This window comes from Janthinobacterium glycogeni (assembly GCF_051380725.1).
GTDB lineage: Bacteria > Pseudomonadota > Gammaproteobacteria > Burkholderiales > Burkholderiaceae_D > Janthinobacterium.
The window spans coordinates 285,827-398,011 of the sequence record NZ_JBNYXP010000001.1; the positions used below are offsets into that span (position 1 = coordinate 285,827).

Here is a 112,185-nt window from a genome sequence, read left to right on the forward strand (position 1 = left end):
TCGCCCACGCGCATGGCTTCATCGATGGGCACGGCAAACGAAATGCCGTTATAGGCGCCGGACAGGGTGGCGATCTGCGAATTGATGCCGATCACTTCGCCGCGCATATTGATCAAGGGTCCGCCCGAGTTGCCGGGATTGACGGCCACATCGCTCTGGATCAGGGGCAGGTAGTCGCCCGTGTCGCGCGACTTGGCGGAAATGATGCCGGCCGTCACCGTGTTTTCCAGGTTGAACGGCGAACCGATGGCGATGACCCACTCGCCCACGCGGATCTTGTTCGAATCGCCGATGGTCAGACGCGGCAGGTTGCCGCCCTCGATTTTCAGCAGGGCCACGTCGGTGCGCGCATCGGCGCCGATCACCTTGGCCTTGAATTCGCGCTTGTCCGTCAGGGTCACGTAGACCTCGTCGGCGCCATCGACCACGTGGGCATTGCTCAGCACGTAGCCATCGGCCGAGATGATGAAGCCAGAACCCACGCCGCGCTGCACTTCCTGTTCCTGCGGTACGGCGCGGCGGCCGCCGCGCGGCGCCTGCTGGCGCGGCGTCGGCATGGCGCCGCCGAAGAAGCGGCGCAGAAATTCCTGCATTTCCTGCTCATCCTGACTGCCGGCGCCGGCGCCGCCCATTCTCAGGCGTTCGGTGGTGCGGATATTCACCACGGCCGGGCCCACGGCGTCGACCAGGTCCGAGAAATCAGGCAGTTTCACCGCCGGCACGGCGGCCTGCGCCTGTGGCGCCAGCCCCAGCATGGTGGGAGCCAGAAACACGCCAGCGGTACCGAACAATAAGGCGGAAAGCGTCTTTACTGAAAACGACTTGCTGGCGGCACACATGTTTTTTTTCATGGAAAGGTTCTCTTCGAATATATAAACGGATCAAAACGCGGATCAGGCGATTGCCTGCGTGCACGATCGGCCGTCATGACGGCATCCCGGGGGCAAACACATCCGGCAGCGCACATGGCAGCGCATATGGCAAACAATGCAACAATATATCGCAAAAGCAAGATATTGCCTGCACACAGTGTCAATCGTACCGAAGTCCAGTGTCAAGAGGGTGACGCGGGAGTTAAGCCTGGCATAAGATGGAAACGCGTTAGCTAGCGCTGCGCCAGCGGGCCCGCGTCCAGCGGCTCGGCCGCCCCCGGCGGCACGATGGAGGCGGACAGGGGCAGCAGCGGTTCCGCACGGGCAGGGTCCGACTCGGCGGCCAGGCGGCTGGCCAGGCGCGCATCGAACTGGGCGCTCAGTAGATGACCGCACTGCTCCGAGCGCAGCACGTCACCGATATGGCGATAGGCATTCCAGGCTTGCCGTCCCTCATCCGTGTCGAGGGCGGCAAATGCCAGTTCGAGTTCGCTCGCCGCCAGCTCGCCATCGGCCAGGGCGGAAATAGTCTCGTGCAATCGTGTGTGCGTATCCATGATGGGTCCTGCCATTTCAAGAAGATCGGTGCGAAAACCGGACGCAGCCATGCCAACCTCATACTCTTCAGATTACCAGCGCTTGTCAATTGGCATGTCCAGCAACGGTTTCAATTTTTCCGCAATCACTTCGCGCGCGCGAAAAATCCGGCTGCGCACGGTGCCGATGGGGCACGCCATGATCTCCGATATTTCTTCATAGCTCAGGCCCTCGATCTCGCGCAGCACGATGGCCGTGCGCAATTCGATGGGCAGCACATCCATGGCCGCATTGACGGTGGCCGCAATCTGCTTGCTGGCCAGCACCGATTCGGGTGTATTGTTGTCACGCAATTTATTGCCATCATCGAAGGACTCGGCCTGCTCGGCGTCGGCATCGCTGGACGTGGCGGCACGCCTCCCCTGCGTGACGAGATAATTCTTGGCCGTATTGATGCCGATGCGGTACAGCCAGGTATAAAAAGCGGCGTCGCCGCGAAAATGGCGCAGCGCCCGGTATGCCTTGATAAAGGTTTCCTGCACCACATCTTCGGCCTCCGCCGGGTCGTGCACCAGGCGCGACACGAGGCGCATCAAGCGGCGCTGGTATTTCGATACCAGCACATCGAATGCCCGTTTGTCGCCAGCCTGCACCCGCTCGACCAGTAACTGATCATACTCGCGCTCTGTCCTCACGCCCAATGTCCCTGGTGGCATGCAGCGTGGGCGCCTGTATGGATATAGAGTTGGCCCGCTGCAAGAAGTTCAGTGTTCGCCCCACTTTTATTCGCCCCCACTCCGCGCCGCAATGGCCCGGCACGCCACGGCCAGCGGGCGGAAGGCGGGGCAGCCGCCGCCGCGCTGCACCAGCACCTGCGTGCGCCGCCCCGCGGCATCGGCCAGGCACAGCACCAGCAGCGACGGCCACAGGGTCGAGCCCGGCAACAGGCGCAGTCCTGACGGCTGCGACGGCCCCGGGCCGGGCGGCTCCGCCACCCCGCCGGCATCTGCCCCTGGCGCGCCGCCATGCTCCAGATATACCGCCAGCCGCAACTGGCCGACCGGCGAAATATCAAGCGTCTGCGGCTTTCTGCGCCTGCGCAGCAAAGCGAGCAACGACACGCCGCCAGCCGTGCTCAGCAACGCACCGGGCCAGCCCAGCGCATAGCCGCCCACCAGTTGCTCAGGCACCGCCGCCGCACGCCACGCACCGCTCAGGGGCCAGGCGGCCAGCAAGGCGCACAGTCCCAGCGCCGCTTGCAACAGACGCAAACAGACAGGCGTGCGAATAACAGCCGCTACCGCGATTGACATACTTCATGGGAAAAAAAGGCGCGCCGGCAACATGCCGGGCAAATTCAGGCGCCAACGAACGTTGGCGCCGAATCAGCGCTCACTACGATTTGACCGTAGCGAGCGCTTGAAAGTTCCTGCTTATTTCGCTTTACCGAAAATCAGTGTGCCATTCGTGCCGCCGAAGCCGAACGAATTCTTCACTGCATAATCGATCTTCATATCCCGCGCCGTGTTGGCACAGAAATCGAGATCGCAAGCCGGATCCTGGTTGAAGATGTTGATGGTCGGTGGCGACACCTGATGGTGCAATGCCAGGACCGTAAACACCGCTTCCAGACCGCCCGCGCCGCCCAGCAAATGGCCCGTCATCGACTTGGTCGAGTTGACAACCAGATGCTTGGCGTGCTCGCCGAAGGTGCGTTTGATGCCCATCACTTCCGCCACGTCGCCTTGCGGGGTCGACGTGCCATGCGCGTTCAGGTACTGAATCTGATCCGCGTTCAAGCCGGCGTTGTTGAGGGCCGCGATCACCGATTTGCTGCCGCCGCTACCATCTTCCAGCGGCGAGGTCATGTGATAAGCATCTGCGCTCATCCCGAAACCATGCACTTCGGCATAGATCTTGGCACCACGGGCCACCGCGTGCTCGTAGTCTTCCAGCACCATGACGCCAGCGCCCTCGCCCAGCACGAAGCCGTCGCGGTCGGTATCCCACGGACGCGATGCCGTTGCCGGATCGTCGTTGCGGGTCGACAAGGCGCGTGCCGAGGCGAAACCGCCCAGGCCCAGCGGCGACACGGTCGATTCAGCGCCACCGGCGATCATGACGTCGGCATCGCCGTACTCGATCATGCGCGCTGCGGCACCGATGCTGTGCAAACCGGTGGTACACGCCGTCACGATCGCCAGGTTCGGGCCCTTCAGACCATATTTGATCGAAAGGTTGCCAGAGATCATGTTAATGATCGAGGCAGGCACGAAAAATGGCGAGATACGGCGCGGACCGCGCTTTTCGTACTCGGACTTGGTTTCCTCGATCAGCGGCAAGCCGCCGATACCGGAACCGATGATCACGCCGATGCGCTCGGCGTTTTCTTCGGTCACTTCCAGGCCGGAGTCCTGCATCGCCTGGATGCCGGCAGCCATGCCGTAATGGATAAAGGTATCCATGTGGCGTGCTTCCTTACCGGAGATGTACTCTTCGATATTGAAGCCTTTGACTTCACCGGCAAAATGCGTGGTGAATGGCTGTGCATCAAACTTGGTAATCGTGGCAATGCCGGATTTACCTTCAATGATTGCGCCCCACGCCTCGGCAATAGTATTGCCGACAGGTGAAACGCAGCCCAGGCCGGTGACAACAACACGACGGTTTTTAGAACGGCTCAAGCGATTCTCCTGAAGTCGGTCAGACAGGCTTAGGCCTTGACGTGTGCGGTGGCGTAGTCGATCGCCTGTTGCACGGTGGTGATTTTTTCAGCTTGTTCGTCAGGGATTTCCATTTCGAATTCGTCTTCCAGGGCCATGACCAGTTCCACGGTGTCCAGGGAATCGGCGCCGAGATCGTCGACGAAGGAGGATTCGATTTTGATGTCTGCTTCTGCAACGCCCAGTTGCTCAGCGACGATTTTCTTAACGCGTTGTTCGATATCCGACATGTTATGGCTCCAAAGTGTGTGTTACGGAAAGTGCGCGCATTTTATCAGGTTTGCGCGTCCGAATACTAATTTCGGTGTCTGCTGCTAATTCGACCGAAGCTGCTGCTAAAAGATGCGATTATAGACAAAAACGGCCGTTGAATCATGCCACAAACGCCCGCCCCGTCTAGCTTTCACATCAATTCATGTACATTCCACCGTTCACGTGCAGGGTGGTGCCCGTGATGTAGGCCGCTTGCGGCGAGGCCAAAAAGGCCACCGCCGCCGCCACGTCTTCCGGTTTGCCCAGGCGGGACAGGGGAATTTGCGTCAACAGGGCCGCGTGCTGCTCTTCGCTCAGGGCCTTGGTCATGTCGGTATCGATGAAGCCAGGGGCGATGCAGTTCACGGTAATGTTGCGGCTGCCGATTTCACGCGCCAGGGCGCGGCTCATGCCTTCCACGCCGGCCTTGGCCGCCGCGTAATTCATTTGCCCCGGATTGCCCGACGAAGCCACCACCGACGTGATATTAATGATACGCCCAGTTTTGGCTTTCATCATGCCGCGCAGTACGGCGCGCGACAGGCGGCCGACGGCCGACAGGTTGGTGGAAATCACGCTGTCCCACTCCTCATCCTTCATGCGCATGGCCAGCTGGTCTTGCGTGATGCCCGCATTGTTGACGAGGATGGACAGGCTGCCGTAGGTTTTCTGCACTTCATCGACGACGGCCGCACAGCGCGCCGCATCGGTCACGTTCAGGACCAGGCCCTTGCCCGTTACGCCTTCGGCAGCCAGGTAATCGGTGATCGCCTGCGCGCCGCTTTCCGAGGTAGCGGTGCCAACCACGGTAGCTCCCTGTTTGCCCAGTTCGGTGGCGATGGCGCGGCCGATGCCGCGCGAGGCGCCCGTGACCAGCACGACTTGATTTGCTAAATTCATGAGTATCCTTAAAAGCAAGTGCGGCAGGCAGGCTGCCGCGATCTGATGTTTATTGGAGCTGCGTCAAAATGCGTTCCAGCGAGGCCTGGTCGACGATGGCGTCGCCCACCAGCACGGGATCGATGCGCTTGGCCAGGCCCATCAGGACCTTGCCCGGGCCGCATTCGATCACTTGCGTGATGCCCTCAAGAGCCACTTTCTGCATCGTTTCCACCCAGCGCACGGGGCTGGCCGCCTGGCGCACGAGCGCATCCTTGATGCCGGCGACGTCGTTGACGATGGCCACGTCGACGTTGTTGATCAGGGCGATCTGCGGCGCGGCGAACGTCAGGCCGGCCATGTACTCGCGCAAGCGGTCCGATGCCGGCTTCAGCAGCGACGAGTGGAATGGCGCCGAGACGGGCAGCTTCATGGCGCGCTTGGCGCCCTTGGCCTTGGCCAGTTCGCAGGCGCGCTCGACGGCCGCCGTATGACCGGCGATGACCACTTGCGCCGGCGCATTGAAATTGACAGGCTCGACCACCAGGGCCGGGTTTTCCGCCGCCGCTTCCGCACAGGCGGCGCGCACGTCGTCGTCCGACAGGCCCAGCACGACGGCCATCGTGCCCTGCCCTACCGGTACGGCTTCCTGCATGGCTTGCGCGCGGAAACGCACGAGCGGCACGGCGTCCTTGAACGCAATGACGCCGGCGGCGACCAGCGCCGAATATTCACCGAGACTGTGACCGGCCACGACCGTCGGCACCGGGCCGCCCGCTGCCAGCCAGGCGCGATAGAAGGCCACGGCCGCCGTCAGCATCACCGGTTGCGTATTGGTGGTCAGGTCCAGCTCTTCCTTCGGACCTTCGGCGATCAGCTTGCCCAGGTCGAATTGCAAGGCGTCCGACGCTTCAGCCACGGTTTGCGCAACCACGGGGTTGCCAGCGAAACCGTCGAGCATCGCAATCGCTTGCGAGCCTTGGCCTGGGAAAACAAATGCAAATTGTGTCATGGTGACTCCGTTTTTTAATAGTGTTGCGGGATTACATGCGCGCCAGCACGGCGCCCCAGGTAAAGCCGCCGCCCACGCCTTCCATCATGACGTTGTCGCCCTTCTTGACCCGGCCGTCGCGCACGGCGATGTCGAGCGCCAGCGGAATCGAGGCGGCCGAAGTGTTGCCATGCTGGTCGACGGTGACGACCATCTTGTCCAGTGGTAAGCCGAGTTTCTTGGCCGTGCTGTTCATGATGCGGATGTTCGCCTGGTGCGGGATCAGCCAGTCGATCTGGTCCGAGGTCATGTTGGCGTGCTCCAGCGCTTCGTGCGCGACTTTTTCCAGCACGGACACGGCCAGCTTGAAGACGGCCGGGCCGTCCATGTACAGGAAGGCGCTGCCGGCCAGTGCGCCGCCGGCCAAGCTGCCGGGTACGCTGAGGATGTCCGAATGGCGGCCATCGGCGTGCAGCTTGGTGGCCAGGATGCCCGGCTCTTTCGATGCCGTCATGACGATGGCGCCGGCGCCGTCGCCGAACAGCACGCAGGTGCCGCGGTCGTCGAAATTGAGGATGCGCGAAAACACTTCGGCGCCGATCACCAGCACGTTCTTGTGCATACCCGATTGAATGAAGCTATCGGCCGTGGCCACCGCATACACGAAGCCGCTGCAGACGGCTTGCACGTCGACGGCGGCGCAGTTGTTCGTGATGCCCAGCTTGTTTTGCACGATGCAGGCGGTGCTGGGGAAGCTGCCGAAGAAATCGGGAGTCGAGCTGGCGACGATGATCAGGTCCAGGTCGTTGCCGTTCAGGCCGGCCATTTCCAGGGCCTTCTTGGCCGCTTCCACGCCCAGGTCCGAGGAATTTTGCGTCGGCGCCGCGTAATGGCGCGCCGAGATGCCGCTGCGCGAGACGATCCATTCATCCGACGTCTCGATGCCCTTGGCGGCGAGCTGTTCGGTCAGATCCTGGTTGGTGACGCGCTTCTCCGGCAGATAGCTGCCGGTACCGATAATTTTGCTGTAAGTTTTGCTAAAAACAGTCATGCAAATACCCGTCCACTAAATGGTAGAGCTTGTTGATGTAGGTTCGTCCGGTACTGGCGTGCGCGGCATCAGCTCGGCGATCATGCTGGCCAAGTGCGCTTGCACGTCATTTTTTGCCGCATCAAAAGCGCGGCGCAAGGCCCATTCGAAGGAATAGGCATCGGCGCTGCCATGGCTCTTGAAGACGAGGCCACGCAAGCCCAGCAGGCTGGCGCCGTTGTAACGCGAAGGATTCAAGCGGTTGCCGATGGCTTTCAGGGCCCCGCGGGCGATCAGCGCGCCCAGCATGGTAATCGGATTGCGCTTGAATTCGGAAGTGAGCACGTCTTTCATGAAGCGCGCCAGGCCTTCGATGGCTTTCAGGGTCACGTTGCCGACGAAACCGTCGCAGACGACGATATCGGTCGTGCCCTTGAAGATATCGTTGCCTTCCACGTTGCCGTAGAAGTTCAGCGCGCCACGCTCGTGGTCGGCCTGCAGCAGCTTCGAGGTGAGTTTCACCACTTCATTACCCTTGATATCTTCCGTGCCCACGTTCAGCAAGCCGATCGTCGGGCGTGCGATGCCTTCCATCGCGGACACGAGCACGGAGCCCATGATGGCGAACTGGTGCAAGTGATGCGGTTCGCAATCGACGTTCGCGCCCAGGTCCAGCATGTAGGTCGGGCCGTTCTTTTGATTCGGCAAGATGCTGCAGATGGCCGGGCGGTCGACGCCGGACATGGTTTTCAATACATAGCGCGACACGGCCATCAGGGCTGCCGTATTACCGGCGGAAACGGAGGCTTGCGCCACGCCGTTCTTGACCTGTTCGATGGCCACGCGCATGGAGGAATCCTTCTTGCGGCGCAGGGCCACTTCCAGGGGATCATCCATGGTAACTTGTTCGGAGGCATGCAATACCGACAGGCGCGGATGCGTGTCGGCTTTATGTTTTTTCAGTTCGGCACGAATCACGTCTTCCAATCCAACAAGGATCAGTTCGGCTTCAGGCTCATGTTTTACGAAGGAAATTGCTGCGGGGATAGTGACTGAGGGACCGTGATCTCCGCCCATACAGTCGATAGAAATTTTGATTGTCATTTGTGTTGATTCAATACCGCTGCGGGCGTGCGGCAAGATGTGAATCGGACTGGAGCATATGCAGGGCGCAGCATGTCATGCACCGCCTGGCAAGCTTGATTCAAAATGACGGGTGCGCAAGATGAATTGCAGCCGATAAAAAAGAAGAAGCGGCGCCACGCCGAATAACCACGCAACACCGCTTTCATCTTACCCAACAAAAACGTCGATTACTCGTCGTTTTTGGTCTTCAACACTTTACGGCCACGATAGAAGCCGTTAGGGCTGATATGGTGACGCATGTGTGTTTCGCCGGTAACTGGCTCGACGCTCAATTGCGGCGCGACCAGGAAGTCGTGCGAACGGTGCATGCCGCGCTTGGAAGGGGTTTTCTTGTTCTGTTGAACTGCCATGATGACTCCTAATACATAAGTTCTAAAATTTTAGCACAATCGATTAGCAAATACATGCGAATCGAGTATCCCAGCGGCAAAGACTACCCGAAAATAGCCCGGACCGACATCGTTTATTACAATTACATTTCACTACACTTGCCATACTCGATTACTACACGCGTTTGACACGTTCTTTGATGGGGGAAACCCCTTTACCACTTTATTCTGGCTTCAAGTCCTTCAGTGCCGCAAACGGCGACTTCTTTTCAGACTTGAGAGCATCGAGCTGCGCCGTATCGGGGCAGACGTCGTGTTTGGGTACCTGCGGCAGGGCCAGCAAGGCTTCATCTTCGATCAGGGCCGCGGCATCCATGCTGCGGCTGCCGACGATCACGTCGATCGATTCATCGTTGATGATTTCTTCGATCTCGTCCGCATGCTCGTCATCCTTGCCCAGCATCAGAGTGGTCGTCGAATCAATTGCGTAAGCATACGGAGTCAGGCAGCGCTGGCAAACCAGCTGAACGGTGCCGTTGACCGACAAGGTCAGTTGTGGGTAGCCCAGCTTGCTGGTGCCGCCGACGATCTTCCAGGCGATCTCGCCGGAACTATCTGCACAATCCTTGGTCAACCGGGTCATTTCAGCGACAGGAGTTACACCCTCGCGGCTCCCGCTGATACGACAAAAATCAAAGGCGTCGATCACAAAAGCATTCATTGGTAGAAAATTTCCCCGGAAAACCTGCGATAATAACAGGGTTTTTAGCACGGAGTCAAAGGCTAAGCATCTTTTTTGACGCAATCATTGCCATCAACATGACAACTTCATCAATACCGTCATGCCGCATGGAGCCTCAGTTGTGGGCTCTGCGCCCTGGAATTTGCGTGAAATTCCACTGACATCGACCTGCGCGGCCATGCCGGCCGCCATCCACTACCGAATGATACCAACTTCTGTCCCATTGCGCTTGATTCTTGCATCGAGTTCGACTTACCGCAAGGAATTGCTGGAACGCCTGCGCCTGCCTTTCGAGGTGGCCGTGCCCGATCTCGACGAACGCCCCCTGCACGGCGAAAGTCCCAGCGCCACAGCCTTGCGCCTGGCGCAAGCCAAGGCACAGGCCGTGCTCGACCGCTATCCTGGCAGCCTCGTCATCGGCTCCGACCAGGTCGCCACCCTGGACGGTGCGCAGATCGGCAAGCCGGGCAACCATGCGAACGCCCTGCTGCAACTGCAAACCATGCGCGGGCGCCAGACCGTGTTCCACACGGCGCTATGCCTGCTCGACGGGCGCCAGTCGCCCGCCGTGGCGCAAGTGGAAGATATCCAGACTCTCGTCACCGTGCGCGACTTGCCCGACGCGGAACTGGACGCCTACCTGCGCATCGAGCAGCCGTACGACTGCGCCGGCAGCGCCAAGAACGAAGGCCTGGGCATCGCCCTGCTCGAACGTATCGACAGCACCGACCCGACCGCCCTGACCGGCTTGCCCCTGATCGCCCTTAGCGGCATGCTGCGCAAGGCGGGCGTGGCGTTTTTCACCCTTTAATTTACCGACAATAAGAATATGACCGGCACCCTGTACCTGATCCCCAATCACCTCGGCCTGTCCGATGGCGCCATCGACCCGCTGGCCCGTATCATTCCCGAGCAAGTGCGGCAGATCACCTCGCAACTCGATTATTTCGTCGCGGAAAACGCCAAGACGGCGCGCGCCTTCCTGAAACTGATCGGCAACCAGCATCCGCTGGCCAAGCCGCTGCAGGAAATCACGATTTCCGAACTCAACGTCAATACCCCGGCGCAAGCGCTGGCCGGCTTGCTGGCGCCGCTGCTGGCGGGACGCGACGCGGGCCTCGTGTCGGAGGCGGGCGTGCCCGCCGTGGCCGACCCAGGCGCCGACCTGGTGCGTCTGGCGCATCAGCACGGCGTTAAAGTGCGTCCGCTGGTGGGCCCGTCGTCGATCCTGCTGGCCGTGATGGCCAGCGGCTTGAACGGCCAGAGCTTCGCCTTCAACGGCTACCTGCCTACCGATGCGGCCTTGCGCGCCAAGCGCATCAAGGAACTGGAAGTGCGTTCGCGCACGGAAAAGCAGACCCAGCTGTTCATCGAAACGCCGTACCGCAACGCCGCCATGCTCGAAGCGCTCGTGGCGCAATGCGCGCCGTCGACCCTGATCTGCGTTGCCACCGACCTGAGCCTGGACACGGAAAGCGTGCAAACGTGGAATGGCGGACAGTGGAAGAAACAATTGGCTGCCGGCAAGGCACCTGACTTCCACAAGAAACCGACCGTGTTCTTGTTATTGGGACAGTAAACGTAAACGACAAACGCCACAAACATATTTGCCGTGGCGTTTACTTTGCTCAACTACGATAGTTACGACACCTGACAAAACCGTAGCGAGCGGAAGGAAGAGGTGGCTAAGAAGCGCAACCGTACTAAGTACGGGGGCGCCGAGCCGGTGAGCATCGCAGGCCGCCTATACCGACGCGCAGTAGGTTTGGTCAGGTGTCCTCAGACTCTTCTGGTGCCGGTATTTTTCTGTCCGCCCTTGCCCGTTTCCAATACGAACTTCGCGCCATCGTCGCGGCCCAGCACCTTGACCAGGTAAGGCATGACTTCGCGCAGCATCGGCTCGAGCGTGTACGGCGGGTTCAAGATGAACATGCCGCTGCTGTGCAGGCCGAAGCCGTCCGGCGACGGGGTGTTCACCGTCAGGGTCACGTGCAGCCAGTCCGAGCTGGGCAATTGCTTGAGCTTGTCGGCGAACTGGCGCGATTCCATGCGCTGCAGCACCGGGTACCAGACGGCGTAGATGCCGGACGGGAAGCGCACGAGAGCGTCGGCCAGGGTATCCTTGACCTTGCGGTAATCCATCTTGTCTTCGTATGGCGGGTCGATCAGCACCAGCGCGCGGCGCGATGGCGGCGGCAGCAGGGCTTTCAGGCTCTGGAAGCCGTCAGCCTTGGTGATGATGACGCGCTTGCCGCGCACGGTGGGACGCTCGCCCTGGGCCAGCGCATGCGCCTCGACCTTGCGAAAGTTATCAGCCAGAATCTTGGCATCGGCAGGATGCAGCTCGAACAGGCGCAGACGGTCTTGCTCACGGCTGACCTTGTCGGCGCAGTACGGCGAACCCGGGTAGTAGCGCATCTTGCCGCTCGGATTCATTTCCTTGATCAGCTTCATGTACTCGGCCAGGGAGGCCGGCAAGTCCGTGCGGTCCCACAGGGGTGCGATACCCGTTTCGTATTCGGCGTTTTTCGAGGCGTAACCGCCGTCGAGCGCATACACGCCCGCGCCGGAGTGGGTATCGATATAACTATAGGCGGTATCTTTTTGATTCAGATATTGCAATAACTGAATCTGCACATAATGTTTCAACACATCGGCGTGATTACCCGCGTGAAAGGCGTGGCGGTAACTCAACATAAGCTGGCTAATTCCATAATAAAAATAAACAAAGGCGGGAGCGCTGACACCGGGCAGGGCATGAAAACAGACTGGAGGAGTCAGGCTGCGGGGCCAGGAAACAGCATGGACCAGCGTAATCAGCGCGCAATTATCAGCATTATCCACCAGAAAGGTGGGTTGCATCAAAAAACACGGCTAAACAAGCCCATGCATTCCCGGGACTGGTGTCGCCGGGCGCGGTAGAATACGCGCTGCGGGCGCCCGGCGCCCATCGCCCTACTGAATAGATACGACCATGCACAGCCTGACCCTCACGACCGACAACCGCGCCGACGTCGCGGCAGCCCTGACCGGCCCGCGCTGGACGGTGGCCTGCCTGTGCGCGCTGTGGTGCGGCACTTGCGGCAGCTACCGCGCCACGTTCGAGGAACTGGCCGCGCGCCACCCGGACACCAATTTCGTCTGGATCGACATCGAAGACCAGGCCGACGTGGTGGGCGACCTCGACATCGACAACTTTCCCACCCTGCTGATCCAGCACGAAGACAACGTGGCCTTCTTCGGCACCGTGCTGCCCGACGGCGGCCTGGCGCACCGCATGGTGCAGGCGCAGCAGGCGCTCAGCGCCGGAGAGCTGGCGGCGCTGGCCGGCAGCACGCAGGAACGGCGCGACTGGCAGCGCGACTGCAATCTGCGCACCCTGCTGGCCGCCACCCTGGCCGATTAAACATCACCCCAGGCGCAGCGGCAGGCTGCGCAGGCGTTTCCCCGTCAGACTGAACACGGCGTTGGCCACGGCCGGCGCGATCGGCGGCGTGCCCGGTTCGCCCACGCCTTCCGGATGTTCGGCGCTGGCGATGATGATGGTTTCCACCTCGGGCGTTTGCCCCATGCGCAGCACGGGATAGTCGTGGAAGTTGCCTTGCTCGACCTTCCCTTCCTGGAACGTGATCTCGCCGCCCAGCGCCGCCGACAGGCCGAACAGCACGGCCGACTCCATCTGCTGGGCGATGATGTTCGGATTGACGGCGATGCCGCAATCGATGGCGCACACGACGCGCTGCACGCGGATCTCGCCATTTTCCACCGATACCTGCGCCACTTGCGCGACGATACTGCCGAACGACTGGTGCAGGGCCACGCCATGCGCATGGCCGGGCGGAGCACTGCCCGCCCTGGCGACGGCCGCATCGAGCACGGCCAGGTGGCGCGGATGTTTCAGCAACATGGCGCGCCGGAAGGCAATGCCGTCCTGCCCCGCCGCATGCGCCAGTTCGTCGATAAAGCTTTCCTTGAAGAATGCATTATGCGAATGCCCGACGGAGCGCCAGTAGCCGACCGGCACGGGACTGTCGGCGATCACGTGGGCGATGCGCTGGTTGGCGATTTCATACGGCATGTCGAATTCGCCTTCCGCCGTGGTCTTGTCCGGCCCCGCGCCGGGCAAGCCGAAATTGCGCTGCAGGTACTGGTGCGTGATGGAGCCGCTGACGGATTTATTGTCCCAGGAAGCGATGCGGCCATGCTCGTCGAGACGGGCCGCAAAGCGGGCCAGCGCGGCGGGACGGTACATATCGTGCTTGGTGTCCTGTTCGCGCGTCCACACCAGCTGCACGGGCGCGCCATCGCACTGCAGCGCGATGGCCACGGCCTGCGCCACCATGTCCACTTCCAGGCGGCGGCCGAAACCGCCGCCGAGCAGCAGCACTTCGATGCTGACGTCCTGCGCATCGACGCCGGCCACTTTCGCCGCCACGTCGACGGCGATGCCGGGCGCCTGCGTCGAGACCCACAGCATCACCTTGCCATCCTTGACTTGCGCGGTGCAGTTGACGGGTTCCATGGCGGCGTGCGCGAGGAACGGCGCGCGGTACTCGGCGCTGACCCGCCGCATGTCCTGCACGGCCTTGCCCTCCACCTCGCCGCTGGCGTGATAGGCATAACCGGCTTCGCTATCCAACAGCCGGGCGAACTCGGCATACACGCCGGCGCTGGACAAGTTCGCCTGCGGGCCAGCCTTCCACTGCGTCGGCAAGGCGGCAGCCGCCTGCCTGGCGCGCCACCAGGTATCGGCCACCACGGCCGCGCAAGACACGCTGCGCTGGGCCAGCTGCGGCGTCAGATCCAGCACTTTCTTTACGCCGGGCATGGCCAGGATGGGCGCCGCATCGAATGCGGACAAGGTATCGCCCAGGCGCGGCGGCAGATGCAGGGCCGCGTACAGCATGCCGGGCGGACGCGCATCGATGCCGAAACGCGCGCTGCCGTTGACTTTGGACGGCGTGTCGCGGCGCGGCGCCGGCTGGCCGATCAGTTTGAAATCCCTGGGCGCCTTCAGCACGGGCGTGCCCGGATCGATGGCGGCGGCGCGCTGCGCCAGGCTGGCGTAGTTGGCGCGCCGGCCATCGGGGTGGACCACGTCGCCATTTTCCGTGCGGCATTGCGCGGCCGGCACCTGCCACTGCGCGGCGGCGGCTTGCAGCAGCATGGCGCGCGCGGACGCCCCCGCCTCGCGCATCGGGCCCCAGCCATCCTTCACGCTCGACGAGCCGCCCGTGACGATCACGCCCAGTTCGCGCGCCGCCTTGGCCACCGTCCACTGGGCCAGCGCTTTTACGCGGCCCTGGTCATCGGGATGGAAAGGCAGGCTGTCCTTGAGCATGGCGACATTGCCGAAGATTTTATCGTTCGGCGCCTGGATCAGTTTGACGCTGGCCAGCGGCACGTCGAGTTCCTCGGCCACCAGCATGGGCAAGGCCGTGTGCACGCCCTGGCCCATCTCGCTGCGCGGCATGGCCAGCAGCACCGTGCCGTCGGCTTGAATCGCCAGCCAGCCGTTCAAGGCCACGGCGCCATCGTGGAGCGGCAGCGGCGCGCTGCCGTGCAGGCGCTGGCGCGGCGGCAGCACGCCCCAGCCCAGTACCAGGGCGCCCACGCCGGCCACGCCGAGGCCAAGGCCGCCGAGCAGGAAACGGCGACGCGACGGGGAGGATTGTGCGGCCATGGCTATCCTTTATAGTAATGAGTGATCGATCCAGCGCTCCAGCATATCCTGTGCCAGCACCGGACGGCTATAAAAATAACCTTGCGCCAGCTTGCAGCCATGGCGCAGCAGGAAGGCGGCCTGCTCTTCCGTCTCCACGCCTTCGGCGATCACCGACAATTGCATGCTCTTGCCCAGCTGGATGATGGCAATCGCAATCGCTTCGTCGTTGACGTCCGTCGAGATATCCTTGATGAAGGAGCGGTCGATCTTCAAGGTCTGCACGGGCAGCTGTTTCAGATACGCGAGCGAGGAATAGCCGGTGCCGAAATCGTCGATGGCCAGGCCCACGCCAATGGCGTGCAAGTCGTTGATGAAACCGAGGGCGTCGCCCGTGTTCATGATGACGGACTCCGTCACTTCCAGCTGCAGCCGCTGCGGCTCGAGACCCGTTTCCTGCAAGATGGCGGCCACCATGCCGGCGATGCTGCCCCGTTCGAACTGCTTGACGGACAGGTTGACGGCCATCTTCGGCACGTGCAAGCCCTGCGCCTGCCAGCGCATCATCTGGCGGCACGCTTCGTCGAGCACCCATTTCCCCAACTGGTTGATGAAGCCGCTGTCTTCGGCCAGCGGGATGAAACGCGCGGGCGGCACCAGGCCCAGTTCCGGATGGTTCCAGCGCACCAGCGCCTCGACGCCGACCAGGCGGCCCGTGTCGATTTCCACCTGCGGCTGGTAATTGAGGAACATCTCGTTTTTCTCGATCGAGCGGCGCAGGAAGGTTTCCAGACGCAGCCGCTCGACGCCCTCGCCCGTCATCGACGGCGCATAGAAGCGGTAGCCGTTGCGCCCGCGCGCCTTGGCCTGGTACATGGCCACGTCGGCATTGCGGATCAGCATGTTCAAGTCCAGCGCATCGTCCGGATACAGGCTGATGCCCACGCTGCAGGTGACGAACAGTTCGTGGTCGGCCACCGTGAACGGCTGGTCGAACATGGTCATCAGCTTTTCCGCCACCTGCGTCGCGCCGTACTCGCCGTCGATACCCTCGAGCAGCACGATGAACTCGTCGCCGCCCAGGCGCGCCAGGGTATCGCCTTCGCGCAGGCGGGCCGCCAGCTGGCCGGCCACCTTCTGCAGCAATTCGTCGCCCACGTGGTGGCCCAGGGTGTCATTGACGTTCTTGAAGCGGTCCAGGTCGATGAACAGCACGGCCAGCTGCTCCTGGTCGCGCGCGGCGCGCAGCAGCGCGTGCTGCAGGCGATCGTGGAACAGCAGCCGGTTCGGCAGCGCCGTCAGCGGATCGTGGTGGGCCATGTGGTCGAGCTTTTCCTGCGACTCCTTGACCAGCGTGATATCGCTGAACACGCCCACGTAATGCGTGGTGCCGGCGCGCGCGTCGCGCACGGCGCTGATGGTCAGCCACTCCAGGTACAGCTCGCCGTTCTTGCGCTGGTGCCAGATCTCGCCGCGCCAGAAACCGCTGGCCTTCAATTCGTCCCACATGGCCTGGTAAAAGGCAGAGTCGTGGCGCGCCGAGCGTGTCAGCGAGGAATGCTGGCCCACCGCCTCGGCTTCGGTATAGCCGGTGATCTGCGTGAAGGCGGGATTGACGGTAACGATGATGCCGTCCGCATCGACCACCATCACGCCGTCGGCGATATGTTCGAGCACGGTGGCCGACAAACGCAGCTTTTCCTCGGCTTCCTTGCGCGCCGTGATATCGGCATACACCCAGATGCTGCCCTCGTTGGGGCGCAGCGGATCGAGCGCGCAGCCGCTCACCAGCGCCCAGAACAGGCTGCCGTCGCGGCGCTTGTACTGGCGCTCCTCGCTGAAATCGCCGCCCGCGGCCATTGCCGGATACTGGCGTTCGCCCGCTTCCTCGAAGTCATACGAGGTCATGAACACGATGGCGGTGGAACTGCCCGTCATCTCGGCATGGCCGTAGCCGAACAGTTCCTCGCAGCGGCGGTTGACGGAAATGATGCGGCGGTGACGCACGAACATCACGCCGAACATCACGTTGTCGAGGATGGCGCTCTGCTCCGTGAGCAGCGCTTCGATGCGCATCTCGTGGTGCTTGCGCTGGCTGATGTCGGCGATGATGCCGTCGACCCAGGTCACGCCCTGCTCGCCCGCCTGCGGCTGGCCATTCTCGGCCACCCAGCGCTCGATGCCGAACGCGTCGATGATGCGGTATTCCAGCGCATACGGCCGTTCGTCGGCCACCGCCTGGCGCACGGCGCGGCGATGCTCGCGGCGGTCTTCCGGACAGATCAGGTCGGCCCAGGCATGCGTGGTGCCGCGCATGAACTGGTGCGCCGAATAGCCGGCAATGTCTTCGATGGCGTCGCTGACGAAATCGATGGGCCCGTCGGGCCGGTAGCGGAAAACGGCGCCAGGCACCTGCGTGACGATGGTGCGGAAACGCTCTTCGCGCTGGCCCACATCCTCGAACAGCTGGCCGATGGCCGCGCGCATTTGCTCGAGCTGGGCCGTCAGGCGGCCCAGCTCGTCATTGCCGTGCGACGTCAGCGGCGTGTCGAAATCGCCGTGCGACAGGCGGTCGGAAAAGCGCGTCAGGCGGCGCAGGGGTTTGAGCAGGCGGCGGTTCAGGAACAGCACGATCAGCGCCATCGACACGGCCAGCTGCGCGCCCAGCACGAAAATATAGGACATCTGCTTTTCGCGCAGCTCCTGCTGGCTGCGCGCGTCGTCCATCTCGACGACGATATGACCGATGCGTTCGCCGCGCACGAGGATGTCGCGTTCGGCGCGGTACAGATTGCCCACAGGCCGCTGCGGCGCCTGCAGGCGGATGAATTCCGTGTCGCCCTGCCCCAGCACCTTCACCAGCAACACGGCGCGGTCGCGCATTACCGATTCGACCAGCGAATGGGCCGATTCCGCATTCATGTTCCACAGCGACTCCTGCATGCCCAGCGCCAGGATGTCGGCATTGCGCTGCAAGGCCTCGTTCAGGCTGGTGCGCGCCGACTGGCGTTCATGCACGCCGACCAGCACATAGCTGCCGAAAATGGCGGGCACGACCAGGCCGCCGAACACCACCAGCAGCAGGGCGCCATAGATCGACGAGCCGTACAGCACGCGCAGGCTGGCGCGCAGGCGCTGGTAAGGTGAATTAAACATGCGGCAACAGGGCAACAGGGATCAGGCGGGCGATCATCGAACTTTACAGGGGAATTCAGGTGACAAGGCGGGAAGAAACTTTTTCAAGAGCAATTATGCATGGAAAAAGCGGGAAAAGTCACCAATAAACACGTGTCGGCATCCAGGTCATGCTATATAGACAGGCTTGAAAAACCACACGTGGGCCGGCGCGCCCGGGCGGCGCCAGCAAAAAAGCGCGCGGCTTGCTATCATCGCGCCACTTTACCTAGAGGAACCACCATGACCTTCTCCATCTACTCCGCTTCGATCCCCGTCTTCAAACAGATCCTGGGCAGCCTGGCCGCCATCCTGGACAAGGCGGAAACGCACGCGCAAGACAAGAAAATCGACCCGAACGCCCTGCTGCAATTCCGCTTGTTCCCGGACATGCTGCCGTTCGTGCGCCAGATCCAGATCGCCACCGACTTCGCCAAGGGCTGCGGCGCGCGTCTGGCCGGCGTGGCCGTGCCACCGTATGAAGACAGCGAACAGAGCTTTGCAGAGCTGAAAGCGCGCATCGTGAAAACCATCGCCTTCCTGGAAAGCCTGCCGCAAGCGGACATCGACGGCAGCGAAACGCGCGCCATCACCACCGGCAGCGGCGAAAAGACCAAGCACTTCACGGGCCAGACCTATCTGCTCCACTACGCGCTGCCGCACTTCTTCTTCCACGCGACGACGGCGTACGACATCCTGCGCCACAATGGCATTGAAGTGGGCAAGAAGGATTTTATCGGCAGTTTCTGAGACGCATAAGCAAATCTACTGCGCGGCGCGCTTTGCGGCCTGCGATGCTCGCCGTACTAAAGTACGGCTGCGCTTCTTAGCCACAAATCATCGCCGCTCGCTACGATTTGCTTAAGCGTCGACGCTTTGGAGTAATACCGCTTGATATTGCTCTATTGCGTCGCTATTTAAGTATTCCGGCGCGGATACCCCTGCGCCAGGATGCGCACCCACACCACTTCCTTCTCCTCATCCGTCATCGACACCCAGTGGGCCACTTCCACCACGGTGCGGCCGCAGCCGCGGCAAATTTCATCGAAGGTCGTCGAGCACACGGCCACGCAGGGCGTGTCTGGACGCGGCGGCAATTCCTTGTCACCCATCAGGATACCTTCGGCAAGCCGAGCTTTTCCCAGCCTTCGGCGCCCAGCGCTTCCAGGGTAGCGATATTCTTGTCGAAGATTTCCGACGCTTCCGGGAACGCTTCGACGGCGCGCTCGATGCTGTCTTCGCGCAGCAGGTGCAGGGTCGGGTACGGCGAGCGGTTGGTGTAATTGCTGATGTCGTCCTCGAACGTCTCGGCAAACTGGTAGTTCGGGTGGAAACTGGCCACTTGCAGTTCGCCGGCCAGGTGCATGTCTTCCACGGCCGCGTCGGCCACATCGAGGAACTCGTTGTAGTCGAGGAAATCGTTCAGGGTGTAAGGGTGGATCAGCAGGGTCGTGTCGATCTGCTCGGGGTCCGTGTCGGCCAGGGTTTGCAGCTCGTCCATCAGCATCGCCAGCAGATCTTCCGGATTGCTCGATTCGCACACCACATAGCGGATTTGCTTCTTGACGTGCACGGCCTTGGCGAACGGGCACAGGTTCAGGCCGATCACGGCCTTTTCCAGCCAGGCAACAGTATTGGCGATGATGACGGCGTTGTCGTCGTCGTGGCGCGGCGGGGTGCTCATATACTTAACTCTCTATCAATAAGGCGGCCGGCAGCCGAATGGCCGGCCAAAACCAAATTGTACGCACTCTTTGCGCAGTCTCATACCGGACGACCGCCAAGCTTGCGCCAGCCTCGACGCCATGTATGCTATAACAGCGGCCGAATCGCACATCTGGCAAATTAAATTTGCAATAATTGCATTATTAGCGACTGGAAACATCGCTATTGACGCCTATGTGCTGTCATCATGCTGACATAATTCTTGACTCCGGCATGTGGATATACGTACACTCGCAGCTTGATCATGGGTCTGTCCGATGTTTCTCCGACGACAACAATGGAACACTATGCACGAAAACTCCTTTAAATCTACCGTCCTGGCGGCGTTGGTCCTGGCGCTTGCGCCCGCCCTCAGCCAGGCGTACGAAGCCGGTGTTGAGAGCGATAACGCGCCAGTCGCCGCCGCCGCACCCGCCCTGATCCCGATGACCGCCCAGGTCACGGCGAAACTCCCCACCCTCGACAACCGCCTGCAAAAGACCGACCGTCTGCTGAAAAACCTCAGCGACAATTCCGATCCGCTGCGCGAAGCCGACGTCTGGGGCCGCATCCGCAGCGGCTATGCGATTCCCGACATCAACAACCAGCTGGTGGCGAATCACGTCAACTGGTACGCCACCCGCCCCGACTACATCGCCCGCACCACGGCGCGCGCCTCGCGCTACATCTTCCACGTGGTGCAGGAACTGGAAAAGCGCGGCATGCCGACGGAACTGGCCTTGCTGCCGTTCATCGAGTCCGCCTTCAACCCGCAGGCATTCTCCAGCGCCAATGCGGCCGGCATGTGGCAATTCGTGCCCGCCACCGGGCGCGATTTCAACCTCAAGCAAAACATGTTCAAGGACGAGCGCCGCGGCGTGCTGGCCTCGACCGATGCGGCCCTGACATACCTGCAGCGCCTGTATGACATGTTTGGCGACTGGCAACTGGCCCTGGCCGCCTACAACTGGGGCGAAGGTTCGGTGCAGCGCGCCATCAAGAAAAACCAGGCGCTGGGCAAGCCGACCGACTTCGAAAGCCTGGCCGACCTGATGCCGGCCGAAACGCGCAACTACGTGCCGAAACTGCAAGCGGTGAAGAACATCATCGCCAATCCGGCCCAGTTCGGCCTGACCCTGCCCGTGGTCGACAACCAGCCCTATTTCACGGCCATCGACAAGACCAGCGACATCGACATCACCGTCGCCGCCCAGCTGGCCGAACTGTCGATGGATGAATTCAAGGCCTTGAATCCGCAATTTAACCGCCCCGTCATCATCGGCGGCGAAAAGACCAAGATTCTGCTGCCGCAGGAAAACGCCGCCAAGTTCACCACCAACCTGGCGCAATGGGGCCATGCCTTGTCGAGCTGGACCACGCACAAGATCACCAATGCGCGCGAACGCATCGAAACCCTGGCGTCGAAATTCGGCACCACGGCCGACGTGCTGCGCCAGGCCAACAATATCCCACAGCGCACCAGCCTGCGCGCCGGCTCCACCATCCTCGTGCCGAAAACCTCGGCCACGATGAACAGCGACATCACCCAGGAAATCGCCGACAGCGCCACCATGCTGCTGGAAGCGGACCGTCCTGAACGGGCCGCCAAAGCACTGCGCCGCGCCGCCAAGGGCGGCAAGGCACAAACGGCGCCAATCTCGCTGGTGAAGCCACGCATCCAGCGTGGCGGCGGCAACAGTCGCGCCAAGGCCCGTCACTGATCGCCTGATCTGTATAGCGCTACCTCACCGGCCGCCACAGCTTTGCTGTCGCGGCCGGTTGTACATCCGCCCCCCGCCCACCTACCCAGACAGGAGTCGTCATGGCTTTCTTGCAAGGCAAACAAATCCTCATCACGGGCTTGCTGTCGAACCGCTCCATCGCCTATGGCATCGCCAAGGCGTGCCACCGCGAAGGCGCCACGCTCGCCTTTACGTATGTGGGCGAGCGCTTCAAGGAGCGCATCACCGAGTTTGCGGCGGAATTCGGCAGCGAGCTGGTGTTCGACTGCGACGTGTCCAGCGATGAACAGATCAGCGCCGTCTTCCGCGAGCTGGCGCGCCACTGGGAACACCTCGACGGCCTCGTGCACGCCATCGGCTTCGCCCCGCGCGAGGCGATCGCCGGCGACTTCCTCGACGGCCTGTCGCGCGAGAGCTTCCGCATCGCCCACGACATTTCCGCCTACAGCTTTCCCGCCATGGCCAAGGCCGCCCTGCCCCTGCTGCATCCGGGCGCGTCGGTCCTGACCCTGACCTACCTGGGCGCCGTGCGCGCCGTACCCTACTACAACACCATGGGCCTGGCCAAGGCCTCGCTGGAAGCGTCCGTGCGCTACCTGGCCGAATCGCTGGGCCCGCGCGGCATCCGCGCCAACGGCATTTCCGCCGGCCCCATCAAGACCCTGGCCGCTTCCGGCATCAAGGATTTCAGCAAACTCCTGGGCTTTGTCGCCGAGCACGCCCCGCTGCGCCGCAACGTCACCATCGAAGAGGTAGGCAACACGGCCGCCTTCCTGCTGTCCGACCTGGCGTCGGGCATCACGGGCGAGATTACCTACGTCGATGGCGGCTTTTCGCAAGTGATGGCCGTCAATCCCGAAGTAGAATAATTGGCCCCTGGCCGACGCGGCGCAAGCGGCCCGGCAAATCAGCCTGGCCAGGGAAACGCGACAGGCGCCGCCGCTGCCCGCCGACAGCGTCGGCCATGCTCAATTAATCGGGCAAAATCTACGTACTCCTACTGATTTTACATAGGAAACATCATCAAAACGTGGTAGGACTCGCGTTTCTTCCCATTTAGCCCGTGCAAAACGGCGGCAAATACGGTATAGTGTCGTTGTGCGCTGCAATATGTTCCCTTGAAGCGATGGCAACACCGCAGTCACCGCACTACAAACTTAGCAGCTTCGCAAGCCTTAGCGCATCCACAGGATGCCGCTTATAAAGCCCTCCCGCCTTGTGTGTCGCACCTGACACCGTCCCGGCGCAAAGCTTTTGTGCCGAAATTTCTTTTTAGTTGAGTCATTTCGTTTTGGTTGGCGTTGCTATTTTGCGTTCTGCTTTTTGCAAGAACGCTGATTTTTACGAAAGAAAAGAATGACATTTGAATCCTTAGGCCTGCATCCGTCCATCATCGCCGCTCTGACCGAATCGGGCTACACCGCGCCAACCGCGGTACAGTCGCAAGCGATTCCAGCCGCGATCGAAGGCCGTGACCTGCTGGTCTCGTCGCAGACCGGTTCGGGCAAGACCGCAGCTTTCATGCTGCCGTCGCTGCACAAACTGGCCAGCGCCGAACAAAGCGCCGCCGGCAAGACGCCGAACCAGGAAATGCAAGCATCGCGCGCCCGCGGCGAGCGTCCACGCTTCAAGGCTGCCCAGCCAAAAATGCTGGTACTGACGCCAACGCGCGAACTGGCCCTGCAAGTGACCACCAACACCGACAAGTACAGCACCGGCATCCGCCGCATCAAGGCTGTGTCGATTCTGGGCGGCATGCCTTACCCTAAACAGATGCAATTGCTGGCCAAGAATCCTGAGATTCTGGTCGCCACCCCTGGCCGTCTGATCGATCACATGGACTCGGGCAAGATCGACTTCTCGCAACTGGAAATCCTGGTGCTGGACGAAGCCGACCGCATGCTGGACATGGGTTTCATCGACGACATCGAAAAAATCGTGGAAGCGACGCCGGAAGGCCGTCAAACTATGCTGTTCTCGGCAACCCTGGACGGCGTAGTCGGCAACATGGCGCGCCGCATCACGAAAAATCCGCTGGTCATCCAGGTGGCAAGCTCGAGCAACAAGCATGAAAACATCACCCAGCGCGTCCACTTCGTCGACGATCTGTCGCACAAGAATCGCCTGCTGGACCACCTGCTGCGCGACGAAACCCTGGACCAGGCTGTTGTGTTCACCGCCACCAAGCGTGACGCCGACACCATCGCCGACCGTCTGAACATCGCCGGTTTCTCGGCTGCCGCCTTGCACGGCGACATGCATCAGGGCGCGCGTAACCGCACCCTGGACGGCATGCGCCGCGGCCAGGTCAAGGTGCTGGTTGCCACCGACGTTGCCGCCCGCGGTATCGACGTGCCGACGATCACCCACGTATTCAACTACGATCTGCCGAAGTTCCCGGAAGACTACGTCCACCGCATCGGCCGTACCGGCCGCGCTGGCCGCAATGGCCTGGCCATCTCGCTGGTGAACCACGCTGAAGGCATGAACGTCAAGCGCATCGAACGCTTCACCAAGCAATTGATCCCGGTCAATGTCATCGAAGGTTTCGAGCCGAAGAAAACGGCATCGGCACCACGTTCGAGCGCCCGTCCAGGCGGCTGGAAACCAGGCGACAACCGTGGCGGCGCGAAGCCAGGTCAACGCACGTTCAGCAAGCCGGGCGCACCACGCAAGGACGGCGCACCGAGCACCGGCGGCGGCTACAAGGGTTCCAACCCGCGCAGCACCGACGGCGCACGCCGCAGCTACGGCGACCGTTAATCACGGCGCCATGCCGCCAGCAGGCGGCAGGCAATAAAAAAACGGCCACCAGATCGCTCTGGTGGCCGTTTTTTCATGCCCGGTGCCTTTACTTCTTCGACACTTTCTGGCGCGACAGCTTGCGCAGCTTGGCTTGCTCGAAGCGCGCGTGCTGCTCGGGCGTCTCGAGCACCAGCGGCGGCACGGCCACCGGCTTGCGGTTGGCGTCCACGGCCACCATCGTGAAATAGCAGCTGTTGGCGTGGCGTACCAGGCGCTGCTGGATGTTTTCCGTCACCACGCGGATACCCACTTCCATCGACGTCGTGCCCGTGTAATTGATCGAGGCGAGGAACGTCACCAGCTCACCCACGTGGATAGGCTGCAGGAACATCACCTGGTCCACCGACAAGGTGACCACGTAGCTGCCCGAATAGCGGCTGGCGCAGGCGTAGGCGACGCTGTCGAGGTATTTCAGGATGGTGCCGCCATGCACGTTGCCGGAAAAGTTGGCCATATCGGGCGTCATCAAGACCGTCATCGTCAGTTCGTGGGCCGACCAGTTCATCGCGCTGTCCAAAGTGCTCTCCAAGGGGGAAATAAAAAAAATGAGGGGGATGTGAAAACCGGCCCCAGGGGCCGGCGCAGACCTTACAGGCCCAGGGTATCGATGTCGGCCAGCGAGTCGCGGCCCTTGTCGGAAATGTCGTGGCCCTCGCCTTCGGCGCGCGCCACGATGTGGGCTTTCTTGCCCAGGAAGTAAGCCACGTCCGACTCCAGCTTGGTCAGCGGATCGGCGGCGACGGCGCGCAGCCCCATGATGCAGCGGCGCAGGAACAGCAGTTGTTGTGCTTTCTCGGTGATGGACAGACGGCCATCGCGTGCATAGCTGAGCAGCTTCAGGCCGGACAGGCGCTTGGCATTGCGGGCAACGCAAGCACTGGGGCGCTCGGTCTTGATGCCGCGTGCAACTTGCTCCAGCGCGTCATATTCATCGGTTGTTAATTTCTCGTTCTTCATTACTTTTCCATAAAAGGCCAGGTGTTCGGCCCCCATGGTACGCGCCCCGCTGCGCATCGGCAACAGGCAACGTGCATCTACCGCCGCCGGCCAGGCGGCCAGGCGGCGGAAACACGCGTGTGATGACCGTTATTTGTAGCTGCGCAGCAGCAGCCATGCCAGGCCGCAACCAGCAACGGCACCCGCCAGGGCCAGCGCCACGAGGTGTTTGCTGGTGATCACAGGCCGCCGGCCCAGGTAGATTTTGTTATGCAAGGAATTGCCCACGATGGTCTCCTGTACAAGAATTTTTATGATGTCTCATTATAAGAACAGAATCGTGACGGCCGCATGACACTCGACAGTTGGGGCTTGATTTGTATCCACTCGGCAACATTTATGCGCATTTTTGTTGTTTAAATGGCGTACCACCGGCGAGGCCCGCGTCTCCCATTTCTGACTGGAAATAAACACGGCGCGTGACTGCCCACCGCAGGCCATGGCGCGGCGCCACGGCACGAAAACCGGTCAATGCATTTTCACGGGCGGTGGCGGCGGCGTCGGCTCCTCGACCGGCACGGGGTCGATGTGCGGCGGCTGTTCCGGCGGCGGCATGAGGGGATCGCCTTCGGGCGGTGGCGGCATATCAGGTTCGGGCGTGCTGTGTGCGCGCAGCGGGGCAAAACGGAATTGTGACTGCATGGCGGCCTCCTTTACCCTACTCTAGCCGATGCGGCCAAATCCTGGCGCCCGCCAGCGGCACGCCGCAGGGGAACTAAACGATGTGGCGCCACTCTAACTTGGCAGGCATCCCCTACAGCACGAGTGCAAGCGACCCTATGGCGCGCAAGAAAATCCTCTTTATGGCCGAGGCAGTGACCCTGGCCCATGTTGGCCGCCCACTGAGCCTGGCCCAGGGCCTGGACGAGGAAGAGTACGAAGTGCACTTCGCCTGCGCCGATGGGTATGACTTTTGTTTCAAGCAAGCCCACTTCCGCCGCTGGCGCATCGACAGTATTTCATCATTGCAATTCCTGCAGGCGTTGGCGCACGGCAAGCCGGTCTATACGGAAAGCACCTTGCACGCGTACGTTGAAGATGACTTACGCCTGCTCAATGCCGCCCAGCCCGATCTCGTGATCGGCGACTTTCGCCTGTCGCTGTCCGTCAGCGCGCGCCTGCAGCGCATTCCCTACATTACCGTCAGCAACGCCTACTGGAGTCCCTACGTGCGCCAGCATTACACGGTGCCCAGTCTGCCCCTGACGGGCGTGCTGCCCATCTGGCTGGCCGATCCCCTGTTTCGCCTGATCCGCCCGCTGGCCTTCGCTTCGCATGCCGTCCCCCTGAACCGCGTGCGCCGGCGCCATGGCCTGCCATCGCTGGGCAGCGACCTGCGTCGCATCTATACGGATGCCGACCGCACCTTGTACGCCGATATTGAGCAGCTGTTCCCGCCGCACGGCATGCCACCCACGCACGACTACCTGGGCCCCATCATCTGGGCGCCGCCGCTCGACTTGCCGGACTGGTGGCAGCGACCTGAACTGAGCAGCGGGCGGCCGATCATCTATGTCACCCTGGGCAGTTCCGGCCAGGGGCAATTGCTGCCGCGCGTGCTGCGCGCGCTGGCGCCCCTGCCCGTCACCGTATTGGCGGCCACGGCCGGCACCATCCGCGTCGATGCCGTGCCGCCGAATGCCTATGTCGCGCCCTTTTTGCCGGGCGATGCAGCCGCCCGGCGCGCCAGCCTGGTGATCTGCAACGGCGGCAGCCCCACCAGTCAGCAGGCGCTGACGGCAGGCGTGCCCGTCATCGGCATCGCCGGCAACCTCGACCAATTCCTCAACATGCACGGCATCGCGGCCGCCGGCGCCGGCCTGCTGCTGCGCGCCGACCGCTTCCAGGAAACCGATTTGCGCCATGCCGCCACGCGCATGCTCGACGATGGCCGGGCCAGGCTGGCGGCGCGTCAGCTGGCCACGGCCATGCGCGTCTATGTGCCAGGGCAACGCTTGCTGTCCCATATGCACGCCCTGCTGGCCTCGTCGCCCCGTGGTGGCCTGCCTTGACGGGCGGCGTCGGTTTTTCTTACAGAGAGTCCGGCAAAGCTTGCATCGCGTCAATAAAAGCACGCCAAGCCCTTGATTTCAAAAGAACCTCATGCGTTGGCATGGAAGTCGCTAGGTACTGGCCATGAGCACCTGCCGACAGGACTCAAACAAGACTTCCAGACTCACTCAACCACGAGGTGAATACCATGAAACTCTCGAAACTGAAACTGCTCCCTGCCGCGGCCGCACTGACCATGCTGTGCGCCGCCGGTAGCGCACAAGCGGGCGCCTACGGCTATTCCTACAATAACATCTTCGGCCTGGTCATCGGCGTGCCAACGGGCCAGATCACCGTGGCCAACAGCACCACGATCTCGCGCAGCACGGCCACCCTGAATGGCGTAAGCGTCATCAACGGCGGCGCCGGTTCGCTCGATGCGCCACGCGCCAATGTCGGCGCCGTCACCAAGGGCGAGAACGACTTCACGCAGCAAGGCCCCTCGGGCAACTATTCGCGCGGCGATGCGCAGATCGTCAGCACGCAGTTCCCCTCGTTCCCGCCCGGCTCCACCTCCACCCAGGCCGTAAACGTGGCCGAGGCCCACTTGGACGGCCCTGCCGGCACAGCCGACGCTTCCGGGCGCAACGGCTCGACTACAGGCTTCTCGGTCGACTTCGTCGTCGGTTCGCCCACGGCGACGCTGAGCTTTGATTTCCTCGCCTCGCCCTTCATGCAGGTCTTCCTGCAAAGTACGGTGGGCGTCCTGTCCACCGCAACGGCCAACCTGGTGGTGACCTTCACCATCACCGACGCCAATGGCGCGACAGTCTTCAACTGGACGCCCGATGGCGCGATTGGCTCTGGCATCTTCGGCGGCACGGAGAACGCCGATGGCGCCAACTTGAACACCAGCCTGGCAACCAATTTCCTGACGCGCGGCAACCTGTTCACCTACGACCCTTCCGGCTGCGGCACGCCGTCCGGCACCGGCGTAGGAACGGGCTGCGGCAGCAACTTCAGCTCCGTCAGCAATGCTTTAACGGCCGGCAACTACACCTTGACCTTGAATGCGGTGGAAAGCGTGGATCTGGTGAAACAGGCGGCGACTCCCGAACCGGGCACCCTGGCCTTGCTGGGCCTGGGCCTCGCTGGCCTGGGCTATGCCCGCCGCCGCAAGGTTGCCGCCTGAACCAGGCAACAGGGGGATTCACAGGCGAGGGAGTTTCCTCGCCTTTTTTTATGCGGCAAGCCTGTCGGTTTTCCTTACAACGCAACCGACCAGGAAATGAGGATTTCATGACTACCTTTTTATGCACCCGACTGCCCATGATCGTGCTGGCCTTGCTGTTGCTGGCGGGCAGCGGCACTGCCAGCGCCGCTGCCTATGGCTATTCCTACACCAGCGTCTTTGGCCTGGTCATCAGCAATCCCACCGGCTCCACTACCTTGATCAGCAATATCGACCTGTCACGCACCACCGCCACCCTCAATGGCAGCGGCGTCATCCATGGCGGCAGCAACCAGATTGACGCCGCGCAAGCGACGCGCGGCGCCGTCAGCAAGGGACAGAATGACTTTACGCAGCAAGGCATGGGCAATGCCTCGTACGCACGGGCCGATGCGCAGATCATCAGTTCGCAGATCCCCCCGTTTCCGCCCGGCTCGACCAGCACACACACGGTGAATGCGGCGGAAACCTACCTGACGGGCGGCGGCAGCGCCGACGCCTTGGGCCGCAACGGTTCCAGCACGGCGATGGCCGTCAATTTCGTCGTCGGTGAGCCAGGCGCGACCCTCGAATTCCAGTTCCAGGCCCTGCCCTTCATGCAACTGTACCTCGATGCCCAGGCTGCCACGGGGTCGGCGGCCAGCACCAACTTGGTGCTCACCTTCAGCATCATCGATGAAAACGGCCAGATCGTCTTCAACTGGGCGCCCGACGGCATCATCGGTTCGGGCATTCTGGGCGGCACCGAGACAAGCGACGGCGCCAATCTGAACACGGGCTACGCGCAAACGCCATTGACCAGTGGCAGCATGTTCACGTATGACCCCACCGGCTGCGGCGCTCCCACAGGCACAGGCACCGGCACGGATTGCAGCGGCCAGTTCAGTGCCGTGACCAACAATCTTGTGGCAGGCAGCTACACGCTGGTGTTGAACATGCTCAACAGCTCCGAACTGCTTTACGTGCCGCCGGATACGCCGATACCGCTGCCGGGCACCTTGCCGCTGCTGGCGGCGGGCCTAGCCGCACTGGCCGCCCTGACGAGACGGCGCCGCCGCTGACACCGCCTCACTGCCCCGGGACAGGCGCGACGAGCAAGTCTGCCAGCGGCCGGCGCAAGGAGCGCGCACTGGCCGCCGGCCCTGCGCCTATGCGCCCGAGGAACACGGCCCGCTCGACCGCCGCCGCGCCCAGCACGGTCTGGCATTGCACGGCCAGCTCCTGCGCCATTTCCTGCATGCCATCGGTACGCGAAAAGGTGCGCCGTTCGCGCACATAGCGGGCAAAGATCAGCGGCGTCAGTTCCGGCTGCAATTGCAGCCCCAGCTGCGTGGCCGTCAGCCAGAAGCGCTGCATGGCGCGGCCGGCCGCCACGTAATCGTCGATATGGCGCGGTGGCGCATCGGCCAGCAGCACGAAATGCGCGGCGCAATACAGGCCCGGCAGCAAGTCCATCTGCAGCCGCGGCGCCAGCGTGCCTGCCAACCAGGTGTTGAAGAAATCCACGCGGCGCCAGCTGTGCATGACCCAGCGCATCAGCCGCGCCGTCATGGCGTCGACGCCGAGCGCCTGTTCAGGGATGCGGTCGGCACTGAAGCGCGCGCCCCATTCGATGACGTCGCGGTGCACCTTGTGCGCTTCGGGCATGGTCAGGCGCAGCTTCGCATTGTCAAACATCAGGCGCGCGCAGGCCAGGCGCGCACGCCCGCCTTCGAACCACTGCACGCCGTAGCCGGGCGGCAAGCTGGCCGCCAGCGTCGCCTTTTCGCTGGCGCGCAGGCTGCGCGTGCTGAGCCGGCGCCGCTGCACGCTGCGGCGCGGCAGGAAGGCCGCCAGCGGATCGGGCAGCATGCCTGGGCTGTCGATCAAACGCACATCAAAGGTAGGCAAGGTGTCGGGCATGGACAAACGCCGGCGCGCTTCCATGCGCAAGCCGTGACAGCTGGCCGCCAGGGCCATGCTTTCAAGCAAGGCGCCCAGCGACAGCTGGCTGGGGTGGCCGTCCAGGTCGTACACGCAATGGCTGCGCGTATCGAAGCCATGCACGACCACGTGCCGCTGGTCCACGACTTCAAAGCGCCACGGCTGCGTATTGTCGCCGCTGGGCGCCCAGCGCGCCTGCTCGAGGATGTTTTCCAGCACGGGATCGTTCAGCAATGCTTGCGCCATTTATGCCCCCTGTGCGGCGCGTCGCCGCCTGATGATGGCCATCGTCAGGCGCTGCAGCGGATGACGATGGCCGCCGGGACGCCAAGTATGCACGAGCTTGTTGCGGTAGGCGTCGAAATGCACGCCGTGCGGCGCCGCCATCACCTTGCCGCGTTTTAATAAAATTTTCAAGGCTTCCGTGGCGGCAGCACCCGCGCACAGCTGGCAGCCCATGATGGTCGATGGCCCGCGCCGCTCCTTCAGGTTGATGGCGGACGGATCGACCAGGTAAGGGGCATGCAGTCCGGCCGGCGCCAGCCCGACGAGGAAGCGCAGGGCCTTCTCTTCTTCGGGCAAGTCGCCCCAGCCAAAATACGCTTCGAACGTCATGCCGCCCGGCATGAAGCTGAGCACGGCTGTGCCCATGCCCAGCGGCGCGGCCGTGATGGCGGGAATACCCAGGCGGGCGCAGGCGGCAAACGTGGCCTGGCGCGCGGGAAAGGCGAAGAAATCCAGGCCGTCCACATACAGGTCGACGCCGGCAAAGAACTCGGCCAGGTTGCTGTCGTGTATGCCGTCGGGAAATTGCTTGATGTCCAGCTCGGGATTGATGTCACGCGCCATCTGCGCCAATACCGCCACCTTGGGCTGGCCCAGGGTGGAGACCATGGCGCCGGCCTGGCGGTTGAAGTTGGCGATATCGAAGGTGTCGAAATCGGCGATGTGAAAAGCGCCGATGCCCAGCCGCGCCAGGGTCAGCAAGTGCACGCCGCCCACGCCGCCCATGCCGGCGATGGCCACGCGCTTGCCGCGCAAGCTGTTTTGCTCCGCCTGCGTGACCCAGCCCAGGTTGCGGGCAAATGCCGCGTGATAGGAAAAACCGTCTGTCATGCTCACCTCTTCTGTGCATCCATTGCGGACGAAAAAGTTTGGACAGGTGAGCCGGGAATAAGTTCCCGCATGACAGAAAAAAAGCGGCTAGCGCGTCAGGCGCCGCTGCACCGCTGCGGGCGCCACGGCGCCCACCTTGAACACGCTGACGATCTGCGCCAGCCCGGCCGCCTGCTCGTTCATGGCCTGCGCCGCCGCCGACGCCTGCTCGACGAGGGCAGAGTTTTGCTGCGTCATGTTATCCATCTCGACGATGGCCTGGTTGATCTGCTCGATGCCGGCGCTCTGCTCGGCGCTGGCCGAGGAAATCTCGGCCACGATATCGGTCACGTGCTGCACGCTGGAGACGACTTTTTCCATCGTTTCGCCCGCCAGCGCCACCAGTTTTTCACCGGCGCCCACTTGCTCGGCGGAACTATCGATCAGTTGCTTGATTTCCTTGGCGGCACTGGCTGAGCGCTGTGCCAGGTTGCGCACCTCGCTGGCCACGACGGCGAAGCCACGGCCCTGCTCGCCCGCACGTGCCGCTTCCACGGCCGCATTCAGGGCCAGGATATTCGTCTGGAAGGCGATGCCGTCGATGACGGCGATGATGTCGCCGATCTTTTTCGACGAGGCATTGATGGCACCCATGGTGTCGACCACCTGGCTCACCACGCCGCCCGCCTGGCTCGCCACTTGCGAGGCAGAAATAGCCAGCTGGTTCGCCTGGCGCGCATTGTCCGCATTCTGGCGCACGGTCGAGGTCATTTCTTCCATGGTCGACGCCGTTTCTTCCAGCGATCCGGCCTGCTGCTCCGTGCGCGCCGACAAGTCGTGGTTGCCCGAGGCGATCTCGCCCGATGCCGTGGAAATCGATTCCGCATCGGTGCGCACCTGGCTCACCAGATGCGCCAGGTTGTCGCGCATGGCCTTGATGGCCATCAGCAAACTGGACGTATCGCCGGGACGCGTCTCGATGTGCGTGGTCAGATCGCCCTGGGCGATTTGCGCCACGATGGCCGCTGCATAGTCGGGTTCACCACCGAGCTGGGCCAGGATGCGGCGCAGCATCAACGCTGCCAGGGCGCCCACCACCAGCATCAGCGCGCCGCCGATGGCCAGCAGCACGCCCGCCTGGGCCCAGAATTTGTGGTTGATGTCATCGATATACGTGCCCGTGCCGATCAGCCAGTCCCACGGTGCAAATTTCACCACCGCATACATCTTCGCCACCGGGTCGGGCACGCCCGGACGCGTGCCATCCGCCTGCACGAGGCCGATGCGGCTGTTGGCCAGCGCGGCGCGATAGCGGTCGCCCGACTGCTTCATGTTCTTTTGCGGCGTGCCGATGCGCGACGCATTCGGATGCACGTACAGCAAGTCGGTGCTGAAATCGCGCACAAAATAATACATCTCGTCCTTGACGAAGCTGCCGATGGCCAGCTTGGCCTGCTGCTGGGCTTGCTCACGCGTGAGCTTGCCCGACTGTTCCAGCGCATACGCCTTTTCCACGGATGCGTTAGCCAGCTCCACCAGCACCGTCAATTGCTCGACGCGCTCGGCCATCATGGTCTGGCGCAGGGAATACAGGGAGAAAGAAGCGATGAGGACGATGCCCAGCAAGGTGCTGAAACACAGGAGGAGAATGCGCGAACGGAGTGTCATGGGTGCCTGGGTAGAAAATAAAGCGTGGAATTATAAACAATTTCCATAAGGAAATCTTTTCAGAAAAGCAAAGCGGGCGGCGCTACCAGGCTGATGCCCGGCAGGCACCGCCCGCTTTGTTATTACTCGCTCGTTAATGGAGCTTCACGCCAAGGCTTCCTTGGCCGCCTCTTCCGGTGTCAAGCCGTCGTAAAACTGGTCGGTAAACCACTCGACCTGCTCTTCGATATGGTCCTGCGCCTGCGCCACCGTGGCGCCGCCAGCCACGAGGAAGCCTTCGACCTCGATACACCAGTTGATCAATTCCAGGGTTTCCGGATCGAGTTCTTCTTTCTTAGCCATCGTATGTCCTTGCCTGTTAAATTGCGATATCACATCAATCAGCGCCAGTTTAACAGCTTCGCCACCTTGCCGCGCCTGCAGCTCAACAATGAAGATTACTTGGCTGCAATATTTTTACGTTCCGGATACAGCACCACCTGCACATAATTGTGCAGATCCAGGTAGCGCTGCGCCGCCAGTTTGACGGCTTGCGGCGTGATGGCGCGCACGCGCTGCTCGTAGCGCAGGATGTGCGCGGGGTCGCGTCCCTGCGTCACCGAACCCATCAACTGATTCATCCAGTAGTTGTTTTCCCGCAGGGATTTCTGCTGGCGCGTGATCCAGTTCAGCTTGACCTTTTCCAGGTCGGCCGCGGATGGCCCGTCCGCCTTCATCTTGCTGATTTCGGCAAAGGCGGCGGCGATCACCTTGTCCACGTTTTCCGGTCCCGTCGGCAAGTTCAAGGCCACCGAATAATGGCCGTACGGATGCTGGCCCATCGAGGTTTCAAAGCCGCCGCCATAGATCATGCTCATCTTTTCGCGCAGCACTTCGATGACTTTCAGGTTCAGCACCTCGCCCAGCGCCTGCAGGGTCAGCTTTTGCTCGTCCGAATACGCGACGTCGCCATTGAAGGTGATGGAAATCGTACTCTTGGGCTCGCTGCCCATATAGATATCCTTCTTGACGACGCCCGTCACCGGGCGCATGCCCACGTCGCGGTAGGCGTGCGCCACCTCGCCCACGGGCAAGGTGCCCAGGTAGCTGGCGATCAGCGGCTTGATCTTGTCGAGCTCGAAGCTGCCCGCAAAGATGAAGGTCATGTCGCGCGCGCTGGAAAAGCGCTGGCGGAAGATGTCCAGAGAACGGTCCAGGGCCACCTTGTCGAAATCGGCCACGCGGGGCACGCCGTCGACGCGCGGATGGTCGCCATACATGGCGTGCTGGACGGCGTCGTAAAACACGGCTTCCGGCTGCGCCATGCTGTTTTTCGCCAGGTCCTGCTGCTTGCCGATGAAGGACTGGTACAGGCCCGCATCCTTGCGCACGTCGTGGAAATACAGGTACACGAGCTGCAGCATGGCTTCCACGTCGGCGCTGCTGGCCGAGCCGCCAAAGCCTTCGCTCAGTTCGCCCAGCGAGGCGCCCACGTTGACCGTCTTGCCGGCCAACACTTTTTGCAAGTCCAGCGGCGCCAAATCCTTCAGCCCCATGCTGCCGACCACGGCGCTGGCGTAGCGGGCGTTGTAGATGTCGGCGTCGCCGAACAGCGACTGGCCGCCGAAGCGCGTCGAGCCCATCAGCACCTGGTCATTCTTGAAGTCCGTCGGTTTGAGCAGCACGCGCACGCCATTGCCCAGGGTCAGTTCCGTCACGCCGATGGCGCTGTTCAGTTTTTCCGCAACGATGCTGCCGCCGGCCGGCGGACCGTCCATCAGTTTACTGGCAAGCACTTTCTCCGTGCGCGGCTCGACCTTCTGCTGCTCGGCCTTCGCCACGGCGTCGAGCAATTGCTGCTGCGTCGGCACAGTCGAGGCCGCGTCGCCCGCTTTCGGTTCGCCCCCCATGAAGACCACCAGCTTCTTTTGCTGGTCGGGAATCACCTTGGCCACCGTCTCGTTGATTTCCTGCAGCGTTACCTGCGGCAAGAGTTCCTGCGCGTACAGCAGTTCATTGGCGATGCCGGGGACGGCTTCCTGCTCCAGGAAGTTGCGCGAATACTCGGCCACAAAACCGGCCGAGTCGGACTTGTCGCGCTCGCTGTACGCGCGCTCGTAATTGCGCAGCATGTTCTTGCGCGCGCGGTCCAGCTCATCCTGGCTGAAACCGAAGCGGCGCGCCCGCTCGTCTTCCTGCACCAGCGCATCGACGGCCGGCTGCAAGCCGCCCTTGCCCAGCAAGGCATATGCGCTGAACGATTCATAGCCGCGCACCAGCTTGCCCATGCTGCTGCCGCCCTGGATGAACGGAGGATTGGCCTGCTGCGTCAATTCCTGCATGCGCGCGCTGAGCATTTGCCCATACAGGTTTTCGATCATCTGGCGGCGGTAGTCGGCAATGGTGACGGGTTCCTGCGCGGCGCGGATCGGGTAGCGGATGAAGACGCTGTCGTCCGGCGCTTCCTTGTCCGTGATCACCAGCGCTTCCGTTTGCGAGCGCTGCGGCACTTCCGCATACAGGCGCGGACGCGGTTTCGCGGGGTTCTTCAGCTTGCCGAAATGCTGGCGGATCAGCTTTTCAGCCTGGCCCGGCTCCACGTCGCCGACCACCATCACGGCCATCAGGTCGGGACGGTACCAATCCTTGTAGAAACGCTTGATGGCTTCCGGCTTGAAGGTTTTCAGCACGGATTCCTTGCCGATCGGCATGCGTTCCGCGTAGCGCGAACCATTCAGCAGCTTCGGATACAGCACCTTGTTCATGCGGTCGCTGGCGCCCTTGCCCAGGCGCGCCTCTTCCAGCACGATGCCGCGCTCGCTGTTGATGTCGGCCGGATTGAATTTCAAGCCATGCGCCCAGTCTTCCAGCACGAGAAAACCCTTTTCCAGGTTTTCCTTCTTGTTCGTCGGAATCGGCAGCACGTACACGGTTTCATCGAAACTCGTGTAGGCATTCAAGTCGGCGCCGAACTTCACGCCGATCGATTGCAAATAGGAAATCAGCTCATTGCGCTTGAAATGCGTGGAGCCATTGAAGGCCATGTGCTCCGTGAAATGGGCGAGGCCCTGCTGGTCATCGTCTTCCAGAATGGAGCCGGCTTTGACCACCAGGCGCAGTTCCACTTTCTGCGCAGGGCGGGCATTTTTCTTGATGTAGTAGGTCAAGCCGTTCGGCAATTTTCCGACGGTCACTTCTGGTGCCAGCGGCAGGGGATCGCTCAAACGGATTTCCGCCTGTGCCAGGCAGGCGCACGCCAGCAAGACGGCGCCCGGGATCAGGCGTAATTTACTCAGCTTCATGTATTCTCAACGGTAAGATTCAGTAGGCATACCTTACACTGAAATCGTGTTTCCGCCATTAAAAACAACTTAGGAAAAATTGCTTTTCCCAGGCAACTTTGCCGAATGACAAACTCAACAGCACCCTGCCAGCTTTTGTCAGTTGTGCTAAAGTATTGCCGCCGGTCATGTGGACCGGCACAACAACGTCTTCGGGGCGGGGTGCGATTCCCCACCGGCGGTAAGACCGGCAACGGTCAAGCCCGCGAGCGCTTGTCAGGTTTCGCCTGATGAGGTCAGCAGATCTGGTGTGACTCCAGAGCCGACGGTATAGTCCGGATGAAAGAAGATGTGCAGTAGTGTGATGTCCCATCGCCACGGCGATGCGGCCAGTTGCGTCTATTCGCTTGCCCTGCAGCGTTTTTCGCCTATGCGAGGAGCGTTTCACCATGTTAGTCAACAGCTATACCCTGCTTTCCAACGACCTCGAAGGTCGCATCCAGTCCGCCCTGGCCGCCATGCGCGCCGGCATCCCTGTCATTCTGCTCGACGATTTCGACCGTGAAAACGAGGCCGACCTGATCCTGTCTGCCGAGAAACTGACGAACGAAACCATGGCTTTGCTGATCCGCGAATGCAGCGGCATCGTTTGCCTGTGCCTGCCGACGGACGTCGTCAGCGCGCTGGAATTGCCGCCCATGTCGTCCGATAACGGCAGCCGCTACGGCACGCCGTTCACCGTCTCCATCGAGGCGCGCGACGGCGTCACGACGGGCGTGTCGGCCGCCGACCGCGTGACCACCATCCGCGCCGCCATCGCGCCGGACGCCAAGCCCGCCGACCTGGTGCGCCCCGGCCACGTCTTCCCCCTGCGCGCCGCGCCCGGCGGCGTGCTCGAGCGCCGTGGCCACACCGAAGGCTCCGTCGACCTGTCGCGCATGGCGGGCCTGAACCCGGCCGCCGTGCTGTGCGAGCTGATGAACCCGGACGGCACCATGATGCGCGGCGACGACATCGAGCGCTTCGCCGAGCTGCATGGCATGCCCATTCTGACCATCGAAGAACTGGTGGAATGGCGCAGCACGCGCGAGCAATAAACCTGCGTCAGACAGCGGCCACGGCCTTCGGCAGATGCACATGCCGATAGACGAGGCCTGCCGCCAGCCCGTACGCGACGGCGATCGTCGCGTAGGCCAGCGGCAAGCGCAACGACCAGTCCGGCACCATGTGCAGGATGCTGCCGATCAGGGCCACGCCCACGAGCGCACCAATTTGCCGGTTCGCATTCAGGGCCGCCGCCGCGCTGTTCGCATGCTGCTTGCCGGCCACCCGCATCACGGTGGCCGTCATGGCGGGAATGGCGATGCCGATGGCCACGTTCATGACGGCCGTGCCCAGCGCCAGCAAGGCGTAGGGCGTCGCGGGACGCAAGCCCATCAGCAGCAGCGCCATCACGGCGCCCACCAGCAGGCCGGCCAGCATGGGCCAGCGCGTGCCATGGCGTGCCGCAATACTTCCCGCCATGAAATTTCCCACCGTATAGGCCGCCATCATGGGCAGCAAGCGCAAGCCCGACTGCAAGGCATCGGCGCCGCCCGATTGCTGCAGGAACAGGCTCAATAAAAACAGCTGGCCGAAGACGCAGAAATTGATCAGGAAACCTACGCCATTGGCCGCGCCAAAGCTGCTGCTGTGAAACAGTGCGCGCGGCAGCAGCGGATGGCTGCCGCTGCGCTCGCGCCGCAGCAATTGCCAGGCCGACAGCACCGCCAGCGCGCCCGCCGCCAGCACGCCCGGCGACAGCCAGCCCAGCACGGGGCCTTCGATCAAGGTAAAACTCAGGCCCGCCAGCGCCGCCACGCCGAGCGCATGGCTGAACAGCGACAGATCGCGCGGCTGGCGCGCCGGCGCGGCCAGCAACAGCTGCGCCATGACGATGGCCAGCACGCCCAGCGGCACATTTACCCAGAACACGCTGCGCCAGCCGAACTGGTGCACGAGGATGCCGCCGATCAAGGGGCCGGACGCGCCCGCCACGCCCACCAGCGCCGACCAGGCGCCCAGCATGCGCGTGCGTTCGCGCTCGTCGTCAAAGCTGTGCGTGAGCAGGCTGAGCGAACTGGGCATGAACAGGGCCGCGCCCGCGCCCTGCAGCAAACGCGCGGCCGTCAGAAAATGTCCGTCGGGCGCGGCGCCGCACAGGACCGAGCCGAGGAGGAAGACACCGAGGCCGCCCTGGTACACGGCTTTCGGGCCGTAGCGGTCGGCCAGCGCGCCGCCGGCCAGCAGCAGCGCGGCAAACGTCAGGGTGTAGCCGTCGACCACCCAGACCAGGCCCGTCAGCGGGATATTCAAGTCCAGCGCGATATCGGACAGGGCCACGTTGACGGCCGTGACGTCGAGCATGGCCATGACGAAGCCGAAGGCCAGGGTCAGCAGGATCAAGCCGCTGGCGCGGTGCGGTGTGGGGGCAGACATGGTATTCCTTGCAGGGACGGGGGCAGCCATTATGCGAGCGTTGCATGATGCAGTAAACAGGCATAAAATCGGCGCAGCGATGCAAAAATGCATCTAATTAACGACAAGGAAACACGCCATGGACTGGGCTTATGGACTGGGATAACGCGCGCATCTTTCTGGCCATCGGCCGCGCCGGCACCCTGCGCGGCGCGGCGGCCCTGCTGCGCATCGACCAGGCCACGTGCGGGCGCCGCCTGGCCGCGCTGGAAAGCTCGCTGGGCGCCACCCTGTTCCTGCGCACGCCATCGGGCTACGTGCCCACGCCGGCCGGCGAACTGGCCTTGAACGCGGCCGAAGCGATGGAGCGGGCCGCCGACAAGCTGCAGCGCGAGATGCAGGGCGTCGACAACCGTTTAAGCGGCCTGGTGCGCGTGGCCACCACCGACACCATGGCCAGCCATTTCGTCATCCGCGCCATGCAGCGGCTGCATGCGGCCCACCCCGACATCCGCATCGTGCTCAACGTGGCGCCCGCGCTGGCCAGCCTGACGCGGCGCGAAGCGGACCTGGCCGTGCGCGGCGTGCGCCCCACCGACCCGGACCTGATCTCGCGCCACCTAGTCAAGCGCAGCCTGGGCCTGTACGCCTCAACAAGCTACCTGGCCGAACGGGGCGAGCCCGTGCGCGGCACGGCGCTGGCCGGCCACGACATCGTCATCTACCACCATTCCGTGACGCCGCGCCATGCGGACAAGATCGCCGGCGAATCCGTCGCCAACGCCCGGGTCGCCATGGAAGTGAACTCGGCGGCGATGCTGCAGGAAGCCACGCGCGCGGGCCTGGGCGTGGCCGAACTGGCCACCCACCTGGGCGACATCGACCCGCAGCTCGTGCGCATCTGGCCCGAGCGGGCGGAAACGTATGACGTGTGGCTGGTCATGCATGCGGACCTGAACCGTTCTGCCCGCGTGCGGGCGGCGGCCGATGCCATCATCGCCAGCGTGGGCACCGCCAGCGCCGCCTGACAGGCGCGCACAATAGTGCCGAAAAGAAACTTTCTTTTTGATAATTCTGATAAAATCCGTCCCCCCGCCGCGCACAGCCGCCGCCACCGCCGCGGGATCCCTCAATCCCCCTGGAGAATTTTTATGCTTATCTGGCAAGGCTTCGGCATACTCGCCCCCCTGATCTGTTTTATCGTCGTACTGGCCGCACAGGCGCTGTTTGGCGCCACCCTGGGCGAGGCCTACACGAAGAGCCACACATGGACCCTGGCCCTGGCCTTCCTGCTGGCAGCTGCCGCCAGCTGGTATGCGGGCGTGCGCCTGAACAGCGCGCCCGGACGCGAACTGATCGACCCGGCCACGCAGGAAAGAGTCATCCTGCGCCAGCGCCACACCCTGTTCTGGATTCCGATGCAATACATCGCCGTGCTGATGGTCGTGATGGCCGGCTTCGCCCTGTTTGAATAAGCGATAGGCGCGCACGCCTGACGTGCCCGGCGGGCGGGCTGATGTTAAGATGCCATGATGACCCTATCCGTCTCCCTCATCATCAGCCTGCGCCGCCTGCACCGGGCCACCATGGCCTGGCTGGTCAGCTGGTGGCGCATGCTGCATTTCGCCATCCTCGTGTTTTCGCTGGCCCTGTCGCCATCGAGCTATAACCGCGACAACCGCCCCATCCTCGCGCACCGGCTGGTGACGAACACGGCGCCCAATCTCGTCTGGTTCAGCGTCGCCTGCGCGCTCGTCAGCCTGGTGCTGATCCGCATCGTCGTCGTCAGCGCGCAAAGCTACGGCCTGTCGCGCTATGCGCTGGAAATGGTGGTGCGCGTGCTGGTGCTGGAACTGATCCCGCTGACGGCCGCCCTGTTCGTCGCCCTGCGCCTGACCCTGCCGGACGGCATTGCCTTTGCGCAAATGCGCTCTTCCGGCATGCTCGACACCATGCAGCGCCAGGGCGTCGACCTGCTGCGCCGCGAATACTTTCCACGCGTCATGTCCGGCATCTTTGCCGTGTGGATGCTGGCCATCGTCAGCTGCGTCACCTCGCTGATCCTCGCCTATCTCACCATCTACGGTTTCACGCCGTGGGCGCTGCAAGGCTACACGCGCGTGGTGGGGCAAATCTTCAATCCGGCCGTGGCCCTGATCCTGATGCTCAAGGTGATCTTCTTCAGCTTTGCCGTGGCCCTGATTCCGCTGGCCTCCTCGTACTACCCGGAAGAGCCGCACGGCCGGCGCAACCGCCTGTGGGCCGCGCACGGCCTGTCCGAAATGCTGCGCCTGTTTTCCGTCATCCTGCTGGTCGAAGTGGCTTCGCTGATGGGCAATTACTACTGATGCCCCGCCCGCCACCGCCAGCGATCCCGAACCACCCATACGAGAGCCAGAAGCCATGAGCCAACCGCAAAATCCCGACCAGGTCGACGTCACGGCGCCCGCCGGTCTCACGCAAGACGCCGTATTGCCCGCGCCGCCGCCCGTGCGCCACGCCGAACTGAAGGCGGCCATCCTGCTCATCTTCATGTTCGTGCTGGTGGTCGGCTCCGTCGTCTACCTGATGTATGCGCGCGGCGCCTTCGAAGCCACGCAAACCTTGGTGCTGACGGCCGACGATTCGGACGGCGTGGGCGTCGGTGCCGACCTGACTTTTTCCGGCTTTCCCATCGGCCGCGTGCAGCGCATCGAACTGGCGCCGGACGGCCGCGCGCGCGTCATCGTCGACGTGCCGCGCAAGGATGCGCACTGGCTGCGCAGCAGCTCCATCTTCACCCTGGAGCGTGGCATCGTGGGCGGCGCCAAGCTGCGCGCCTACAGCGGCATCCTGACGGACCCGCCGCTGCCCGACGACGCCACGCGCGACTTGCTGGTGGGCGACATGGCGGCGGAAATCCCCCGCCTGCTGGCCGCCGCCAAGGATTTGCTGAACAACGTGGCCAGCCTGACGGGCAGCGATTCCGCGCTCGACGGCACCTTGCGCAACGTGCAGGCCGTGACGGGCAAGCTGAGCGGCCCGGGCGGCGCCATGGGCTTGCTGACGGGCGACGACAAGCAGTCGCGCCTGCTGGTCGAGCGGGCCAACGCCCTGCTCGTCACGGCCGACCAGCTGGCGCACCGCACGGATGGCCTGGTGGCCAATGCCGACACGCGCGTGTTTGGCGACAAGGGCGTGATGACGGATGCGCAGGCGACCATCGTGCAGCTAAATGCGCTGCTGGCCGACACCCGCGCCAGCCTGAAAAAAGTCGACGCCGTGCTGGTCGAGGCGCAAGCCGTGGGCGCCAACGCCAGGGCCGCCACAGCCGACCTGGGCCCGTTGCGCGCCGATGTGGAAAGCAATCTGCGCAAGGTCGAGCAGCTGGTCAATGACATCAACCGCAAATGGCCGTTCAAGCGCAATCCGGAGATCAAACTGCCATGAGAAATATCAATATCCTCCTGTCTGCCCTGGCCATGACAGCGCTGGCCGCCTGCTCCAGCGGCCCGCCCGTGCCGGACTGGAAAATGAATGCGCAAAGTTCCATCGAACGGTTTCAATCGGCGTATTTGAATGGCAAGACCCTGGTCGAGCAGACGGAATTCCGGCGCGCCCGCAGCCAGGTGGCCGGCACGGGCAAGCTCGACCTGCTGGCGCGCATCGAACTGCTGCGCTGCGCCGCGCGCGTGGCCAGCCTGGCCTTCGAGGACTGCGCGGGCTTCGACGCCCTGCAAGCGGACGCCGACGACGCCGACCGCGCCTATGCGGCTTACCTGGCCGGCAAGGCGCAGGCGGCCGACGTCGCCCTGCTGCCGGAAGCGCAGCGGGCGGCGGCCGGCGCCGCCTCCGACACGGCCGCCGCCAGCGCCGTGGCGGCCATCAATGACCCGCTGTCGCAGCTGGTGGCGGCCGGCGTGCTGCTGCGCTCGGGCCGCGCCACGCCGGCGCTGCTCGACACGGCCGTCGCCACGGCCTCGGACCAGGGCTGGCGCCGTCCGCTGCTGGCCTGGCTGGGCGTGCAGCGCCTGCGCGCCGAACAGGCGGGCGATACGCAGGCGGCGCAGCGCATCGCGCGGCGCATGGCGATCGTCGAGCAGCCGCTGGCCCCCTGAGCGCGCCGATGGCGGCCCAAGGCAGGCAGAATCAGGCATAATCGAGCAAGGATGACAGCTATGCCGTGCAGGCAGCGAGGTGTGACGATGCAGTTCGAGGATTTCGACCTTTCCACTCCCGAGACCGGCCGGCATGCCGGGGCGGCGCCTGGCGATGACGCATCGGCGGCCACGGCCGTGCGCCTGCAATACCTGCTCGACAATACACCCTCCATCATCTATTGCACCGTGCCCAGCGGCGACTTCAAGATGACGTTTGTCAGCAACAATGCCCTCAATGTGCTGGGCTACCAGCCAGAGGAGATGGTGGCCGATCCCAATTTCTGGTTCGACCACATCCACCCGGACGATGCGCCCGGCATTTTTTCCAGCCTGGCGCAGATCTTTGTCGAAGGCGCGCGCGCCTATGAATACCGTTTCCGCGTGCGCGACGGCAGCTACCTGTGGATGCACGACAGCCTGCGCCTCGTGCGCGACGAGCACGGCGTGCCGTTCGAGGTGATCGGTTCGCTGACGGATATCACGGAACGCAAGGGCATGGAAGCGATGCTGCAGGCGCGCGGCGAAGAGCAGCAACTACTGATCAGCAAGCTGCAGGAAGCGCACGACCAGCTGCTGCAATCGGAAAAGATGGCGTCCATCGGCCAGCTGGCGGCCGGCATCGCGCACGAAATCAATAACCCGATCGGCTTCGTCAACTCCAACATGAGTTCGCTGCAAGGCTATGTCGGCACCCTGTTCGGCGTGATCGAGCAGTATGAAGCGGCGATGCGCGAAACGCCAGACGGCCCGGCCTTGGCCGCGTGCGTGGCCGAGGTGCGCGCGCAGGCCGACCTGGCCTTCCTGCAGGACGACATGGTCGACCTGGTGCGCGAATCGATGGATGGCTTGAAGCGCGTGCGCGACATCGTGCAGGCGCTGAAGGATTTTTCCCACGTGGGCGAGACGGACTGGCAAGTGGCCAGTCTGCATGCGGGCCTGGACAGCACCCTCAATATCGTCGCCAACGAGTTGAAATACAAGGCGCGCATCGAAAAACACTATGGCGAGCTGCCGCCGATCCTGTGCCTGGCCTCGCAGCTGAACCAGGTGTTCATGAACCTGCTCGTCAACGCGGGCCAGGCCATCGACAGCGACGGCGTGATCAGCATTCGCACCGGCCACGCGGGCGACTGGGTGTGGGTGGAGATCGGCGACACGGGCGCCGGCATCGCGCCCGAACACCTGAACCGCATCTTCGAGCCGTTCTTTACCACCAAGGCCGTGGGCAGCGGCACGGGTTTGGGCCTGTCGCTCTCGTACGGCATCGTCAACAAGCACGGCGGACGTATCGAGGTGGCGTCGGAAGTGGGCCAGGGCACGCGCTTTACCGTGCACCTGCCGCTGCAGCCGCCCGCCGCCGCGAACGCCTAGGCGTCCTTGACGGGCGCGTACACGCGGATGCTCAGGCGTCCGCCGTTCTTGCCTTCGAAATCGAGCAGCTGGGCGATCACGCGGGCCGTCAGCACGTGTTCGGCCGCCAGCAGCATCAGGCCGTCGCGGCTGATCAGATCGCGCGACAGCACCATGCCCGGTTCCAGCTGGCCAGACAGCACGGTCAGGTCGCGCGCCGGCGGCTCCGTCTCGTCCATGATGCTGCGGAAAGCGGCCACCACGGCCGGGTCGTAGCGCTTGCCGATGCTGTCGTAGATCAGGGTGCGCGCTTCCTCGGCGCGCAGGCTGCGCTGCACCATGGCGCCGATCTGCAAGCCGTCGTAATCGGACGCCAGCGCCAGGATGCGCGCGCCCATGGGAATGGCCAGGCCCACCAGGCCATCGGGAAAGCCGCCGCCGTCGAAACGTTCCAGCTGCGAGCGCAGGATCACGGAGACGGCGCGCAGCTCGTCGAGCGCCATCAGCAGCTGTTCGGCGCGCAGCGGATGCTTGCGGAACGCGGCCAGCTGCTCGCCCGTCCAGGCGCTGGCCGGCAATTCCAGCACGTCGTCGCTGAGGCTGAGCTTGCCGATATCCTTGAGCAGGGCCGCGATGAACACGTCGCGCGCCTCCTGCCCTTCCAGACCCAGCGCCTGCGCCAGCTTGCGCGACAGCTCGGCCACCCGCCGCGCATGGCCGGCCAGCTTGCCGCCGCGCATTTCGATCAGGTTGGAAAACACCTTGATGGTCGTCACGAACGTGGCCTTCAGGCGCTCGTTGGCCGCCTGCACCTCGTCGTGCGACTGTTTCAGCTGCTGCGTGCGCGTGGCCACCTTCGCTTCCAGGCTGGCGTTGAGCGCCTGCAGCTCCACGTTCTGGCTGGCCGTCAGCGCTTCCAGGCGCAATTTTTCCTGTTCCAGCGCGCGCCGTTCCAGCGCGTGGCGCACCACCAGCACGATATCGTTCTCGTCCCACGGCTTGGTCACGTAGCGGTAGATTTCGCCCTGGTTGATGGCGTCGAGGATGGACTGGATGTCGGCATAGCCGGTCAGCAGCAGCCGTATGGTGCCGGGCCAGCGCTGGCGCACCTGGGCCAGGAACTGCGCGCCGTCCATGTGCGGCATGCGCATGTCGGAGATGACCAGGTCCACCGTCTCGCTCTCGAGCAGGGCCAGGCCGGCCGCGCCGCCGTCGGCCGTCAGCACGCGATAGCCGTGCGGGCGGAACAGCCGCCGCAGCGACGACAGGATATTCGGTTCGTCGTCGACGCACAGGATGGTGGGCGGCGCGGCCGCGGTGCTGATGCTGGTGCTGGTGCTCATGCGGTCCTGTTCGGTCATGGTGTGACGGGCTGCGCCTGGCGTACGGGCAAGGTGATGCGAAAGGTGGTGCCGCGGCCGATGATGCTGCGCACGTCGATGCGGCCATGGTGTTTCTGCACCGTCGTGTAGGCCAGCGACAGGCCCAGTCCCGTGCCCTTGCCGACGGCCTTGGTGGTAAAGAAGGGGTCGAAGATGCGCGACAGGTGTTCGGGCGCGATGCCGGCGCCCGTGTCCTCGACCTCGATCCACACTTCCGTGGCGTTGTCGCTGCCCGTGCGCAGGGTGATGCGTCCGCGCGCCTCGCCCATGGCGTGGGCTGCGTTGACGACGAGGTTCATGATCACCTGGTTCAGCTCGGAAGGCTGGCATTCGATATCGGGAATGTCGGCATACTCGCGCACCACGTCGGCCTTGTACTTGACCTCGTTATTCACGATATTGAGCGTGGTATCGATGCCCTGGCGCAGATCGGCCCAGACCCATTCCTGGTGCGCATCCGTGCGCGAAAAATCCTTCAGGTCCTGCACGATGCGGCGCACGCGCGAAATGCCTTCCTTCGACTCGCCCATCAGCATGGGAATGTCGGTGCGCAGGAAGTCCAGGTCGATCTGTTCGCGCAGCGCCCGCAGGCGCGCCGCCACCACGGGGTCGGCGACGGCCGGCTCGGCTTCCTCGTAGGCGTCGAGCATGGAAAACAGATCGTCCAGATAGCCTTCCAGGGTGCCGACATTGGAAAACACATAGCCGATGGGATTGTTGATCTCGTGCGCCACGCCGGCGGCCAGCTGGCCGATCGAGGCCAGTTTTTCCGACTGCAGCAGCTTTTGCTGGGCCAGCGACAGCTTGCTGTTCAATTCCGTCAGGGCCAGGTTGCGCTCGCGCAGTTCCAGATCGGCGATCTGGCGCTGACGGATATCGTCGGCCAGGCGCTCGTTCATTTCCGCCAGCTGGGCCGTGCGCTTGGCCACCAGGTGTTCCAGATTGTCGTGCGCCTTGCGCAGCGCCAGTTCCGCCAGGCGCCGCTCGCTCACGTCGCGCAGGGTTTCGATGGCGCCCACCAGGCGTCCCTGGCGGTCGCGCAGGGGCGCCGCCGTGAAATGCAGCCAGTGGCCGTCGGGGCCGATATCGGCAAAGAAATCCTCGGCCTCAAAGGCGCCGGGGATCACGGGGGAGCGCTTCAGCTTGCCAAGGTAGAGGTCATTCTCGCCGAGCGCGATATCGTCCGCCACCAGCAGGTCGGCCAGGCAGGCGCGCGGCTGCGGATAAAACGCCTTCCAGTGGTCGCGCGTGCCGACCATCTCGGCGGCCGTAAAGCCCAGCAGCTGTTCACAGGCGCTGTTCCAGTGCGTCACCACGTGGTTCGTATCGATGGCGAAGGTGGCCACGGGATGGCCGTCGAAAAATGCCGACAGCGCGATGGAATCGCCCTGGCGCCGTTCCGGCATGGCGGGCAGCGCCTGCCCTGCGTCTGTTTCCATGGCCTCTTTCTTGTTCATGCCAGCATGATCCGCGACATTTCATCGTAGGTATGTTCCGTTTGCCGCAGCAGCGCCAGCCAGGCCTGTTCATCCAGCGCGACGCTGCGCCAGCCAGCGGACGACAGTGGCGGCACCAGCGCATCGTCGACGCCGGCCAGGTCGAGCGCCAGGGCGACGGCATTGGCCACGTGCACGGCCAGCGGCAAGCCGCCCGCGTCCAGCCGGTCGATGGCATGGTGGTCGGCCACCGCCTGCTGTATCGCCTCGGGAAACTTCCAGTAGGCGGCCAGGGCGCTGCCCACCTGCGCGTGATCGATGCCGATGACGGCCAGTTCCGCCTCGGCCATCTGGCAGTCGTGCGCCTGGCGGTAGCTGCGCACGAGCGCGTGCTCGGCCGGGAAGCGCGTCACCAGCACCAGGGTACCCAGGTCGTGCAGCAAACCGGCCGTGAACGCCGTTTCGGGATTGACGCGCAAGTGCGGCGCCAGCAGGCGCGCGGCGATGGCCGTGGCCAGCGAATGGCGCCAGAATGCCTGGAAATCGAAGCCGCCGCTGACGGGCGCGAAGCTGCCCGTCAGGGCGCAGGCCGTGACGACGGTGCGGATGCTGTGAAAGCCCAGCACGGACACGGCTTGCGGAATGCTGGTGACCTTCGATTGCATGCCGTAGAACGAGGAATTGGCGATGCGCAGGGTCTTCGCCGCCAGGCCCTGGTCCAGCTCGATCTTTTGCGCCAGCACGTGCACATCCGTGTCGTCCTGATCCATGCTCGACAGCAGTTCCAGCACCACCACGGGCAGCGAAGGCAGTTCCTGTATCTGGCGGATGATATGTTCAAAGCTGAGCCGTGTCATGGCGCGCCCCCTTGCCGGTAGCGCTGCAGCAGCGCCAGCAGCTCGGCCCCGGCGGAATCGGGCGGCGTGGCGCGGAACAGCACGGCCAGCCGTTCCAGGCGGCGCACCCGTTCCTGCTCGGCGTGCGCCTGCGCGGCGGGGTCGATCGCCTCATCCATGACGACGTGGCAGCGTTCCACATTACGCCGGCGCAAAGCCGCCAGGTTCGCCGCCGTCAGGGTGGCGCCCTGGGCCAGCAGCACGGCGCCGCTGGCGTCGTTCAAGGCCTGCGCCAGCACCATGCCCTCCTGCGCCTGCTCCATGGAAATCTCGCGTCCGCTTTCACTCATGTATCCACTCCATGACGACTCAGGGTGACCAGGCTGCCGCGCGAGCGCGAATGCAGGCCCATCGGATGGACCGCCACGGTATACGGCTGGCCATCGATAGCTGCCAGGCAAGGCGCGCCCTGGCCGTCGAACAATTGCGGCAAGACGATCGCCGCCTCGTTGCCCAGCAGGGCCGCGCCCCGTTCGAACAGGTTGGCCGCCGCCGCGTTGATGAAGGCGATCATGCCGTCCTCATCGAGGCCGATCACGGGCAGCGGCAGAAATTGCAGCAATTCGCGCGCGATGCCGAGGCTGACCTCGTCGCGGCTGATCTGGTGCTGCTGCTGGCGCACCAGCGCCTGCATGGCGGCATTGGCCGCCGCCAGCGCCTGGTTGGCGTCGCGCAGCTGCGCATTGAGGCGCACATTGTCGTCGTCGATGCCCTTCAGGCGAAAGGCTTCGGCGATATGCTCACGCAGCTGATGGTCTTCCCAGGGCTTGGTGAGAAACTTGAAGATGGCGCCCTCGTTGACGGCGTCCGTGACGGCCTGCAGCTCGGTATATCCCGACAGCATGATGCGGATGGTTTGCGGACACAGCAGCTTGGCCTTGCGCAGGAAGTCGGCGCCCAGCATGCCCGGCATGCGCTGGTCCGACACGATCACGTCGACCGTATGGGCGGCCAGCACGTCCAGCCCTTCCTGGCCGCTGTTGGCCGTAATGATATGGTAGCCATCGCGCCGCAGCAGGCGCTTGAGGGAAGCGAGGATATTCGGTTCGTCATCGACCAGCAGCAAGGTGCGCGGCGCCGCCGCAGGCTGCTGCCCGGCGTCCGCCGCCAGCGCCGCCATATCCGGCAGGCCATACTCGTCGTGCACATCCATCGGACCATCCTCTCATCGCCAAAGCGATATCGGAGCTTGCCTGGAGGGGAATCTGCCGCGCGGGGCAGTCTTGCGAGACTCGCGCGGCAGCCAGCTTGCGTTGAAATTATACGACTAAATATTCCTTCATTGCACTTATCCGTGATTTATCCGCGCCGCGCCGGACAAGGCGTGTTGCGGTAGAACACAAAGCCGCCCAGGCCGATGGCTTGCGTGTCGGCCTTCACGGCGTACACCAGCGTGTTCTTGTCCGCCTCGATGCGCAGCAGATTCAGGTGCTGCACGATTTGTGCGTGCGACAGTTCCAGCGAGGGAGTCGGCGCCAGTTGCAGGCGCAGCTCCGACGTGGCCGCATCGTACGCCCAGCGGCCCGGATTATAGAAGGCGAAGCCGCCGTCGAAACGCAGGCTGCCATCCTTGAACTGGGTCAGGCAAATGCCGGGAAATTCGCTGGGCGGGTTATACCAGGTGGCGGCCACGGCGGCATCGGCCGGCGTCTTGCCCGGCATCTGCATGCCGGTGCTGTCAGTTTTGCCGCCCAGGCCGGCGCAACCGGCCAGCGCCGCGATGCAGGCGGCAGCGGCCATCCGTTTGATCATGATCATGTGCATACCCGTCCCTTGCCTTATAGAAACACAATCTTAGTCCGGGATGGCTGGCCGTTCAAGCGGCCAGCGCACATAAGGCGAATTTAATTGTCCCCGGCCGCCTTCGCCGCCATGGCAGCCGCTTCGCGCAATTTGTCCTTCTTGCTCTTGCGCGCGCCCTTCACGCCGCCGTTCACCGTGTCCGTGACGGGATGCACGGGCGCAGGCAGTTCCATCGGCTCGAAACCGGCCACCACTTCGCGCACGATGCGCAAGTCGTTGCGGTTTTCGATCAGGCGGAAATGCGCTTCCGTGTCGGCCGTGACGAAACTGATGGCCGTGCCGCTGTCGCCCGCGCGGCCCGTGCGGCCGATGCGGTGCGTGTAGTCGACGGCAGAACGGGGCAAGTCATAGTTGACGACGGCGGGCAGGCCGACGATGTCGATGCCGCGCGCGGCCACATCGGTGGCGACCAGCACCTGCAAGCGCCCCGCCTTGAAGTCGGCCAGCAGCTGGCTGCGCGTGCCCTGGCTGAATTCGCCATGGAAGGCGCCCACGTGCAGACCTGCGCGCTGCAGCTTGTCGGCCACGTGTTCGGCCGCGTACTTGGTGGCGACGAACACCAGCACCCTGTCCCACTGCTGCTGCAGGATCAGGTAGCGCAGCAGCTGCGTGCGGCGCGGCACGTCGACCGTGATGGCGCGCTGCACGATGTCGGGCTTGTCCTGCGGTTCGGACGCCACCTCGATGCGCACGGGGTCCTTGAGCAGGCTGTCGGCCAGCGCCTGCACGCTGTCGGGGAAGGTGGCGGAAAAGAACAGGTTTTGCCGCTGTTTGGACAGCAGCGCCAGGATGGCGTTGATCTCTTCGCTGAAACCCATGTCGAGCAGGCGGTCGGCTTCATCGAGCACGAACAGCGACACGCCGCCCAGCTTGACGGCGTTCTGGCGCACCAGATCCAGCAGGCGGCCCGGCGTGGCGACGACGATATCGGCGCCGCCGCGCAAGTCCATCATCTGCGGATTGATCGACACGCCGCCGAACAGCACGGAAATCTTCAGTTTGACGGGCAGCGGCTTGGCCAGCGCGTGCACCGTCTGCCCCACCTGCGCGGCCAGCTCGCGCGTGGGCACGAGGATCAGCGCGCGCACCTGGCGCGGGCCGGTTGCCGGCGCCATCAGCGCCTGCAGCAGCGGCAGCGCGTAGGCGGCCGTCTTGCCGGAACCCGTCTGCGCCGCGCCCAGCACGTCGCTGCCGCGCAGGATGGCGGGAATGGCGGCCGCCTGGATGGCCGTCGGCGCGGCATAGCCGGCCTTGTCGACGGCGCGGACCAGGGCGGGAATCAGACCCAGGGAGGAAAATGGCATAGCGGGCCTTCTTATTATTTAGTCATGAAGTGAGACCGGCCGCAATGTGCGGCCGGTCGGAATAGCGACAGTATAAAGCAGGCGCTTACTGCCTGGGCATTTGCAGCTTCGGGTGGCCCGTTTCATCGTAGCCCGGCATGCCGCGGCGGATCGCATGCGAAAAGTCCGCATCGTCATTGGCCGCCCGCGCGCGCGCCGTGACGTGGCCGCCGTCGCGCAGCTGCTGGAAGCTCAAACCCGGTACCAGGCCCTGGACGTCGAACAGGTAGCGGTCCAGGTAGCCCGAGGCCATCAGCCGGTAATCGAGCGGCAGGCCCGGCACGATGCGGCGCACCATCTCGAAGACGATGGTGGTGCAGTTGGCCGTCAGGGTGTTGTAGAAGCGCGGCTGGTTCTTCAGCGCCTGCGCCTCGTCCAGGTAGGCGAGGAACAGCGAGCGCATGGCCGCCTTCGGCATCATCACGCGGTACAGATGCATGTCCTCGCCGCGCGCATTCGTGCGCACGCGCAGGATGTCGCGCTCGTCGGCGGCGATCAGGCTCATTTCAAAATGCTTGAAAAAGCCGCCGATGGCGGAAAAGCTCTCGCCCTTTTCCTTGCGGATTTCGATGGAAAACGTCAGGAAGCGCCCGTCCGCGAAGCCGAACGAGATCAGGGTATGCGCGATGTACGGCCCCGTCCAGTACGACAGCGCCGTGTCCACCGTGCGCAGTTCGTCAAGGTCGTAGCTGCGCCGCTCCCACTTGACCGTGTAATCGTCATCGCTGCGCCAGTCGAAATTGCGCACATTGTCCAGGGTGACGAGATTGCCCTTGACCGTGCCCGTGACGTTGCGCGCCACGTCGTCGGCCCACACGCGCTGCTGCTTCGGCGTAATCAGGCTCCACCACACGAGCAGCAGGAGAAAACCGGCCGCATACGGCAGCAGCACGCGCGCATCGCCGCGCGTCCACCACAGCACCACGCTGGCCACGCCCAGCGCGCCCCACAGCAGCGCGCCGATCGCTTGCGCCGCCGTGCCGCCGGACACCTGGTACCACAGCGCCAGCGCGCCCCACAGCGCAGTCAACAGGAGAATCAGGGAAACGGCCATTTTGCCGAGGGTGGCCAGCACGGAGCGGGCACGCAGTGATAAGAAAGTCATGCCGCAATTATAGGGGCAAGTGAAGATGTGCCAGTATTTCGGGCGTGCCAGCCTATCTTGGGACAGGCGCACGATGTTATTTCGATGGCATAATGATTTCTTTTACAATCAATTCTGCCTGCGTATGCGACTCCATGGTTTTTCCATCGTCAAAGGTTTAACTAAAATCTTGCTTGAAGAGCAAGAACTTGACCTGCACAACGATTACGAATTCACGCAGATCGACTACCGCATCGCTGCACGGCAGCTGCAACTGCATTGGGTACGCAGTGCCGGCGACTGGGTCAGGCCCGGCATGCCACCTGCGCTGACGCTGGTCTGCGAAGGCGTGCATGTGCTGAAAATCCGGGAATCCGGCGAAGGTGAGCATGTCAACGGGGAGAAATGCCTGTCCTCCATCGGCTTCATGTGGAATGCCATGCGTGATGACATGGACGGCGTCGCGTCGCACGAGGCGAGCGAAGGCTGCACGGATCTCGCGTTGATTTTCATGAGTGACCTGAGCATCAAGATTGCCGCCGCCGAGGCACGCATCCTTGTTGGCGCCGGGCCGGCCAATCAGGCCGCATCCATCGCTGCATAGCAACAACTATAACAACCGCAATAACATTCAGGTGACACTTTGCAGCATCAAACGCTCTACGCCCTCGCCGGCAGCCTCAATTCCCTCTTCATCATCGTCAGCCTGTACGGCCTGTGGTCGCAGCTGCAAAAGATCTGGCAGCGCAAGCACGATGCCAGGGTCGGCGCCGGCAAGACGACGGACATCCTGTCGCTCAACCAGTTCACCGTCAGCTTCCTCGCGTATTGCGCGTTCTTTGTGTATGGCTATTCGATCACGCCGTTCAACCATTACATCGTCTGGCCCCGCTTGATCGCTTCGCTGATCGCGCTGGCCATCCTGTATGAAATCGACCGCGACCGCCGCAGCCTGGCATCGCGCCATGCGCTGCTGGCCTGCGCGCTGCTGCTGGGCGCCGGTGTGGCGGGGCTGGCCTTCGGTCCCACCTTCAGCGATGAAAAGCGCGTGATCTCGCAAAGCCTGATCGTCGCCGTCACCGTGCTGCTGGCGCAGGGCTATGCGCACCAGATCCGATTGATCTGGCGCTCGGGCAAGACGGGCGCCGTGTCGCTGAAGATGAGCCAGTTCATCCTGGCGATGGATATCAGCACCACCTTCTTTGCCTGCGTCATGGGGCTGAAAACAGGCTGGCCCCTGCTGCTGGCCTGCGTCAGCGCCACGACCAAGCTGATCATCATGTGGCTGTTCCGCTGGGAGAAGAGCAGTCCCGCCGCACAGGTGAAGCGGCAGGCGCTGGCCTGAGGCTAGAATAGGGATCTTGCCACTTTTATGGAAAGGGCCGCCATGCAGCTGTCCCCCGCCATCCCCATCCTGCGCAGCTTCTCCGAAGAAAAAGCGCGCGAGTTCTACCTCGGTTTTCTCGGTTTTACCCTGGACTGGGAACACCGCTTCGAGCCCACCGCGCCGCTGTACTTGCAGGTGACGCGCGGTGATCTCGTGCTGCATCTGTCCGAGCACTACGGCGACGCCACGCCCGGCGCGGCGCTGCTGATCCCCGTCGTCGACATCGCCGCCCTGCACGCGGAGCTGCAGGCCAAGGATTACCCGTATGCGCGGCCCGGCATCCGCGACGAGGACTGGGGCCGCATCCTGGAAGTGGCGGACCCGTTTGGCAACCGGCTGCGCTTCTGGCAGCGCAGCGCATAACGCCTACTGCCCGCTCAGCGCGCGCATTTCCGCATACAGGTTCGCCTTGCCCTCGAAGCCGATGCCGATGAGGTCCGGCATGGTGATGTGGCCGTTTTCCACGCGCACGCCATCGGGGAAGCCGCCGAAGGGCTGGAATAAATCGGGGTAGGATTCATTGCCGCCCAGGCCCAGTCCCGCCGCGATATTCAGCGACATCTGATGGCCGCCGTGCGGGATGCAGCGGCTGCGCGACCAGCCGTGCTGGTGCAGCATGTCCAGCGTGCGCAAATACTCCACCAGACCGTAGCTGAGGGCGCAGTCGAACTGCAGCCAGTCGCGGTCGGCGCGCATGCCGCCGTAGCGGATCAGGTTGCGCGCATCCTGCATGGAAAACAGGTTTTCGCCCGTCGCCATCGGTTTGTCATAGTAGCTGCGCAGGGTCGATTGCAATTCGAAATCGAGCGGATCGCCCGCCTCCTCGTACCAGAACAGGTCGTACTGGCGCAGCGCCTTGGCGTAGGCGATCGAGGTGTCGAGGTCGAAGCGGCCATTCGCGTCCACGCACAGCTTCTGGCCATCCTGCAGCACCTCCATGATGGCGTCGATGCGGCGCAAGTCCTCGTCCAGCGAGGCGCCGCCGATCTTTTTCTTGACCACCGTGTAGCCGCGGTCGATATAGCTGCGCATCTCGTCCTGCAGGGCGGACAGGCTCTGGCCCGGGTAGTAATAGCCGCCCGCCGCATACACGAACACCTGTTTGTCGGCCACGCCCGTGCCGTGGCGCTCGGCCAGCAACTGGAACAGCGGCTTGTTCTCGATCTTCGCCACGGCGTCCCAGATGGCCATGTCGATGGTGCCGATGGCCACCGAGCGCTCGCCGTGGCCGCCCGGCTTTTCATTGGTGTACATGCAATCCCACACCTTCTGCGGATCGAGGTTGGCGCCATCATCCGTCACGAGGCTGGCCGGATCGGCGTCGAGGATGCGCGGAATGAAACGCTCGCGCATCAGCATGCCCTGGCCGTAGCGGCCGTTCGAATTGAAGCCGTAGCCGACGACGGGCTTGCCGTCGCGCATCACGTCCGTGACGACGGCCACCAGGCTCAGGGTCATCTTCGTGAAATCGATATAGGCGTTGCGGATGGGCGAGGAAATGGGGATGGTCTTTTCGCGGATCTCGACGATTTTCATGCGGCTCTCCTGTGCTTGAACGATAGCGCCAGCTTACCCGCGATATGGAATCGTATAATCACTTCCAATTTAAACCATTATTCACTTGAGGTTAATAATGAAAAGCGACGCCACCACGGAAATGGCTTTCTTTGTGCTGCTGGCCAAGCTGGGCAGCCTGTCGGCCACGGCCCGCGAGCTGGGCATCACGCCGCCCGCCGTCAGCAAGCGATTGGTGCTGATGGAGCAGCGCCTGGGCGTGCGTTTGCTGAACCGCAGCACGCGGCGCATCAGCCTGACGGGCGACGGCGAAAGCTATCTGCAGCAGGCGCGGCAAATCCTCGACGACATCCGCGCCATGGACGAGTCCCTGGCCAGCGGCAGCGCCGAGCCCAAGGGCTTGTTGCGCGTGAATGCCACGCTGGGCTTCGGCCGCACCGTGATCGCGCCCCTGCTGTCGCAATTCGCCCTGCGCCACCCGCAGCTGGAAGTGCAGCTGCAGCTGACGGACAGCCCCATCAACCTGGTCGAACAGGCGTACGACCTTGGCATCCGCTTCGGCGACTTGCCCGACACGCGTTTGTCGGCCCGGCGCATCATGTCGAACCGGCGTTTCCTGTGCGCCTCGCCCGCCTACCTGCAGGCGCACGGCACGCCGCATACGCCCGACGACCTGGCGCGGCACCGCTGCATCGTGCACCGGCAGAACGACGACGCCTACGGCATCTGGCGCCTGAGTAAGGGCCGCGCCACGCACACGGTGAAGGTGCGCGGCACGGTGGCCAGCAACGATGGCGACGTGGTGCTGGGCTGGGCGCTCGATGGCCACGGCATCCTGCCGCGTTCGGAATGGGACCTGGCCCGCTACCTCGACAGCGGCCGCCTGCGCGTGGTGCTGGCCGACTACGCGCTGGCGCCGGCCGACCTGTACGCCTACTACCCGAGCCGCCACCAGTTGCCCGCCAAAGTGCGCGCTTTTATCAATTTTCTCATCCAGCAATTGCAGCCGGAAGCGGCCACAGCGGCAGAATCAGGTTAAACTACAATATTGCGATATGGCAATATTATGAAGGAGTAGGTTTTGCTAGTCATACTCGGATTTCTCGTCGTGCTGTTTTCCGTCTTCGGCGGCTTCGCCATGCAGGGGGGGCACCTGGCGGCCCTGTTCCAGCCGCTGGAACTGCTGATGATCGGCGGCGCCGCGCTGGGCACTTTTTTTGTCGGCAATGACGCCAAGGCCATCCGCGCCACGTTCGCCGCCCTGCCCACCCTGTTCCACGGTTCGCAATACACGAAGGCGCGCTACATGGAACTGATGGGGCTGATGTATGAAATCCTCAGCAAGATCCGCAAGGAAGGCTTGATGTCGGTCGAGGACGATATCGACGACCCCTACCGCAGCGCCATCTTCGTGAAATACCCGTACACGCTGGGCGACGAGCACATCCTGGAATTCATCACCGATTACCTGCGCCTGATGGTGTCGGGCAATATGGACGCTTACCAGATCGAAAACCTGATGGATAACGAGATCGAGACGCACCATGAAGACGCGGAAATGCCGATCCAGACGATTTCGCAGCTGGCCGACGCCATGCCCGCCTTCGGCATCGTGGCCGCCGTGATGGGCGTGGTGCACACGATGGCCTCCGTCGGCTTGCCGCCGGCCGAGCTGGGCGTGCTGATCGCGCAGGCGCTGGTGGGCACCTTCATCGGCATCCTGCTGGCCTACGGCTTCATCGCGCCGCTGGCGAGCTTGCTGCGCCGCAAACACCATGAAACGGCAAAGATGTACCAGTGCGTGAAAGTGACCCTGTTGGCCAGCCTGAACGGCTATGCGCCCGCGCTGGCCGTGGAATTCGGCCGCAAGGTCATTTCCGCCACGGAACGCCCCTCGTTCAGCGAACTGGAAAACCACGTGCGCCAGGTGCGCACGAAAAACTGATCCAGCCTGGTCACCGCAGGCGTCACGCTTCCGGCGCCGTCCAGACCAGGTTCCACAGGTGGCCGTCGATATCCTCGAAGCCCTGGTCATACATGAAGCCGTGGTCTTCGGGCGGATGCGGTATGCGGCCCCCGGCGGCGGCGGCCCTGGCGATCAGGCTGTCCACCTCTTCCCGGCTTTCGCAACTGAGGCAAATGACGATTTCATTGCCCTCTCTTGCATTCGCGACGGGCTTGTCGATCAGGGACTGGAAGAACGGCTCGGTCGTCAGCATGGCCTGGATGGCGCCATCGACGATGTGCATGAACGCCGCGTTCTCGCCGCTGAAGCGGGGATCGAAGGCAAAGCCGAGAGCGGCAAAGAAGGCCCTGGATTTGTCCAGGTCCTTCACGGGCAGGTTGAGGATGATCTGTTTGTTCATGGCGCTTCCTTGCTTCCTGGGTGAAGGTGGAATGGGCAAGCGGTGCCTCCTCCCTGCGACGGGTGATGGCATACCCAATTGACACGCTGGCGAAAAAATCGTTCCTCCAGAATATCCATCAATCATAAAGGAAGGCGCAGACTATGCTCAGGTCTTGCCCTCGATGCCGGCGGCGGCGCTGGCACGGGCCAGGCTCGAGCGCGCGCCAGCCACTGCGCGCAGGCGTTCTTCCAGGTAGGCGCTCACGCGCGGATGCTGGCTGAAGGCGACGTTGAAGCGGATGTGCTGGTCGGGCGTGTCGTTGGCCGAGAACGCGGCGCCACGCATCAGCAGGATCTTGTTGCGGTAGGCGTCCTGCACCAGCAAGTCCACGTCCAGCCCTTCGGGCATGCTGCCCCACAAGAAAATGCCGGCGTCGCCTGGCTGCTCGAACAGCACGCCGGCCGCGCTCAGCTGCCGCGTGCTGGCGTTGCGCGCCACCATGATCTTGCGTTGCAGCCGCTCCAGGTGCTTGCGCAGGCTGCCGGCCTTGAGCACTTCCAGCAGCACGTATTCGTTCAGCGCAGGCAAGGTCATGATGGAATGGATCTTGGTGCGCATCAGCGGCTTGAGCAGAGTGGGCGCCGCGGCCAGGTAGCCCATGCGCAGGGCCGGGCTCAGCGCCTTGCACAGGCTGGAGTAGTAGATCACGCCGTCCAGTCCGGACAGCGACGCCAGCCGCGTGCTGTGGCCCGGCTGGAAATGGCCGTGCACGTCGTCTTCGGCGATCAGGAAACCATACTGCTGCGCCATGATCAGCACCTTGTGCAGGTTGGCGGCGCTGCTGCTCCAGCCGGTGGGATTGTGCAAGGCCGTCTGCACGAACAGCAGGCGCGGACGGTGCGCGCGGCAGGCGGCATCCAGCTCGTCCAGGTCGAGGCCATCGGGACGGCGCTTGATGGGCACCAGGCGCACGCCGTCCTGGCGCAGCCTGCCGAACATCAGGAAGTATCCGGGGTCTTCCACCAGCACCGTATCGCCGGGCTGCAGGAAGGTGCGGCAGATCAGATCGATGGCATGGGTGCCGCCGAACGTGGTGAGGATGTGGCTGGCGTCCGCCGCGATGCCGATACCGCGCATCAGCAGCGCGATCTGCTCGCGCAGTTCGGCCAGCCCTTGCGGCGGACAGCGCGAAGCCATGCCGGCCGCGCTGCGCGCCAGACCGCGTTGCACGGCGGCCGCCGGAAGCGCGTCCTGCAGCCAGGTGGGCGGCAAGGCGCCGCTGCTGGCCAGCAGCACGCCCGGCCGCTGGTCGTTCACTTGCTGGCTCAGCCAGACCGGCTCCTGCTCCTGGCCCGCTTCCAGCGCCACCTCGTCGGGAATGGCGTGGCCGGCGTCAGCCGGTGCGCAGACGAAGAAGCCTGTCGTGCCGTGCGTATCGATGACGCCGGCGGCCACCAGCCTGTCATACGCCACCACCACGGTGTTGGTGCTTACCGCGAGTTGCGTGGCGAGCTGGCGGATCGACGGCAGCCTGGTCCCGCCAGGCAGCACGCGTTGCGCGATCTGCTGGCGCAGTGCGGTCTCGATCTGCTTGAACAGGGCGATGGGTGAGGAGCGGTCGATGGCGAACATGGCGCAAGTCTAGCGTAAAAACATCACGGCGAGGACCAGCAGGACGGCGCCCATCGTCAGATTGAAGATGCGCTGGTTGCGCGGCGCTTTCAGCACGCTGCGGATCGACACGCCGAACAGCGCCCACATGGCGTTGCACGGCGTGCCCACCACGGTGCCGATCACGGACACCAGCAGCGCGCCGGCGAACATATTACCCTGCGCAGGCATGAAAACCGACGCCATGGTGACCGCCTTGAGCCAGCTCTTGGGGTTCAGCGCCTGAAACAGCGCCGCCTGCGCCAACGACACGGCCTTCGGTGCGCTGCTTCCCGCCACCGAGGCGCCGGCCAGCTTCCAGGCCAGGAACACCAGGTACAGCGCGCCCGCGATCCGCAGTAGCTGCTGCGCCATCGGGTACGCGACAAACACGCTGCCCAGCCCCACGCACATGAGCATGGTCTGCACAAAGATACCGGCCTGGATGCCGAGGATCACCGGCAGCGCACCGCGATAGCCGAAATTGGCGCCGGTGGTGGCCAGCATGACGTTGTTCGGCCCGGGGGTGGCGGACATCACAAAACAATAGCTCATCAGGGGCAGGAGTTCGATCATGGCGGGCATTCGCAGCGTGGAGAAGGCCCCAGTCTAGAAGCGCGGCACGGCGGCGACAAGGCACAAGGCGGCGCGTACAGGCACATGCTGTATCAGTCGGGCGACTGCTACAGCGGCGATAAGGGCCGCCCCGCCCAGGCCCCTGCCACGACCCATCGGGTTCTCATATGCCAGGAGCCATGCAGCAAAACTGGGCTAGCGGCGGCGCTTTACCCCAATGGCACCGTCCGCTTTCGCCCCACTGCGGACGTTCAGGATTTAGCTAAACCGCTTTCTGACCAGCGAGCGCGGGCAAGTCGTAGAGCCTCAACAAAGTCAGGCAAGTCAACCCACGTCTTCTCTTCCATGTGTTCAACCCATCCGTGCCCGTCGTTGTCTTCCCATACTCGGCGGCCCTCGATAACATATTTGCCATCACGAGCCTCAATCCCATAACTTGTGACAGCCCATTGCCGCCCCTTCCAATAGACGGGTTCGTGGAGCGCCTCTCCTGTAACGGGGACATCAGTTTTTGACTCGTAGGCTGGCGGTTCCGTTGTCTGAAGCGCCCGTGCGGAAAGCGCCTTAAGTTCGCTCTTTGTTGCCATCGGTGTTTCTCCTTTTGTGTTTCTAGTTGAGCGTCTGCTTCTGGCCGGTTGCCGTCATTGGCAGGTTCCGCCAGATACCGGACGGTCTGAGTGATTCAGTGCACGAAGTTGCTGCCTTCGAAACTAGCAAGAGGTTGGGGCCGGTGCACGAAGTCCTCTGACTGCCATTTACGGCGTCGTCGCCGTGTCATCCGGACAGCTGACCTCGTCCTCTGGCGTATATAAAGTCATCGGCACGCGCTGGCCATCGACTTCCAGCTCGCGCACTTTCGGCGGCACCAGCTGGAATTCACCCGCCTGCAATTTTTCGCGCAGGGACTTGCAGCGCAGGGCGTCCGTGGGGATTTGCCCGCGCGCGGTCCAGCTGCCGTCTTCCTTCTCCGCCAGCAAGACGGATGAGGCGCGCGGGTCATTGCTGATCAACAGCACGTCCTGCTTGCCGTCGCCGTCGAAATCGAGCAGATACGCATCGCACTGCGGGCCTGCCCGCTTCAGGCAGGCGGGCAGGCGCCAGGCCGGGCTCACTTGCGTCCAGTCCTGGCGCAGGAAACTCTCCGGCAGCTTCGCCGTGGCCGGGCGCAAGGTCAGGTTGATCGATACGTCGCTCAGCGCACCCGTCTCGTCGAGGCGGTTCTGGCGTTTGAGCATGGCCTCGGCGCGGGCCCGCACGACGGCCGCGTCCGCTCCCGTCGTGCGTTTGCTCAATTCCTGCAGGGCCGCCTGGCCATAGCGCGCGCCCTCGAAGCGCAGGTATTCGAAATCGAACTTGTCCACGCCAACCTTGCCGCTTTCCAGGCGCGCCATCTGGCTGGCCACGGAAATGCGCGCCGGGTCGGCCAGCGGCGAGAACAGGGCAAACAGCACCAGCAGGGTAACAAAGGCGGTAGCCACGTTGACGTTGGCGATCAGGTGCAGCCAGTCGCCGTACTTGCTGGCCGCCCAGGCATAGCCGGCGGCGTAGCAGGTGGCGATCAACAGGCAGGCGGCGGCGATCAGGCGGTCGGACGTCCAGCCATGCGACATCACGCGCAGGGTCAGCGCATAGATGGCGATGCCCACCACCCACGGCAGCAGCAGGCAGGCCAGACGCGTGCCGAGGCGGATGCCGCGCGCCACGCCATGGCCCACTTCGCCATTCTGGAAGGCGGCATTGATCAGCACCACGAGCACGCCGGCCATGCCCAGCAGCACCGACGCCGCATGGCGCGTTGCCCACAGGCGCTCGAAGCCGATGAATGGCAGGGTCAGCAGGAAACCGGAAACGAGCACGGCGGCGATCGGCACCAGCCACGACAGCAGCACCAGCAGCAAGGTGCGGATGCCGCGCACGATGGATGGGCGCACATCCGTGATGTGGATGGCGAACGAGAACGCGAAGCAGATGACGGGAATAACGAACCAGGCCTGGCCCAGCAGTTTTTTCAGGAAACTGAGCTTGATCAGAAGGAACAGCTGTCCGCCCAGCCACAGCACCAGCCACAGGCCCAGCACGAACAGCAGGGAGAACAGCAGCTGGATGCCGAGCTTCCAGGCGATTTCAAAATAGGTGGGATAGCGGGCGATGCGCTGGCCATCCTGGGCGCTGGCCAGCACCAGCGCATGGGCGATATAAAAGCCGACGACACAGAAACCGAACAGCTGGGCGGAAATGACGCGCAGGGGCGCGCCCGGCTTGTAATTACCCCAGATCACGTGTTCGGCGCCGCGCGCCACGTCATGCCAGGCCAGCACGGCCATCACGACAGCCGCGCCCGCCATCCACAGGGCGATGCGCTTCACCGACATATGGCCCAGGCTGGACACCAGCAGGATGGGCAGCAGCAAGCTGATCAGCATCAGAGGCCCCAGCAGGTAGGCTTCCGTGGCGGGCCACATCTTGTCCTGCGCCGTGCTGTACAGCCAGTACAGCAGCAAGCCTTGCAGCAGGCCCGCCACCAGGCGCGTTACCGCGATGCGCGGCGCCACCACCGGATCGAGCAACGCCATGTTTTTTCCTGCGGCATCCTGCTGCATAGTCATTCCTTTAATAGTCGTTTATTGCTGTAAAGCACGGCCATTATTGCATTTCGTTATATTCATCTCAACAGCGATTCGTGCGCGCGCCCTTCCCGCCCGCCTCCGGGCCGCGCAGAGGCAGGCTTTGCGCGACGCCCCAGGCCAGTTCCGGCACGAGGAACAGCCACAACACGGGCTGGCCGGTCACCAGCAAGGCCCACGCCATCCAGGTCGAAAACAGGTAGCGCGCCGCCGCGTCATAGCGGCCGAAGCGCGGCTGCGGGTCAAGCATGCGCAGCACAGACCAGACCATCACCACGCTGCCAAACAAACTGCTGACGAGCAGATGCAAGGGCTCGAAGAGAGGCAGCGGCGCGCCGCCCAGGCCCACGTTGAGGGCGTTCAAGTGCTCGCGCAGCAGCAAAAACGTCCACGGCGTGGTAAACGGGGCCGTCATGAGCACATCATAAATGGCGCTGGCGCGCACCACGCGGCGGAAGGCGGAAACGGACAACATGGGAACTCCTGTCGATGGAAAGCGCCCATGATCGAGCTTGGAGTACACTCCATGGTCAAGCATTTTATGAAAGAAAAGAACCATGCAGATCGGCGAGATGGCGCAGGCGACAGGCTTGAGCCGCGATACCCTGCGCTTCTATGAAAAACGCGGCTTGCTGCGCGCGCGGCGCGGCGCGAACGGCTACCGCGACTACCCGCCCGAGGCGGCCGACTGGCTGCGCTACCTGCGCACGGCGCAGCAGCTGGGCTTTACCCTGGCCGAAATCGAGGCCGACATGCCGCTGCTGGCGGCCGCCGGCGATCCCGCCACGGCGGATCTGCTGCGCGCGGCGCTGGCGCGCAAGCTGGGTGAAATCGATGCGCGCATCGATGGACTGACGCAGTTGCGCGGCGAACTGGTGCGGCGTATGGGGGCGGCAGCGGCGGCCTGCCCCTTGCGCGGAGATGCCGATGCGAATCCCTAAATGCTGGCCACCGGCGGCGCGCAGGCCACGGAACCGGCCTGCGGCGACTTCCTGTCCCGGCTGGGCAAGAAGCGACGCCTACGCACAAGACCCCTGAACGACAAAAAACCGCCTGGGCATGGCCGCAGGCGGTTGATATGGAGCAGAAGCGGATTTACTTGGCGGCCTTGCGGCGGCGCAGGAAACCCATCAGGCCCAGGCCGGCCAGCAGCATGGCGTAGGTTTCCGGTTCCGGCACGGCGGCCATCACGGACACGTTGTCGATGACGGCGCCCGAGTAATTGTCGAATGGCGTGCCGGCCTTGGCAGCGCTGGCAAACGACAGGGTCGCCAGGCCGGTGGAAGCGGCCGTGAAGCTCAGGGTATTGCCGTACAAGGTGTTCGAGGCGGCAGCCGTCGAATAGAAGTTCTGCGCCACGCCGCCGAAATTGACGGCCACGCCCTGGCCTGCCGGGCCGCCCGAATTGCGCGCCATGTCAAAGCTCAGATTGTAAGTCTGGCCGGCAACGACATTGAAATTTTGCGACAGGAAACCAGGACCAGGCGTGCCCAGCATATCGATGCTGTAGCCATCGATGGCGTTGTACGCATTGCGGATCAGGTCGACGGAGCTGGCGCCCACGGTCCAGCCCGTGATGGCCGAAGAACCGCTGTTGACGACATGGAAACCGCTGGAAAACGTGTAGCCGGGGGCAACCGTTTCAAAATTGCCATTCGTGATCAGGTTGACGGGGCTGGCGCTGGCGGTGCCTGCGGCAAACAGGGCGACAACTGCTGCGATGGTGGCGATTTTCATGATCTGATTTCCTTGCTTTATTGATATAAAAGTTTCCTTAAGTGAAATCATATCTCAGCCGTGATAAAAATCAAAGAACTTTGCAGAAATATATTGAATGTAGATAATTTGCAACGCTTTCAGGCGAGCTATGCAGTCAATCGAGTTCGTGTCGCGCCACCAGGATGCCGTCCGCATCGGCGTAGAGCCAGTCGCCCGGATGCACGGCCACGCCGCTGAGCTGCACGCGCACATCGCGCTGGCCGGCGCCCGTCTTGTTGCTCTTGCGCGGATGCGTGGCCAGGGCGCGCACGCCGATCTGGCAGACATTGATTTCCTCGCTGTCGCGGATGCAGCCATCGACGACGATGCCGGCCCAGCCATTGCTTTCGGCCAGCACGCCCAGCTGGCCGCCCACCAGCGCGCGGCGCAGGCTGCCGCCGCCATCGATCACCAGCACATGGCCCTGGCCCGGCGTTTCCAGGGTGCTGCGCACGAGGGCGTTGTCCTCGAATACTTGCAAGGTGGTGGCGGGCCCGCTGAAGCGCACGCGCTGGCCGAAAGCACGGTACACGGGCGGCAGCACGGCCAGGGTGCCATCGTCGAGCATGGCCGCATAGTCGTCGCACAGGTCGGTGGTGGCAAAGGTCATGGGGATTCCTTTCGTAGCAGATGGCAACGATTCTATGCCTTTTGCAGCGCCGCGGCACGTGTTTTGCCGCCCACGCCCACGGCCGTGGCAATCGCCAGCGCCTGGAATACGCCGATGAAGACGAACAGCAGGGCCGGATGGTCGCCATCCATCAGCGCGCCGAAGAACAAAGGCCCCACGGCCAAGCCGCTGTCGAGGCCCGAATACACGACGCCGTACACGCGCCCGGTGGCATTCTTCGGCGCCGCCGCGCGTATCATCAGGTCGCGCGATGGCCCCGCCACGCCCGAGGTCAAGCCGATGGCGCCCATCAGCACCACCGCGCCCCAGGCCGGCACGACGGCCATGGACAGCAGCACGGCCAGCAGCGCGGCGGCGGAAAAGGCGATCGCCACGTTGCGGTCCGGCTGCTTGCTGCGCGCGCCCACCACGCCGCCGGCCAGCATGCCCACGGCCGAGGCCAGCATATAGGCCGTGTAGGCGCTGGTGGCCAGCGCCAGGCTCATGCCGTACAGCTTGACGAGGGCCACGCTGGCAAAGCTCTGGATGCCGCCCAGCGCGATGGCGGTAATGAAGAAGAAGGCAAAGCACATCCAGACGGCGGGCAGGCGCAAAAAGTCCAGGGTGCCCTCGCCGCCGGCCACCTGCCCCGGCGCCGCCTTGTTGAGCGGCTCGGGGCGGATCGCGTGGCGGTTCAGGAACAGGATCAGCAGCACGCCGAACGGCAGCACGGCCGCGCATTGCAGCGCGATTCGCCAGTCATAATGGGTGGCGACATACGTCATGAACAGGGGCGCCAGGGCCCAGCCGATGTTGCCGCTGATGCCATGCACGGAAAAACCGTAGGCCACGCGGGCTGCCGAGACGCGCTGGTTGAGGATCGTGTAGTCGGCCGGATGAAACACGCTGTTGCCCATACCAGCCAGCATGGCGCCCAGCATCAGCGCGGCATAGCTGTGCGCGGTGGACAGGGCCAGCGCCGACACGCCCAGCAGAAAGACGCCGGAAAACAGCACGGCGCGGGCGCCGAAGCGGTCGACGACAAAGCCGGCCAGCGCCTGCCCCACGCCCGAGATGATGAAAAACACCGTCATCAGCAGGCCCAGCTCCGCATACGACAGGTCGAATGCGGGTTTCAGCCAGACGAACAGGGCCGCGAGGATCAAATGGTAGAAGTGCGACACGCCATGCGCCAGCCCCACCAGGGCGATGACGCGCGCATCGCTGCGCAAGGTTGGAAGTTCGGATGCTGAGTTAGTTGTTATCATGTCATACCCTGTCTTATACTGGTGAAGCTCAAGTGTATGCAAAATATCATCGTCTGTTTTCCGACAGGACGACATAATTTATCGAATTAAGGCCAAGCTGATGGGTGTACCTATCCTCCACCATACCCGCATGTGTCCGCCGCGGGAAGCGCCCAGCGCGACCATCCCCGTGACCATGATCGCGCGCGACCTGCAACCCGATGAATTCTTGTTACCGCATACCCACCCCTGGGGCCAGGTCACGATGGCGCTCGAAGGCGTGCTGCGCATTACCGCCAACAACAGCAGCTGGGTGCTGCCGCCCATGCGTGCCATCTGGATCGCGCCCAACGTGGAGCATGCCGTCACGATACTGGAAAAAACCCGCTTGCGTCCCCTGTGCATCCATGCGGCGCGCGCGCCGTTCGCGGGCCAGGATTGCAAGGTGCTGGAGGTGTCGAACCTGCTGCGCCAGCTGATCATGGCACTGGAACAGCTGGATCCTGGCCAGGAGCCGGCGCGCGAAGCGCTGCTGGCCGAACTGATCCTCGATGAATTGAAACGCTCGGCCACGCGCCCCATCCGCGTCCCCTTGCCCAGCGACAAGCGCCTGAAGACCCTGTGCGACAGCCTGATCGAGAAACCGGGTCTGAATCAGACCCTGGAACACTGGGCGCAGCTGGTCGGCGCCTCGGAACGCACCCTGGCGCGGCTGTTCGAACGCGAATTAGGCATGAGTTTTGGCCAGTGGCGCCAGCAGGTGCGCCTGGCGCACGCGGCGCCCCTGATCGCGCGCGGCGTGCCGCTGTCGCAGGTGGCCGAAGAACTGGGCTACGCCAGCCAGTCGGCCTTTTCCGCCATGTTCAAGAAGACTTTCGGCAGTTCGCCGTCGGCATTCTTCGCCCAGGGCGACAGAATCTAGCCAACTGGCAAGCGCGCCGATACAGCGCTCAAGGCAAGACGCAGCGCCGCAGACAGTACGCTGCGCCGCCATGGGCGCTTTAGCGGCGCGCCCTTAAGCCATGAAGTCGAACAGGGAGTTCTTGCCCGTATAGCCCGGCAGGGCCGAGTTCGTTCCCATCTGTTCCTGGGCCGAATAGGCTTTTATCAGCGCCTGTGCCTGGGCCGTCAGTGCCTTGGCCAGCACGGCTTTCTTGTTGGTCAGCGTGGTGATGTCCTTGCCGACCGTCTGCACTTCCTTGCGGATGATGCTCGTTTCGCCTGTCAGCTCGCCGATCTTGCTGGAAAACTGGTCGGCCACGCCCTTGCCGTTATTCGTGAACATCTTGCTGACGGCGTCCGGATCGGCGGCGATGGCGGCCTTGAGTTTTTTATCGTCGAGCACCAGTTCTCCGCTCTTGCCCAAGGTCACGCCAGCGCTGCTGAGGATGGAGGCGGGCACGCCCGTGCTGGCCGTGCGCAGCACTTGCTCCATCTGCGAACGCACCTGACCCAGGGCGGTGTCGGATTTCAAGTCGCCCTGCTGCAGGCTTTGCAGCTTGCTGTTGAGTTCATTGTAGGCCGTGACGAAGCTGGCCACGTTGGTCGCGATCTGGCTGCTGTCCTTGGCGATGACGAGATCCGTCGTGCCCTTTTTCTTCAATTCGATGGTGGCGCCCTCGACCGCCGTCGTCAGGGTATTCGTGGCGCTCTTGATCTCCTTGCCGTCGACGGTGAGCAGCGCATCCTGCGCGGCGGCCGTCTGCTGCAGGCCCTTGCCGGCGCCGGGTGCATAGCTGAGCAGGTTGCTGACGGCAGCGTCGCCGGACACACTGATGCGCATGCTGCTGTCGGCGCCGCTCTTGCCATTGATGGCCAGCGAATAGCCATCGGCGCCCTTCACCACGCTGGCGTCGACGCCCTGCTGCTTGAGCGCGGCGGCGATACCGTCAAGGCTATTGTTGCTGCTGTCAATCGTCAGCGAGATGACCTTGCCGCTGCCGGGCGTAAATTGCTTGCCGTCGGCCGTGCCCACTTCGATTTTGAGCAGCGCCGGGGCACCCGTGCCGATCGCCGCGCTCGACGATTTCTGCGCGCCGCTGAGCAGGGTCTGCCCCTGCGCCAGCTGCTTGACGTTCAGCTCATGGCTGCCGCTGACGGCCTTGTCGGTAGTGGTGGCGCTCAGCACATCCTTGCTGCTCGACGTAGCCGACGTGGCCAGGCCGCTGCCGGCCATGTTCTTGGCCACGGTCTGGAATTTTGCCAGCGCCGATTGCAGCTGGCCCAGGCCCGAGAATTTGGCCTGGTCGCGCGCCAGGCTGGCGTTGAGCTTGACGACGCCCGTGTTCTGCGACTGCATCTGCCGCTCCACCTTCGCATATACGTCGGCCGAGATATTGCCCTGCGTCGTCTGCTGCGTATTATTGGTGTAAGCCCTGCTGTTGATGGTCGAATTAAACATGGTAGGCGTTCCCGTCGGATGTATGGTCATGGCACACGGTTCAGGTCTTGACCGTGCTGCGCTGGAAACGGACGGCAGGCGCGCATGGCGCGGCGGCGTCCCTCTTCTGGTTGATAATTATGCAGTATTACCGGAATATCAAAACAGCGAACAGAACAGGTTTTTCCTGACTGCAAACCCATATGCACCATTTTAGCGCATTTCGCCCGCAGCGCTCTCCGGGCGTGCCTCAGCGCATGAATCGCGAAATGGCGCTGCTGACAGCCATGTCCAGCTGCAGGAAAGTGAGTCCCACCTTGAAACCTGCACTGCTGAAAATACAGTGCGAGACGGACACGCGCGCCTCAATGATGTGTGCCGCGCCATCGTAAAACAGCTCGAACAGCACCTTGCCCTGCTTGCCTGTCGGCAGCGGTTCCGCGATGACGGCCGTCATGCCGCCCGGCCCCACGTCAAGGGTGCGCGCCGCCACGGGATCCGCGCCGTCCATCACCAACATTGCCTTGGCACGCAATATCTTGCGTGCGCCCTGCCTTTGCTCAACTAACACTATATTCCGCTTCTCTATTAATTCATTGTCGACGCGAACTCGCTACGCGAACTCATCGGACAAATATTATAGTTCCAAACGGAAACTTTGTTTGACTTACCTCAAGCTTGGCATTTAAACCATACCAACTCTTACTCCAGGTCGCGCAGTTTATTGAACGCTTCGTCGATGCGCTCGACGCCGATGACCTTGAGGCCCTCGATGACTTGCTTCGGCAGGTTGGACTTGGGCACCACGGCCAGGGTAAAGCCAAGCTTGGCTGCTTCGCGCAAGCGCTCCTGGCCCCGCGGCGCGGGGCGGATTTCGCCGGCCAGCCCTACTTCGCCAAACACCACGAGTCCCCGCGGCAAGGGCTTGTTGCGCATTGACGAGTTAATCGCCAGCAATACAGCCAGGTCGGCCGCCGGTTCCGTAATTTTGACGCCGCCGACGGCGTTGATGAACACATCCTGATCGAAGGCGGCGATGCCCGCGTGGCGGTGCGCCACGGCCAGCAGCATGGCCAGGCGGTTCTGCTCCAGGCCGACGGACAGCCGGCGCGCATTGGGCAGATGGCTGGTGTCGACGAGGGCCTGGATTTCCACCAGCAAGGGGCGCGTGCCTTCCTGCGTCACCATCACGCACGAGCCTGGCACCTGGTTGTCGTGCTGCGACAGGAACAGGGCCGACGGATTCGATACCCCTTTCAAGCCCTTTTCCGTCATGGCGAACACGCCCAGCTCATTGACGGCGCCGAACCGGTTCTTGATGGCGCGCACGAGGCGGAAACTGGAATGGGCGTCACCCTCGAAATACAGCACCGTGTCGACGATGTGCTCGAGCACGCGGGGACCGGCCAGCGCGCCCTCTTTCGTCACATGACCGACCAGAATGATGGTCACGCCCGTCTGCTTGGCCGCCCGCGTCAATTGCGCCGCGCATTCGCGCACTTGCGCCACGGAACCGGGCGCCGAGCTGAGGGCGTCCGAGTACACGGTCTGGATCGAGTCGATGACCACCACTTCCGGCTTCAGGTCGTTCAAGGTGGAGAGGATTTTTTCCAGCTGGATCTCCGCCTGCAATTTGAGTTCCTTGGCGTCGATGACAAGGCGCTTGGCGCGCAGGGCGATCTGCGCGCCCGATTCCTCGCCGCTGACATACAGCACGCGCTTGTGGTGCGACATGTTCGCCAGCGCCTGCAGCAGCAGGGTCGACTTGCCGATGCCGGGGTCGCCGCCGATCAGCACGACGCCGCCCGCCACCATGCCGCCGCCCAGCACGCGGTCGAATTCCTCGATGCCCGTGCCGAAGCGGGGCACGTCGATGGCGTCGATATCGTCGAGCGACAGCACGGGCGCCGTCTGCGCCAGCGACATGTGCTGCGGGTTCGAATAGCGGTTGTTGCCGCCCGTCTCGGGCAGGGTTTCCACCATGGTATTCCACTGGTTGCACGAGGTGCATTGCCCCATCCATTTGTTGCTGATGGCGCCGCAATCGCTGCAGGTGTAGATGGTCTTGACTTTTGCCATGGTGTACTTTGCCCGGGTAAAATGAAATAACTGGTTATATATACAGTATATACAAACCGCGCTTCCGCGTCACCCTACGCGTCATTCACCGGCACGCGCGGCGCCAGTGCGCACATGAGCTCGTAGCCGATGGTGCCGGCGGCCAGGGCCACCTCGTCGATCGGCATGCCCTGGCCCCACAAGGTGACGCTGCTGCCAACCCTGGCGCCGGGCACCTGCGTCAGGTCGACCATCAGCATGTCCATCGACACCCTGCCGATGAGGCCGGTGCGCACGCCGTCGACCAGCACGGGCGTGCCTTCGGGCGCGTGGCGCGGATAGCCGTCCGCATAGCCGCACGCCACCACGCCCACCTTGATGTTGCCGGCCGCCTGGTAGCGGCTGCCGTAGCCCACCACCTCACCGGCGGAGATGTCCTGGATGCCGATGATGGTGCTGCGCAAGGTCATGGTGGGCAGCAGGCCGAACGCCTGCGCGGACGTGCCGCCCGGAGCGCCGCTGGGAGTGCCGCCATACAGCATGATGCCGGGGCGCACCCAGTCGCTGTCGAGCTGGTGCATCAGCACGCCGGCCGAATTGCACAGGCTGCGCGGCAGGGCAGCACCAATGCTGGCCGCACCCGCTTCGAAACGCAGCATCTGCTGTTCCAACGGCAAGCGCGTGGGCCCCGCCTCGTCCGCATTGGCGAAATGCGTCATCAGGGTGATCGTGCCGATATGCGGCATGGCGCGCAAGCGCGCGTACGCCCCCGCCACGGCAGCCGGCGTGAACCCCAGGCGGTTCATGCCCGTATTCATTTTCAGGTGCACGTCGATGGCGTGCGGCAGGCGGGCCGCTGCCAGCATGGCGATCTGTTCTTCGCAATGCACGCTGCCATTCAATCCATATTGCGCCATGACGGGCAAATCGCTGGCGTCGAAAAAGCCTTCCAGCAACAAAATGGGCTTGGTCCAGCCCAGTTCGCGCAAGCGCACGGCGTAATCAACCTCGACCAGCGCCAGGCCATCGGCCTCGGCAAAGCCCCGCATGGCCCGCTCCAGGCCGTGACCATAGGCATTCGCCTTGACGACGGCCCACACCTTGGCGCCGCGGGCGCCGGCACGGGCGCGCGCCAGATTATGTTGCATGGCATCGAGATGGATGGTGGCGAGGAGAGGCCTGGGCATAAGCGTGACACACGGCAAGTGGGAAAGCCGTATTTTACCGGATGCGCAGTATGCGGACACTGCAGACGCCCAAGGTCGTATGCAGAGGACATCATTTATAAAATGCTCACATGTATGTGTATTTTTCTACGGCAGAAAAATTAAGCTTCGCTTAGGCAAGACTATGCAAAGCAGCCCCTGCCAAACTTGGGGTTTGCCGTTTTTTCGTGGTATAAAGCAAGCCAGATATGATTTCAGGCAATCCAGAATGAATCGTGGTTTTTATACCATCATGGCGGCGCAGTTCTTTTCCTCGCTGGCAGATAACGCCCTCTTTTTTGTCGCCGTCGATTTATTGGTGTCCATGAAATCCCCGGCGTGGATCACGCCGCTGCTCAAACTGTCGTTCGTGCTGTTTTACGTGCTGTTGGCCGCTTTTGTCGGCGCCTTCGCGGATGCTCTGCCGAAAGGCAAGGTCATGTTCATCGCCAACATGGTCAAGATCTTCGGCTGCGCCCTCGTCTTCTTTCACGTGCATCCGCTGCTGGCCTACGCCGTCGTCGGCTTCGGCGCGGCCGTGTATTCGCCGGCCAAGTACGGCATCCTGACGGAACTGCTGCCGCCGGAAAAGCTCGTGGCCGCGAATGGCTGGATCGAAGGCTTGACCGTCACCTCCATCATCCTCGGCACGGTCATGGGCGGCGCGCTCGTCAGCGGCCACGTGTCCGACATGCTGCTCTCGATCGACATCCCCCTGATCGACACGGGCATCACCAGCAAGACGGAAGCGGCCCTGTGCGTCGTGGTCGGTATTTACGTACTGGCGACCCTGGCCAACCTGAAGATTCCCGACACGGGCTGCGTGTATCCGCACCAGGAACGCAATCCTATCAAACTGATTACCGATTTTGCCAATTGCTATTCCATCCTGTGGAAAGACAAGCTGGGCCAGATCACCCTGGCCGTGACGACCCTGTTCTGGGGCGCTGGCGCCACCTTGCAGCTGATCGTGCTGGAATGGGCCAAGCAATCCTTGAACATGCCCTTCGACAAGGCGACCAGCCTGGTGGGCGTGGTCGCCATCGGCGTGGCCGCCGGCGCCGTGCTGTCGGCACGCTTCATTCCGCTGCGCAAATCGCTGACCGTCATTCCGCTCGGTATCGCCATGGGCGTGATCGTCATGATGATGACGCAAGTGCACTCCGTATGGATCGCCTACCCGCTGCTGATACTGATCGGCGCCCTGTCCGGCTTCTTCGTCGTTCCCATGAATGCCCTGCTGCAACACCGCGGCCACGTGCTGATGAGCGCGGGCCATTCCATCGCCGTGCAGAACTTCAATGAAAACCTGTCGATTCTGACCATGCTGGCCGTGTATTCGATCATGATCCGTTTGCACCTGCCGCTCAATATCATCATCACCCTGTTCGGCCTGTTCGTCGCCGGCACCATGTATGCCATCATGCGCAAGCACAAGCTGAACCAGGCCGAGCATGACAACTTGTCATTGATTGGCGAGCAAAAACATTAATGTTGGGGTCAGACCCGGCGGGTCTGACCCCAACATTACGCAGGCAGCGCGCCTGCCAGCCGCCGCGCGGCAGCCTGCTGCGTCCAGTCATGGGGCACGACAAAACCGCGCGTGCGCTCCACTTCCCAGCCTTCGATAGTATCCACGGTGGCCACCATCACCGGTTGTGCCAGATCAAACAACTGGGCGCGCAGGGCATCCACATCGAGCACTGCCACGTCGCAGCCCTTGAACGGCGCCAGCCATTGCAGGCGCGGCAGCACGACATAACGCCGCTCGGGCAGTCGGGAAGGCGTGCACCAGAAACCGTGCCCATGTTCGCGGGAAATACCTTCCATGGCGGGCGCGGTGTCTGCCGGATAAAACAGCCAGCCCTTGACCAGCGCCTGCGCCGCGCGCACGGGCTGCGCCAGCAAGCTTTGCGCGGCCGGATGGCGGGACAAGGCCAGTTGCTTGTCGAGAATCTTACGCATCTTCAAGCCCAGGGTGTCGGCCAGATTCGGGCCGATCAAGTGATGGAAGACCCCGGGGTCGGGCGCGCCTTCGAGCAGGTAGAACTTGGTGGCAAATTCCCAGTGCAGCAGGTCATTTCCGTCACGCAACAGGAAATCGAACTCGCCCACCGTGTCGTTGCGGTTGACTTGCACCTGCAAGCCATGCGCCTGCAGCAGTCCATGCTGCTCAAAATAAAAGGCCAGCAGCTTTTCAGTATACAGGCCCAGGCGGGAATAGAATTTCAGCCCCAACGCCGCATCGAGCGGCGACGGATCGTCCTGCAGCGCGCCCAGCCAGACCGCCACGGCAGGCGTGACGGGAGGCAAGCTGGCGATGCGCCCGCCCCAGTGGGGGCTGGCAGGGTCCAGCAAGTCGGGCGAGTCGAGCAGCCAGGCCAGCGCCCGCACGCGGGGATGCGTCAGATGCCCCCAGCGCTGTTCGAAGCGAACCTGAAATGTATCAACCACCGTGCGTGCTTTTCGCCAGGCACAGGTCAGCCCAGGCGCGCGCCTTGGCCTTGCCCGTCTCGTCCTGCAGCAGCATTTCCGGGTGGAAGGTAGCGATCAGCGAAGCACTGCCCAACTGGCGCACCTTGCCCCGTACCGGCTTTTCGCCGGGATTGATGCCGGCGGCGGCCATCGAACCCAAGGTGACGATGGTGCGCGGCTGCAGCAGGGCCAGCTCGCGGTCAAAATACGGACGGCAGGCGGCGGACTCGGCCTCGGTGGGCAAGCGCTCCTGACCCGCCTCGTCGAGCGGACGGCATTTCAGCAGGTGCGTGATGTAGACATCGCTGGCCGCATCGACCTCGATGGCTTTCAGCATATTGTCGAGCAACTTGCCCTGCTCGCCCGGCAAGGCGCGCCCTTCCCGCTCTTCCGCGCGGGAGGGACTGCTGGCCAGCATCAGCCAATCGCCCTGGCGGTCGCCACGGCCCATGACGACGCCCTTGCGCGTCTTGCACAAGTCGCAGCGCGCGCACTTGGCGACGGCCGCCGCCAGGCCTTCCCAGTCGAGGGCGGCGATATCGGCATCGCTCAGCTGTCTGGCGGGCGGCGGTGGCGGCGCATCGTCGAACCAGGCCGTGTCGTCGGATGCGGCGGGAGCGGCGGGAGCGGCAAGCGTGGCGGGAGCGGGAGCGACGTCGACAGGCGCAGCGACGTCAACGGCTTTCACCTCAACAACAACCTCAGCTGCGGGTACGGACGGCGCGGCAGCTTCAACCACGGCGGCCACCGGTGCCGCTGCTGCTTCCACGATCTCGGCAACGTCAGCCGCTTCAGCGGCCTCGGCTGCGCCGCCCTGGCGCAAGCGCCACAAGGGGCCGACGCCCATTTCATCGAGAAAAACGGCGCTGCGGCTCATAAGGTATAACGCATCACGATGGCGTCCTCACGTTGCGAGTTACTGGCCGGATAGTATCCCTTGCGCCGGCCGATCTGTTCAAATCCATAACGCTGGTAAATGTCCAGTGCGCGCACATTCGACGGACGCACTTCCAGCAACATCGATTCCATGCCCAGCTGGCGCGCGCAGGCGCAGGACTGGTTCAACAGGAAGCGGCCCAGCCCCTGGCCCTGGATGGCGCCCTCGACGGCAACGTTGAGCAAGTGCGCCTCGTCGACGACGAGCATCAGCAAGAAGTAGCCGAGCAAGGTGCCGTCCACGTCGCGCAGCACCCAGGCCGGATAGCCGCTCTTGAGCGAATCGACGAAGTTGCCGTGCGTCCAAGGATGCGGGTACACGCGCTGCTCCAGCGCCAGCACTTCCGCCAGGTCCGCTTCCTGCATCGGTTGATAGTCGAGGCGCAGCAAGTCCCAGCCTGCCGCGCTGCCCTTGCCCGTCTCCATCATTGCGCCGACTCCGCAGCGGCCTTGGCGGCCTGCATGTCGAGGCGTTCCGCGCTCGTGTAGGCGATCTTGTTGCGCAAGTACAAAGGCTGCGCCTCGGCCGCCGTCACGCACTGGCCGGCCGCAAAGGCGATGCGCGCCAGCTGCGCCACTTGCACGGCGTGCGGCATGATGGCGGCGTCGGCAGTCGCGGCGCACGGCAGCGCGGCCAGCGCTTCGGCGTAGGCACTGAAACCGTTGCCGCAAGCGGCCACGTCGCCTTGCGGCGCCACGCCGGCCGGCGCGCTCAGGGCCGGTGGCAACACGGCTTGCAAGCCATCCTGGTAATCATATTGCGCCCAGTACACTTCGCCCATGCGGGCGTCGAGCACGGTCACGATGCGTTGCGCGCCATGCTGCTGGTGGCAGGCGAGCGCCATCGCGTCGAGCGTGACGACGGGCACGACGGGCAACTTGGCGCCATAGGCCAGGCCTTGCGCGATGCCGCAAGCCGTGCGCACGCCCGTAAACGAGCCGGGGCCGGAGCCGTAGGCGATGGCGTCGACATCGGCCAGGGTCACGCCCGCTTCGGCCAGCAATTCCTGCACCATGGGCAAGATGGACTGGGAATGGGTGCGCACGCCCGACGAGGCGCGGGACAGGACGACATCGCCGCGCAACAAGGCGCAGGAAGCGAGTTCGGACGACGTTTCAATGGAAAGCAGGGTGGGAAGTAAGGTAGACATAGCGTATTTTACCTTGCCGCGCCATGGCATGGCACTCCCCGCTGCGGCATGCCGTGGCAAGCCGGGCAGCCCTCACGCCGATGCCGCTTGCACAGCGGCCCCGCGAGGACGGCTATAATGAAAGACGCGGCTCATTATTTGACCGGCATCAAGTCTGCCGCGCCAAGCAATCGCCTAGCAATCGCTGAGCAACATCGTCTTTCCACTCTTGCCCTGGTCCGTTCCGTGAATCCACTTCTTGCTAAACTGCAACCATATCCCTTTGAAAAGCTGCGCCAGCTGTTTGCCGGCGTGACGGTCAATCCCGAGTACGCGCCCATCAGCCTGGGCATGGGCGAACCCAAGCACCCGACGCCAGCCTTCATCGAGCAGGCGCTGGTCGACAATATCCACGGCCTGGCCAGCTATCCGACCACCATCGGTTCGGAAGCCTTGCGTACCGCCATCGCCGGCTGGCTCGAACGCCGCTATGGCATCCCCAAACTCAATCCTGCCACGCAAATCCTGCCCGTGAACGGTTCGCGCGAAGCGCTGTTTGCGCTGGCGCAAACGGTGATCGATCCGGCCGCCGGTTCGCTCGTGATCAGCCCGAATCCGTTTTACCAGATCTATGAAGGCGCGGCCTATCTGGCCGGCGCCGAACCGTATTTCGTCAATTCCGACCCGGCGCGCAATTTCGGCTGCGACTACGACAGCGTGCCGACCAGCGTGTGGGAAAAGGTCAAACTGCTGTTTTTGTGTTCGCCAGGCAACCCGACGGGCGCCGTGCTGACCCTGACGGACTGGGAACATTTGTTCGCCCTGTCCGAGCGCTACGACTTTGTCATCGCCGCCGACGAGTGCTATTCCGAGATTTACCACGGCGACACGCCGCCGCTGGGCGCGCTGCAGGCGGCGCACATGCTGGGCCTGTCCACCATCGAGCGTCCGTATGCGCGCCTGGTGGTGTTTTCCAGCCTGTCGAAGCGCTCGAACGTGCCGGGCATGCGCTCGGGCTTTGTCGCCGGCGATGCCGAAGTACTGAAAAAATTCCTGCTCTACCGAACCTACCACGGCGGCGCCATGAGCCCCGCCGTGCAGGCGGCCTCCGTCGCGGCCTGGAACGACGAAACCCATGTCGAGGAAAATCGCGCCAAGTACCGCGCCAAGTTCGACGCCATCACGCCGCTGCTGCAATCGGTGATGGACGTGCAACTGCCGGACGCCGGCTTCTACCTGTGGGCCGACGTCAGCCGCACGGGCCTGTCCGACACCGAATTCGCGCAACGCCTGTACGCCGAATATAATGTGACGGTATTGCCTGGCAGCTACCTGGCGCGCGACGCGCACGGCATCAATCCGGGCCGCAACCGCATCCGCATGGCCCTGGTGGCCGAAACGGCCGAAGGGCTGGAGGCGGCGTTGCGCATAGTAAAATTCTGCCAGCAGCTTTCCGCATCCGCATCAACTCACCAATAAGACATCATCATGAGCCAACAACTGCAAAACATCATCGACCAGGCCTGGGAAAACCGCGCCGAGATCAATCCGGGCAACGGCACGGCCGAACTGCGCGACGCCGTCTCCCACGTCATCAATGGCCTGGACAACGGCAGCATCCGCGTGGCGGAAAAAACCTCGGGCGACTGGGTCGTCAACCAGTGGGTCAAGAAAGCCGTGCTGCTGTCGTTCCGCCTGGAAGACAACGTCGTCCTGCCATCGGATGGCACGATGCAGTTCTACGACAAGGTGCCGACCAAGTTCGCCAACTACACGAAGGAAGACTTCGCCAAGGGCGGTTTCCGCGTGGTGCCGCCAGCCGTCGCCCGCCGCGGCAGCTTCATCGCCAAGAACGTCGTGCTGATGCCATCCTACGTCAACATCGGCGCCTACGTCGATGAAGGCGCCATGGTCGACACCTGGGCCACCGTCGGTTCCTGCGCACAGATCGGCAAGAACGTCCACCTGTCCGGCGGCGTCGGCATCGGCGGCGTGCTGGAACCGATGCAAGCGAACCCGACCATTATCGAAGACAACTGCTTCATCGGCGCCCGTTCGGAAATCGTCGAAGGCGTGATCGTCGAGGAAAACTCGGTCATCTCGATGGGCGTGTACATCGGCCAGTCGACCAAGATCTACGACCGCGCCACGGGCGAAGTGACCTACGGCCGCGTGCCAGCCGGCTCCGTCGTGGTGTCGGGCAACCTGCCTTCGGAAGACGGCAAGTACTCGCTGTACTGCGCCGTGATCGTCAAGCGCGTCGATGCGAAGACCCGCGCAAAAACGGGCATCAACGAGTTGCTGCGCGGCATCTAAATACTGCGCCGCAAGGCGCACGTAGCCCCCCTGAATGTCCCGCCCCGGCGGGACATTTTTATTTCCGACTAGCAACTTCAATCGTCGCGCAGCCCTTCCCCATCCTGTCCTATACTGGATGGCATGAATACTCCTCCCGTCTTGATCGTCGGCGCCGGTCCTACCGGCCTCATGCTTGCCTTGCGCCTCGCACGCCATGGCGTCGATTGCCGCATCATCGATAAAAACAGCGGCCCGGGCCAGGCATCGCGGGCCATGGCCGTGCATGCGCGCACCCTCGAGTTTTACCAGCAGCTGGGCTTTGCCGACGAGCTGGTCAGCCGGGGTATCAAGATCAACGCCATGCACATCCATGAAGGCGGCGAGGAGCTGGTGAAACTGGCGCTGGGCGAGATCGGCGAAGGCCTGAGCCCCTACCCTTTCGTGCTGAGCCTGCCCCAGGACGAGCATGAACGCTTTCTTATCAGCAAGCTGGCGGCGGCCGGCGTGCACGTGGAATGGAACGTCGCGCTGGACCTGTGGACGCAGGACGATAGCGAAGTGCAAGCCATCCTGCTCAACAATGGCGAACGTCAATATTGCACCTTTGACTACATCTGCGGCTGCGACGGCGCCCGCAGCAAGGTGCGCGAGATCGCCGGCTTCGCATTTTCCGGCGGCACCTACGACCACCTGTACTATGTGGCCGATGCGCAAGTGGCTGGCAGCAATACGGATCTGCACGCCCACCTGGGCGCGAATGCGTTTGCGCTGATGCTGCCCGTGCGCAGCAGCGGCATGCAGCGCCTGATCGGCATCCTGCCCGACCGCCCCGATGGCGCGCCGGTGCCCGTCTTCGACGACGTGCGCGGCGATGTGGAAACCCTGCTGGGTATCGAGGTTGAGCACGTGAACTGGTTTTCCACGTATAAAGTGCACCACCGGGTGGCAGGCCAGTTCCGCGCGCGCCGCTGCTTCATCCTCGGCGACGCGGCCCATCTGCACAGCCCCGTGGGCGGCCAGGGCATGAACACGGGCCTGGGCGACGCCGTCAACCTGGCATGGAAGCTGGCGCAAAAGCTGCACGGCCAGAGCAACGACGCCCTGCTCGACACCTATGAAAGCGAGCGCATCGTGTTTGCCCGCAAGCTCGTCGCCACCACCGACCGCGCCTTCCAGGCCATCGTCGCGCAAGGCATCGCCGGGCAATTCCTGCGCCGCTGGCTGGTGCCGCACGCGCTGCCCTTCCTGTCCGGCTTCGCGCGGGCGCGCCGGCTGCTGTTCAAGACGGTGTCGCAAATCGAGATCAGCTATGAAGACAGCGCCCTTTCCGCCGGCCATGCGGAATACCTGCGCGGCGGCGACCGCCTGCCGTGGTTCTCGGACGGCACGCAAGACAACTTTATCGCCCTGCGCGGCATGGATTGGCAACTGCACATCTATGGCGAAGCGGCGCCCGAGCTGCTCGACGAGGCGCGCGTGCTGAAACTGCCCGTGCATTGCTATACCTATAATGTGGCCGCCAAGCTGGCCGGCCTGGGCCGCGACGCGGCCTATCTGGTGCGCCCCGACGGCCACATCGCGCTGGCCCTGCACCTGCAGGAAAGCGGCGCCCTGCGCGCCCTCGCCTTGCGGCTGGGCCTGCATTTCGGCCCGGCGGAATCAAGCAAGGCGGCGCCGCGGCCCGTGTAGGGGAAATCACGGGGCCGTGTTGCACTGCCGCATCGACTGCGCATCGACTGTATAATGTCGGCTACCATCGCATTTTGTCCTGGCGCAAGCGCCGCGATCAAGCGAACCGCATTCATTCCCCTTGGCCCTACCCATGACGACCATTACACTCTACGGTATCCCCAACTGCGATACCGTCAAAAAGGCCCGCACCTGGCTGGCCGCGCAGCAACGCGATTTCACTTTCCACGACTTCAAGAAGCAAGGCCTGGAACGCGCCACCGTCGAAGCGTGGCTGGCCCAATTACCGTGGGACGTGCTGGTCAACAAGAAAGGCACGACCTGGCGCGCCCTGTCCGACGAGCGCAAGGCCGCCACCGTCGACGCGGCCAGCGCCCTGGAACTGATGCTGGAAAACCCGTCCATCATCAAGCGCCCCGTGCTGGACAAGGATGGCCAGTTCAGCGTGGCGTTTTCGGATGCGCAATACAAGACCCTTTTCTCGCTGTAACCATACTTAGTTGACCACCGGAACGCTGTTGCCGGCACGACCTTACCCATGACCACCTCCAAAACCCTCGCCCTGACCGAAAAACTGATCGCCCTGTCTTCGGTCACGCCCGATGACAAGGGCTGCCAGCAGCACCTGATCGACCTCCTCACGCCGCTGGGCTTTGTCTGCGAGACGATACAATCGAACGACGTCACCAACCTGTGGGCGCGCCGCGGCACGACGTCTCCCGTGTTCGTGTTTGCCGGCCATACGGACGTGGTGCCCACCGGCCCCGTCGAGCAATGGCGCTCGGAACCGTTCATTCCCACGCATCGCGACGGCAAGCTGTACGGCCGTGGCGCGGCCGACATGAAGACCTCGATCGCCGCCATGGTGGTGGCCTGCGAGGAATTCATCGCCGCCACGCCAGAGCACACGGGCTCGATCGCCTTTTTGATCACCAGCGACGAGGAAGGTCCGGCCACGGACGGCACCGTCATCGTCTGCGAGCAACTGAAGGCGCGTGGCGAGCAGATCGACTATTGCCTCGTGGGCGAACCGACCTCGAGCGCTCAGCTGGGCGACATGATCAAGAACGGCCGCCGCGGTTCGCTGTCGGGCCGCTTGACGATCAAGGGCGTGCAAGGTCACATTGCCTATCCGCACCTGGCGAAAAACCCCATCCACGAAGCGGCGCAGGCGCTGGCCGACCTGGTCGAGGAAAAATGGGATGCCGGCAACGAGTATTACCTGCCGACGTCGTGGCAAATGTCCAACATCAACGCGGGCACGGGCGCCAACAACGTGATCCCGGGCGACATGGTGATCGACTTTAACTTCCGCTTTTCCACGGCCAGCACGGCCGAAGGTTTGCAGAAACGGGTGCACGCCATCCTCGACAAACATGACTTGCAGTACGATTTGCAGTGGACCCTGAGCGGCCTGCCCTTCCTCACGCCGCGCGGCACGCTCTCCGATGCGCTGTCGTCCGCCATCCTGGAAGAAACGGGCCTCACGACGGAGCTGTCGACCACGGGCGGCACCTCGGATGGCCGGTTTATCGCGCAAATCTGCCCCCAAGTGATAGAATTCGGGCCGCCCAATGCCAGTATTCACAAGATCGACGAGCACATCGAACTGCGCCACATCGATCCCCTGAAGAATATTTACCGGCGCACGCTGGAGCATTTGCTGCCCGTCTGAACCAGAATACCGAGGCCCGTCACGGCGGGCCAGAACACCGTCTTTTCGAGAATGCCATGACCCCGAACCCGTTTTCCACGCCACGCGACCTGCTGCGCTACGCCGTTACCCGTTTTAATACCGCCAAGCTGTTTTTCGGCCACGGCAGCGCCGAAGCGTTCGACGAAGCGGCCTATCTGATCCTGCACACCTTGAAGTTGCCGCTCGACAAACTTGAACCGTTTCTCGACGCCAAGCTGCTGCCGTCGGAAGTGGCCAGCGTGATGACCGTCATCGACCGCCGCAGCATCGACCGCGTGCCGGCCGCCTACATCACCAAGGAAGGCTGGCTGGGCACGTACAACTTCTACGTCGACGAGCGCGTGATCGTGCCCCGCTCCTTCATCGCCGAGCTGATCCCTGAATACTTCTCGCCCTGGGTGGCGGAACCGGAAGCCGTGGAAAACATCCTGGAACTGTGCACCGGTTCGGGCTGCCTATCCATCATGATGGCCGATGCCTTCCCGAACGCGGCCGTCGACGCCGTGGATATTTCCGCCGATGCGCTGGCCGTGGCCAAGCGCAACGTCGACACGTACAAGCTGCAAGACCGCGTGAACCTGATCGAATCAGACCTGTACGCCAATGTGCCGGCCAAGAAATACGATTTGATCATCAGCAACCCGCCATACGTGAATTCCGCGTCGATGGGCGCCCTGCCCCAGGAATACCTGGCCGAACCGCAAATCGCCCTCGACGGCGGCAGCGACGGCATGGATCTGGTACGCAAGATTATCGCCGGCGCGGCCGAGCGCCTGACGGACGACGGCATCCTGATGATTGAAATCGGCAACGAGCGCGCCTACGCGGAAGCTGCCTTCGGCGAGCTGGGCCTGACCTGGCTGACGACGAGCGCCGGCGACGACATGGTGTTCCTGCTGACGGCCGAGCAGTTGAAGCTGGTTTAATGGAATTGGTAGGTCGGATTAGCGTAGCGTAATCCGACATGCCTGTGCGGCACCCGTCGGATTACGTCCTTCGGACTAATCCGACCTACACGATGTTTTTACGGCGAGGGGTAAAGCCCAGCCTTTACAAAGAAAAAAATGATACGTTTCCTACAAGTAAGCCTGATGCGCGGCATCAAACCGTTGCTCGAACAAGTCGATGTCACGCTCAATCCGGGCGACAAGATCGGCCTGATCGGCGCCAATGGCGCGGGCAAATCGAGCCTGTTCGCCATGATGCGTGGCGAATTGCACCCTGACCAGGGCGAGATCGATTTCCCCGCCAAATGGCGCGTGGCTTACGTGGCGCAGGAAACCCCGCCGCTGGACCGTGCCGCGCTGGACTATGCGATCGACGGCGACGTCACCCTGCGCAAACTGGAAGCGGAACTGGCGCGCCTGGAGTCGGAGCCTGCCACGTCGGAAAACGGCATCGCCATCGGCGAAATCTACAGCGCCATGGCCGATGCCGACGCGTATACCGTACAGTCGCGCGGCGAGCAATTGCTGCTGGGTCTGGGCTTTACCCTGGACCAGATGCAGCAGCCTGTCGCCAGTTTCTCCGGCGGCTGGCGCATGCGTCTGAACCTGGCGCAAGCACTGATGTGCCCGTCCGACCTGCTGCTGCTCGATGAACCGACCAACCACTTGGATCTGGACGCCATCATCTGGCTGGAAGACTGGCTCAAGCGCTACGCCGGCACCTTGCTGATCATTTCCCATGACCGCGACTTCCTCGATGAAGTCGTCAACGTGGTCGTGCATATCGACGAGCGCAAGCTGAAGCGCTATTCGGGCAACTATTCGAGCTTCGAGCGCCAGCGCGCGGCGCAGATGATCCTGGCTGCCGGCGCGCTGGAAAAGCAGCAGCGCAAGCGCGCCCACCTGGAATCGTTCGTCAACCGCTTCAAGGCGCAAGCCTCGAAAGCCCGCCAGGCGCAAAGCCGCATGAAGGCGCTGGCGAAGATGGAAGAACTGGCGCCGCTGCGCGCCGCCGCCGAATTCTCGTTCGAATTCCGCGAGCCGCTCTCGGCGCCAAATCCGCTGCTGGTGATGGAAGACGTCGACGCGGGCTACAAGATCGAAAACGAAGCGACGGGCGAGATCACGCACAAGACCATCGTCAACGGCATCAAGTTTTCGCTGCAGATCGGCCAGCGCATCGGCCTGCTGGGCCAGAACGGCGCCGGCAAGTCGACCCTGATCAAGACCATCGCCGGCGAACTGATGCCGCTGACGGGCGACGCCACCATGGGCAAGGGCCTCAACATCGGCTACTTCGCCCAGCACCAGGTGGAAATGCTGCGCCACGACGAATCGCCGCTGTGGCATCTGGCCAAGATCGCCCCGACCGTGCGCGAGCAGGAACTGCGCAACTTCCTGGGCGGCTTCAACTTCCCCGGCAACATGGTGACCGCTTCGATCGCGCCGTTCTCGGGCGGCGAAAAAGCCCGCCTGGCGCTGGCGCTGATCGTCTGGCAGCGTCCTAACCTGCTGCTGCTCGATGAACCGACCAACCACTTGGATCTGGAAACGCGCGAAGCGCTGACGGAAGCGCTGGCCCAGTTCGAAGGCACCCTGGTCGTCGTGTCCCATGATCGCCACTTGCTGCGCGCCACCACGGACGAATTCATCATCGTGGCCGACGGCAAGCTGCAACCGTTCGACGGCGACCTGGACGACTACAAGGACTGGCTGTTCAAGACCAAGCTGGGTAAAGGCACCGATGTGTTGCCGGCCGCCGGCAAGGCCAACAAGACCGACTTCCCTGTAACGTCTTCCGTACCTTCGCCGGTAGCCGCCCCTGCCGCGCCCGTGCGCGACAAGCGCCAGGAAGCGGAAGACCGCCAGAAGGCGGCCGCCCTGCGCAAGCCGATCGAAAACAAGATCAAGCGCCAGGAAGAGCAGATCGCCAAGCGCAACGCGCAAAAGGCGGAAACGGAAGAAAAGCTGGGCGAGCCGACCATCTATGACGCCGCCAACAAGGCCAAGCTGAAACAGTTGCTGGCCGACCAGACTTTCTTCACCAAGGACCTGGCGCAGCTGGAAGCGGAATGGCTGGATCTGCAGGATCAATTAGAGAAACTCGGCTAACGCAGAGCGCAAAGACGACCTCCGGGTCGTCTTTTTTTTTAGGCCACCTGCATGGGGCCGGGACTGCGGATCGCCATCAGGCGGTCGATGTCGACGAGGATCAGCCGCCGCCCCGCCACCGTGGCCAGGCCCAGCAGGTAATCGGCTTCCGCCTTGCCCAGGCCGGGCACGGCGGCGATGTCGGCGGGCGCCAGGCTGACGATATCGGTGACGCCGTCGACCACCATGCCCATCACGCCATTGCTCAGCTGCAGGATGATCACATCGGTGGCCGGGTCTGGCGCGCCGTGGGCGCTGCCGAACGCGGCGCGCATATCGACGATGGGGATGATCACGCCACGCGAGACGGCCACGCTGTGCAGCACCTCCCCTTCCGAAGAAAAACGGTCGAGTTCCTTGAGGGCGCGTAATTCCCGCACGCAGCGGTAATCGAGGCCGTATTCCAGGCCGCCCAGCCGAAAGCTCAAGTACTGCGTCAGGGGTTGCGCGGTGCCGCGTTCCGCCGTCGCTGCGGCGCCAGGCGTGGTCGTGGGCTGCATGGTGTTCCTTTCATCCGGTAAGCGCTGCCAGGATGCGCAGTGGCGCAACGTTGGCCCATGCTAACCAGCATCCCCGCCCACGGCGTTGAGAAACATCAACTTTCCCGGAAGACATCATCGACTGGCGGCCCGCCCTTGCGCCGGCGCAGCCATCTTCCCTTACAATACGCACATCACTCCCCACAGGCAGGCCATGCAACACCTCGTCAACCCCGCTGAAGTTGAATTTTCCGCCATCCGCGCCCAGGGTCCGGGCGGGCAGAACGTCAACAAGGTGTCCAGCGCCATCCATCTGCGCTTCCCCATCGCCGCCTCGTCGCTGCCGGAAGCGTACAAGGAACGGCTGCTGGCCCTGCGCGACAGCCGCATCAGCAAGGATGGCGTGCTGGTGCTCAAGGCGCAGCAGTCGCGCAGCCAGGAGCAGAACAAGGAAGAAGCGTTGCGGCGCCTGCAGGAAATCATCGACAGCGTGACCTTCCTGCCCGCCGTGCGCCGCGCCACCAAGCCCACGCGCAGCTCGCAGCGGCGCCGCCTCGACAGCAAGAGCACGCACAGCGTGCTCAAGCAATCTCGCGGCAAGGTGATCGACTGATCAGGGTGGCGGCTGGTATATCCACTCCAGGCTGCCCGTGCTGTCCGCGAACACGGCTTGCGTGGCCGGCGTGGCGCTGCGCAGCAAGGCCTTGATTTCTTTCGGCGGCCGGTCGTAGACCTTGGCCGGTCCGGGCGGCACAACCAGGGCGCGCACCGTCGTTTCTCCATCGACCAGGCCCAGGCTGCAGCGCGACTGGCCAGCCGTCGCCTGCCGCTCCTGGCGCAGCTGCGCCACCAGCGCCAGCATCTGCGCATGCAGGATTTCCGACTGTTTGACTTCCACGCGCAGGCGCGCCACCTCTTTCAGCACGGGAGCGATGCGCGCGGCCAGCTTGTCGTATTGCAGCTGTTGCGCCGGCTGCAGCTGCAATTCTCCGCGCCGCAGCTGGCCCGCCAGGGTCAGGTAATTATGTACTTCGGGCAGTTGCGCGATGGCGTCGATTTCCTGCTGGCGCTTGTGCTGCACCTGCTGGTACTGCGCCGCCTTGGCCAGGCTCTCGGCGATCTGTTGCTCCAGCGCGCTCAAATCGGGCACCAGGGGAAACAGCAGCATTTCCACCTGCTTGCGCGGGCCGGCGCTGCCGATGCGGATGGTGCGCGCCGCCACGGCGCAGCCTTCGGCCAGCTCGATGACGACCTCGTCGGCGATGATCTCGCAATTGCTGGCGCTGTCGATCACCACGCGCGTGCCGGCGATGACGCAGCTTTCGGCGCGCTTCACGTGCACTTCGCCGCTCAGCGCCTGCAGCACGGAACCGGAAGCGACGCCCTCGACGCGCACGTCGCCGTGCTCATTGAACGCCGTGCCGCCCACCAGGTTGCGCTGCAACAAGATCAGCCCGCCATGCGAGTGCAGATGGCCATACACGTCGCCATGGATGGTGATGTCGCTGCCGTCGAGCTGACGCTGCTCTTGCACGTCGCCATATTCCTCGTAGGCGGCGCGCAGCTTCAGATTGCCCGTGGTGCGGCTGCTGACGCCTTCGCGGCTGACGATCTTGTTCTCGATGGACATCTTGCCGTGCTCATCGATATTCACATAGCCATTCGTGGCGGCGACGACGAAGTCACCATCGCTGAAATGCTCGACCGCCGTGCCCGGCCCCGCCACCGTGGCCAGATCCAGCTCCAGCGGCGCGGGCGGCGGCAGTGTCTTGCCGGCCAGGTCATAGCCGGGCAAGCCGGGCGTGCCCGGCAGCAGGCGCAGCAGGCGCGCGTGTTTTTTGACTTGAGGAAAGCGGTTCTTGAAGCTGAGCAAATCGAGACGCCCATCGGAGCGTTCGCGTGGCGCATCGTCGCGGTGGATGCCTTGCGACACCTCCACCAGTTGGGCGTCGCGCCCGGGCTGCGGCGGCAATACCCGCGCCACCGTGATGCGCTCGGCCTTGCCGCTGGCGAGAACGGCGCGCACGGCCGCACTATCGATGCCGTAATGCACACCTTTGCACCACAGGTCAGCCACCAGCTCGTCAAACTCGCGGCGCACAGGCACCTGGCCATCCGCGTCAGGAAGCAATGCTTCAAAGTAAAACTCGGCGCTGTCGCCGCGGATCTTGACCTGTTTATACAGGGCGCGACGCTGGGGCGGAAATGGCGCCACGCGCACGGCGATGCGCAGCAAGGCGTCGCCCTTGGGCGCGGCGCGCGGTGTGGGGGCATGGAACAGGGTCAGCAGGAACAAACCGTAATCGAGGCCGGCCAGCAGCTGCCCCGACTGGAACAGCTGGTCGACGGCGGCGCGCAGCTGCGCCGGCGCCAGCGACAGGTCAAGGAACACGCCCTCGTCGCGCTGGACCAGGCCGTACGGCAAGCCGCCTGCGGGGGCCGCATCAGGAACGGGTGTGTCGTCGTCGCTCACCACTTGCCTCCCCCTGCAACATATTCAGAGAATTGTCTCAGTGCACTAGAACAATATCACGGGGCGTGGCCGTGTGCCTGATTGAGCAAGAATGCAGGGGCCAGATGCAAACAGGGCCATGTCTTGCGAGATGGCCCTGTCGGATGCGGTGCGCGATGCCTAGCGGCGCGGCGGGTTGGAATAGATATCCTGGCCCACTTCGTTGATCTGGCGGCGCAGGTCGCGGCGCTCGTCGGGCGTCATGCGGCCCGTGCGGCGCGAAGCGTCCGCGCCCTCGTTGGCGCGGCGCTGCTCTTCGGCGCGGGTGTCGAAACTGCGTGCGTCACGCTGTTCGCGCAAGCGCGTATCATTGCTGTTGCTGCGCTGTACCTGTTCATACCGCTGGGCCTGCATTTGCTGCTGGTCGTCACGGCGTGGCGGCGGCTGGTTTTGCGCCAGCGCCAGGCTGGCGGCAAACACGGAACAAACGGCAAATGCGGACAGCACAGTCGTACGTGCGGCAATAGCTGCGCTGGGAGCGGCGTGAATTTTTTTAGTAAAGATATTCATTGAGTTCCTCTTCCGCGATGCCGTATAAACTAAAGCTGATTTCCACTGTGGCCCCAGTGTATGATGCTTTACACGGTGTAGTAAGAGTAATTGGGTAAAGTTTGTAACACTTTGTAATGGGTCGCCACAGCCCCTTGCCGACGCCGCGCGAGGCGTTACTATAGCAACTAATATAAGATAACACGACACCCTAAATGACCACAACCTCCACTACCGGCAGCAATACAACAACGCAATCGATCCACGGCCACCAGGCAAAAATCATGGTGGTGGATGACGATGTGCGCCTGCGCGATCTGCTGCGGCGCTACCTGACCGAGCAGGGTTTCAATGTCTTCACGGCAGAGAGCGCGACGGCCATGAACAAGCTGTGGCTGCGCGAACGCTACGACCTGCTGGTGCTCGACCTGATGCTGCCGGGCGAAGACGGCCTGTCGATCTGCCGCCGCCTGCGCGGTGCGGGCGACCAGACGCCGATCATCATGCTGACGGCCAAGGGCGAGGACGTGGATCGCATCGTGGGCCTGGAAATGGGTGCCGACGACTACCTGCCGAAACCGTTCAATCCGCGCGAACTGGTGGCCCGCATCGGCGCCGTGCTGCGCCGCAAGGGTCCCGATGAAATCCCGGGCGCGCCGTCGGAAACGCCGCAAACCTTCGAATTCGGCGACTTCGTGCTGGATCTGGGCACGCGCACCCTGAAAAAGAATGGCGAAACGGTGCCGCTGACCACGGGCGAATTTTCCGTGTTGAAAGTGTTTGCCCGCCATGCGCGCCAGCCGCTGTCGCGCGAGAAACTGATGGAACTGGCGCGCGGACGCGAATACGAAGTGTTCGACCGCAGCCTGGACGTGCAGATTTCGCGCCTGCGTAAACTGATCGAACCCGATCCGTCGAGCCCGCTGTTCATCCAGACCGTGTGGGGCCTCGGCTACGTCTTCATCCCGGACGGACAGCCGCGCTGATCGCTGGTGAGGCATGATGAAGCTTGTTCCCGATATCAGCCTGGCGCGGCTGAAAAGCGGCCTGTTCTGGCGCACCTTTTTGCTGCTCGGCACCTTGACCACGGTCAGCATGATCACCTGGATCGGCATGATTTCCGTCATCCAGCGCGAGCCGCAGGCGCAGCAGATTTCCGCCCAGATCATTTCCGTCGTCACCATCACACATGCGGCACTGACGCACTCGGCTCCCGAACTGCGCCGCGAGCTGCTGTTCGACCTCGTCAGCAACGAAGGCATCCGCATCTTCTCGCTGGAAGAGGACGACCGCATCGAGCCGCCGCCCGACAATTACCTGATGCCCGAGATCGAGGCGCTGGTGAAGGCCAAGCTGGGCAAGGACACACGCTTTTCCGCGCGCGTCAACGGCGTGGCCGGCTTCTGGGTCAGCTTCAAGATCGACGACGACGAATACTGGCTGATGCTGGACCGCGAACGCCTGCGCGGCCTCACGGGCTTCCAGTGGCTGGGCTGGGCCAGCCTGGTGTCGCTGCTGTCCCTGCTGGGCGCGGCCATCATTTCCAGCCTGATCAATCTGCCGCTGTCGCGTTTGACGGCGGCCGCGCGCGACATCGCCAAGGGCAAGCAGCCGGCGCCGCTGCCGGAAAAAGGCCCGATCGAGATCATCGAGGCGAACCGCAGCTTCAACCAGATGGTCGATGACCTGAAACAGGTGGAATCGGACCGCGCCGTGATCCTGGCAGGCATTTCGCACGACTTGCGCACGCCGCTGGCGCGCATGCAGCTGGAAGTGGAAATGGCCAACCTGTCGGACGAGGCGCGCGAAGGCATCCAGTCCGATATCGGGCAAATGGACGCCATCATCGGCCAGTTCCTCGACTACGCCAAGCCGACGGAAGCGTCGAGCTTTACCGACGTCGACCTCAGCGGTTTGCTGACCGACATGACGCGCGAAGCGATGCGCCTGCCGGACGTGAAGATCAACGCCACCATCGCCGACGGTGCGCATGCGATGGGCAACCCCACCGACCTGCGCCGCGTGCTCAACAACCTGATCGAGAATGCGCGCCGCTATGGCAAGACGCCGGGCAGCGACATGACGGAAATCGACATCGCCTGCCACGTGCGCACCAGCCACGGCGCGAAAAAGGTGATCATCGAGGTGCAGGACCACGGCACGGGCGTGCCGGCGGAAAAGATCGAGCAGCTGATGAAGCCGTTCACCCGCCTCGACACGGCGCGCGGGCAAGCCAATGGCGCCGGGTTGGGCCTGGCCATCGTCGACCGCGTGCTGCTGCGCCACGGCGCCGAATTGCAAGTGCGCAACCGCGAAGGCGGCGGCCTGGCGTTTCAGATCAGTTTGCCGGCGGTATAAGCGGCGTTGGTCGGTGTAGGTCGGCTTAGCGCAAAGCGCGTAAGCCGACACCACCAGCGGCCTTGGCCAACAATGTGGTCGGATTACGCGAGGCAAGGCCTCGCTAATCCGACCTACGCCGCCCGATGCAGGCTCCGGCACCTACTGGTGTTTCAGATCAGTTTGCCGGCGGTGTAATTTATGTAGGTTGGATTAGCACGGCATCGCCGTGCGTAATCCAACGCCTACGCCGTCCGACAACGGTCAAGCGGACGCCGGCTCCTGCGCCAGCAATTTACTCATCAACAATTCCGTCGCCCCATAACCGTACAGGGAATCGCTTTCCATGCCCGGCGTGTCGAAGGGAATTGATTCCTCTCGGTTCAGCTTGGCAGGATCGGCGTCCGCATAGCTGGCGCGCCAGGCGCGCTGCAAGGATTCATTGCGGCGGATAAAGGCCGGCATGGGCCAGGCATCGCGCTCCCAGTGAGCGCTGTCGCCCAGCAAGGGCCAGCGCTCGTTGAGCAGGGCCATGTCGCCCGTGCGCAGGCGGCGCACGGCCTGTTCCGGCCGCAAGCCTTCCAGCTCTTCCAGCGTGGGCAAGCTGTCGCGCTTCGGCCCGAACATATACGCCAGCATGATGCGCCCGGCTGGCGCCCTGCGCGCCACCACGCCGACGGCATAACCGCCGCCCGGCAGGGGCACGGCAAACCAGCTGCCTTCTCGGTATGGTAATGATTTCATTTCTGCAGACTCCCCCAAAATCGTGTTCGGGGCACAGTCTACGCGAAGCAAAGGCTGGATGGCGCATGGTACGCCACAACAACAAACCAATAGTTACAATATTTTCTCGTCATAGTGATATTGGGCAACAATCGGCCCCGCCTTGAACAGCGCTTCCTTCATGGCCGCATCGAGGCGCGCGTCGCGGCGGCGCATCCATTCGAGCAGCATGGCCGCCTCCTTGCGGCTCGTGTCGCCCGCATGCGCGAGCACGCGGCGCAGCTCCGGGTCCGTGCACGCCTCGAAGCGCTGGCTGTTCAAGTCCAGCGCCTGCAGCGCGGCGATGGTGGCGCCGATGGCGCGGTGCATATCGAGCGCGGTGGCCGGCAGGCCGGATTCTTCCAGTGGGACGGTGGTCATGCGCATTCCTTTTCGCGTGGTGGTGACATCGGCTGCATTCTCCACCGCGCGGACGAAAAGCTCAAGCGTCCACGACACGTTTCCACCCGTTCGGCCATAATCATGGTTCAGCAACAGCCTCAACCTCGGCAGCGGGAGCCCCATGTTCAATTTCGACTTTTACAATCCGACGCAAATCCTCTTCGGCCAGGGCCAGATCGCCGCCATCGCCGGCCTGATCCCGCCGCAGGCGCGGGTCCTGATGACCTACGGCGGCGGCAGCATCAAGCAGAACGGCGTCTACGATGAAGTCAAGGCGGCGCTGGCCAGCCACACGGTGCTCGAATTTGCCGGCATCGAACCCAATCCCAGCTACGAAACCCTGATGCAGGCCGTGGCCCTCGTGAAAAGCGAGCGCATCGATTTCCTGCTGGCCGTCGGCGGCGGCTCCGTGGTCGACGGCACCAAGTTCATCGCCGCCGCCGCCCTGCACGAGGGCGAGGCCTGGGACATCCTGGCCAAAGGCGGCAAGATCGTCGAAGCCGCCCTGCCCTTCGGCACGGTGCTCACGTTGCCGGCCACGGGTTCCGAAATGAATGGCTCGGCCGTGATCACGCGCAAGGCCACGCAGGAAAAGCGCTCGTTCATGAGCCGCAAGGTGTATCCGAAATTCTCCGTGCTGGACCCGTCGAAAACGTTCACCTTGCCGCTGCGCCAGGTGGGCAATGGCGTCGTCGATGCGTTCGCGCATGTGATGGAGCAGTATCTGACCTACCCCGTGAATGCGTCCGTGCAAGACCGCTTCGCCGAAGGTATTTTATTGACCCTGATCGAGGAAGGCCCGAAAGCCCTGTCGCACCCAGACGACTACGACGTGCGCGCCAACGTGATGTGGAGCGCCACCCTGGCCTTGAACGGCCTGATCGGCGTGGGCGTGCCGCAGGACTGGTCCACGCACGCCATCGGCCACGAATTGACGGCCCTGTATGAACTCGATCATGCGCAGACGCTGGCCATCATCCTGCCCAGCATGCTGCGCGTGCGCAAGCAGGCCAAGCGCGCCAAGCTGCTGCAATATGCGGCCCGCGTCTGGGGCCTGGACGGCGGCGACGAGGATGGCCGCATCGAGGCGGCCATCGCGCGCACGGAATTCTTCTTCCGCCACATGGGCGTCAAGACGCGCCTGGCCGACTATGGCCTCAACCACGCCAGCGTGGACGCCGTCGTGTCCGCCCTGGAAGCGCACGGCATGACGGCGCTGGGCGAACAGCGCGACATCACGCCCGCCGTCAGCCGCAAGGTGCTCGAACTCAGTTTGTAGATTCGCTACACACTGTTGTAAAACGGTCGGCCAGCGGGACAGCCGGCCGTGCTTCATGCTAAGCTGTCATTTCGCTAGGGGTCCTGGAGCAGTCATCCGGGTGAGAGATACCCTTCGTACCTGATCTGGATAATGCCAGCGAAGGAAAGCGCAAAGTACCTCCCTCCTTTGATAGCTCCTGCGTTGGCGCCAGCCGAACAAGCAGCCTGCCGTGCTCTTTCCCGAGACGGCTTGAACCACGAGCAATCTATGTCCACACCGAATTTATCCGTTTCTGTATTGACCCTGGCGATCCTGCACGCGTTTGCCGCGCCCGCCTTTGCCGCGAATGACACACCCGAAGCCGCCGACCCGCAAGCCCAGAGCATGGCCGAAGTCGTCGTCACGGCCAGCAAGGCGCCGGCCGCCAAGCGCGCCTCCGTCGGCGGCTTTAGCGACGCGCCGCTGCTGCAGACGCCCGCATCCGTCACCGTCATTTCGCAGAAAGACATGCAGGACTTACAGATCCGCAATCTCAGCGACGCCGTCAAGCTCGACACCAGCATCAACGACGCCTACAACGCCGTCGGCTATGCGGAACAGTTTTCCATTCGCGGCTTCAAGCTCGACAACAATTCCAGCTACCGCAAGGATGGCGTGGCCATTCCTGGCGACACGCAAATTCCGCTGGAAAACAAGGAACGCATCGAAGTGCTGAAAGGCCTGGCCGGCTTGCAGGCCGGTGTGGCCGCGCCGGGCGGCGTGATCGACTTCATCGTCAAGCGCCCGACCGCCGCGCCGCTGCGCAGCGTCACCGTGGAAACGCGCGAGCGGGGCACCCTGTACGGCGCGGTCGATCTGGGCGGCCGCCTGGAAGACACGCGCTTCGGCTACCGGATCAACGTGGCGGCCGAGCGCCTGCGCTCCTACATCAAGGGCGCCGATGGCAACCGCAAGTTCATTTCCGGCGCCTTCGACTGGCAGATTTCGCCGCAAGCGCTGCTGCAGCTCGATGCCGACTACCAGGACAAGGCGCAGGCAACGGCGCCCGGCTTCCAGTTGCTGAACAATAAAACCTTGCCGACCGGCATCAGCGCCGACGCCATGCTCAACCTGCAGCCGTGGACGCGCCCTGTGGAAACCGTCACCAGCAATCTCGGCCTGCGCTTCCAGTACGCCTTCAATGACGACTGGCGCGCCACCCTGTCGGCCAACCAGCACTCGTTCAAGCGCGACGATTACACGGCCTTCCCGTATGGCTGCAGCGGACAGGACCTGTACCCCGGCTTCTGCGGCAATGGCGACTACGACGTGTACGATTACCGCAGCCTGGGCGAGACGAAAAAACCGCTGAGCGCGCAAGCCATGATCCAGGGCAAGTTCGCCACCGGTGCCCTGCGCCATGAATTCACGGCCGGCGTCTCGACCTTCCGCCGCAAGGACCGCGCCGGCCTGTACGTGTACGACTGGGTGGGCGTGAGCAATATCTACCAGCCGCAGATCGTCGGCACCTCGCCCGGCGTCACCGGCCCCGTGCGCCTGGTGCGCAAGGACACGGAAAACGCCGTCTTCGTGCAGGATATCGTCAGTCTGGCGCCGAACTGGAAGCTGCATGGCGGCGTGCGCCATATCGATGTCGACGGCTACCAGTACGTGCTGAAGGCGGACAAGGAAATCCGCGCCAAGCACGACTTCCTGCTGCCGAACGTCTCGCTCGTCTACACCCCGCTCGACAATGTCTCCGTGTATGCGGCCTATTCGCAGGGCATGGAGCATGGCGGCACGGCCGACCGCAAGGCGATGAATGCCAACGAAGAGCTGTCGCCGAGCCGCTCGAAGCAGATCGAATTCGGCGTCAAAGCCGACCTGACGCCGGACTTCATGGTGGCGGCCAGCCTGTTCCAGATCCGCAAGGGCCTGGAATTCCAGAACACGGCCGGCTACTTCGTGCGCGAAGGCCAGGCCCAGCATCGTGGCCTGGAATTGTCGGCCCAGGGCAAGGCATCGTCCAGCCTGAGCCTGGGCGCCTCCGTGACGGCCCTGAACAGCCAGCAGTCAGGCACGGGCAATGTGGACCTCGACGGCAAGCGCGTGCCCAACGTGCCCGCCTTCAAGGCGGCCGTGCATGCGGACTACGCCGTGCAGCAGGTGGCGGGCTTGAGCGTCAATGGCAGCTGGGAATTTGCGGGCAAGAAAGCGTTTGAGTACAACAACACGACCTTCGTGCCGTCGTACCACGTGTTCAACCTGGGCGCCGCCTGGGCCACGCGCATCGCCGGCACGCGCGCCGTGCTGCGCGCCGCCGTCAACAACGTGGCCGACAAGTTCTACTGGCGCGACGTGACGCCGGAATCGGACGGTTATCTGTACCCGGGCGCCAGCCGCACGGTCAAGGTGTCGGCGCAGTTCGATTTTTAATTCCTGTAAAGATTGATCCGGGGCGCAAGAGGCCTGGCACGGGGACGGCGGCAAGGATGGCGAAGAGGCTGGAAATATTTCCCAATAGGAATTGATTTTATTGCTACAATAAATATCATTATTTGCAACCATCCACCCTTGCCGATGCCTACACTGCCACGCGCCTTGCCCTTACTCGTCGCCGTCCTGTTCCCGACTTTGACGGCCAACGCTGCCTGGTCGGCAGAGCAACTCATCCCCATCGAACATTTCACCAAGCGCGATGCCGTCAGCAAGCTGCGGCTTTCGCCAGATGGCAAGCATTTGGCCGTGACGGTGCAAGTTCCCCAGGGTGAACGCATGGTTCCCACCATCGGCATCTACAGCCTGCCCGAGATGCAACTGGTCGGCACGCTGCGCCTGCGTATCTTTGAAGTGCCTATGAGCTACTTCTGGCTGAACAACCGGCGCCTCGTCATGCGCAAGGGTGAGGAACAAGGCTCCCTCGAAAAGCCCATGTCGACAGGAGAAATCCTCGCCTTTGACCTCGACGGCAACAAGCAGGAATATTTGTATGGCTATGAAATGTTCCGCTCATCAAGCCGCGGACAGTATCAGGACGATTATGGCTACGCCTATATCAATACCATTCCCCGGCCGCGCACGGGCCATGTCTTTCTGTCCGCCCAGGACTGGGATCGCGACCGCTCGATGCTGTATGACGTGGACAGCAAACAGGGCGTGCGCAAGCTGATCGCCAATATTGCCGCGCCGCGGCTGAGTTACATCTTGCAGAATAATCAGGTGCCACGTTTTGCCTATGGCTGGAACGACGAGCTCGCTCCCATCTTGTACCGCTATGACGATGCCAGCAGCGAATGGCGTCTGCATGCGATGCAAAAAGGCAGGAATTTTATTCCATTCCAGTTCACGCCGGACGACAGCGCGTTTTTCGCCTTTCAGAACAACGATAACGGCCCGCATTCGCTGATACGTCAAGAACTTGCAAGCGGCAAACAAACTACCCTGGCGCAGGATGCCGTCGGCGACGTCAGCACTGCCATGCTGGCGCCCGACGACACGCCATTTGCCGTCGTCATCGAGATCGGCAGGCCACGCACCGTGTACGTCGACCCTGCCAGCGATAGCGCCAGACTGCACCAGCAATTGAGCGCCTCGTTTCCGGACGATCATGTCCAGTTCATCAATTTCACGGACGATGGCGCCACCTTGCTGTTTTCCGTTTCCAACGACCGCGATCCGGGCAGCTATTACCTGTATCACAAAGCCAGCAACAAGGCCGACCTGCTGTATGCGACCATGGCCGACATCAATCCGGAACAGATGGCCCCGCGCCGGCCGATTGCCTTCAAGGCACGTGACGGATTGGACCTGCATGGCTACCTGACCATGCCGAAGCATGCTCCCGGCGTCAAGCTGCCTCTGGTGGTGATGCCCCATGGCGGCCCGCATGGCATCGCCGACACCTGGTATTTCGATAGCGACGCCCAATTCCTTGCCAGCCGCGGCTATGCGGTGCTGCAGGTAAATTACCGAGGCTCCGATGGTCGCGGCGAGCGCTTCCGGCGCGCCGGCTATCGCCAATGGGGCACGCTGATCCAGGATGATATCCTTGACGGCCTGGCGGCCGTGCTGGCGCAGGGAGAAGTCGATGCCAGCCGCGTCTGTTCGTATGGCGCCAGCTTCGGCGCGTATGCGGCCATGATGCTGCCTATCCGTGCGCCCGGCGCCTTCAAATGCGCGATTGGCTATGCCGGCGCGTATGAACTGAAGCTGCTGCAGGACGCCCCCATCACGCGCCGACTCAAGTATGTGCGGCGCGAGTTCCAGGACTATGTGGGCGAGGATACGCGCGAACTCGACGCCATTTCACCGAGCCAGCAAGCGCAGCGAATCAAGGTGCCGGTGCTGCTCATCCATGGCGACAAGGATGAGACCACGCCGCCCGTGCACGCCGAGCTGATGCGCAAGGCGCTCATTGCCGCCAATAACGCGCCTGAATGGATGATGGTGGAAGACGAGGGCCATGGCTTTTACAAGACGCGCAACGCCACCGCGATGTATCGGAAACTGGAAGCATTCCTGCACCAGCATATTGGCAAGCCTTAACGCTGCAGGACTGCCGCAGCCCCCGCCATCCAGCCGTCAACCTGCTTCAAGCGCTGCGCGAGTGGACCGCTGACCAGCAGGTAGGCGATGCCGCGCGCGTCCAGCTCGTCGAGCAGGTAGCGGTAGATCAGCTGGCGCACGGCTTCCGATTCGCGCTGCAAGCCGTCTGGCGTCCAGGGGCTGTCGGGGGCCGTCACGATGGTCGCGTCGTATTGATGGCCGGCGGCCAGCGCCGCCAGTTGCGCATCGGCGCCATTGAAATAATGGCGGCTGTAGACCGCCGTCATCAGCGGCGTCGTATCGCAGAACAGATAGTTGCGGGCCTGCGCGGCGGCCGCGTCTTCGCGTTCAACTTGCGTACGCGCAATCCCATACTGGTCTTCCGCCACGGGCACCCTGCCCTGCGTGGCGACGAATTCACGTAAATACTCAGGCACCCAGACGGTGCCGTAGCGCTCGGCCAGGGCGGCCGCCAGGGTCGACTTGCCCGACGATTCCGCGCCCAGGATCGCCACGCGCACCAAAGGCGCCATCACTTGAGTGCCATGGCATCGGGCGCGGCCGGCGCTGCTTTTTTCCACGCCAGCAAGCCGATCGTGGCCATGACGACAAACACGGCATACAGGATGGCCGTCAGGGTCAGGTCCTTGTGCAGGTACAGCCACACGTACAGCACGTCGACGACGATCCAGACGATCCAGTTTTCCAGCTTCTTGCGCGACAGCAGGAATTGCCCCACCAGGCTGCCTGCGGTGAGGAAACCGTCCGCGTGAGGCACGTCCGTGTCGGTCGAGGTCAGCAGCCAGGCCAGCAGCACAAAGCCCGCCAGCCACGCCAGGACGCTGCCCAGCCAGCCGCGCGCGCCCAGGCGCGTGACGGGCAGGGTCGTGCCGCCGCTGGCCGGATGCAGCCACTGGTACCAGCCCCAGAACGAGACGCTGATGAACAGCAGTTGCAAGGCCATGTCGCCATACAGGCGCGATTCGAAAAACACGAAACCGTAGGCGGCAGAGGAAATGATGGCGAACAGCCACGCCCAGTGATTCTGGCGGATGTTCAGCGCAACGGTTGTCAGTGCCAGGACAAAGGAAATCAGTTCAAGCGGCGTGGTGGCAAAACCCAGCAGGAGAAGCGTATCGTTCATGGGAATCGTGATGAGGCTGGTGGTGCAGTATGCAATACCGGCCATGAATAAGCAAGATTGCCCGCACCGTCACGCCCCTTCCCTGCCCGGCCCGCTCAGGCAAAGCCGCCCTTGACGGCGCGCGCCAGCGAACGCCGCACGATCAGCTTGTGGAAAGGCCGGATCAGCAGGATGTAGGCGCGTCCCACCCAGTTATGGCAATGCACGACGCTGGACATGGTGACGCTGCCATGCCGCCCCGTATCGCGGTCGCGCAGCACGGACAGGCGGAAATCGAGGTGGCTGTCATCCTCGCCCACGATGATCTCGTCGTCGCTGACGGCATAGATGCGGAAGATGCCGATGCGCTTGCCTGGCTTGGCTTCCATCTGCCTGGCCGTCTTGATGCCGAAGCGCGCCACGATGGCGTCGCGCAACACCATCAGCTTGTGCGCCCAGCCCGGCTGGCTGCCCAGCAGCACGCGCGCCAGGCTTTGCATGTCCATCTGGCGCGCCTGCGCGGTGGGCAAGTCGACGGCGTACGCGTCGGCCAGGTTGCTGCCCGGGTACAGGGGGGCGATGCTGGCGCCGGGCGGCAAGGCCACGGCGCGTACCACGTTGTTCATCTCTTGCATGCGATCTCCATGTGTTCAGTGATAACATGGCCATCATACACGACAATGTGAACAGCGATAACATAGAATGACGACAACGAGTACCTATCATCACGGCAACTTGCGCGACACCCTGGTCTCCGCCGCCATCGCGCAACTGGCGCAGCAGCACGACGCCGCCCTCTCGCTGCGCGAACTGGCGCGCACGGTGGGCGTGTCGATCGCCGCCGTGTACCGCCACTTCCCCAGCAAGGAAGCCTTGCTGGCCGACGTGGCGGCGGCCGGCTTCGCCAGCCTGATCGCCAAATGGGAGGCCGAACTGCCGCCGCAGGGCAGCCTGCCCGCCGAGCAGCGTTTTCAGCTGCTGGGCCAGCAATACATCGAATTCGCCCTGGCCGCACCGGCCCACTACCGGCTGATGTTCGAGCACCAGGACGTGCGCCAGTTCCCCGCCCTGCAGGAGGCGGCGCAGGCATGCTTCCAGTACGTGCTGCAGACGGCCGGCGCGGCCGTGCGCGAAGCGGGCCTCGATGCGCGCTGGGACAAGGCCGCCGCCAGCGCCGGCTGGTCGCTGGGCCATGGCTACGTGATGCTGCTGCTGAGCGGCCGGCTGGCCATGACGGAGGGTGGGGACGATTTGTCGCCGGCCATGGTGCCGCGCTTTTTTCAGTTGCCGGTGGAGGCGCTGATGCAGGCTGCCTTGCCAGGCGGGACAATCGCAATACGGCAACATTGAACTCGTTTTCGGCAAGCGCCACCTTCAGGAACGAATGAGTCATGCACAACACATCGCTGGACACGCTCTCCGTGATCGCCAGGCAATGCCTTGCGCTCACGTGCCTGCAACGCTTTTGCCGGCGCTTTGATATTGACCATCCGGCGCTGTCCGCGTTCGCCGGCCATGTGTGGAAAGTGGCGCAGCTCGCGCCTGGGGATTTTGCTGCGTGGGAGCGCGGCTTTGCATCCCTGGCTGTCACGGGCATGGGCGACCCCTGGCCGGACGACATCCGCATGGCGCTGCACGGACACCTGCTTGGCGAACTGGAGGAACTTGTACAGCATGTGCTGGAAACGAGCGCCTGTACCTGGCATGGCGACGATCTTCCGGCAAGCCGGCGGCAGCTGGAAGCCGTCCTGGCTATCTGTGCCCGGCATGGCGTGACGGCACCGCCGCTTGAACACTATGTGCAGCACGATGCGGCGCTGCGTGGCGGCTGGGGACCGATGCTGACGGACGAGGAAGTCAGGCGCTGGCAAGCCCTGACATAGCCGGCGGACGGCAAGGACAGCGGACGGTCACGCCGGAAGGCCCTGGCGCACCTGGTCGAGCAACCGCTCCTCTTCCTCCGTATCGGCATCAACTTGCGTGACCACGGTCCAGAAACGCGCGCACGTCCTGATCTGCCCGAAAGCATGGCGCGTTTCCAGCTGCACCATGGTTTTCCTCAGGCTGTGCAGATAGCCTGCCTCGATGGCGCAGAGCAGTTCCTCATCGGCGGCATCGATCAGCTCGCTTAGCGCGCCTTCGATCCTGGCGTAGCCCTCCTCCCACAGCTGGCCGATTTCCGGCACGTCGGCTTCCATGCACTCGTTCGACCAGTCCGGAGGATAGTCACCGCGCTCCCGGTTGTCGGGATCGGTGTCAAAGCTCAGCGAAAGGGAGGGAAACGATACGGCGTTGAAGGCAAAGGCGAAAAATGCCTGGTCCTTGAAAGCGGACGCGCCCAGCACGGCCAGCGACGCGTTGGTCAGCCTGAACAAGGTTGCTTCGACGTCGTATGCCGTTTCAAATGTCTGCCAGTCAAGTGGTAAAGCGGGAGTCGGGGGCATCGGTTGTCCGGTCGAAAAAGGATGGCGGTGAATCGTAACAACAATTATACGAGGCACTTCCAGCGCGGCACGCGGCAGCACGCGTACCGTGCGCATGGGCGCCAGGGGGCGATTTATCTCGGTGGAAGATTGACGCTGAATGACTTGCTGTACTTGCTCATGATCTGCCTGATCTCGCCGCTGGCCGAGAGTTTCTTGACCGCCTCTTTGAGTGCCCGCGTCGTTTCCGGCTGTGCGGTTTTCTTGGAAACAAACAAAATGAAATCGTTGCTGCCCAGCACAAGCGGCACGCCAATCTCTTCCGGTTTCACGCCGGCCATGTACGCGCCGTAAAACAGGCCCAGGCTGGAGCCTATCCCCGCGTCCAGTCGTCGCATGGCCAGCATTTTTGCCATGGTGACGTAATCATTGACGGGATACTTCTGGATCGCATTGTCGCTGTCGAATTGCTCCACATATTTGCTGGTGCGTACCACACCGACGGTCTTGCCATGCAGTTCGCTCAGCTTGCTGTAATTCTTGCCGGATGGGCCGACGAGGATGATGGGCATGGAGACGATGACGTCGACCGGCACCGCGCCGCGCGTCATTTGATCGTTGCCGAAGCGTATGGTCACGTCGGCGATCCCGTTTTCAATATCGGCGGCGGTTCTGGGATAAGGGACCAGGGAGTTGGTATAGCGCAAGCCGGCAACTTCCGCGATGCGATTGCCGATTTCGTACATCATGCCCGTGGGCTGGCCGTCGCTCCCGATGAATCCCCAGGGCGCACCGAGTATGGTGGCAATCCTGAGCGGTTCGCCGATCGCCTGGCAAGGCAGCGCCAGCAGGGTCGCGACAATGGCCAACAGCCTGACAACTTTCATTTCCATCACTTTTTTCAGGTTGGTGAACGCAACTGGTTCCGCGCATAGTGTATGCCCGATTTGCCTGGATGTACTACATAACGATCAATTATCCATCATCGTTGTGCTGCTGGAAGGGCCGCGCCTGGTGCGCCGCCCTATCCGATATCAGGAAGGGACATATCCATCCAATGCCACGTCACCTCGTCGCCAGGCAAATCGAGCAGCCAGTCGCGGCGCGGTCGCGGGAACGGCGCGCCCTGGGTCAACCACGTCTGGCGCCAGTACTGGTTGACGATGGCCTGCAGCGGATGGTCGGCCGCTACCCTCGGTTGCCAGACGCCGCTGACCGGACACGCTTGCCCGCAAGCACAGCTCAACCATGGCTCGGGCCGCGCCACCTCGCGCAGCAAGCCGCGCGCCGCGCGCGGTTCCACTGCCCCATGATTGTGCCGTATCGTCAGACACTGTTCCCACGTCACCGGGCCATAACGACTCCTGCCATCGGCATCGAGCACGCTGAAATGGGGGAACGCTTCGCCTTTGTGAAATAGCCGGGCCGGCTCCGTCACACCCTGCCCAGTGGCGGGTTGCCAGTATGCGGAAAACGGCGCGCTCGGCGCATCGCTGTGCAAGCTGGTAGGCCGCAGCGCATAGTCGGCGGCCAGGAAATACGGCTCTGTTGAAAGCGAGGCGGCGCTCGGCTGCGGGATGGCGGGCGGCGGGCTGACGCCCTTGGCGGCATGCAGCAAGGTATCCCTGTCGCCATTCCAAGGCGGCAGATCGGCTGGAGGAAGCGGTAGCACCTTGTCCAGATTGGGAAAACGCGCATTGGGATTGAATCCCAACTCACGACCAAGTACGCCGTAACGTTCCGCTCGGGCCTTATCAATATACGGAACCAGCATATTTGCAAGATCAAACGGATCGCCAAATTCAATCGTGAGTTTGTTTGCGCATTTCTCGCAGCCCAGCCTTACTCCAGTATGTAATACTTGCAAGGCACGCTCTTTGGTTTCAGCTGTTCTTTCCCCATCAGAAGTGCCGTCAGGCGTTCTCAATACAACATATAAATAAGATAAATCATACGCGGGTGGACCATATCCCTGCCCCAGCGCGCACTCCATCATCTTGATAGCCACAGGAATATTCCCCCACATTTCAGCACCCGGATAATCCTTTCCTGCAGTGAGTTTTTCTCCTAAATAACCCAGCGCTTGCGGGTTGCCCATCAGCGCCGCCTTTTGCCAGAAGGCATAAGCCCGGGTGGAGTCGCCTGCCACGCCCGTACCGTTCGCATAATAGGTTCCCATCCGGTCATACGCCGCTGGTATGCCCAGCAGCATCGCCTTTTCCACCAGTTGCACCGCTTCTTCCTCACCATGCATGGGATCGCGCCCTTCCACATACAGGCTGGCCAGATTGAGCATCGCCTTCCAGTGCAACCGCTCCGCCGCCTGACGCGTCAGATCGACGATTTTTTTATAGTCGCGGTCTTCCACGAAAATTTCAGGGTCTTCCATGGCGCGCGCTTCGCGAAACCAGTCCTCCGCTTGCGCATCGATGGGCGGCACCTTGCTTGCCTCGGTTTCACAGATAAAATCCGCGACATGGGGATTGAAAAGTGGCAGGCTTTGCTTGCGTGGCAGGACTTTGTCGTCTGGCATTTTGCAGGCAAGCAGGCAGCACAGGAAGATAAGCGATGCGTATTGATTCCTATGCATTGTGTGCTCCATCGCTGCCGCGCCGCCCTATCCGATATCAGGAAGGGACGCATCCATCAAATGCCACATCACCTCGTCGTCAGGCAAATCGAGCAGCCAGTCGTGGCACGGTCGCGGGAACGGCGCGCCCTGGCTCAGCCACGTCTGGCGCCAGTACTGGTTGACGATGGCCTGCAGCGGATGGTCGGCCGCCACCCACGGTTGCCAGACGCCGCTGACCGGACAGGCTTGTGCGCAAGCACAGCTCAACCATGGCTCGGGCCGCGCCACCTCGCGCAGCAAGCCGCGCGCCGCGCGCGGCTCCACGGCCCCATGGTTGTGCCGTACCGTCAGACACTGTTCCCACGTCACCGGGCCGTAACGGCTCTTGCCAGCGGCATCGAGCACGCTGAAATGGGGGAACTCTTCGCCTTTGTGAAATAGCCGGGCCGGCTCCGTCAAACCCTGCCCAGTGGCGGGTTGCCAGTACGCGGAAAATGGCGCGCTCGGCGCATCGCTGTGCAAGCCGGTAGGCCGCAGCGCATAGTCGGCGGCCAGGAAATACGGCTCTGTTGAAAGCGAGGCGGCGCTCGGCTGCGGGATGGCGGGCGGCGGGCTGACGCCCTTGGCGGCATGCAGCAAGGTATCCCTGTCGCCATTCCAGGGCGGCAGATCGGCGGGGGGCAGTGGCAATACCTTGTCCAGATTAGGAAAGCGCGCATTGGGATTGAATCCCAGTTCACGATTGAGTACCGCATAACGTTCGCCGCGAGCTTTATCCACATATGGCGCCAGCATATCAGCAAGATCAAAAGGAGAACCAAATTCAATTGCCAATGCGCTCGCACATTCTGCGCAGCCAAACTTGACTCCCTCATGCAATACATTTAGAGCACGCTGTTTGGTTGTGGGAGTTCGATCGCCAATCTCATCGCCATTCGCAGCTCTTGGTATTGCATACAAATAGTGCAGGTTAAACGCTGCAGGCCCGTATCCTTGAGAAAGCGCACATGCCATCATTTTTATCGCTACAGGAATATTGGCCCAATATCCAGGAATAGCACCGTCTGTTCCCGCTCTTAATTTCTCTCCTAAGAATGCCATCGCCTGAGGGTTTCCCATGACAGCAGCCTTTTGCCAGAAGGCATAAGCGCGAGTGCTGTCGCCGTCAACGCCGGTGCCATTCGCATAATACGTCCCCATCCTGTCATAGGCGGCCGGTATGCCCAGCCGCATCGCCTTTTCCACCAGTTGCACCGCATCTTCATTACCATGTGAGGGATCGCGCCCTTCCACATACAGGCTGGCCAGATTGAGCATCGCCTTCCAGTGCAATCGCTCCGCCGCCTGACGCGTCAGATCGACGATTTTTTTGTAATCGCGGTCACCCACGAAAATTTCAGGATCTTCCAGGGCGCGTGCTTCGAGAAACCAGTCCTCCGCTTGTGCATCGATGGGCGGCACCTTGTTCGATTCGAGTTCACAAATGAAATCAGGAACATGCGGATTGAAGAGGGGCAGGCTTTGGTTGCGTGGCAAGACTTCTTCTTTGTCGTTTGGCATTTTGCAGGCGAATAAAGGGATACACAAGAAAACTACCAATACGGAACATGGCAGGCGAATGAATATATTCTGATACTTTTTCATGCTCACCCCAGACGTATGGTAGAACTTCGGCTATCTTCTAATGGCAACAAAAAACCAATCATTTTCTTTAATTTTGCTCCTCCTTGTTTTGCCAGCTTTTTCGTCCGATTGGCCTTCATTAAGTTTCCCCACTTTTCAAAAGCATCCACAATCTCCGCCTTCGTCCCTCCCCCGCCATCGACCAATCCCCCGCTATGCATGCGCCAAACCCGCTTGCGCAAATCGCGGGCCACTCGGCGGTCGATGGTGGCGATATTGATTTCGCTGTCGACGGCCATGCTGCGCTGGTTCAGGTTGGCGCTGCCCAAGGTCATGAACACGTCGTCGACCAGCATCAGTTTGGAATGGATGTAGATTTCACGGTAGCGCCAGCGGTCCTTGTCAAACGCGCTGACATTGAGCATGGCCACCGAGACCTTCAGCCCGAATTCGCTCTCGAGCGTCATCGCGCCGGGTTTGTTGATGCCGTTGGAGTGCCGCACCACGTCGGGCAACGTGACTTCAACCTCGTTGGTGATGCCGAACCCGCCTCTGACATGCCGGGTTTTCGGCCGCTTGTTGTAATCATCGATCATCTTGTTTTGCCCCGTCATGCCATCGTGCTGCCCCAGCGCCGCCAGCGTGTCGTGGGTGCGCGGCACCATCTGCGCCCGTTCGGGCACCGGGATGACGATGAACACATGCATGACCGGCATATCACGCATGGTCTTGCCGGCCTTGACACTGCCGGCCTTCCAGGCGGCGACCACCTTCTTGCGCTCGGCCAGCAAATGCTGCGCCCAATCCTCATATTGGAAATACTGGTTTTCCATATACAGGTAGCCGGCCGCCAGGCTGGCCTGGGTCACCGCGCGAAAATAGGTTTCCTTGATCGTCTTGTCTTGTTCCTCGGGCTGCGTCAGGACGATCTGCACGGTGGAGTCGCCCGGTTCGACCTTGCGTAACAGCCGCGCCGGTGGGCTGCCACATGGCAACTCCCGGCTAACACAGTCGGTGGAAGCCGAACGCGTGCGGTCGTCGATCGCGCGGTCCCATGCCTTCACGAAATTATTGTAGAGCGCGATCAGTGCACGGCCGCCGTCGATGCGGCAGGCGTAATCCTGGTACGGTTTCAGCGTGGCAAACCCGCCGTCCGCGGCCATTCCTTGCAAACACTCGCGCCGCTCATTGGCGCCGCCCTGTTCGCGGCGCGTGTCGTCGAGCAGATGGGCCGTCGTGTCCCAATAATCGGTCACGGAGTTCAGTCCCATCACGTAACCGACGGCCTTCGCCCCTTCTTCGTGGTCGAAATCGATCAGGACCGGCTTCTGATGATGCGTGCCCAGGTATTGCATGCCCGGCTTCTCGATTTCCCCCATCGTCAGGCCGCGCGGCTGGTTGATTTCGGTCGCGATACTCTTGCTGATCGCGGCGCTGTCGCCGTGCCGCAAGCGAATCTCCAGGCCCTCCAACAAGCCATGGAACGCGGCCGCATACCAGCTGTGGCAATATTCTTCACGCGCCAGCATCGGGATATCCTCAGGCGGGATCCTGTCGCCCCTGTAACCGCCGCTGATTATCGCTCTCGTGGCGACCGCGTGCTGCAACATCGCCAGGCTGGCTTTGGCGCTGATGTCGTCGGCGCGCCGTCCACCGATTTTCCACGGCGAGGTACCATGCGAATGGCCCGGCATATTGTGCACCATCGGTGAACCGATCCGGTCATACCAGATCAGCAGGCGCACCCTGACGTGACGCCGTGCGGCGGCGATCAGCAAGTCGCCAAACGTGTCACCACGCGGCCAGGTGGCGCTGTTGCCGCGCACCAGTTCCATGCCCGGGTCGAAGCCCCAGCAGCAGAGGTCAATCGAATGTTTAGCCTTGGCGATCTCGCTGGCGATGTCGGCGAACCCCTCCTGTCCGCAAATGAACAGCGTCAGCTTGTTGTTGTGCGTGATCGGGTGGCTGGCCTTGCCCTTCAGGTTGCGGTTTTCCAGCAGCCACTGGAGCGAACTGGTCGCAGTGCGTCCGACTTCGTCGATGTGCGTGGTTTCGATGCGGCCGCTCGATTCCGGCATGGTGCCCTCCCGTCAGTGTCGTGAATCATTGAACCCCGCGGCCATCGGCGGTGTCGTCGAACGCGCGCAAACCGCGGTTCGACAACTTCTGTTCACCGTCCGGCGCCGCGTTCGGGTCGAAGCGCGCGCTCGCCTGCAATGAAAACTCTTCGCCATTGCCAAGGACGACACGGTAGCGCGGCGTGCCGTCCAGATGCGCGATCAGGATGCGGCCGAATTCGTCGGTCAGTCCTTGCTCCACTTCGGCTTCCCCGTTGTACAGCGTGTACGGCACATTGGCGTACTGGCCGCCATCCGCATGGGCCTGTATCGTATGCTGCAATTGCCCCGCTACCGGCGCGATGGGCGGCTCCAGCTCCGGTTGCGGCCGGTTCTTGGGCGCCAGCGTTTCCAGGTTTCCATGGAACAGCGTCGGCGACGCGGTAAAAAACTGTACCTTGTCGCTAATTTCAAGCATGCAATTGGCGCCATGCAGGCGCACGCCTTTGCGGCCGCGAATATGCACCCAGTCGGCCTGGCTGATCAATTCCAGCACCTTGTTGGCGACGATATCGACCGCATCGGTTTGCGCCGCGATCTGCACCGGGCCAGCTGCGGCGATCAGTTTCATGCCAGCCTTGTGGACGAACAGACGCAGCGCCGCGCCGATGCTGGCGAACAGGCCGCCGCCGGCCGCCAGCGACAGGTCGCGCCCGGCCGTCAGCGCCGTATGCTCGGCGCTGGCGATGTGCGTCGATTGCGCGGTCGTCGTTTCGATACCGGCCGGACTGGCCAGCACCAGATGCGGCTTTGATAGTTCGGGAAATGCGTTTTCGCCACTGCCGGCAGCGCCCTTGATTCCGGCATGCTGGGCTTTCAGCACATCGGCGGTGGCGCCCTGCTGGGCGGCACTTTCCTGCGCGCCGTGATGCTGCGCCAGGGCCGCAAGCGCCTTGTGCCGCTCGGCAGCCTCGGCCAGCCGGCGCAAGGTTTCATCCATGCTCTTGATATGCGAGGCGGCGCCAGGGCGCGCTTCGGTGGTCAGCAACATGCCGCGGCCGGCGCGCGCCACGCCCCAGGCGTCTGACGCCAGTTCCCAGCCCTCGCCACGCGCATCCTTGCGCCCGCTGGCGTCTTCGATGCGGCCGATGCAGCCGAGCGACAATTGGCTGTGCTGATGATCGCTTTTCAGTTGCGCCTGGATGTGCTGGTGCGTATCGTCGAGCACCAACTGGTTGCCGCGCACGCCATAGCCGCCGCCAGGCATCAGCTCGGCGCTGCGCCAGCCGCCCAGCATGCGTTGCCCCGGCAAATTCCACGGCGGCGCATGCTTGCCGTTGTACACCGCGCCGACAATGACGGGACGGTCGATATTGCCGTCGAGAAACTGGATCAGTACTTCCTGGCCGATGCGCGGCAACGCGACCTGGCCGAACGCCTGGCCCGCCCATGGCGTCATGACCCGGATCCAAGGCGAACTGCCCGCGTCGAACTTGCCCAGCCGGTCCCAGTGGAATTGCACCTTTACCCGGCCCAGCGCGTCGGTATGGATGGTTTCGCCTGCCGGCCCGGTGACAATCGCCGTCTGCACGCCGGGCAACGCACAAGGCGTGCTGTTGAAGTGCCGCCCCGGATACCAGCGGATATTCTTGCGGATGCAGCTGAAACGGTTTTCATAATGCGACTTCGCGCCCGTGCCTGCCTGGTAATTGTTGCTGGCGATATGATCGACCGACAGGATCAGGTATTCGCGCGAGGCGATGTCCGGACGCGCCGCTTCACCTCTGGCCGGCATGGATGGATTGCCGCTGAAGTGTCCGCCCAGCGTGAAACTGCGCCCGGCCTGAGCGCAGCGGTGATTGCCGCCCGCTTCGAAGTATTGCGCCTGGCAGTTATGCTCCTCCAGGCGGCGTTGCGCCAGCGCTTCGCCGTCATCCATGTCGGCATAGCCATAGCCGGTGTTTTGATACAGTTCATGGGCAAACACGTCGCCCTGCTGGTGCAGCGCATAGCCGCTGGCGCGGCAGGCATACGGCTGCTTGTAGTTGAAGCTGGCCAGCGTGAGCGAGCCTGAAGCGATCTTCCGTATTGCCTGCCAATCGCGTATGCCGTCACCCTCCAGCGAGCCCGCGCCGCTGCGAAACACCATCTCGTCGGCTGCGCTGGCATCGCCATCGCCTGGATCGATGCTGTCGCTCAGCCAGGTATTGTCGCCCAAACAAAGCGTATGGCCGTCGGCGCGATGTTCATACCAGTAATGGATACCCTGGTCTTCCCAGCGCCGGTGCAGATGGTTGTAATCGGTTTCATTATGCTGGTTGGCACAGCTTAATATCGCTTTTTCCTCATGCAGCCGGTTTTGCCAGTCGCGCTGCAAATAATGATCGAAGGTCGTTTCGCTGATGTCGACGACCGTGCGTTCGTGGAACGAGACGTTGTCCATGCGCAGCCTGGACAACGCCAGCCAGGGTTGCAGCACCATCTGGTAGAACGCGAAACCGCCATCGCTGCGCAACAAGCGAAATTCGCCGACGTAACCATTAAAATGGCGCAAGCTGCCGTCATCGCGCACCATCGAAATCGTGACCATGCGTCCCATCATCGCTGTCAGGGGAACGTGGAGATTGTCCGACAGCAGTTCGATGTCGAAGCGAAAGTCGCGTGACATTTCCTCGTGTGCCCGCAAACTGTTGACCAACAGCGCGGTATCGGGCGGACCATCGTCGCGCGGAAAATCCATGCGCAGCAAGCGGCTATCCTGGACTCGCCAGCCCGCTCCGAAAAGGCGCGCCAGATCGGCTGCCAGCTCGCCATCATTCATCTTGCCCCCTTCAAACTTGTTCCCCTGGCCCATGCTAACCATGGTGAACGCTGGCATATTGATGGAACTCAAACTAGTTGCCCATACGTAAAAAAGCCGCATCGGCCTTACGGCGGATGCGGCTTGTTTAGCGTCGAAAATTACTTCTTGGCAGCCTTCGGATACTTGATCGTCATTTCCTGCAGCAAGTTGTCCGCATGGTCCACTTCCTTCATCACCCACAGCATGTAGCGGATGTCGAGGTGGATGGCGCGCGTGATGGCCGTGTCGAAGTACCAGTCCTTGGTGATCGATTCATACGTCGAATCGAAGTTCAGGCCGATCAGTTCGCCGCGCTTGTTCATCACGGCCGAGCCGGAATTGCCACCCGTGGTGTCGGCGCTGGTGAGGAAGTTGACGGGCACCGTGCCCAGCACAGGATCGCGGAACTGACCGTAGCGTTTTTGCTTGACGGCGTCGATCAAGCCTTGCGGCGCTTCGAACGGGGCCTTGCCCGTGACTTTCTCGACGATGCCTTCCACGGTCGTGAACGGTCCCTTGGTCAGCCCATCGCGCGGCGAGTACGGCGAGACGGTGCCGTAGGTGACGCGCAGGGTCGAGTTGGCGTCAGGATACACCGGCTTGCCTTGCGATTTCTTCCACGCAATCACGGCCTGCATGTATTGCGGAATCACGCGCTCCAGGTTGCCGTCGATTTCCTTGCGGCGGTCTTCCAGCGCCAGTTCCACCGGCTGCAGCTTGACGGCCAGCTGCATGAAGGCGTCGTCGGACTGCTTCGCAGCGGCCTGGTCCTTTTCCAGCCAGGCCAGGCGCTTGGCCGTGTCAGCCAGCTGCGTCTGCTGGTACAGGGCGGCCACGGCGCCTGGCGCCGGCAGCAGCGCGTCCAGGCCTTGCGGATGGCTCTTGCCCGCCAGCTGGGCATAACGCTTCAGGCCCGCTTCAAAGCGCGCCTGGTCGACCTTGTTGACATACGACTGTTCCAGGCGGGCCAGACGGGCCTTGATGAAGGCCAGGTCGCGCTGCTGGAAGCCCGATTCGCGCTCGGCGTCCGGCTTCTGGCGCTCGAGCGACAAACGGTAGACGGTGCGCGCGCTTTTCAGCAGGTCGCTGTTGGTGGCCACCGTCCAGGCGAACTCTTCTTCGCTCAAGGCCATGTCGCTGGCGATCGCCGCGTCCAGTTCGGCCAGCAGGGTCGGCGACACGTCCGGCTGCTTGGCGTACCAGGCGCGGAATTCGGCGTCCTGCACGTCCTTGATGGCGGCGATGTCCTTGCGGGCGAAACCGTCGAGCAAGCCCTGGGTTTTCTTCAGCACGTTGTTGATGCTTTTCACCACGCTCGCGTAGCGCACGGCGGAAGCGGCGTCGCCCTGCGTGGCGGCAGCCATCACGGCCAGATCGGCCTGCAGTTCCGACACTTTCAGGGGGAAGGCCGTATCGCGCGCGAAGCGGATTTCCGCCGGCAGCTTGTAGCGGCTGG

General features: G+C 63.0%; 107 protein-coding genes, 1 pseudogene and 2 riboswitches (2 of these 110 only partly in view). Of the genes and pseudogenes, 40 read left to right on the forward strand and 68 right to left on the reverse strand.

Features of this window, described 5'->3' with window-relative positions; genetic code table 11:
* The 12 genes from ACQ4W4_RS01320 to ACQ4W4_RS01375 all read right to left on the reverse strand — a co-directional run.
* On the reverse strand, positions 1–851 hold the 5' portion of the coding sequence (locus ACQ4W4_RS01320; protein ID WP_436540474.1) for a DegQ family serine endoprotease. The gene continues 646 nt to the left of window position 1, outside the view; only the first 851 of its 1,497 coding nucleotides appear in the window; the start codon lies at positions 849–851; its stop codon lies off the left edge, out of view.
* Between the two features lie 254 nt (positions 852–1,105).
* Entirely contained in the window at positions 1,106–1,429 is a 324-nt protein-coding gene (locus ACQ4W4_RS01325) for a sigma-E factor negative regulatory protein (protein ID WP_436540475.1), read from the reverse strand.
* A gap of 72 nt (positions 1,430–1,501) precedes the next feature.
* On the reverse strand, positions 1,502–2,125 hold the full coding sequence (rpoE, locus tag ACQ4W4_RS01330; protein ID WP_436540476.1) for an RNA polymerase sigma factor RpoE: 624 nt from the start codon (positions 2,123–2,125) through the stop codon (positions 1,502–1,504).
* Positions 2,126–2,191: 66 nt separating this feature from the next.
* A complete protein-coding gene (locus ACQ4W4_RS01335; RefSeq protein WP_436540477.1) occupies positions 2,192–2,680 on the reverse strand; it encodes a hypothetical protein in 489 nt (162 codons plus the stop codon).
* A gap of 162 nt (positions 2,681–2,842) precedes the next feature.
* Positions 2,843–4,093, reverse strand: a complete 1,251-nt coding sequence (gene fabF, locus ACQ4W4_RS01340) for a beta-ketoacyl-ACP synthase II (RefSeq protein ID WP_436540478.1) — start codon at positions 4,091–4,093, stop codon at positions 2,843–2,845.
* A 29-nt stretch (positions 4,094–4,122) separates the two neighbouring features.
* On the reverse strand, positions 4,123–4,362 hold the full coding sequence (gene acpP / locus ACQ4W4_RS01345) for an acyl carrier protein (protein WP_008449912.1): 240 nt from the start codon (positions 4,360–4,362) through the stop codon (positions 4,123–4,125).
* A gap of 178 nt (positions 4,363–4,540) precedes the next feature.
* On the reverse strand, positions 4,541–5,284 hold the full coding sequence (fabG, locus tag ACQ4W4_RS01350) for a 3-oxoacyl-ACP reductase FabG (protein WP_034749638.1): 744 nt from the start codon (positions 5,282–5,284) through the stop codon (positions 4,541–4,543).
* A gap of 49 nt (positions 5,285–5,333) precedes the next feature.
* Positions 5,334–6,275 carry an ACP S-malonyltransferase gene (gene fabD, locus ACQ4W4_RS01355; protein ID WP_436540479.1) on the reverse strand — a complete coding sequence of 314 codons (942 nt, stop codon included), beginning with the start codon at positions 6,273–6,275 and terminating at the stop codon, positions 5,334–5,336.
* Positions 6,276–6,306: 31 nt separating this feature from the next.
* A complete protein-coding gene (locus ACQ4W4_RS01360; protein ID WP_436540480.1) occupies positions 6,307–7,305 on the reverse strand; it encodes a beta-ketoacyl-ACP synthase III in 999 nt (332 codons plus the stop codon).
* 15 nt (positions 7,306–7,320) lie between these two features.
* On the reverse strand, positions 7,321–8,388 hold the full coding sequence (plsX, locus tag ACQ4W4_RS01365) for a phosphate acyltransferase PlsX (RefSeq protein WP_436540481.1): 1,068 nt from the start codon (positions 8,386–8,388) through the stop codon (positions 7,321–7,323).
* A 209-nt stretch (positions 8,389–8,597) separates the two neighbouring features.
* On the reverse strand, positions 8,598–8,780 hold the full coding sequence (rpmF, locus tag ACQ4W4_RS01370) for a 50S ribosomal protein L32 (protein WP_034749653.1): 183 nt from the start codon (positions 8,778–8,780) through the stop codon (positions 8,598–8,600).
* Positions 8,781–8,982: 202 nt separating this feature from the next.
* The gene (locus tag ACQ4W4_RS01375) at positions 8,983–9,480 is read right to left on the reverse strand and encodes a YceD family protein (RefSeq protein WP_436495032.1); all 498 of its coding nucleotides are present in this window, start codon (positions 9,478–9,480) and stop codon (positions 8,983–8,985) included.
* Between the two features lie 223 nt (positions 9,481–9,703).
* Between ACQ4W4_RS01375 and ACQ4W4_RS01380 the strand changes: the two genes are divergently transcribed.
* Together ACQ4W4_RS01380 and ACQ4W4_RS01385 are read left to right on the forward strand one after the other, a co-directional pair.
* Positions 9,704–10,312 (forward strand): Maf-like protein, encoded by a 609-nt coding sequence (locus ACQ4W4_RS01380; RefSeq protein ID WP_436540482.1) that lies wholly within the window; start codon positions 9,704–9,706, stop codon positions 10,310–10,312.
* Between the two features lie 18 nt (positions 10,313–10,330).
* Positions 10,331–11,080: an SAM-dependent methyltransferase gene (locus ACQ4W4_RS01385; RefSeq protein ID WP_436540483.1), complete on the forward strand. Its 750-nt coding sequence runs from the start codon at positions 10,331–10,333 to the stop codon at positions 11,078–11,080.
* Positions 11,081–11,280: 200 nt separating this feature from the next.
* Here the strand turns inward: ACQ4W4_RS01385 and ACQ4W4_RS01390 are convergent, their stop codons facing one another.
* Positions 11,281–12,198, reverse strand: coding sequence for a 23S rRNA (adenine(2030)-N(6))-methyltransferase RlmJ (locus ACQ4W4_RS01390; RefSeq protein ID WP_102294934.1), 918 nt, complete (start codon positions 12,196–12,198; stop codon positions 11,281–11,283).
* Between the two features lie 277 nt (positions 12,199–12,475).
* On the opposite strand from ACQ4W4_RS01390, the gene ACQ4W4_RS01395 reads away from it, so the two are divergent.
* On the forward strand, positions 12,476–12,907 hold the full coding sequence (locus tag ACQ4W4_RS01395; protein WP_436540484.1) for a thioredoxin family protein: 432 nt from the start codon (positions 12,476–12,478) through the stop codon (positions 12,905–12,907).
* Positions 12,908–12,910: 3 nt separating this feature from the next.
* Here ACQ4W4_RS01395 and ACQ4W4_RS01400 read toward each other — a convergent pair whose 3' ends face one another.
* Positions 12,911–15,184: a xanthine dehydrogenase family protein molybdopterin-binding subunit gene (locus tag ACQ4W4_RS01400; protein ID WP_436540485.1), complete on the reverse strand. Its 2,274-nt coding sequence runs from the start codon at positions 15,182–15,184 to the stop codon at positions 12,911–12,913.
* Positions 15,185–15,193: 9 nt separating this feature from the next.
* On the reverse strand, positions 15,194–18,319 hold the full coding sequence (locus tag ACQ4W4_RS01405; protein WP_436540486.1) for a bifunctional diguanylate cyclase/phosphodiesterase: 3,126 nt from the start codon (positions 18,317–18,319) through the stop codon (positions 15,194–15,196).
* 261 nt (positions 18,320–18,580) lie between these two features.
* On the opposite strand from ACQ4W4_RS01405, the gene ACQ4W4_RS01410 reads away from it, so the two are divergent.
* A complete protein-coding gene (locus tag ACQ4W4_RS01410) occupies positions 18,581–19,087 on the forward strand; it encodes a DUF1993 domain-containing protein (protein ID WP_436540487.1) in 507 nt (168 codons plus the stop codon).
* Between the two features lie 167 nt (positions 19,088–19,254).
* Here the strand turns inward: ACQ4W4_RS01410 and ACQ4W4_RS01415 are convergent, their stop codons facing one another.
* Together ACQ4W4_RS01415 and ACQ4W4_RS01420 are read right to left on the reverse strand one after the other, a co-directional pair.
* Complete coding sequence (locus ACQ4W4_RS01415; protein ID WP_070223900.1) at positions 19,255–19,449, reverse strand: DUF1289 domain-containing protein; 195 nt, start codon at positions 19,447–19,449, stop codon at positions 19,255–19,257.
* Positions 19,449–20,021: a DUF1415 domain-containing protein gene (locus ACQ4W4_RS01420; protein WP_436540488.1), complete on the reverse strand. Its 573-nt coding sequence runs from the start codon at positions 20,019–20,021 to the stop codon at positions 19,449–19,451. The genes ACQ4W4_RS01415 and ACQ4W4_RS01420 overlap by 1 nt, the downstream gene beginning before the upstream one ends.
* Positions 20,022–20,349: 328 nt before the next feature.
* Between ACQ4W4_RS01420 and ACQ4W4_RS01425 the strand changes: the two genes are divergently transcribed.
* From ACQ4W4_RS01425 to ACQ4W4_RS01435, 3 genes are all read left to right on the forward strand, one after another.
* Positions 20,350–21,762 carry a transglycosylase SLT domain-containing protein gene (locus ACQ4W4_RS01425; RefSeq protein WP_436540489.1) on the forward strand — a complete coding sequence of 471 codons (1,413 nt, stop codon included), beginning with the start codon at positions 20,350–20,352 and terminating at the stop codon, positions 21,760–21,762.
* A gap of 101 nt (positions 21,763–21,863) precedes the next feature.
* The gene (gene fabI / locus ACQ4W4_RS01430) at positions 21,864–22,652 is read left to right on the forward strand and encodes an enoyl-ACP reductase FabI (RefSeq protein WP_436540490.1); all 789 of its coding nucleotides are present in this window, start codon (positions 21,864–21,866) and stop codon (positions 22,650–22,652) included.
* A 487-nt stretch (positions 22,653–23,139) separates the two neighbouring features.
* A complete protein-coding gene (locus tag ACQ4W4_RS01435; protein ID WP_077406752.1) occupies positions 23,140–24,546 on the forward strand; it encodes a DEAD/DEAH box helicase in 1,407 nt (468 codons plus the stop codon).
* 88 nt (positions 24,547–24,634) lie between these two features.
* On the opposite strand, the gene ACQ4W4_RS01440 is transcribed toward ACQ4W4_RS01435, so the two are convergent.
* The 4 genes from ACQ4W4_RS01440 to ACQ4W4_RS01455 form a co-directional block, all read right to left on the reverse strand.
* Positions 24,635–25,093, reverse strand: coding sequence for an acyl-CoA thioesterase (locus ACQ4W4_RS01440; RefSeq protein WP_034750191.1), 459 nt, complete (start codon positions 25,091–25,093; stop codon positions 24,635–24,637).
* 83 nt (positions 25,094–25,176) lie between these two features.
* A complete protein-coding gene (locus tag ACQ4W4_RS01445) occupies positions 25,177–25,545 on the reverse strand; it encodes a hypothetical protein (protein ID WP_096236472.1) in 369 nt (122 codons plus the stop codon).
* A gap of 129 nt (positions 25,546–25,674) precedes the next feature.
* Positions 25,675–25,812 (reverse strand): hypothetical protein, encoded by a 138-nt coding sequence (locus tag ACQ4W4_RS01450; RefSeq protein WP_162995739.1) that lies wholly within the window; start codon positions 25,810–25,812, stop codon positions 25,675–25,677.
* A 240-nt stretch (positions 25,813–26,052) separates the two neighbouring features.
* A complete protein-coding gene (locus ACQ4W4_RS01455) occupies positions 26,053–26,226 on the reverse strand; it encodes a hypothetical protein (RefSeq protein ID WP_436540491.1) in 174 nt (57 codons plus the stop codon).
* A 137-nt stretch (positions 26,227–26,363) separates the two neighbouring features.
* On the opposite strand from ACQ4W4_RS01455, the gene ACQ4W4_RS01460 reads away from it, so the two are divergent.
* The 3 genes from ACQ4W4_RS01460 to ACQ4W4_RS01470 all read left to right on the forward strand — a co-directional run bounded on the left by ACQ4W4_RS01460 (position 26,364) and on the right by ACQ4W4_RS01470 (position 29,868).
* Entirely contained in the window at positions 26,364–27,596 is a 1,233-nt protein-coding gene (locus tag ACQ4W4_RS01460; RefSeq protein ID WP_436540492.1) for a nucleotide disphospho-sugar-binding domain-containing protein, read from the forward strand.
* 188 nt (positions 27,597–27,784) lie between these two features.
* Positions 27,785–28,768: an EDSAP-1 family PEP-CTERM protein gene (locus ACQ4W4_RS01465; RefSeq protein ID WP_436540493.1), complete on the forward strand. Its 984-nt coding sequence runs from the start codon at positions 27,785–27,787 to the stop codon at positions 28,766–28,768.
* 107 nt (positions 28,769–28,875) lie between these two features.
* Positions 28,876–29,868: an EDSAP-1 family PEP-CTERM protein gene (locus ACQ4W4_RS01470; RefSeq protein ID WP_436540494.1), complete on the forward strand. Its 993-nt coding sequence runs from the start codon at positions 28,876–28,878 to the stop codon at positions 29,866–29,868.
* Positions 29,869–29,875: 7 nt separating this feature from the next.
* On the opposite strand, the gene ACQ4W4_RS01475 is transcribed toward ACQ4W4_RS01470, so the two are convergent.
* The 5 genes from ACQ4W4_RS01475 to ACQ4W4_RS01495 all read right to left on the reverse strand — a co-directional run bounded on the left by ACQ4W4_RS01475 (position 29,876) and on the right by ACQ4W4_RS01495 (position 36,774).
* Positions 29,876–30,976 (reverse strand): nitroreductase family protein, encoded by a 1,101-nt coding sequence (locus tag ACQ4W4_RS01475; RefSeq protein ID WP_436540495.1) that lies wholly within the window; start codon positions 30,974–30,976, stop codon positions 29,876–29,878.
* On the reverse strand, positions 30,977–31,846 hold the full coding sequence (locus tag ACQ4W4_RS01480; RefSeq protein ID WP_436540496.1) for a ThiF family adenylyltransferase: 870 nt from the start codon (positions 31,844–31,846) through the stop codon (positions 30,977–30,979).
* 87 nt (positions 31,847–31,933) lie between these two features.
* Entirely contained in the window at positions 31,934–33,493 is a 1,560-nt protein-coding gene (locus ACQ4W4_RS01485; protein ID WP_436540497.1) for a methyl-accepting chemotaxis protein, read from the reverse strand.
* 144 nt (positions 33,494–33,637) lie between these two features.
* Positions 33,638–33,835, reverse strand: coding sequence for a hypothetical protein (locus ACQ4W4_RS01490; RefSeq protein ID WP_010399555.1), 198 nt, complete (start codon positions 33,833–33,835; stop codon positions 33,638–33,640).
* A 95-nt stretch (positions 33,836–33,930) separates the two neighbouring features.
* Positions 33,931–36,774, reverse strand: a complete 2,844-nt coding sequence (locus ACQ4W4_RS01495; protein ID WP_436540498.1) for a M16 family metallopeptidase — start codon at positions 36,772–36,774, stop codon at positions 33,931–33,933.
* 183 nt (positions 36,775–36,957) lie between these two features.
* A riboswitch (FMN riboswitch) is annotated at positions 36,958–37,108 on the forward strand.
* A 94-nt stretch (positions 37,109–37,202) separates the two neighbouring features.
* On the opposite strand from ACQ4W4_RS01495, the gene ribB reads away from it, so the two are divergent.
* Positions 37,203–37,850: a 3,4-dihydroxy-2-butanone-4-phosphate synthase gene (ribB, locus tag ACQ4W4_RS01500; protein WP_070223924.1), complete on the forward strand. Its 648-nt coding sequence runs from the start codon at positions 37,203–37,205 to the stop codon at positions 37,848–37,850.
* Positions 37,851–37,857: 7 nt separating this feature from the next.
* Here the strand turns inward: ribB and ACQ4W4_RS01505 are convergent, their stop codons facing one another.
* Positions 37,858–39,231 (reverse strand): MFS transporter, encoded by a 1,374-nt coding sequence (locus ACQ4W4_RS01505; protein ID WP_436540499.1) that lies wholly within the window; start codon positions 39,229–39,231, stop codon positions 37,858–37,860.
* Between the two features lie 131 nt (positions 39,232–39,362).
* Between ACQ4W4_RS01505 and ACQ4W4_RS01510 the strand changes: the two genes are divergently transcribed.
* The 6 genes from ACQ4W4_RS01510 to ACQ4W4_RS01535 all read left to right on the forward strand — a co-directional run bounded on the left by ACQ4W4_RS01510 (position 39,363) and on the right by ACQ4W4_RS01535 (position 44,720).
* Positions 39,363–40,238 carry a LysR family transcriptional regulator gene (locus tag ACQ4W4_RS01510; RefSeq protein ID WP_436540500.1) on the forward strand — a complete coding sequence of 292 codons (876 nt, stop codon included), beginning with the start codon at positions 39,363–39,365 and terminating at the stop codon, positions 40,236–40,238.
* 123 nt (positions 40,239–40,361) lie between these two features.
* Entirely contained in the window at positions 40,362–40,685 is a 324-nt protein-coding gene (locus tag ACQ4W4_RS01515; RefSeq protein ID WP_436540501.1) for a hypothetical protein, read from the forward strand.
* Between the two features lie 57 nt (positions 40,686–40,742).
* Positions 40,743–41,558, forward strand: coding sequence for an MlaE family ABC transporter permease (locus tag ACQ4W4_RS01520; RefSeq protein ID WP_326459428.1), 816 nt, complete (start codon positions 40,743–40,745; stop codon positions 41,556–41,558).
* A 55-nt stretch (positions 41,559–41,613) separates the two neighbouring features.
* Positions 41,614–42,639 (forward strand): MlaD family protein, encoded by a 1,026-nt coding sequence (locus ACQ4W4_RS01525; protein ID WP_436540502.1) that lies wholly within the window; start codon positions 41,614–41,616, stop codon positions 42,637–42,639.
* Complete coding sequence (locus ACQ4W4_RS01530) at positions 42,636–43,307, forward strand: hypothetical protein (protein ID WP_436540503.1); 672 nt, start codon at positions 42,636–42,638, stop codon at positions 43,305–43,307. The genes ACQ4W4_RS01525 and ACQ4W4_RS01530 overlap by 4 nt, the downstream gene beginning before the upstream one ends.
* 87 nt (positions 43,308–43,394) lie before the next feature.
* Entirely contained in the window at positions 43,395–44,720 is a 1,326-nt protein-coding gene (locus tag ACQ4W4_RS01535) for an ATP-binding protein (RefSeq protein WP_436540504.1), read from the forward strand.
* Here ACQ4W4_RS01535 and nosR read toward each other — a convergent pair.
* From nosR to ACQ4W4_RS01575, 8 genes are all read right to left on the reverse strand, one after another.
* Positions 44,717–46,060, reverse strand: coding sequence for a response regulator c-di-GMP phosphodiesterase, NosR family (gene nosR / locus ACQ4W4_RS01540; protein ID WP_436540505.1), 1,344 nt, complete (start codon positions 46,058–46,060; stop codon positions 44,717–44,719). The genes ACQ4W4_RS01535 and nosR overlap by 4 nt on opposite strands.
* Positions 46,057–47,520 (reverse strand): ATP-binding protein, encoded by a 1,464-nt coding sequence (locus ACQ4W4_RS01545; RefSeq protein WP_436540506.1) that lies wholly within the window; start codon positions 47,518–47,520, stop codon positions 46,057–46,059. The genes nosR and ACQ4W4_RS01545 overlap by 4 nt, the downstream gene beginning before the upstream one ends.
* Before the next feature lie 14 nt (positions 47,521–47,534).
* Positions 47,535–48,374: an HDOD domain-containing protein gene (locus ACQ4W4_RS01550; RefSeq protein ID WP_436540507.1), complete on the reverse strand. Its 840-nt coding sequence runs from the start codon at positions 48,372–48,374 to the stop codon at positions 47,535–47,537.
* Positions 48,371–48,703 carry a hypothetical protein gene (locus tag ACQ4W4_RS01555; RefSeq protein ID WP_436540508.1) on the reverse strand — a complete coding sequence of 111 codons (333 nt, stop codon included), beginning with the start codon at positions 48,701–48,703 and terminating at the stop codon, positions 48,371–48,373. The genes ACQ4W4_RS01550 and ACQ4W4_RS01555 overlap by 4 nt, the downstream gene beginning before the upstream one ends.
* Positions 48,700–49,566, reverse strand: a complete 867-nt coding sequence (locus ACQ4W4_RS01560) for a response regulator (RefSeq protein ID WP_436540509.1) — start codon at positions 49,564–49,566, stop codon at positions 48,700–48,702. Before ACQ4W4_RS01560 ends, ACQ4W4_RS01555 begins: the two co-directional genes overlap by 4 nt.
* A gap of 146 nt (positions 49,567–49,712) precedes the next feature.
* Complete coding sequence (locus ACQ4W4_RS01565; RefSeq protein ID WP_436540510.1) at positions 49,713–50,165, reverse strand: hypothetical protein; 453 nt, start codon at positions 50,163–50,165, stop codon at positions 49,713–49,715.
* Between the two features lie 92 nt (positions 50,166–50,257).
* The gene (locus tag ACQ4W4_RS01570; protein WP_436540511.1) at positions 50,258–51,520 is read right to left on the reverse strand and encodes a DEAD/DEAH box helicase; all 1,263 of its coding nucleotides are present in this window, start codon (positions 51,518–51,520) and stop codon (positions 50,258–50,260) included.
* Between the two features lie 85 nt (positions 51,521–51,605).
* A complete protein-coding gene (locus ACQ4W4_RS01575; RefSeq protein ID WP_436540512.1) occupies positions 51,606–52,664 on the reverse strand; it encodes an Lnb N-terminal periplasmic domain-containing protein in 1,059 nt (352 codons plus the stop codon).
* Between the two features lie 73 nt (positions 52,665–52,737).
* On the opposite strand from ACQ4W4_RS01575, the gene ACQ4W4_RS01580 reads away from it, so the two are divergent.
* The 3 genes from ACQ4W4_RS01580 to ACQ4W4_RS01590 are packed head-to-tail and all read left to right on the forward strand — an operon-like array spanning position 52,738 to position 54,393.
* Entirely contained in the window at positions 52,738–53,247 is a 510-nt protein-coding gene (locus tag ACQ4W4_RS01580; RefSeq protein WP_436540513.1) for a hypothetical protein, read from the forward strand.
* 39 nt (positions 53,248–53,286) lie between these two features.
* Positions 53,287–53,988, forward strand: a complete 702-nt coding sequence (locus ACQ4W4_RS01585) for a hypothetical protein (protein ID WP_436540514.1) — start codon at positions 53,287–53,289, stop codon at positions 53,986–53,988.
* Positions 53,989–54,030: 42 nt separating this feature from the next.
* Positions 54,031–54,393, forward strand: coding sequence for a glyoxalase superfamily protein (locus tag ACQ4W4_RS01590; RefSeq protein WP_436540515.1), 363 nt, complete (start codon positions 54,031–54,033; stop codon positions 54,391–54,393).
* A gap of 3 nt (positions 54,394–54,396) precedes the next feature.
* Here the strand turns inward: ACQ4W4_RS01590 and ACQ4W4_RS01595 are convergent, their stop codons facing one another.
* Positions 54,397–55,566 carry a mandelate racemase/muconate lactonizing enzyme family protein gene (locus ACQ4W4_RS01595; protein ID WP_436540516.1) on the reverse strand — a complete coding sequence of 390 codons (1,170 nt, stop codon included), beginning with the start codon at positions 55,564–55,566 and terminating at the stop codon, positions 54,397–54,399.
* Between the two features lie 97 nt (positions 55,567–55,663).
* Here ACQ4W4_RS01595 and ACQ4W4_RS01600 point away from each other — a divergent pair, with 97 nt between their 5' ends.
* Complete coding sequence (locus ACQ4W4_RS01600) at positions 55,664–56,584, forward strand: LysR family transcriptional regulator (protein ID WP_436540517.1); 921 nt, start codon at positions 55,664–55,666, stop codon at positions 56,582–56,584.
* Positions 56,585–56,626: 42 nt separating this feature from the next.
* Entirely contained in the window at positions 56,627–57,490 is an 864-nt protein-coding gene (gene motA, locus ACQ4W4_RS01605; RefSeq protein WP_071076441.1) for a flagellar motor stator protein MotA, read from the forward strand.
* 22 nt (positions 57,491–57,512) lie between these two features.
* Here the strand turns inward: motA and ACQ4W4_RS01610 are convergent, their stop codons facing one another.
* The 6 genes and pseudogenes from ACQ4W4_RS01610 to ACQ4W4_RS01635 form a co-directional block, all read right to left on the reverse strand.
* Complete coding sequence (locus tag ACQ4W4_RS01610) at positions 57,513–57,911, reverse strand: VOC family protein (RefSeq protein WP_436540518.1); 399 nt, start codon at positions 57,909–57,911, stop codon at positions 57,513–57,515.
* 147 nt (positions 57,912–58,058) lie between these two features.
* Positions 58,059–59,525 (reverse strand): aminotransferase-like domain-containing protein, encoded by a 1,467-nt coding sequence (locus tag ACQ4W4_RS01615; RefSeq protein ID WP_436540519.1) that lies wholly within the window; start codon positions 59,523–59,525, stop codon positions 58,059–58,061.
* A gap of 9 nt (positions 59,526–59,534) precedes the next feature.
* Positions 59,535–60,119: a LysE family translocator gene (locus ACQ4W4_RS01620; RefSeq protein ID WP_436540520.1), complete on the reverse strand. Its 585-nt coding sequence runs from the start codon at positions 60,117–60,119 to the stop codon at positions 59,535–59,537.
* A gap of 251 nt (positions 60,120–60,370) precedes the next feature.
* Positions 60,371–60,706 carry a hypothetical protein gene (locus ACQ4W4_RS01625; RefSeq protein ID WP_436540521.1) on the reverse strand — a complete coding sequence of 112 codons (336 nt, stop codon included), beginning with the start codon at positions 60,704–60,706 and terminating at the stop codon, positions 60,371–60,373.
* 168 nt (positions 60,707–60,874) lie between these two features.
* Positions 60,875–62,521 (reverse strand): annotated as a pseudogene (locus tag ACQ4W4_RS01630) (DUF4153 domain-containing protein); the annotation flags it as partial.
* 265 nt (positions 62,522–62,786) lie between these two features.
* Positions 62,787–63,218 carry a hypothetical protein gene (locus ACQ4W4_RS01635; RefSeq protein WP_436540522.1) on the reverse strand — a complete coding sequence of 144 codons (432 nt, stop codon included), beginning with the start codon at positions 63,216–63,218 and terminating at the stop codon, positions 62,787–62,789.
* Between the two features lie 82 nt (positions 63,219–63,300).
* On the opposite strand from ACQ4W4_RS01635, the gene ACQ4W4_RS01640 reads away from it, so the two are divergent.
* Positions 63,301–63,684, forward strand: coding sequence for a MerR family transcriptional regulator (locus tag ACQ4W4_RS01640; protein ID WP_086139308.1), 384 nt, complete (start codon positions 63,301–63,303; stop codon positions 63,682–63,684).
* A gap of 154 nt (positions 63,685–63,838) precedes the next feature.
* Here ACQ4W4_RS01640 and ACQ4W4_RS01645 read toward each other — a convergent pair whose 3' ends face one another.
* The 3 genes from ACQ4W4_RS01645 to ACQ4W4_RS01655 all read right to left on the reverse strand — a co-directional run bounded on the left by ACQ4W4_RS01645 (position 63,839) and on the right by ACQ4W4_RS01655 (position 66,379).
* On the reverse strand, positions 63,839–64,480 hold the full coding sequence (locus tag ACQ4W4_RS01645) for a choice-of-anchor C family protein (RefSeq protein WP_436540523.1): 642 nt from the start codon (positions 64,478–64,480) through the stop codon (positions 63,839–63,841).
* Positions 64,481–64,616: 136 nt separating this feature from the next.
* The gene (gene rraA, locus ACQ4W4_RS01650; protein WP_436540524.1) at positions 64,617–65,111 is read right to left on the reverse strand and encodes a ribonuclease E activity regulator RraA; all 495 of its coding nucleotides are present in this window, start codon (positions 65,109–65,111) and stop codon (positions 64,617–64,619) included.
* A 32-nt stretch (positions 65,112–65,143) separates the two neighbouring features.
* Entirely contained in the window at positions 65,144–66,379 is a 1,236-nt protein-coding gene (locus ACQ4W4_RS01655) for an MFS transporter (RefSeq protein ID WP_436540525.1), read from the reverse strand.
* A gap of 100 nt (positions 66,380–66,479) precedes the next feature.
* Here ACQ4W4_RS01655 and ACQ4W4_RS01660 point away from each other — a divergent pair, with 100 nt between their 5' ends.
* Positions 66,480–67,280, forward strand: coding sequence for an AraC family transcriptional regulator (locus ACQ4W4_RS01660; RefSeq protein WP_436540526.1), 801 nt, complete (start codon positions 66,480–66,482; stop codon positions 67,278–67,280).
* Positions 67,281–67,373: 93 nt separating this feature from the next.
* On the opposite strand, the gene fliD is transcribed toward ACQ4W4_RS01660, so the two are convergent.
* The 4 genes from fliD to alr form a co-directional block, all read right to left on the reverse strand.
* Positions 67,374–68,759: a flagellar filament capping protein FliD gene (gene fliD / locus ACQ4W4_RS01665; RefSeq protein ID WP_436540527.1), complete on the reverse strand. Its 1,386-nt coding sequence runs from the start codon at positions 68,757–68,759 to the stop codon at positions 67,374–67,376.
* A gap of 229 nt (positions 68,760–68,988) precedes the next feature.
* Positions 68,989–69,309: a PilZ domain-containing protein gene (locus tag ACQ4W4_RS01670; RefSeq protein ID WP_436540528.1), complete on the reverse strand. Its 321-nt coding sequence runs from the start codon at positions 69,307–69,309 to the stop codon at positions 68,989–68,991.
* A 131-nt stretch (positions 69,310–69,440) separates the two neighbouring features.
* Positions 69,441–70,817 carry a DNA repair protein RadA gene (gene radA / locus ACQ4W4_RS01675; RefSeq protein WP_046683923.1) on the reverse strand — a complete coding sequence of 459 codons (1,377 nt, stop codon included), beginning with the start codon at positions 70,815–70,817 and terminating at the stop codon, positions 69,441–69,443.
* Positions 70,818–70,891: 74 nt separating this feature from the next.
* A complete protein-coding gene (gene alr, locus ACQ4W4_RS01680; protein WP_436540529.1) occupies positions 70,892–71,983 on the reverse strand; it encodes an alanine racemase in 1,092 nt (363 codons plus the stop codon).
* A 247-nt stretch (positions 71,984–72,230) separates the two neighbouring features.
* Between alr and lplT the strand changes: the two genes are divergently transcribed.
* Positions 72,231–73,493: a lysophospholipid transporter LplT gene (lplT, locus tag ACQ4W4_RS01685; protein ID WP_070223986.1), complete on the forward strand. Its 1,263-nt coding sequence runs from the start codon at positions 72,231–72,233 to the stop codon at positions 73,491–73,493.
* 35 nt (positions 73,494–73,528) lie between these two features.
* Here the strand turns inward: lplT and ACQ4W4_RS01690 are convergent, their stop codons facing one another.
* From ACQ4W4_RS01690 to tsaB, 4 genes are read right to left on the reverse strand one after another with little or no spacing between them, the layout of a single operon-like run.
* Positions 73,529–74,455, reverse strand: coding sequence for a DUF1853 family protein (locus ACQ4W4_RS01690; protein WP_436540530.1), 927 nt, complete (start codon positions 74,453–74,455; stop codon positions 73,529–73,531).
* A complete protein-coding gene (locus ACQ4W4_RS01695) occupies positions 74,448–75,353 on the reverse strand; it encodes a uracil-DNA glycosylase (RefSeq protein ID WP_436540531.1) in 906 nt (301 codons plus the stop codon). The genes ACQ4W4_RS01690 and ACQ4W4_RS01695 overlap by 8 nt, the downstream gene beginning before the upstream one ends.
* Entirely contained in the window at positions 75,350–75,838 is a 489-nt protein-coding gene (rimI, locus tag ACQ4W4_RS01700; protein WP_436541108.1) for a ribosomal protein S18-alanine N-acetyltransferase, read from the reverse strand. Before rimI ends, ACQ4W4_RS01695 begins: the two co-directional genes overlap by 4 nt.
* Entirely contained in the window at positions 75,838–76,563 is a 726-nt protein-coding gene (gene tsaB, locus ACQ4W4_RS01705) for a tRNA (adenosine(37)-N6)-threonylcarbamoyltransferase complex dimerization subunit type 1 TsaB (RefSeq protein ID WP_436540532.1), read from the reverse strand. The genes rimI and tsaB overlap by 1 nt, the downstream gene beginning before the upstream one ends.
* A 225-nt stretch (positions 76,564–76,788) precedes the next feature.
* Between tsaB and dapC the strand changes: the two genes are divergently transcribed.
* The 7 genes from dapC (at position 76,789) to ACQ4W4_RS01740 (ending at position 85,284) form a co-directional block, all read left to right on the forward strand.
* Complete coding sequence (gene dapC, locus ACQ4W4_RS01710) at positions 76,789–78,021, forward strand: succinyldiaminopimelate transaminase (protein ID WP_436540533.1); 1,233 nt, start codon at positions 76,789–76,791, stop codon at positions 78,019–78,021.
* Positions 78,022–78,030: 9 nt separating this feature from the next.
* Complete coding sequence (dapD, locus tag ACQ4W4_RS01715; RefSeq protein ID WP_070282206.1) at positions 78,031–78,858, forward strand: 2,3,4,5-tetrahydropyridine-2,6-dicarboxylate N-succinyltransferase; 828 nt, start codon at positions 78,031–78,033, stop codon at positions 78,856–78,858.
* 123 nt (positions 78,859–78,981) lie between these two features.
* Entirely contained in the window at positions 78,982–80,529 is a 1,548-nt protein-coding gene (locus ACQ4W4_RS01720) for an FAD-dependent oxidoreductase (RefSeq protein ID WP_436540534.1), read from the forward strand.
* 133 nt (positions 80,530–80,662) lie between these two features.
* On the forward strand, positions 80,663–81,019 hold the full coding sequence (locus ACQ4W4_RS01725; protein WP_436540535.1) for an ArsC family reductase: 357 nt from the start codon (positions 80,663–80,665) through the stop codon (positions 81,017–81,019).
* 48 nt (positions 81,020–81,067) lie between these two features.
* Positions 81,068–82,204 carry a succinyl-diaminopimelate desuccinylase gene (dapE, locus tag ACQ4W4_RS01730; protein WP_436540536.1) on the forward strand — a complete coding sequence of 379 codons (1,137 nt, stop codon included), beginning with the start codon at positions 81,068–81,070 and terminating at the stop codon, positions 82,202–82,204.
* Positions 82,205–82,260: 56 nt separating this feature from the next.
* A complete protein-coding gene (prmB, locus tag ACQ4W4_RS01735) occupies positions 82,261–83,151 on the forward strand; it encodes a 50S ribosomal protein L3 N(5)-glutamine methyltransferase (protein WP_436540537.1) in 891 nt (296 codons plus the stop codon).
* Positions 83,152–83,289: 138 nt separating this feature from the next.
* Positions 83,290–85,284 carry an ATP-binding cassette domain-containing protein gene (locus tag ACQ4W4_RS01740; RefSeq protein WP_436540538.1) on the forward strand — a complete coding sequence of 665 codons (1,995 nt, stop codon included), beginning with the start codon at positions 83,290–83,292 and terminating at the stop codon, positions 85,282–85,284.
* A 38-nt stretch (positions 85,285–85,322) separates the two neighbouring features.
* Here ACQ4W4_RS01740 and ACQ4W4_RS01745 read toward each other — a convergent pair whose 3' ends face one another.
* Entirely contained in the window at positions 85,323–85,823 is a 501-nt protein-coding gene (locus ACQ4W4_RS01745; RefSeq protein WP_436540539.1) for a chemotaxis protein CheW, read from the reverse strand.
* Positions 85,824–86,016: 193 nt separating this feature from the next.
* On the opposite strand from ACQ4W4_RS01745, the gene arfB reads away from it, so the two are divergent.
* Positions 86,017–86,415, forward strand: a complete 399-nt coding sequence (gene arfB, locus ACQ4W4_RS01750) for an alternative ribosome rescue aminoacyl-tRNA hydrolase ArfB (RefSeq protein ID WP_034779396.1) — start codon at positions 86,017–86,019, stop codon at positions 86,413–86,415.
* Here arfB and ACQ4W4_RS01755 read toward each other — a convergent pair whose 3' ends face one another.
* Together ACQ4W4_RS01755 and ACQ4W4_RS01760 are read right to left on the reverse strand one after the other, a co-directional pair.
* Positions 86,416–88,275 (reverse strand): flagellar assembly protein A, encoded by a 1,860-nt coding sequence (locus ACQ4W4_RS01755; protein ID WP_436540540.1) that lies wholly within the window; start codon positions 88,273–88,275, stop codon positions 86,416–86,418.
* Positions 88,276–88,434: 159 nt separating this feature from the next.
* Positions 88,435–88,824 carry a hypothetical protein gene (locus tag ACQ4W4_RS01760; RefSeq protein ID WP_070224012.1) on the reverse strand — a complete coding sequence of 130 codons (390 nt, stop codon included), beginning with the start codon at positions 88,822–88,824 and terminating at the stop codon, positions 88,435–88,437.
* Positions 88,825–89,087: 263 nt separating this feature from the next.
* Between ACQ4W4_RS01760 and ompR the strand changes: the two genes are divergently transcribed.
* Both ompR and ACQ4W4_RS01770 read left to right on the forward strand, forming a co-directional pair.
* Positions 89,088–89,789: an osmolarity response regulator transcription factor OmpR gene (gene ompR / locus ACQ4W4_RS01765; RefSeq protein WP_223278807.1), complete on the forward strand. Its 702-nt coding sequence runs from the start codon at positions 89,088–89,090 to the stop codon at positions 89,787–89,789.
* Between the two features lie 13 nt (positions 89,790–89,802).
* Positions 89,803–91,161, forward strand: a complete 1,359-nt coding sequence (locus tag ACQ4W4_RS01770) for a sensor histidine kinase family protein (protein ID WP_436540541.1) — start codon at positions 89,803–89,805, stop codon at positions 91,159–91,161.
* Positions 91,162–91,404: 243 nt separating this feature from the next.
* Here the strand turns inward: ACQ4W4_RS01770 and ACQ4W4_RS01775 are convergent, their stop codons facing one another.
* Together ACQ4W4_RS01775 and ACQ4W4_RS01780 are read right to left on the reverse strand one after the other, a co-directional pair.
* The gene (locus tag ACQ4W4_RS01775) at positions 91,405–91,884 is read right to left on the reverse strand and encodes an Imm26 family immunity protein (RefSeq protein WP_436540542.1); all 480 of its coding nucleotides are present in this window, start codon (positions 91,882–91,884) and stop codon (positions 91,405–91,407) included.
* 93 nt (positions 91,885–91,977) lie between these two features.
* Entirely contained in the window at positions 91,978–92,283 is a 306-nt protein-coding gene (locus tag ACQ4W4_RS01780; protein ID WP_070224179.1) for a ferritin family protein, read from the reverse strand.
* A 142-nt stretch (positions 92,284–92,425) separates the two neighbouring features.
* Between ACQ4W4_RS01780 and ACQ4W4_RS01785 the strand changes: the two genes are divergently transcribed.
* From ACQ4W4_RS01785 to ACQ4W4_RS01795, 3 genes are all read left to right on the forward strand, one after another.
* Positions 92,426–93,583, forward strand: coding sequence for an iron-containing alcohol dehydrogenase (locus tag ACQ4W4_RS01785; RefSeq protein ID WP_436540543.1), 1,158 nt, complete (start codon positions 92,426–92,428; stop codon positions 93,581–93,583).
* A 66-nt stretch (positions 93,584–93,649) separates the two neighbouring features.
* A riboswitch (TPP riboswitch) is annotated at positions 93,650–93,747 on the forward strand.
* A gap of 85 nt (positions 93,748–93,832) precedes the next feature.
* Positions 93,833–95,980: a TonB-dependent siderophore receptor gene (locus tag ACQ4W4_RS01790; protein WP_436540544.1), complete on the forward strand. Its 2,148-nt coding sequence runs from the start codon at positions 93,833–93,835 to the stop codon at positions 95,978–95,980.
* A gap of 144 nt (positions 95,981–96,124) precedes the next feature.
* A complete protein-coding gene (locus tag ACQ4W4_RS01795; protein ID WP_436540545.1) occupies positions 96,125–98,089 on the forward strand; it encodes an alpha/beta hydrolase family protein in 1,965 nt (654 codons plus the stop codon).
* On the opposite strand, the gene ACQ4W4_RS01800 is transcribed toward ACQ4W4_RS01795, so the two are convergent.
* The 3 genes from ACQ4W4_RS01800 to ACQ4W4_RS01810 form a co-directional block, all read right to left on the reverse strand.
* Complete coding sequence (locus tag ACQ4W4_RS01800) at positions 98,086–98,622, reverse strand: AAA family ATPase (protein WP_436541109.1); 537 nt, start codon at positions 98,620–98,622, stop codon at positions 98,086–98,088. The two genes, ACQ4W4_RS01795 and ACQ4W4_RS01800, sit on opposite strands and share 4 nt — an antisense overlap.
* The gene (gene pnuC, locus ACQ4W4_RS01805) at positions 98,622–99,233 is read right to left on the reverse strand and encodes a nicotinamide riboside transporter PnuC (protein ID WP_436540546.1); all 612 of its coding nucleotides are present in this window, start codon (positions 99,231–99,233) and stop codon (positions 98,622–98,624) included. The genes ACQ4W4_RS01800 and pnuC overlap by 1 nt, the downstream gene beginning before the upstream one ends.
* A gap of 95 nt (positions 99,234–99,328) precedes the next feature.
* Entirely contained in the window at positions 99,329–99,847 is a 519-nt protein-coding gene (locus tag ACQ4W4_RS01810; protein ID WP_436540547.1) for a DUF2867 domain-containing protein, read from the reverse strand.
* Positions 99,848–99,914: 67 nt separating this feature from the next.
* Here ACQ4W4_RS01810 and ACQ4W4_RS01815 point away from each other — a divergent pair, with 67 nt between their 5' ends.
* Positions 99,915–100,562, forward strand: a complete 648-nt coding sequence (locus ACQ4W4_RS01815; protein WP_436540548.1) for a TetR/AcrR family transcriptional regulator — start codon at positions 99,915–99,917, stop codon at positions 100,560–100,562.
* 41 nt (positions 100,563–100,603) lie between these two features.
* Complete coding sequence (locus ACQ4W4_RS01820; protein WP_436540549.1) at positions 100,604–101,095, forward strand: hypothetical protein; 492 nt, start codon at positions 100,604–100,606, stop codon at positions 101,093–101,095.
* Positions 101,096–101,122: 27 nt separating this feature from the next.
* Here ACQ4W4_RS01820 and ACQ4W4_RS01825 read toward each other — a convergent pair whose 3' ends face one another.
* From ACQ4W4_RS01825 to ACQ4W4_RS01855, 7 genes are all read right to left on the reverse strand, one after another.
* Positions 101,123–101,752, reverse strand: coding sequence for a hypothetical protein (locus ACQ4W4_RS01825; RefSeq protein WP_436540550.1), 630 nt, complete (start codon positions 101,750–101,752; stop codon positions 101,123–101,125).
* 17 nt (positions 101,753–101,769) lie between these two features.
* Positions 101,770–102,528 carry a substrate-binding periplasmic protein gene (locus ACQ4W4_RS01830; RefSeq protein WP_436540551.1) on the reverse strand — a complete coding sequence of 253 codons (759 nt, stop codon included), beginning with the start codon at positions 102,526–102,528 and terminating at the stop codon, positions 101,770–101,772.
* 131 nt (positions 102,529–102,659) lie between these two features.
* A complete protein-coding gene (locus ACQ4W4_RS01835; protein ID WP_436540552.1) occupies positions 102,660–104,225 on the reverse strand; it encodes a tetratricopeptide repeat protein in 1,566 nt (521 codons plus the stop codon).
* A gap of 27 nt (positions 104,226–104,252) precedes the next feature.
* On the reverse strand, positions 104,253–105,851 hold the full coding sequence (locus ACQ4W4_RS01840) for a tetratricopeptide repeat protein (protein ID WP_436540553.1): 1,599 nt from the start codon (positions 105,849–105,851) through the stop codon (positions 104,253–104,255).
* A gap of 2 nt (positions 105,852–105,853) precedes the next feature.
* Positions 105,854–107,908, reverse strand: a complete 2,055-nt coding sequence (locus ACQ4W4_RS01845) for a phospholipase D-like domain-containing protein (protein WP_436540554.1) — start codon at positions 107,906–107,908, stop codon at positions 105,854–105,856.
* 25 nt (positions 107,909–107,933) lie between these two features.
* Positions 107,934–110,627 (reverse strand): type VI secretion system Vgr family protein, encoded by a 2,694-nt coding sequence (locus ACQ4W4_RS01850; RefSeq protein WP_436541110.1) that lies wholly within the window; start codon positions 110,625–110,627, stop codon positions 107,934–107,936.
* A 221-nt stretch (positions 110,628–110,848) separates the two neighbouring features.
* Positions 110,849–112,185 carry the 3' portion of a S46 family peptidase gene (locus tag ACQ4W4_RS01855; RefSeq protein ID WP_436540555.1) on the reverse strand. 811 nt of this gene lie beyond the right edge of the window, so 1,337 of the gene's 2,148 nt are visible here — the last part of the coding sequence; the start codon falls outside the window, past its right edge; its stop codon occupies positions 110,849–110,851.

Excerpts from the sequence above, each read along its gene's own strand:
- ACQ4W4_RS01815 (WP_436540548.1), top strand. The coding sequence starts at position 99,915 with ATGACGACAACGAGTACCTATCATCACGGCAACTTGCGCGACACCCTG.
- ACQ4W4_RS01460 (WP_436540492.1), top strand. The coding sequence starts at position 26,364 with ATGGCGCGCAAGAAAATCCTCTTTATGGCCGAGGCAGTGACCCTGGCC.
- fabG (WP_034749638.1), bottom strand. The coding sequence starts at position 5,284 with ATGAATTTAGCAAATCAAGTCGTGCTGGTCACGGGCGCCTCGCGCGGC.
- ACQ4W4_RS01325 (WP_436540475.1), bottom strand. The coding sequence starts at position 1,429 with ATGGATACGCACACACGATTGCACGAGACTATTTCCGCCCTGGCCGAT.
- ACQ4W4_RS01465 (WP_436540493.1), top strand. The coding sequence starts at position 27,785 with ATGAAACTCTCGAAACTGAAACTGCTCCCTGCCGCGGCCGCACTGACC.
- ACQ4W4_RS01725 (WP_436540535.1), top strand. The coding sequence starts at position 80,663 with ATGACGACCATTACACTCTACGGTATCCCCAACTGCGATACCGTCAAA.
- ACQ4W4_RS01445 (WP_096236472.1), bottom strand. The coding sequence starts at position 25,545 with ATGAAGAACGAGAAATTAACAACCGATGAATATGACGCGCTGGAGCAA.
- ACQ4W4_RS01660 (WP_436540526.1), top strand. The coding sequence starts at position 66,480 with ATGGGTGTACCTATCCTCCACCATACCCGCATGTGTCCGCCGCGGGAA.
- ACQ4W4_RS01590 (WP_436540515.1), top strand. The coding sequence starts at position 54,031 with ATGCAGCTGTCCCCCGCCATCCCCATCCTGCGCAGCTTCTCCGAAGAA.
- ACQ4W4_RS01485 (WP_436540497.1), bottom strand. The coding sequence starts at position 33,493 with ATGACACTCCGTTCGCGCATTCTCCTCCTGTGTTTCAGCACCTTGCTG.
- ACQ4W4_RS01595 (WP_436540516.1), bottom strand. The coding sequence starts at position 55,566 with ATGAAAATCGTCGAGATCCGCGAAAAGACCATCCCCATTTCCTCGCCC.
- ACQ4W4_RS01840 (WP_436540553.1), bottom strand. The coding sequence starts at position 105,851 with ATGAAAAAGTATCAGAATATATTCATTCGCCTGCCATGTTCCGTATTG.
- ACQ4W4_RS01525 (WP_436540502.1), top strand. The coding sequence starts at position 41,614 with ATGAGCCAACCGCAAAATCCCGACCAGGTCGACGTCACGGCGCCCGCC.
- nosR (WP_436540505.1), bottom strand. The coding sequence starts at position 46,060 with ATGACCGAACAGGACCGCATGAGCACCAGCACCAGCATCAGCACCGCG.
- ACQ4W4_RS01415 (WP_070223900.1), bottom strand. The coding sequence starts at position 19,449 with ATGGGTGACAAGGAATTGCCGCCGCGTCCAGACACGCCCTGCGTGGCC.
- fliD (WP_436540527.1), bottom strand. The coding sequence starts at position 68,759 with ATGTTTAATTCGACCATCAACAGCAGGGCTTACACCAATAATACGCAG.
- rimI (WP_436541108.1), bottom strand. The coding sequence starts at position 75,838 with ATGGAGACGGGCAAGGGCAGCGCGGCAGGCTGGGACTTGCTGCGCCTC.
- acpP (WP_008449912.1), bottom strand. The coding sequence starts at position 4,362 with ATGTCGGATATCGAACAACGCGTTAAGAAAATCGTCGCTGAGCAACTG.
- ACQ4W4_RS01745 (WP_436540539.1), bottom strand. The coding sequence starts at position 85,823 with ATGCAGCCCACGACCACGCCTGGCGCCGCAGCGACGGCGGAACGCGGC.
- ACQ4W4_RS01655 (WP_436540525.1), bottom strand. The coding sequence starts at position 66,379 with ATGATAACAACTAACTCAGCATCCGAACTTCCAACCTTGCGCAGCGAT.
- ACQ4W4_RS01825 (WP_436540550.1), bottom strand. The coding sequence starts at position 101,752 with ATGCGCACGGTACGCGTGCTGCCGCGTGCCGCGCTGGAAGTGCCTCGT.
- ACQ4W4_RS01530 (WP_436540503.1), top strand. The coding sequence starts at position 42,636 with ATGAGAAATATCAATATCCTCCTGTCTGCCCTGGCCATGACAGCGCTG.
- ACQ4W4_RS01775 (WP_436540542.1), bottom strand. The coding sequence starts at position 91,884 with ATGAAATCATTACCATACCGAGAAGGCAGCTGGTTTGCCGTGCCCCTG.
- ACQ4W4_RS01550 (WP_436540507.1), bottom strand. The coding sequence starts at position 48,374 with ATGACACGGCTCAGCTTTGAACATATCATCCGCCAGATACAGGAACTG.
- ACQ4W4_RS01575 (WP_436540512.1), bottom strand. The coding sequence starts at position 52,664 with ATGACTTTCTTATCACTGCGTGCCCGCTCCGTGCTGGCCACCCTCGGC.
- ACQ4W4_RS01400 (WP_436540485.1), bottom strand. The coding sequence starts at position 15,184 with ATGGCCGCACAATCCTCCCCGTCGCGTCGCCGTTTCCTGCTCGGCGGC.
- ACQ4W4_RS01740 (WP_436540538.1), top strand. The coding sequence starts at position 83,290 with ATGATACGTTTCCTACAAGTAAGCCTGATGCGCGGCATCAAACCGTTG.
- rpoE (WP_436540476.1), bottom strand. The coding sequence starts at position 2,125 with ATGCCACCAGGGACATTGGGCGTGAGGACAGAGCGCGAGTATGATCAG.
- ACQ4W4_RS01395 (WP_436540484.1), top strand. The coding sequence starts at position 12,476 with ATGCACAGCCTGACCCTCACGACCGACAACCGCGCCGACGTCGCGGCA.
- ACQ4W4_RS01785 (WP_436540543.1), top strand. The coding sequence starts at position 92,426 with ATGTTCAATTTCGACTTTTACAATCCGACGCAAATCCTCTTCGGCCAG.
- ACQ4W4_RS01600 (WP_436540517.1), top strand. The coding sequence starts at position 55,664 with ATGAAAAGCGACGCCACCACGGAAATGGCTTTCTTTGTGCTGCTGGCC.
- plsX (WP_436540481.1), bottom strand. The coding sequence starts at position 8,388 with ATGACAATCAAAATTTCTATCGACTGTATGGGCGGAGATCACGGTCCC.
- ACQ4W4_RS01535 (WP_436540504.1), top strand. The coding sequence starts at position 43,395 with ATGCAGTTCGAGGATTTCGACCTTTCCACTCCCGAGACCGGCCGGCAT.
- ACQ4W4_RS01850 (WP_436541110.1), bottom strand. The coding sequence starts at position 110,627 with ATGGATTTTCCGCGCGACGATGGTCCGCCCGATACCGCGCTGTTGGTC.
- ACQ4W4_RS01625 (WP_436540521.1), bottom strand. The coding sequence starts at position 60,706 with ATGGCAACAAAGAGCGAACTTAAGGCGCTTTCCGCACGGGCGCTTCAG.
- ACQ4W4_RS01490 (WP_010399555.1), bottom strand. The coding sequence starts at position 33,835 with ATGGCTAAGAAAGAAGAACTCGATCCGGAAACCCTGGAATTGATCAAC.
- ACQ4W4_RS01385 (WP_436540483.1), top strand. The coding sequence starts at position 10,331 with ATGACCGGCACCCTGTACCTGATCCCCAATCACCTCGGCCTGTCCGAT.
- ACQ4W4_RS01520 (WP_326459428.1), top strand. The coding sequence starts at position 40,743 with ATGACCCTATCCGTCTCCCTCATCATCAGCCTGCGCCGCCTGCACCGG.
- ACQ4W4_RS01420 (WP_436540488.1), bottom strand. The coding sequence starts at position 20,021 with ATGAGCACCCCGCCGCGCCACGACGACGACAACGCCGTCATCATCGCC.
- prmB (WP_436540537.1), top strand. The coding sequence starts at position 82,261 with ATGACCCCGAACCCGTTTTCCACGCCACGCGACCTGCTGCGCTACGCC.
- ACQ4W4_RS01645 (WP_436540523.1), bottom strand. The coding sequence starts at position 64,480 with ATGAAAATCGCCACCATCGCAGCAGTTGTCGCCCTGTTTGCCGCAGGC.
- lplT (WP_070223986.1), top strand. The coding sequence starts at position 72,231 with ATGAATCGTGGTTTTTATACCATCATGGCGGCGCAGTTCTTTTCCTCG.
- ACQ4W4_RS01405 (WP_436540486.1), bottom strand. The coding sequence starts at position 18,319 with ATGTTTAATTCACCTTACCAGCGCCTGCGCGCCAGCCTGCGCGTGCTG.
- ACQ4W4_RS01845 (WP_436540554.1), bottom strand. The coding sequence starts at position 107,908 with ATGCCGGAATCGAGCGGCCGCATCGAAACCACGCACATCGACGAAGTC.
- ACQ4W4_RS01810 (WP_436540547.1), bottom strand. The coding sequence starts at position 99,847 with ATGCAAGAGATGAACAACGTGGTACGCGCCGTGGCCTTGCCGCCCGGC.
- ACQ4W4_RS01620 (WP_436540520.1), bottom strand. The coding sequence starts at position 60,119 with ATGATCGAACTCCTGCCCCTGATGAGCTATTGTTTTGTGATGTCCGCC.
- ACQ4W4_RS01470 (WP_436540494.1), top strand. The coding sequence starts at position 28,876 with ATGACTACCTTTTTATGCACCCGACTGCCCATGATCGTGCTGGCCTTG.
- ACQ4W4_RS01635 (WP_436540522.1), bottom strand. The coding sequence starts at position 63,218 with ATGTTGTCCGTTTCCGCCTTCCGCCGCGTGGTGCGCGCCAGCGCCATT.
- fabD (WP_436540479.1), bottom strand. The coding sequence starts at position 6,275 with ATGACACAATTTGCATTTGTTTTCCCAGGCCAAGGCTCGCAAGCGATT.
- ACQ4W4_RS01800 (WP_436541109.1), bottom strand. The coding sequence starts at position 98,622 with ATGGCGCCTTTGGTGCGCGTGGCGATCCTGGGCGCGGAATCGTCGGGC.
- ACQ4W4_RS01580 (WP_436540513.1), top strand. The coding sequence starts at position 52,738 with ATGTTATTTCGATGGCATAATGATTTCTTTTACAATCAATTCTGCCTG.
- ACQ4W4_RS01390 (WP_102294934.1), bottom strand. The coding sequence starts at position 12,198 with ATGTTGAGTTACCGCCACGCCTTTCACGCGGGTAATCACGCCGATGTG.
- ACQ4W4_RS01570 (WP_436540511.1), bottom strand. The coding sequence starts at position 51,520 with ATGCCATTTTCCTCCCTGGGTCTGATTCCCGCCCTGGTCCGCGCCGTC.
- ACQ4W4_RS01455 (WP_436540491.1), bottom strand. The coding sequence starts at position 26,226 with ATGCAGTCACAATTCCGTTTTGCCCCGCTGCGCGCACACAGCACGCCC.
- ACQ4W4_RS01565 (WP_436540510.1), bottom strand. The coding sequence starts at position 50,165 with ATGATCAAACGGATGGCCGCTGCCGCCTGCATCGCGGCGCTGGCCGGT.
- ACQ4W4_RS01610 (WP_436540518.1), bottom strand. The coding sequence starts at position 57,911 with ATGAACAAACAGATCATCCTCAACCTGCCCGTGAAGGACCTGGACAAA.
- ACQ4W4_RS01425 (WP_436540489.1), top strand. The coding sequence starts at position 20,350 with ATGCACGAAAACTCCTTTAAATCTACCGTCCTGGCGGCGTTGGTCCTG.
- ACQ4W4_RS01820 (WP_436540549.1), top strand. The coding sequence starts at position 100,604 with ATGCACAACACATCGCTGGACACGCTCTCCGTGATCGCCAGGCAATGC.
- ACQ4W4_RS01560 (WP_436540509.1), bottom strand. The coding sequence starts at position 49,566 with ATGGATGTGCACGACGAGTATGGCCTGCCGGATATGGCGGCGCTGGCG.
- ACQ4W4_RS01495 (WP_436540498.1), bottom strand. The coding sequence starts at position 36,774 with ATGAAGCTGAGTAAATTACGCCTGATCCCGGGCGCCGTCTTGCTGGCG.
- ribB (WP_070223924.1), top strand. The coding sequence starts at position 37,203 with ATGTTAGTCAACAGCTATACCCTGCTTTCCAACGACCTCGAAGGTCGC.
- ACQ4W4_RS01830 (WP_436540551.1), bottom strand. The coding sequence starts at position 102,528 with ATGGAAATGAAAGTTGTCAGGCTGTTGGCCATTGTCGCGACCCTGCTG.
- ACQ4W4_RS01835 (WP_436540552.1), bottom strand. The coding sequence starts at position 104,225 with ATGCATAGGAATCAATACGCATCGCTTATCTTCCTGTGCTGCCTGCTT.
- ACQ4W4_RS01760 (WP_070224012.1), bottom strand. The coding sequence starts at position 88,824 with ATGAATATCTTTACTAAAAAAATTCACGCCGCTCCCAGCGCAGCTATT.
- ACQ4W4_RS01640 (WP_086139308.1), top strand. The coding sequence starts at position 63,301 with ATGCAGATCGGCGAGATGGCGCAGGCGACAGGCTTGAGCCGCGATACC.
- ACQ4W4_RS01720 (WP_436540534.1), top strand. The coding sequence starts at position 78,982 with ATGAATACTCCTCCCGTCTTGATCGTCGGCGCCGGTCCTACCGGCCTC.
- arfB (WP_034779396.1), top strand. The coding sequence starts at position 86,017 with ATGCAACACCTCGTCAACCCCGCTGAAGTTGAATTTTCCGCCATCCGC.
- rraA (WP_436540524.1), bottom strand. The coding sequence starts at position 65,111 with ATGACCTTTGCCACCACCGACCTGTGCGACGACTATGCGGCCATGCTC.
- ACQ4W4_RS01545 (WP_436540506.1), bottom strand. The coding sequence starts at position 47,520 with ATGGAAACAGACGCAGGGCAGGCGCTGCCCGCCATGCCGGAACGGCGC.
- ACQ4W4_RS01555 (WP_436540508.1), bottom strand. The coding sequence starts at position 48,703 with ATGAGTGAAAGCGGACGCGAGATTTCCATGGAGCAGGCGCAGGAGGGC.
- ACQ4W4_RS01770 (WP_436540541.1), top strand. The coding sequence starts at position 89,803 with ATGATGAAGCTTGTTCCCGATATCAGCCTGGCGCGGCTGAAAAGCGGC.
- ACQ4W4_RS01380 (WP_436540482.1), top strand. The coding sequence starts at position 9,704 with ATGATACCAACTTCTGTCCCATTGCGCTTGATTCTTGCATCGAGTTCG.
- ACQ4W4_RS01480 (WP_436540496.1), bottom strand. The coding sequence starts at position 31,846 with ATGACAGACGGTTTTTCCTATCACGCGGCATTTGCCCGCAACCTGGGC.
- pnuC (WP_436540546.1), bottom strand. The coding sequence starts at position 99,233 with ATGAACGATACGCTTCTCCTGCTGGGTTTTGCCACCACGCCGCTTGAA.
- ACQ4W4_RS01790 (WP_436540544.1), top strand. The coding sequence starts at position 93,833 with ATGTCCACACCGAATTTATCCGTTTCTGTATTGACCCTGGCGATCCTG.
- ACQ4W4_RS01505 (WP_436540499.1), bottom strand. The coding sequence starts at position 39,231 with ATGTCTGCCCCCACACCGCACCGCGCCAGCGGCTTGATCCTGCTGACC.
- rpmF (WP_034749653.1), bottom strand. The coding sequence starts at position 8,780 with ATGGCAGTTCAACAGAACAAGAAAACCCCTTCCAAGCGCGGCATGCAC.
- ACQ4W4_RS01475 (WP_436540495.1), bottom strand. The coding sequence starts at position 30,976 with ATGGCGCAAGCATTGCTGAACGATCCCGTGCTGGAAAACATCCTCGAG.
- dapE (WP_436540536.1), top strand. The coding sequence starts at position 81,068 with ATGACCACCTCCAAAACCCTCGCCCTGACCGAAAAACTGATCGCCCTG.
- dapD (WP_070282206.1), top strand. The coding sequence starts at position 78,031 with ATGAGCCAACAACTGCAAAACATCATCGACCAGGCCTGGGAAAACCGC.
- ACQ4W4_RS01780 (WP_070224179.1), bottom strand. The coding sequence starts at position 92,283 with ATGACCACCGTCCCACTGGAAGAATCCGGCCTGCCGGCCACCGCGCTC.
- ACQ4W4_RS01695 (WP_436540531.1), bottom strand. The coding sequence starts at position 75,353 with ATGAGCCGCAGCGCCGTTTTTCTCGATGAAATGGGCGTCGGCCCCTTG.
- ACQ4W4_RS01410 (WP_436540487.1), top strand. The coding sequence starts at position 18,581 with ATGACCTTCTCCATCTACTCCGCTTCGATCCCCGTCTTCAAACAGATC.
- ACQ4W4_RS01440 (WP_034750191.1), bottom strand. The coding sequence starts at position 25,093 with ATGAACTGGTCGGCCCACGAACTGACGATGACGGTCTTGATGACGCCC.
- ACQ4W4_RS01795 (WP_436540545.1), top strand. The coding sequence starts at position 96,125 with ATGCCTACACTGCCACGCGCCTTGCCCTTACTCGTCGCCGTCCTGTTC.
- fabI (WP_436540490.1), top strand. The coding sequence starts at position 21,864 with ATGGCTTTCTTGCAAGGCAAACAAATCCTCATCACGGGCTTGCTGTCG.
- ACQ4W4_RS01615 (WP_436540519.1), bottom strand. The coding sequence starts at position 59,525 with ATGTTCGCCATCGACCGCTCCTCACCCATCGCCCTGTTCAAGCAGATC.
- ompR (WP_223278807.1), top strand. The coding sequence starts at position 89,088 with ATGGTGGTGGATGACGATGTGCGCCTGCGCGATCTGCTGCGGCGCTAC.
- ACQ4W4_RS01435 (WP_077406752.1), top strand. The coding sequence starts at position 23,140 with ATGACATTTGAATCCTTAGGCCTGCATCCGTCCATCATCGCCGCTCTG.
- ACQ4W4_RS01510 (WP_436540500.1), top strand. The coding sequence starts at position 39,363 with ATGGACTGGGATAACGCGCGCATCTTTCTGGCCATCGGCCGCGCCGGC.
- ACQ4W4_RS01515 (WP_436540501.1), top strand. The coding sequence starts at position 40,362 with ATGCTTATCTGGCAAGGCTTCGGCATACTCGCCCCCCTGATCTGTTTT.
- tsaB (WP_436540532.1), bottom strand. The coding sequence starts at position 76,563 with ATGTCTACCTTACTTCCCACCCTGCTTTCCATTGAAACGTCGTCCGAA.
- alr (WP_436540529.1), bottom strand. The coding sequence starts at position 71,983 with ATGCCCAGGCCTCTCCTCGCCACCATCCATCTCGATGCCATGCAACAT.
- radA (WP_046683923.1), bottom strand. The coding sequence starts at position 70,817 with ATGGCAAAAGTCAAGACCATCTACACCTGCAGCGATTGCGGCGCCATC.
- ACQ4W4_RS01375 (WP_436495032.1), bottom strand. The coding sequence starts at position 9,480 with ATGAATGCTTTTGTGATCGACGCCTTTGATTTTTGTCGTATCAGCGGG.
- ACQ4W4_RS01360 (WP_436540480.1), bottom strand. The coding sequence starts at position 7,305 with ATGACTGTTTTTAGCAAAACTTACAGCAAAATTATCGGTACCGGCAGC.